General features: G+C 46.7%; 112 protein-coding genes (1 of these 112 running past the window's edge). 35 read left to right on the top strand and 77 right to left on the bottom strand.

Features of this window, described 5'->3' with window-relative positions; all coding sequences use genetic code 11:
* Window positions 1–483: the 5' end (the start) of a glutamate 5-kinase gene (gene proB / locus HCJ96_RS11760; RefSeq protein WP_343034709.1), read on the bottom strand. The gene continues 609 nt to the left of window position 1, outside the view; 483 of the gene's 1,092 nt are visible here — the first part of the coding sequence; it begins with the start codon at window positions 481–483; its stop codon lies beyond the left edge, outside the window.
* Window positions 484–763: 280 nt separating this feature from the next.
* On the opposite strand from proB, the gene HCJ96_RS11755 reads away from it, so the two are divergent.
* Window positions 764–3,169: a M1 family metallopeptidase gene (locus tag HCJ96_RS11755; RefSeq protein ID WP_246261383.1), complete on the top strand. Its 2,406-nt coding sequence runs from the start codon at window positions 764–766 to the stop codon at window positions 3,167–3,169.
* Window positions 3,147–3,680, top strand: coding sequence for a DUF6702 family protein (locus HCJ96_RS11750; RefSeq protein WP_211162807.1), 534 nt, complete (start codon window positions 3,147–3,149; stop codon window positions 3,678–3,680). Before HCJ96_RS11755 ends, HCJ96_RS11750 begins: the two co-directional genes overlap by 23 nt.
* A gap of 69 nt (window positions 3,681–3,749) precedes the next feature.
* Here the strand turns inward: HCJ96_RS11750 and HCJ96_RS11745 are convergent, their stop codons facing one another.
* Window positions 3,750–4,520, bottom strand: coding sequence for an AsmA family protein (locus HCJ96_RS11745; protein WP_169211263.1), 771 nt, complete (start codon window positions 4,518–4,520; stop codon window positions 3,750–3,752).
* Between the two features lie 258 nt (window positions 4,521–4,778).
* On the opposite strand from HCJ96_RS11745, the gene HCJ96_RS11740 reads away from it, so the two are divergent.
* The 6 genes from HCJ96_RS11740 to HCJ96_RS11715 all read left to right on the top strand — a co-directional run bounded on the left by HCJ96_RS11740 (window position 4,779) and on the right by HCJ96_RS11715 (window position 14,611).
* Window positions 4,779–7,700 carry a peroxidase family protein gene (locus HCJ96_RS11740; protein ID WP_169211262.1) on the top strand — a complete coding sequence of 974 codons (2,922 nt, stop codon included), beginning with the start codon at window positions 4,779–4,781 and terminating at the stop codon, window positions 7,698–7,700.
* A gap of 17 nt (window positions 7,701–7,717) precedes the next feature.
* The gene (locus HCJ96_RS11735) at window positions 7,718–8,728 is read left to right on the top strand and encodes a catalase family protein (protein WP_169211261.1); all 1,011 of its coding nucleotides are present in this window, start codon (window positions 7,718–7,720) and stop codon (window positions 8,726–8,728) included.
* Window positions 8,729–8,784: 56 nt separating this feature from the next.
* Complete coding sequence (locus tag HCJ96_RS11730; RefSeq protein WP_169211260.1) at window positions 8,785–9,243, top strand: hypothetical protein; 459 nt, start codon at window positions 8,785–8,787, stop codon at window positions 9,241–9,243.
* 3 nt (window positions 9,244–9,246) lie between these two features.
* Window positions 9,247–10,743, top strand: coding sequence for a c-type cytochrome (locus HCJ96_RS11725; protein WP_169211259.1), 1,497 nt, complete (start codon window positions 9,247–9,249; stop codon window positions 10,741–10,743).
* A gap of 22 nt (window positions 10,744–10,765) precedes the next feature.
* Window positions 10,766–12,247 carry a c-type cytochrome gene (locus tag HCJ96_RS11720; protein ID WP_169211258.1) on the top strand — a complete coding sequence of 494 codons (1,482 nt, stop codon included), beginning with the start codon at window positions 10,766–10,768 and terminating at the stop codon, window positions 12,245–12,247.
* Window positions 12,248–12,541: 294 nt separating this feature from the next.
* Window positions 12,542–14,611, top strand: coding sequence for a S8 family peptidase (locus HCJ96_RS11715; protein ID WP_169211257.1), 2,070 nt, complete (start codon window positions 12,542–12,544; stop codon window positions 14,609–14,611).
* Window positions 14,612–14,697: 86 nt separating this feature from the next.
* On the opposite strand, the gene HCJ96_RS11710 is transcribed toward HCJ96_RS11715, so the two are convergent.
* From HCJ96_RS11710 to HCJ96_RS11695, 4 genes are all read right to left on the bottom strand, one after another.
* Complete coding sequence (locus tag HCJ96_RS11710; protein WP_169211256.1) at window positions 14,698–15,381, bottom strand: alpha/beta hydrolase; 684 nt, start codon at window positions 15,379–15,381, stop codon at window positions 14,698–14,700.
* A gap of 25 nt (window positions 15,382–15,406) precedes the next feature.
* A complete protein-coding gene (locus HCJ96_RS11705; protein ID WP_169211255.1) occupies window positions 15,407–16,477 on the bottom strand; it encodes an acyltransferase family protein in 1,071 nt (356 codons plus the stop codon).
* A gap of 181 nt (window positions 16,478–16,658) precedes the next feature.
* Window positions 16,659–17,573 (bottom strand): alpha/beta hydrolase, encoded by a 915-nt coding sequence (locus HCJ96_RS11700; RefSeq protein WP_169211254.1) that lies wholly within the window; start codon window positions 17,571–17,573, stop codon window positions 16,659–16,661.
* Between the two features lie 120 nt (window positions 17,574–17,693).
* Entirely contained in the window at window positions 17,694–20,849 is a 3,156-nt protein-coding gene (locus HCJ96_RS11695) for a ligand-binding sensor domain-containing diguanylate cyclase (RefSeq protein WP_169211253.1), read from the bottom strand.
* Window positions 20,850–21,175: 326 nt separating this feature from the next.
* Here HCJ96_RS11695 and HCJ96_RS11690 point away from each other — a divergent pair, with 326 nt between their 5' ends.
* Entirely contained in the window at window positions 21,176–21,943 is a 768-nt protein-coding gene (locus HCJ96_RS11690; protein ID WP_169211252.1) for a TerC family protein, read from the top strand.
* A gap of 49 nt (window positions 21,944–21,992) precedes the next feature.
* Here the strand turns inward: HCJ96_RS11690 and HCJ96_RS11685 are convergent, their stop codons facing one another.
* A complete protein-coding gene (locus tag HCJ96_RS11685) occupies window positions 21,993–23,228 on the bottom strand; it encodes a sterol desaturase family protein (RefSeq protein WP_169211251.1) in 1,236 nt (411 codons plus the stop codon).
* Window positions 23,229–23,516: 288 nt separating this feature from the next.
* On the opposite strand from HCJ96_RS11685, the gene HCJ96_RS11680 reads away from it, so the two are divergent.
* The 6 genes from HCJ96_RS11680 to HCJ96_RS11655 all read left to right on the top strand — a co-directional run bounded on the left by HCJ96_RS11680 (window position 23,517) and on the right by HCJ96_RS11655 (window position 28,177).
* Window positions 23,517–24,374, top strand: coding sequence for a DUF3014 domain-containing protein (locus HCJ96_RS11680; protein WP_169211250.1), 858 nt, complete (start codon window positions 23,517–23,519; stop codon window positions 24,372–24,374).
* On the top strand, window positions 24,361–24,933 hold the full coding sequence (locus tag HCJ96_RS11675) for a DUF1285 domain-containing protein (protein WP_169211249.1): 573 nt from the start codon (window positions 24,361–24,363) through the stop codon (window positions 24,931–24,933). The genes HCJ96_RS11680 and HCJ96_RS11675 overlap by 14 nt, the downstream gene beginning before the upstream one ends.
* Before the next feature lie 198 nt (window positions 24,934–25,131).
* Complete coding sequence (locus HCJ96_RS11670) at window positions 25,132–26,421, top strand: metal-dependent hydrolase family protein (protein ID WP_169211248.1); 1,290 nt, start codon at window positions 25,132–25,134, stop codon at window positions 26,419–26,421.
* A gap of 8 nt (window positions 26,422–26,429) precedes the next feature.
* Window positions 26,430–27,014 carry a YqaA family protein gene (locus HCJ96_RS11665; RefSeq protein ID WP_169211247.1) on the top strand — a complete coding sequence of 195 codons (585 nt, stop codon included), beginning with the start codon at window positions 26,430–26,432 and terminating at the stop codon, window positions 27,012–27,014.
* A gap of 95 nt (window positions 27,015–27,109) precedes the next feature.
* On the top strand, window positions 27,110–27,295 hold the full coding sequence (locus HCJ96_RS11660; protein ID WP_169211246.1) for a hypothetical protein: 186 nt from the start codon (window positions 27,110–27,112) through the stop codon (window positions 27,293–27,295).
* Window positions 27,296–27,352: 57 nt separating this feature from the next.
* Complete coding sequence (locus tag HCJ96_RS11655; protein ID WP_211162806.1) at window positions 27,353–28,177, top strand: DUF1206 domain-containing protein; 825 nt, start codon at window positions 27,353–27,355, stop codon at window positions 28,175–28,177.
* 32 nt (window positions 28,178–28,209) lie between these two features.
* Here HCJ96_RS11655 and tusA read toward each other — a convergent pair whose 3' ends face one another.
* The 11 genes from tusA to HCJ96_RS11600 all read right to left on the bottom strand — a co-directional run bounded on the left by tusA (window position 28,210) and on the right by HCJ96_RS11600 (window position 37,017).
* On the bottom strand, window positions 28,210–28,458 hold the full coding sequence (gene tusA / locus HCJ96_RS11650; protein WP_169211245.1) for a sulfurtransferase TusA: 249 nt from the start codon (window positions 28,456–28,458) through the stop codon (window positions 28,210–28,212).
* Window positions 28,458–29,105, bottom strand: coding sequence for an orotate phosphoribosyltransferase (pyrE, locus tag HCJ96_RS11645; RefSeq protein WP_169211244.1), 648 nt, complete (start codon window positions 29,103–29,105; stop codon window positions 28,458–28,460). The genes tusA and pyrE overlap by 1 nt, the downstream gene beginning before the upstream one ends.
* Before the next feature lie 9 nt (window positions 29,106–29,114).
* A complete protein-coding gene (rph, locus tag HCJ96_RS11640; RefSeq protein ID WP_169211243.1) occupies window positions 29,115–29,828 on the bottom strand; it encodes a ribonuclease PH in 714 nt (237 codons plus the stop codon).
* 131 nt (window positions 29,829–29,959) lie between these two features.
* Window positions 29,960–30,772 carry a hypothetical protein gene (locus HCJ96_RS11635; RefSeq protein ID WP_169211242.1) on the bottom strand — a complete coding sequence of 271 codons (813 nt, stop codon included), beginning with the start codon at window positions 30,770–30,772 and terminating at the stop codon, window positions 29,960–29,962.
* 38 nt (window positions 30,773–30,810) lie between these two features.
* Window positions 30,811–31,542, bottom strand: a complete 732-nt coding sequence (gene fabG / locus HCJ96_RS11630) for a 3-oxoacyl-ACP reductase FabG (RefSeq protein WP_169211241.1) — start codon at window positions 31,540–31,542, stop codon at window positions 30,811–30,813.
* A complete protein-coding gene (locus tag HCJ96_RS11625; protein ID WP_169211240.1) occupies window positions 31,532–33,844 on the bottom strand; it encodes an MMPL family transporter in 2,313 nt (770 codons plus the stop codon). The genes fabG and HCJ96_RS11625 overlap by 11 nt, the downstream gene beginning before the upstream one ends.
* On the bottom strand, window positions 33,844–34,545 hold the full coding sequence (locus tag HCJ96_RS11620) for an outer membrane lipoprotein carrier protein LolA (RefSeq protein WP_169211239.1): 702 nt from the start codon (window positions 34,543–34,545) through the stop codon (window positions 33,844–33,846). Before HCJ96_RS11620 ends, HCJ96_RS11625 begins: the two co-directional genes overlap by 1 nt.
* A complete protein-coding gene (locus HCJ96_RS11615) occupies window positions 34,532–34,957 on the bottom strand; it encodes an acyl-CoA thioesterase (RefSeq protein WP_169211238.1) in 426 nt (141 codons plus the stop codon). Before HCJ96_RS11615 ends, HCJ96_RS11620 begins: the two co-directional genes overlap by 14 nt.
* A 6-nt stretch (window positions 34,958–34,963) precedes the next feature.
* A complete protein-coding gene (locus tag HCJ96_RS11610; protein WP_169211237.1) occupies window positions 34,964–35,224 on the bottom strand; it encodes an acyl carrier protein in 261 nt (86 codons plus the stop codon).
* A 37-nt stretch (window positions 35,225–35,261) separates the two neighbouring features.
* Complete coding sequence (locus HCJ96_RS11605) at window positions 35,262–36,047, bottom strand: 1-acyl-sn-glycerol-3-phosphate acyltransferase (RefSeq protein WP_169211236.1); 786 nt, start codon at window positions 36,045–36,047, stop codon at window positions 35,262–35,264.
* A 31-nt stretch (window positions 36,048–36,078) separates the two neighbouring features.
* A complete protein-coding gene (locus HCJ96_RS11600) occupies window positions 36,079–37,017 on the bottom strand; it encodes a chorismate transformation FkbO/Hyg5 family protein (protein ID WP_169211235.1) in 939 nt (312 codons plus the stop codon).
* Window positions 37,018–37,217: 200 nt separating this feature from the next.
* Here HCJ96_RS11600 and HCJ96_RS11595 point away from each other — a divergent pair, with 200 nt between their 5' ends.
* Complete coding sequence (locus HCJ96_RS11595) at window positions 37,218–38,588, top strand: AMP-binding protein (protein ID WP_169211234.1); 1,371 nt, start codon at window positions 37,218–37,220, stop codon at window positions 38,586–38,588.
* Between the two features lie 42 nt (window positions 38,589–38,630).
* Here the strand turns inward: HCJ96_RS11595 and HCJ96_RS11590 are convergent, their stop codons facing one another.
* The 10 genes from HCJ96_RS11590 to HCJ96_RS11545 form a co-directional block, all read right to left on the bottom strand.
* Window positions 38,631–39,866 carry a beta-ketoacyl-ACP synthase gene (locus tag HCJ96_RS11590; protein ID WP_169211233.1) on the bottom strand — a complete coding sequence of 412 codons (1,236 nt, stop codon included), beginning with the start codon at window positions 39,864–39,866 and terminating at the stop codon, window positions 38,631–38,633.
* 2 nt (window positions 39,867–39,868) lie between these two features.
* Window positions 39,869–40,339 (bottom strand): hotdog family protein, encoded by a 471-nt coding sequence (locus tag HCJ96_RS11585; protein ID WP_169211232.1) that lies wholly within the window; start codon window positions 40,337–40,339, stop codon window positions 39,869–39,871.
* Window positions 40,336–41,343: a lysophospholipid acyltransferase family protein gene (locus tag HCJ96_RS11580; protein WP_169211231.1), complete on the bottom strand. Its 1,008-nt coding sequence runs from the start codon at window positions 41,341–41,343 to the stop codon at window positions 40,336–40,338. The genes HCJ96_RS11585 and HCJ96_RS11580 overlap by 4 nt, the downstream gene beginning before the upstream one ends.
* 3 nt (window positions 41,344–41,346) lie before the next feature.
* Window positions 41,347–42,090, bottom strand: a complete 744-nt coding sequence (locus HCJ96_RS11575; RefSeq protein WP_169211230.1) for a glycosyltransferase family 2 protein — start codon at window positions 42,088–42,090, stop codon at window positions 41,347–41,349.
* Window positions 42,087–42,470 (bottom strand): ApeI family dehydratase, encoded by a 384-nt coding sequence (locus HCJ96_RS11570; protein ID WP_169211229.1) that lies wholly within the window; start codon window positions 42,468–42,470, stop codon window positions 42,087–42,089. The genes HCJ96_RS11575 and HCJ96_RS11570 overlap by 4 nt, the downstream gene beginning before the upstream one ends.
* Entirely contained in the window at window positions 42,463–43,053 is a 591-nt protein-coding gene (locus HCJ96_RS11565) for a COG4648 family protein (RefSeq protein WP_169211228.1), read from the bottom strand. Before HCJ96_RS11565 ends, HCJ96_RS11570 begins: the two co-directional genes overlap by 8 nt.
* Window positions 43,053–44,624 carry an NAD(P)/FAD-dependent oxidoreductase gene (locus HCJ96_RS11560; RefSeq protein WP_169211227.1) on the bottom strand — a complete coding sequence of 524 codons (1,572 nt, stop codon included), beginning with the start codon at window positions 44,622–44,624 and terminating at the stop codon, window positions 43,053–43,055. Before HCJ96_RS11560 ends, HCJ96_RS11565 begins: the two co-directional genes overlap by 1 nt.
* A gap of 7 nt (window positions 44,625–44,631) precedes the next feature.
* Entirely contained in the window at window positions 44,632–45,447 is an 816-nt protein-coding gene (locus HCJ96_RS11555; protein WP_169211226.1) for a beta-ketoacyl synthase chain length factor, read from the bottom strand.
* 1 nt (window position 45,448) lies between these two features.
* Complete coding sequence (locus HCJ96_RS11550; protein WP_169211225.1) at window positions 45,449–46,627, bottom strand: beta-ketoacyl-ACP synthase; 1,179 nt, start codon at window positions 46,625–46,627, stop codon at window positions 45,449–45,451.
* Between the two features lie 205 nt (window positions 46,628–46,832).
* A complete protein-coding gene (locus HCJ96_RS11545; protein ID WP_169211224.1) occupies window positions 46,833–47,096 on the bottom strand; it encodes a phosphopantetheine-binding protein in 264 nt (87 codons plus the stop codon).
* A 214-nt stretch (window positions 47,097–47,310) separates the two neighbouring features.
* Between HCJ96_RS11545 and HCJ96_RS11540 the strand changes: the two genes are divergently transcribed.
* Complete coding sequence (locus tag HCJ96_RS11540) at window positions 47,311–48,057, top strand: 4'-phosphopantetheinyl transferase family protein (RefSeq protein ID WP_169211223.1); 747 nt, start codon at window positions 47,311–47,313, stop codon at window positions 48,055–48,057.
* 47 nt (window positions 48,058–48,104) lie between these two features.
* Here the strand turns inward: HCJ96_RS11540 and HCJ96_RS11535 are convergent, their stop codons facing one another.
* Window positions 48,105–48,998, bottom strand: a complete 894-nt coding sequence (locus HCJ96_RS11535) for a MaoC/PaaZ C-terminal domain-containing protein (RefSeq protein ID WP_169211222.1) — start codon at window positions 48,996–48,998, stop codon at window positions 48,105–48,107.
* 232 nt (window positions 48,999–49,230) lie between these two features.
* On the opposite strand from HCJ96_RS11535, the gene HCJ96_RS11530 reads away from it, so the two are divergent.
* Entirely contained in the window at window positions 49,231–50,094 is an 864-nt protein-coding gene (locus HCJ96_RS11530; RefSeq protein WP_169211221.1) for a YicC/YloC family endoribonuclease, read from the top strand.
* Between the two features lie 254 nt (window positions 50,095–50,348).
* Here HCJ96_RS11530 and HCJ96_RS11525 read toward each other — a convergent pair whose 3' ends face one another.
* From HCJ96_RS11525 to HCJ96_RS11500, 6 genes are all read right to left on the bottom strand, one after another.
* Window positions 50,349–51,491 carry an HNH endonuclease gene (locus HCJ96_RS11525; RefSeq protein WP_169211220.1) on the bottom strand — a complete coding sequence of 381 codons (1,143 nt, stop codon included), beginning with the start codon at window positions 51,489–51,491 and terminating at the stop codon, window positions 50,349–50,351.
* Between the two features lie 169 nt (window positions 51,492–51,660).
* Window positions 51,661–52,263: a class I SAM-dependent methyltransferase gene (locus tag HCJ96_RS11520; RefSeq protein WP_169211219.1), complete on the bottom strand. Its 603-nt coding sequence runs from the start codon at window positions 52,261–52,263 to the stop codon at window positions 51,661–51,663.
* 284 nt (window positions 52,264–52,547) lie between these two features.
* Entirely contained in the window at window positions 52,548–53,264 is a 717-nt protein-coding gene (locus tag HCJ96_RS11515) for an NlpC/P60 family protein (protein WP_169211218.1), read from the bottom strand.
* Between the two features lie 252 nt (window positions 53,265–53,516).
* The gene (locus tag HCJ96_RS11510) at window positions 53,517–54,158 is read right to left on the bottom strand and encodes a YiaD family glycine zipper/OmpA-like lipoprotein (RefSeq protein ID WP_169211217.1); all 642 of its coding nucleotides are present in this window, start codon (window positions 54,156–54,158) and stop codon (window positions 53,517–53,519) included.
* A gap of 191 nt (window positions 54,159–54,349) precedes the next feature.
* Window positions 54,350–55,576 (bottom strand): cyclic di-GMP phosphodiesterase, encoded by a 1,227-nt coding sequence (locus HCJ96_RS11505; RefSeq protein ID WP_169211216.1) that lies wholly within the window; start codon window positions 55,574–55,576, stop codon window positions 54,350–54,352.
* 67 nt (window positions 55,577–55,643) lie between these two features.
* A complete protein-coding gene (locus HCJ96_RS11500; RefSeq protein ID WP_246261348.1) occupies window positions 55,644–56,033 on the bottom strand; it encodes an MGMT family protein in 390 nt (129 codons plus the stop codon).
* On the opposite strand from HCJ96_RS11500, the gene HCJ96_RS11495 reads away from it, so the two are divergent.
* Entirely contained in the window at window positions 55,953–56,594 is a 642-nt protein-coding gene (locus tag HCJ96_RS11495; RefSeq protein WP_343034708.1) for a tRNA-uridine aminocarboxypropyltransferase, read from the top strand. The two genes, HCJ96_RS11500 and HCJ96_RS11495, sit on opposite strands and share 81 nt — an antisense overlap.
* Window positions 56,595–56,600: 6 nt before the next feature.
* On the opposite strand, the gene HCJ96_RS11490 is transcribed toward HCJ96_RS11495, so the two are convergent.
* The 25 genes from HCJ96_RS11490 to rpmH all read right to left on the bottom strand — a co-directional run bounded on the left by HCJ96_RS11490 (window position 56,601) and on the right by rpmH (window position 76,680).
* The gene (locus HCJ96_RS11490; protein WP_169211214.1) at window positions 56,601–56,954 is read right to left on the bottom strand and encodes a VOC family protein; all 354 of its coding nucleotides are present in this window, start codon (window positions 56,952–56,954) and stop codon (window positions 56,601–56,603) included.
* A gap of 20 nt (window positions 56,955–56,974) precedes the next feature.
* The gene (locus HCJ96_RS11485) at window positions 56,975–57,394 is read right to left on the bottom strand and encodes a GFA family protein (protein WP_169211213.1); all 420 of its coding nucleotides are present in this window, start codon (window positions 57,392–57,394) and stop codon (window positions 56,975–56,977) included.
* Between the two features lie 153 nt (window positions 57,395–57,547).
* A complete protein-coding gene (locus HCJ96_RS11480) occupies window positions 57,548–57,964 on the bottom strand; it encodes a F0F1 ATP synthase subunit epsilon (RefSeq protein WP_169211212.1) in 417 nt (138 codons plus the stop codon).
* A gap of 59 nt (window positions 57,965–58,023) precedes the next feature.
* Window positions 58,024–59,412, bottom strand: coding sequence for a F0F1 ATP synthase subunit beta (gene atpD / locus HCJ96_RS11475; protein ID WP_169211211.1), 1,389 nt, complete (start codon window positions 59,410–59,412; stop codon window positions 58,024–58,026).
* Between the two features lie 33 nt (window positions 59,413–59,445).
* Window positions 59,446–60,306, bottom strand: a complete 861-nt coding sequence (gene atpG / locus HCJ96_RS11470; protein ID WP_169211210.1) for a F0F1 ATP synthase subunit gamma — start codon at window positions 60,304–60,306, stop codon at window positions 59,446–59,448.
* Window positions 60,307–60,361: 55 nt separating this feature from the next.
* Window positions 60,362–61,903 carry a F0F1 ATP synthase subunit alpha gene (gene atpA, locus HCJ96_RS11465; RefSeq protein WP_169211209.1) on the bottom strand — a complete coding sequence of 514 codons (1,542 nt, stop codon included), beginning with the start codon at window positions 61,901–61,903 and terminating at the stop codon, window positions 60,362–60,364.
* A 13-nt stretch (window positions 61,904–61,916) separates the two neighbouring features.
* Entirely contained in the window at window positions 61,917–62,450 is a 534-nt protein-coding gene (atpH, locus tag HCJ96_RS11460) for a F0F1 ATP synthase subunit delta (protein WP_169211208.1), read from the bottom strand.
* A 14-nt stretch (window positions 62,451–62,464) separates the two neighbouring features.
* On the bottom strand, window positions 62,465–62,935 hold the full coding sequence (gene atpF / locus HCJ96_RS11455) for a F0F1 ATP synthase subunit B (protein WP_169211207.1): 471 nt from the start codon (window positions 62,933–62,935) through the stop codon (window positions 62,465–62,467).
* A gap of 49 nt (window positions 62,936–62,984) precedes the next feature.
* A complete protein-coding gene (gene atpE / locus HCJ96_RS11450) occupies window positions 62,985–63,206 on the bottom strand; it encodes a F0F1 ATP synthase subunit C (protein WP_169211206.1) in 222 nt (73 codons plus the stop codon).
* A 98-nt stretch (window positions 63,207–63,304) separates the two neighbouring features.
* Window positions 63,305–64,141, bottom strand: a complete 837-nt coding sequence (atpB, locus tag HCJ96_RS11445; RefSeq protein ID WP_343034719.1) for a F0F1 ATP synthase subunit A — start codon at window positions 64,139–64,141, stop codon at window positions 63,305–63,307.
* 62 nt (window positions 64,142–64,203) lie between these two features.
* The gene (locus HCJ96_RS11440) at window positions 64,204–64,575 is read right to left on the bottom strand and encodes an ATP synthase subunit I (RefSeq protein ID WP_169211204.1); all 372 of its coding nucleotides are present in this window, start codon (window positions 64,573–64,575) and stop codon (window positions 64,204–64,206) included.
* Between the two features lie 197 nt (window positions 64,576–64,772).
* Window positions 64,773–65,645, bottom strand: a complete 873-nt coding sequence (locus HCJ96_RS11435; protein ID WP_169211203.1) for a ParB/RepB/Spo0J family partition protein — start codon at window positions 65,643–65,645, stop codon at window positions 64,773–64,775.
* Between the two features lie 42 nt (window positions 65,646–65,687).
* Window positions 65,688–66,482, bottom strand: a complete 795-nt coding sequence (locus tag HCJ96_RS11430; RefSeq protein WP_169211202.1) for an AAA family ATPase — start codon at window positions 66,480–66,482, stop codon at window positions 65,688–65,690.
* Window positions 66,483–66,500: 18 nt separating this feature from the next.
* Complete coding sequence (gene rsmG, locus HCJ96_RS11425) at window positions 66,501–67,145, bottom strand: 16S rRNA (guanine(527)-N(7))-methyltransferase RsmG (protein ID WP_169211201.1); 645 nt, start codon at window positions 67,143–67,145, stop codon at window positions 66,501–66,503.
* Window positions 67,142–69,043 (bottom strand): tRNA uridine-5-carboxymethylaminomethyl(34) synthesis enzyme MnmG, encoded by a 1,902-nt coding sequence (mnmG, locus tag HCJ96_RS11420; protein ID WP_169211200.1) that lies wholly within the window; start codon window positions 69,041–69,043, stop codon window positions 67,142–67,144. Before mnmG ends, rsmG begins: the two co-directional genes overlap by 4 nt.
* A gap of 494 nt (window positions 69,044–69,537) precedes the next feature.
* Window positions 69,538–70,320 (bottom strand): DUF4097 family beta strand repeat-containing protein, encoded by a 783-nt coding sequence (locus HCJ96_RS11415; protein ID WP_169211199.1) that lies wholly within the window; start codon window positions 70,318–70,320, stop codon window positions 69,538–69,540.
* Window positions 70,321–70,394: 74 nt separating this feature from the next.
* Complete coding sequence (locus HCJ96_RS11410; protein ID WP_169211198.1) at window positions 70,395–71,216, bottom strand: ATP-binding protein; 822 nt, start codon at window positions 71,214–71,216, stop codon at window positions 70,395–70,397.
* 20 nt (window positions 71,217–71,236) lie between these two features.
* Window positions 71,237–71,890: a DnaT-like ssDNA-binding domain-containing protein gene (locus tag HCJ96_RS11405; RefSeq protein ID WP_169211197.1), complete on the bottom strand. Its 654-nt coding sequence runs from the start codon at window positions 71,888–71,890 to the stop codon at window positions 71,237–71,239.
* A 4-nt stretch (window positions 71,891–71,894) separates the two neighbouring features.
* On the bottom strand, window positions 71,895–72,335 hold the full coding sequence (locus tag HCJ96_RS11400; RefSeq protein WP_169211196.1) for a flavodoxin domain-containing protein: 441 nt from the start codon (window positions 72,333–72,335) through the stop codon (window positions 71,895–71,897).
* Between the two features lies 1 nt (window position 72,336).
* Window positions 72,337–73,719: a tRNA uridine-5-carboxymethylaminomethyl(34) synthesis GTPase MnmE gene (mnmE, locus tag HCJ96_RS11395; protein WP_169211195.1), complete on the bottom strand. Its 1,383-nt coding sequence runs from the start codon at window positions 73,717–73,719 to the stop codon at window positions 72,337–72,339.
* A 5-nt stretch (window positions 73,720–73,724) separates the two neighbouring features.
* On the bottom strand, window positions 73,725–74,207 hold the full coding sequence (locus tag HCJ96_RS11390; RefSeq protein WP_169211194.1) for a YajQ family cyclic di-GMP-binding protein: 483 nt from the start codon (window positions 74,205–74,207) through the stop codon (window positions 73,725–73,727).
* A gap of 55 nt (window positions 74,208–74,262) precedes the next feature.
* The gene (gene yidC, locus HCJ96_RS11385; RefSeq protein ID WP_169211193.1) at window positions 74,263–75,927 is read right to left on the bottom strand and encodes a membrane protein insertase YidC; all 1,665 of its coding nucleotides are present in this window, start codon (window positions 75,925–75,927) and stop codon (window positions 74,263–74,265) included.
* Window positions 75,928–75,937: 10 nt separating this feature from the next.
* On the bottom strand, window positions 75,938–76,207 hold the full coding sequence (gene yidD / locus HCJ96_RS11380) for a membrane protein insertion efficiency factor YidD (RefSeq protein ID WP_169211192.1): 270 nt from the start codon (window positions 76,205–76,207) through the stop codon (window positions 75,938–75,940).
* A complete protein-coding gene (gene rnpA, locus HCJ96_RS11375; protein WP_169211191.1) occupies window positions 76,168–76,530 on the bottom strand; it encodes a ribonuclease P protein component in 363 nt (120 codons plus the stop codon). Before rnpA ends, yidD begins: the two co-directional genes overlap by 40 nt.
* Window positions 76,531–76,545: 15 nt before the next feature.
* Window positions 76,546–76,680, bottom strand: coding sequence for a 50S ribosomal protein L34 (rpmH, locus tag HCJ96_RS11370; protein ID WP_014290886.1), 135 nt, complete (start codon window positions 76,678–76,680; stop codon window positions 76,546–76,548).
* A 575-nt stretch (window positions 76,681–77,255) separates the two neighbouring features.
* Between rpmH and dnaA the strand changes: the two genes are divergently transcribed.
* The 4 genes from dnaA to gyrB are packed head-to-tail and all read left to right on the top strand — an operon-like array spanning window position 77,256 to window position 83,426.
* Window positions 77,256–78,692, top strand: coding sequence for a chromosomal replication initiator protein DnaA (gene dnaA, locus HCJ96_RS11365; protein ID WP_169211190.1), 1,437 nt, complete (start codon window positions 77,256–77,258; stop codon window positions 78,690–78,692).
* 46 nt (window positions 78,693–78,738) lie between these two features.
* Complete coding sequence (dnaN, locus tag HCJ96_RS11360) at window positions 78,739–79,842, top strand: DNA polymerase III subunit beta (protein ID WP_169211189.1); 1,104 nt, start codon at window positions 78,739–78,741, stop codon at window positions 79,840–79,842.
* 60 nt (window positions 79,843–79,902) lie between these two features.
* A complete protein-coding gene (recF, locus tag HCJ96_RS11355) occupies window positions 79,903–80,997 on the top strand; it encodes a DNA replication/repair protein RecF (protein ID WP_169211188.1) in 1,095 nt (364 codons plus the stop codon).
* 2 nt (window positions 80,998–80,999) lie between these two features.
* On the top strand, window positions 81,000–83,426 hold the full coding sequence (gene gyrB, locus HCJ96_RS11350) for a DNA topoisomerase (ATP-hydrolyzing) subunit B (protein ID WP_169211187.1): 2,427 nt from the start codon (window positions 81,000–81,002) through the stop codon (window positions 83,424–83,426).
* A 108-nt stretch (window positions 83,427–83,534) separates the two neighbouring features.
* Here gyrB and HCJ96_RS11345 read toward each other — a convergent pair whose 3' ends face one another.
* Window positions 83,535–84,710 carry an ATP-binding protein gene (locus HCJ96_RS11345; RefSeq protein WP_169211186.1) on the bottom strand — a complete coding sequence of 392 codons (1,176 nt, stop codon included), beginning with the start codon at window positions 84,708–84,710 and terminating at the stop codon, window positions 83,535–83,537.
* 431 nt (window positions 84,711–85,141) lie between these two features.
* Complete coding sequence (pulA, locus tag HCJ96_RS11340; protein WP_169211185.1) at window positions 85,142–89,509, bottom strand: pullulanase-type alpha-1,6-glucosidase; 4,368 nt, start codon at window positions 89,507–89,509, stop codon at window positions 85,142–85,144.
* A 182-nt stretch (window positions 89,510–89,691) separates the two neighbouring features.
* Between pulA and HCJ96_RS16360 the strand changes: the two genes are divergently transcribed.
* Entirely contained in the window at window positions 89,692–89,997 is a 306-nt protein-coding gene (locus tag HCJ96_RS16360; RefSeq protein WP_211162804.1) for a DUF2798 domain-containing protein, read from the top strand.
* 19 nt (window positions 89,998–90,016) lie between these two features.
* Here HCJ96_RS16360 and HCJ96_RS11330 read toward each other — a convergent pair whose 3' ends face one another.
* The 3 genes from HCJ96_RS11330 to glyQ are packed head-to-tail and all read right to left on the bottom strand — an operon-like array spanning window position 90,017 to window position 93,456.
* Window positions 90,017–90,460, bottom strand: coding sequence for a hypothetical protein (locus HCJ96_RS11330; RefSeq protein WP_169211184.1), 444 nt, complete (start codon window positions 90,458–90,460; stop codon window positions 90,017–90,019).
* Window positions 90,461–90,475: 15 nt separating this feature from the next.
* Window positions 90,476–92,548: a glycine--tRNA ligase subunit beta gene (gene glyS / locus HCJ96_RS11325; RefSeq protein WP_169211183.1), complete on the bottom strand. Its 2,073-nt coding sequence runs from the start codon at window positions 92,546–92,548 to the stop codon at window positions 90,476–90,478.
* Between the two features lie 2 nt (window positions 92,549–92,550).
* Complete coding sequence (gene glyQ / locus HCJ96_RS11320; protein WP_169211182.1) at window positions 92,551–93,456, bottom strand: glycine--tRNA ligase subunit alpha; 906 nt, start codon at window positions 93,454–93,456, stop codon at window positions 92,551–92,553.
* Window positions 93,457–93,578: 122 nt separating this feature from the next.
* Between glyQ and HCJ96_RS11315 the strand changes: the two genes are divergently transcribed.
* Window positions 93,579–94,166, top strand: coding sequence for a DNA-3-methyladenine glycosylase I (locus HCJ96_RS11315; RefSeq protein WP_169211181.1), 588 nt, complete (start codon window positions 93,579–93,581; stop codon window positions 94,164–94,166).
* Here HCJ96_RS11315 and HCJ96_RS11310 read toward each other — a convergent pair.
* The 4 genes from HCJ96_RS11310 to HCJ96_RS11295 all read right to left on the bottom strand — a co-directional run bounded on the left by HCJ96_RS11310 (window position 94,163) and on the right by HCJ96_RS11295 (window position 96,867).
* The gene (locus tag HCJ96_RS11310; RefSeq protein ID WP_169211513.1) at window positions 94,163–94,612 is read right to left on the bottom strand and encodes a DUF2489 domain-containing protein; all 450 of its coding nucleotides are present in this window, start codon (window positions 94,610–94,612) and stop codon (window positions 94,163–94,165) included. The genes HCJ96_RS11315 and HCJ96_RS11310 overlap by 4 nt on opposite strands.
* Before the next feature lie 9 nt (window positions 94,613–94,621).
* A complete protein-coding gene (gene yihI / locus HCJ96_RS11305; RefSeq protein ID WP_169211180.1) occupies window positions 94,622–95,113 on the bottom strand; it encodes a Der GTPase-activating protein YihI in 492 nt (163 codons plus the stop codon).
* Between the two features lie 130 nt (window positions 95,114–95,243).
* Complete coding sequence (locus HCJ96_RS11300) at window positions 95,244–95,885, bottom strand: class I SAM-dependent methyltransferase (RefSeq protein WP_169211179.1); 642 nt, start codon at window positions 95,883–95,885, stop codon at window positions 95,244–95,246.
* Window positions 95,886–96,243: 358 nt separating this feature from the next.
* Window positions 96,244–96,867 carry a c-type cytochrome gene (locus HCJ96_RS11295; protein ID WP_169211178.1) on the bottom strand — a complete coding sequence of 208 codons (624 nt, stop codon included), beginning with the start codon at window positions 96,865–96,867 and terminating at the stop codon, window positions 96,244–96,246.
* A 179-nt stretch (window positions 96,868–97,046) separates the two neighbouring features.
* Between HCJ96_RS11295 and yihA the strand changes: the two genes are divergently transcribed.
* A complete protein-coding gene (yihA, locus tag HCJ96_RS11290) occupies window positions 97,047–97,655 on the top strand; it encodes a ribosome biogenesis GTP-binding protein YihA/YsxC (RefSeq protein ID WP_169211177.1) in 609 nt (202 codons plus the stop codon).
* An 897-nt stretch (window positions 97,656–98,552) separates the two neighbouring features.
* On the opposite strand, the gene polA is transcribed toward yihA, so the two are convergent.
* On the bottom strand, window positions 98,553–101,306 hold the full coding sequence (polA, locus tag HCJ96_RS11285) for a DNA polymerase I (protein ID WP_169211176.1): 2,754 nt from the start codon (window positions 101,304–101,306) through the stop codon (window positions 98,553–98,555).
* Between the two features lie 410 nt (window positions 101,307–101,716).
* Here polA and elbB point away from each other — a divergent pair, with 410 nt between their 5' ends.
* Window positions 101,717–102,370, top strand: coding sequence for an isoprenoid biosynthesis glyoxalase ElbB (gene elbB, locus HCJ96_RS11280; RefSeq protein ID WP_169211175.1), 654 nt, complete (start codon window positions 101,717–101,719; stop codon window positions 102,368–102,370).
* Between the two features lie 135 nt (window positions 102,371–102,505).
* Window positions 102,506–103,957: a TrkH family potassium uptake protein gene (locus tag HCJ96_RS11275; protein WP_169211174.1), complete on the top strand. Its 1,452-nt coding sequence runs from the start codon at window positions 102,506–102,508 to the stop codon at window positions 103,955–103,957.
* 11 nt (window positions 103,958–103,968) lie between these two features.
* Here the strand turns inward: HCJ96_RS11275 and trkA are convergent, their stop codons facing one another.
* Genes trkA through def form a run of 4 tightly spaced genes read right to left on the bottom strand, consistent with a single transcriptional unit; the run spans window position 103,969 to window position 108,167 of the window.
* The gene (gene trkA / locus HCJ96_RS11270; protein ID WP_169211173.1) at window positions 103,969–105,348 is read right to left on the bottom strand and encodes a Trk system potassium transporter TrkA; all 1,380 of its coding nucleotides are present in this window, start codon (window positions 105,346–105,348) and stop codon (window positions 103,969–103,971) included.
* Between the two features lie 25 nt (window positions 105,349–105,373).
* Window positions 105,374–106,696 carry a 16S rRNA (cytosine(967)-C(5))-methyltransferase RsmB gene (rsmB, locus tag HCJ96_RS11265; protein WP_169211172.1) on the bottom strand — a complete coding sequence of 441 codons (1,323 nt, stop codon included), beginning with the start codon at window positions 106,694–106,696 and terminating at the stop codon, window positions 105,374–105,376.
* Window positions 106,696–107,649 carry a methionyl-tRNA formyltransferase gene (gene fmt / locus HCJ96_RS11260; RefSeq protein WP_169211171.1) on the bottom strand — a complete coding sequence of 318 codons (954 nt, stop codon included), beginning with the start codon at window positions 107,647–107,649 and terminating at the stop codon, window positions 106,696–106,698. The genes rsmB and fmt overlap by 1 nt, the downstream gene beginning before the upstream one ends.
* Window positions 107,650–107,657: 8 nt before the next feature.
* The gene (gene def, locus HCJ96_RS11255) at window positions 107,658–108,167 is read right to left on the bottom strand and encodes a peptide deformylase (RefSeq protein WP_169211170.1); all 510 of its coding nucleotides are present in this window, start codon (window positions 108,165–108,167) and stop codon (window positions 107,658–107,660) included.
* 229 nt (window positions 108,168–108,396) lie between these two features.
* Between def and HCJ96_RS11250 the strand changes: the two genes are divergently transcribed.
* Genes HCJ96_RS11250 through hemF form a run of 6 tightly spaced genes read left to right on the top strand, consistent with a single transcriptional unit; the run spans window position 108,397 to window position 113,256 of the window.
* Window positions 108,397–109,479, top strand: a complete 1,083-nt coding sequence (locus tag HCJ96_RS11250) for a LysM peptidoglycan-binding domain-containing protein (RefSeq protein ID WP_169211169.1) — start codon at window positions 108,397–108,399, stop codon at window positions 109,477–109,479.
* 47 nt (window positions 109,480–109,526) lie between these two features.
* Window positions 109,527–110,687 carry a DNA-processing protein DprA gene (dprA, locus tag HCJ96_RS11245; protein ID WP_169211168.1) on the top strand — a complete coding sequence of 387 codons (1,161 nt, stop codon included), beginning with the start codon at window positions 109,527–109,529 and terminating at the stop codon, window positions 110,685–110,687.
* Window positions 110,659–111,135: a DUF494 family protein gene (locus tag HCJ96_RS11240; protein ID WP_169211167.1), complete on the top strand. Its 477-nt coding sequence runs from the start codon at window positions 110,659–110,661 to the stop codon at window positions 111,133–111,135. The genes dprA and HCJ96_RS11240 overlap by 29 nt, the downstream gene beginning before the upstream one ends.
* A 26-nt stretch (window positions 111,136–111,161) precedes the next feature.
* Entirely contained in the window at window positions 111,162–111,710 is a 549-nt protein-coding gene (locus HCJ96_RS11235; RefSeq protein ID WP_169211166.1) for a DNA topoisomerase family protein, read from the top strand.
* 50 nt (window positions 111,711–111,760) lie between these two features.
* Window positions 111,761–112,318, top strand: a complete 558-nt coding sequence (tsaC, locus tag HCJ96_RS11230) for an L-threonylcarbamoyladenylate synthase type 1 TsaC (RefSeq protein ID WP_169211165.1) — start codon at window positions 111,761–111,763, stop codon at window positions 112,316–112,318.
* A complete protein-coding gene (gene hemF / locus HCJ96_RS11225; RefSeq protein WP_425483741.1) occupies window positions 112,318–113,256 on the top strand; it encodes an oxygen-dependent coproporphyrinogen oxidase in 939 nt (312 codons plus the stop codon). Before tsaC ends, hemF begins: the two co-directional genes overlap by 1 nt.
* Before the next feature lie 3 nt (window positions 113,257–113,259).
* On the opposite strand, the gene HCJ96_RS11220 is transcribed toward hemF, so the two are convergent.
* Window positions 113,260–113,670: a group II truncated hemoglobin gene (locus HCJ96_RS11220; RefSeq protein ID WP_169211164.1), complete on the bottom strand. Its 411-nt coding sequence runs from the start codon at window positions 113,668–113,670 to the stop codon at window positions 113,260–113,262.
* On the opposite strand from HCJ96_RS11220, the gene aroE reads away from it, so the two are divergent.
* Complete coding sequence (aroE, locus tag HCJ96_RS11215; protein WP_169211163.1) at window positions 113,669–114,478, top strand: shikimate dehydrogenase; 810 nt, start codon at window positions 113,669–113,671, stop codon at window positions 114,476–114,478. The genes HCJ96_RS11220 and aroE overlap by 2 nt on opposite strands.
* A 9-nt stretch (window positions 114,479–114,487) precedes the next feature.
* Here aroE and HCJ96_RS11210 read toward each other — a convergent pair whose 3' ends face one another.
* On the bottom strand, window positions 114,488–115,024 hold the full coding sequence (locus HCJ96_RS11210) for a gamma carbonic anhydrase family protein (RefSeq protein ID WP_169211162.1): 537 nt from the start codon (window positions 115,022–115,024) through the stop codon (window positions 114,488–114,490).
* Window positions 115,025–115,157: 133 nt separating this feature from the next.
* A partial coding sequence (locus HCJ96_RS16205; protein ID WP_211162803.1) for a hypothetical protein occupies window positions 115,158–115,343 on the bottom strand: 186 nt, incomplete at its 5' end.

The raw sequence follows: 115,343 nt of genomic DNA, 5'->3' as shown, positions 1-115,343 counted from the left end.
CAGGGTATCGGCCTGCGCCACGAGCGCTGTGTAAGCGGCCAAATTGTCATTGTCGCCCACCTTAAGCTCATCGGTTGCCACCGTGTCGTTTTCGTTGATAATGGGTAACGCCTGGTGGGCAAGCAGCTCACGGATGGTGCTGGCAATATTCACATATCGGGTGCGATCGCGCAGGTCATCGGCAGTTAACAGTACCTGGGCACAGGGAAAGTCAAAAAAGCGCTGCCAGTTAGCCATCATGCGGGTCTGGCCTATTGCTGCCATTGCCTGTTTTTCCGCAATGGAAGGCAGATGCTTAACCTTTACGCTGTTACGCCCGGCCGCCACACTGCCGGACGAAACCACTAACACTTCCTTACCAGCATCACGACTGGCAGTGATGAATTGTGCAATGGCCAACAAATAGGTGGCACTGCAGCTGATGCTGTCAGGCGCAATTAATGAACTGCCGACTTTGATTACTGCACGTTGCCATGTAAACACATTGCTAGCCCTTACTGGAGAATATCTCAAGCATACTTTAAGTCACTGAATTTACAAAGCGGCTCGCGTGCTTCATTTCGTCTTTATGTCGATGAATTAACCACCTTTAACGGTCAGCAACTGGCAACACACCCGAAATAATTGTTACCCTATCACAATTTTTCGAACAGGCTTGAGCCTGTCGTATCCAGAGCCGTTGGCTCGCATTAATAAAGGACGGGGAATGAGAATTAAAAATTTACGTTGGGCCTGGTTAATTCCACTAGTGGGAATAACCGTTATGCCCATCGCCAATGCAGCAATAAAACAGACTAAAGGTAATTTTGAGGACAAATTCCGCCAATTGGATGAAGTTCTGCCTACACCTAATGTGTATAGAAACGCTGCGGGGGAGCCGGGGCATCAGTACTGGCAACAAAAAGTCGATTATTCCATCGATGTGAAACTGGACGAGGACAAACGTCGCGTCGATGCCAGCGAGACCATCACTTATAAAAATAACTCACCCGATACGTTAAAGTATTTGTGGATTCAGTTAGACCAGAATAAATTCCGCGATGATTCGATGTCTGCGCTTACTACCACCTTTGGTGGCATTGGCAATCGCGGACCAGCTACCCAGTCAGCTTCGGGTGATGAGCCGGCTAAAATCAGCCTGGGCGCACTGCGTAGACAGCAATTTGTCGATGACAACGAACTGGGTTACCAAATTAAGAAAGTGGCCTCTAAACAAGGTCAGGATCTGCATCATGTGATTGTGGGTACCTTGATGCGCGTTGATTTGGCAGAGCCGTTAAAGCCAGGCCAAAGCACGCAATTCTCTATCGATTTTGGTTTTAATATCGTAGAAGAAGATGCGGTGTCGGCCCGCGCCGGTTATGAGCATTTCCCAGATGATGCGCGCGAGGGTGGCAACGACATCTTCTTGCTGGCTCAGTGGTTTCCACGTCTGGCGGCATATACTGATTACGAAGCCTGGACTAATAAAGAGTTTATCGGCCGCGGCGAATTTACCTTAGAATTTGGTAATTACGACGTCAAAATCACCGTACCCGCTGATCATATTGTGTCATCAACCGGTGAGCTGCAAAATGCCTCGGACGTGCTGACCAAAACCCAGCGACAGCGCCTTGAAGAAGCCAAAACTGCCGAACGAACCGTTTTTATCGTGACTGCAGAAGAAGCACTGGAAAACGAAAAAGCCGGTACCGATAAAACTAAAACCTGGCGCTTTAAAGCCAACAATGTGCGAGATTTTGCCTGGGCTTCTTCACGTAAATTTATGTGGGACGCACGCGGCTACCAGCAGGGTGGCGATGTTCAGCCTACGGTAATGGCGATGTCTTTTTATCCCAAAGAAGGCGGGGATTTGTGGAAGAAGTACTCCACCGAATCGGTCATTCATACCATGGAAGTCTACTCACGCTTCTCCTTTGATTATCCTTATCCGGTAGCGCAATCAGTCAACGGCCCGGTTGGCGGCATGGAATACCCCATGATCACCTTTAACGGCCCGCGTACAGAATTACAGGATGATGGTTCACGTACCTATTCACTGGCTGAAAAACGTTTTCTGATTGGAGTGGTTATTCACGAAATTGGTCACATATATTTTCCGATGATTGTGAATTCTGATGAGCGTCAGTGGACCTGGATGGATGAAGGGTTAAACAGCTTCCTGGATGGGGTTGCAGGACGTGAGTGGGATCCAGACATCCCATGGGGTGTCGAACCACGGGATATTGTTGGTTATATGAAGTCGCAAAATCAGGTGCCGATCATGACGCAGTCTGATTCGGTATGGAATTTGGGGCCCAATGCGTATACCAAGCCCGCTGTTGCCTTAAACATTTTACGCGAAACTATTTTAGGCCGTGAACTGTTTGATTTCGCTTTTAAAGAATATGCCCAGCGCTGGATGTATAAACGCCCGACGCCGTCTGATTTCTTCCGTACCATGGAAGAAGCTTCTGGTGTTGACCTGGATTGGTTCTGGCGTGGATGGTTCTATAGCACTGATCACGTGGATATTTCATTAGACAGCGTTAGCAAGTTACGTTTAGATACCAAAGATCCGGACATCGACTTCGCCCGTGAGCGCCAGCAGGAAAAAGAAAAGCCATTGTCGCTGACGGTTGAACGCAACCAACAGGAAGGCAAAACGCTGTGGGTTGATCGCTTCGAAGACATCAAAGACTTCTACGATGACAACGATCAGTACACGGTGACCAACAAAGAACGTAATCAGTACAAGAAGTTTTTGAAAGACCTGGAGCCCTGGGAATTAAAAGCCCTCGAGCGCGCGGTCAAAGAAGACAAAAATTATTATGTGCTCGATTTCAGCAACAAAGGCGGTTTGGTGATGCCCATCATTCTTGAGCTGACGTTTGCTGATGAAAGCACGCAAATGATGCGTATCCCTGCAGAAATCTGGCGTCGCACGCCTGATGCGGTCAGCAAGCTGATTATCACTGACAAAGACAAAGAACTGGTCAGTGTGACGGTTGACCCTCGCTGGGAAACGGCTGATGTAGACGTGCAAAATAACCATTATCCACGTCGCATCGTGCCTTCACGTATCGAAGCGTACAAGTCGAAGCGAAGCACCGACAAAGTACGTCGCGATATCATGCACGATATCACCACTGAACTTAAGCAGGACGATGAAAACGGTGATAAAGAGTAAGCATTTTTCACTGCGCCAGTGGGGCATTGTTGCCCTGCTGTTGATGACCACCGGCATTGCCAGTGCACATCAGATTAAAGCTGCGATTTCGACGGTGCTGTTTAATCCACGCACCGAAAACATCGAAATCATGCATCGTTTTAATCTGCATGACGCTGAGCATGCGGTTAAAACATTATTCGATAAGCAGTCTGATATTCTGAAAGACGCACAAACCCAGCAACGTTTTGCAGAATATGCCGCCCAGCGTTTTAGCCTGTTTGACAGCAAGGATCAGTCGCTGGCGTTAAAGTTGGTGGGTTTTGAAGTTGAAGGCAAACACTTTTGGGTGTATCAGGAAACTGAGCAACCGCCGTCACTTGAAGGATTACGGGTGCGCCATGATGCATTGAGAGACTTATGGCCAGCGCAAATCAATACCATCAATGTCGAAGGTAAAGGTGAATTGCAGACATTAGAGTTTCGCGATAATGTCGAGTTGCTTAAAGTCAGTTTTGAACAGGCGCATTAACTTGCAATAGAGACCGCAGCTCATACTGTGGTCTCTATTCGTTTTAGCGATATCAGACGCTGTTAACCGTTAGAAATCCTTATTCAGAATATCTTTTATTTTCTCGTCTGCCTTATCCAGCAACTTATCTTTCTCTTCGTTAAACTTCTCTTTGGCGGCCTCTTTAGCCACGTCGCGGGCTTTCTTTTTCGCCTCTGCAATCACGTTATCCAGCATGTTGTTGATAATCGCAGCACCGACCTGGTCAGCAGGCATGCCATCAGGTTGACCGATGGGCCCGGCATTGAATGTGGGCAAGGTCACCTCAAATGTTTTCTTATTCAGCTGCACCCCTTTGGTATCAAACTTTTCAAAATCGAGGGTCAGTTTCGTATTTGCCACTGTCACACTATCGACAATAACTAATGGGGCAGGCTCACCGCTGGATTGCGCTGGCTTGTTTTCAGGCAGATGCGCCTGCAGGTTATTTTTTAGCACCATTAAATTGCCGGTTCCATCTGCATTGAGCTCATACAGCATTTCAGGCGCATTCACGGTCAGTTCCTGCACATGGTAGGGCTCTTGAAGCGAATTGCCTAAATCAAACGCCAGCCCTTCTACGCTCAAGGCATCCTCGTTACTAAAGCCCTCCGGATTGTCAATTTCCAGCTCGCTTATTTCCAGTCGCCCTTCGCGGAAAATCAGATCCACACCTGAGACACTTACGGTAGTGCCCAAATATTGACTGCCCTTCTCCTCAATTTGCGATTTTAAAAACTCATTAGCGCCACTCATCACATACCAGACGATGCCACCAATGACGGCGATAACTACCAGTAACCCAAGAAAAATTTTTTTCATTATCTACTCCAGGTTGATTTGCTACTTGCTTATACCGTAAAAGCAGGAAGGTGGTTTTGTCGTGCAACAAGGATATTTTTATCTATGACGTGTTGAAAACTAAGTCAGCAAACGTTTCTGCAAAAAATATAGCTCACCACTACAAACTGTACAAAAAACAAACTATATTTACTGACGTCAGTAAAGGATTACTCGCTGTTCAAGTGCCTTACCTTAGCTGTCAAACCATAATACCAATCACACTGAGGGGTACCGGGGATGGCTGCAAAAATTCTTTTGGCAATCTTCATTGCCATGTCTTGTTGTGTTTCCAGCACAGTAGTGGCAGAGCAAAAATCTGACAATCGCGCCTGCATCGATATGGTAAAAGACGGGTTTCGGCCTATTGATGAAAATCGACAAACGCGCTTTCTTGGCAAGGTGGCCGAAGATACTGCGCGCTGCCGTGGTGGCGAAAAAGCGGCTCAATATCGGGCTACGCCCTGGGTCGACTGGTCAAATTACTGGGCAACGGGCGATGCGTCATCGCTGAAAGAAGGTAGCAAAGCGAAAACCATTTTTGGCGAACACCTTAAACCCAACGGCCGGGGCATTGATGGCTCGTTAATGGATTTAGAGTACCAACGTGTCGAGCTGATCAAATTCAACCTGTTTGATAATTACACCTACGAGGACTACGTCAAGGGCCGTGGCAATAAAGAAGGACCCGCCATAAAAGTATGGAATGAAATGCGTCTGGATAAAGACGATCCTTTCTATGAGGCGGTAGGTGGCGAGGGCGAGCAACGCTGCAGTGGCGAATTAATTCGCCATCGCACCCTCAGTGGAATCTGTAATGATTTGTACAATCCCAAAATGGGGGCGAACGGTACTTATTTCGCGCGCAATGTGGACTTCGCGTCTACCTATCCACGCCTAGGCAAAAATCAGTTAGCACGCAACCGGCATAGCGACAGCGAAAACGGAATGCGCTTGGGCTTGCTCACCCCTGATCCGCAATTGATTTCGCGCACATTGTTCAGTCGTCAACAACAGCAAAATAATAATTGCAATGATGGTCTGGGATCCGGCAACAATGCGATAAGCGATGAATGCGATTATATTAAAGCGCCATTTTTTAATGTGCTGGCTGCATTCTGGATCCAGTTTATGACTCATGACTGGTTTTCGCACCTGGAAGAAGGGCGCAATCAATCTAAACTGGTGCCGGTGGGGTGTAAAACCGATCACGCAGAAGCGCTTGGTTGTCGGCCCGGCGATCGCATGGAGCCGGCGCTGATTGCTCAGCACAGTGAGCCAGAAACGTTTAGGCATAACAATGAGCGGTACCTCAAACGCGCCTATATGACCACTGAAAACACTACCACAGCATGGTGGGATGCGTCGCAAATTTATGGTTACGATGCCATATCACATAAACGAGTGATTCGTGATCCACAGGATAACGCCAAACTGCATTTGCCCGATGGCTATTTACCCGTGTTACAACCCTGTGACACCAACAGCAGCGATGACTGTGCAGTGCAGCCTCAATGGCAGGGCCAGGAAGCTACCGCATTTCCTGACAACTGGAATATTGGCTTAAGCTTTTATCACAACCTGTTTGTGCGCGAGCATAACTATTTTGTCGAGCGCTTTCGCGCCATGCAGCAAGCCCATCCTAATCGTGATTCGGGTTTACGCCACCCTGATCGGCCGCAACAGGCTATTCTCTACAGTCAGGTCAGCGACGAAGAGTTATATAACGCGGCACGGCTGGTGGTGTCTGCGATGATCGCGAAAATTCACACCATCGAATGGACCACGCAACTGCTGTATAACGATCCCTTGTATCGCGGCATGAACTCAAACTGGTTTGGATTGTTTAACCTTGAAGAAAGCAGTCAGGTTTCTTCAATTATCAAAAAAATTACCCACAATGAAGAAAACTATTTCAGCCGCATGTCAAACTGGCTGGCGCGCGTGTTTCGAGACAAGGATGAGCCACAAAAAGCCAATTCCTGGTATTCGGTATTTGCCTCTGGCGCCGGGATTTTTGGCTTACAAAATGCGCGGCATGAAGGTGCATTGTGGTGGAAAAAAGACAATTGGGATATCAGTAACCCTGAACACGTTAACGGTGGGGTGAATCACTTTGGTTCACCCTTCAACTTTCCTGAGGAATTTACCTCCGTTTATCGCCTGCATCCATTGGTTCCCGATCTTATCGAAATGCGTAATTATCAGGATGCCAACCAAATCAACGCCAAAGTGCCAGTAATGCGCACAGTGCGTGGCGAAGCAACCGCACAAATGCGTCAATATGGTCTGGAGAACTGGGCATTGGCCATGGGCCGGCAACGTTTAGGTGCGCTGCACCTGCAAAACCACCCGCGCTTTTTACAAAACCTGCCCATGCCGCATCTTGATTCGCCCAGCAAAAAAATTGATGTCGTGGCGCTGGATATCATTCGCGATCGCGAGCGGGGTGTGCCCCGTTTCAACGAATTTCGTCGCCAGATCGGGTTAAAAACCCTGACCAGCTACGATGATTTTATCGATCAGCGACTGGATAAAAGCGATCCTAACCGTATCGCACAGGAAGACGTGGTTGCCAAAATCAGGCAAATTTTTGGCACCCACCAGTGTGATGCCAGCAAAGTAATTAGCGATGCGCAGCTAACCGACAACGGCGAGCCCATTAACGATTGTCACGGCGCGCCTGATGGCAGTGAAGTAGATAATATCGAAGATGTTGATCTGGCGGTGGGGTGGCTGGCCGAATACACCCGTCCGCACGGTTTCGCTATTTCAGAGACACAGTTTCATATTTTTATTATCAACGCGTCACGGCGCTTATTCAGCGACCGTTTCTTTACCTCCAGTTTCCGCCCTGAGTTTTACTCGACCTTAGGGTATGAATGGGTATTACACAATGGCCCACTGGATGAATGCCCGTTTGAGCTGGAAAAAAATAATGATGGTCTGGCGCAATGCAACGAGCCGGAAAAGTCTAACGGCCATACGGTTGCCGTGTCGCCGCTCAAACGGGTGCTGCTGCGCAATATTCCCGAACTTAACGAGCAGTTGATGCCGGTGGTCAACGTATTTGACCCCTGGGCTCGGGATCGCGGTGACTACTATTCGCTGGCATGGAAGCCGCGCCCTGGGGCAGAAAGCGACCCCGCTTTTCAAGATTAACCTGAAATTATGTGAGCATGAATGTGACTGCCCCCTTACTTGTCTTACTGTTAATTTCGTTTTTCAGTACCGCACAAAGTTTTCCTGGTGAAAGCTTTACCGGCAATGAGGACGATTTAGCGCTACAAATGGAAAAGGCGATAAAGCAGGTGGTACAGCAACGCTATGCCGATCAGTCAATGAAGCGGTTCAATCAGGCGAAATCGCTCGGCTGTTTTAATGCTACCTTTACGGTCAACGAAGCTATCTCACCTGAACTGAAACAGGGCCTGTTCGCCCGCCCGGTTAGTTATCCGGCATTGGTACGCTTTGCCAGTGCCAGTACCACGGATGATGCTAAAAAGGATTTACGTGGTTTGTCCATTCGGGTTAGCGACGTGGTGGGTAAACCGGTATGGGGCAAGTCAGGTTATCAGGATTTTTTACTGAATAGTCACCCGGTGCTGTTTGCTTCAACGCCGGAAGAATTTCTGGCGTTTATTGAAGCGCAACGGGATGATCGGGTGCTGTGGCATTTACTCACTCCCACTAACTGGGACAGTCTGTATACGTTGTTGGTTGCCCGCGAGCATCACACCAGCCCTTTTGATATTGTCTACTGGAGCACCACTCCGTATCAGTTAGGCAGCCAACAGGCGGTAAAGTATGCGGTTAAACCCTGTTCTAACTTCGAAAGCGAACTGCCCGACGAGCTTACCAATAATTACCTGCGCGCCGCTATGCGCCAGCACCTGGCGCTTACCGATGTCTGCTTCAACTTTATGGTGCAACGTCAGACCAACAACGACGACATGCCTATTGAAGATGCCGCCGCCAAATGGAGCGAACAGGCGTCGCCGTTGGTGTCGGTTGCGCAATTGCTGATCAAGCAGCAGCCTTTCATCTCGGCTGACGCTATCCGGCAGTGCGAAACGACTGAATTTAATCCCTGGCAAAGTCTGCCTGAACACAAGCCACTGGGAAGAATGAATTATGTTCGTAAGCACGTGTACTACGCACTTTCACGTTTCAGAAACAATCAGCAATAAACCTGCAAAAATACGCAAAAAACAATACCACCAGCTGGCCCAGGGAGCCGACCAACATGAACGAAACCATTGAGTACTGGCTGCAATTAAGTCGCGAAGAGTTGGACGAGATCTACACCAGTCATGCTGCTGGCGCATTACCGCGGGGTGATACCCGGGGCACCGCAATAGTCGCCGGTTCAACACGAGCGAAGATGTTGGCCCGCTTTGCCCGAACACTGGCCTGGCAAGGCAAAGTATTTGATATTTTCCCACCTGATTTTGAGCGCGGCATATTGGTGAATAAAGTGCTGCCGATTGGCTTAGGCATGATTGTCGCTAAAGTGTACCGTGATAAAAGCTGGATGGACGGCAAAGAAACGATTGTTATCGACTACAGTTCAACCTCAATTCTGGCGCAAAAAGTACGTGACGAAATCCGTGAAATCGAGGATGGCCTTTATCTGGGCAAAGTGTGGTGGGGTAAAAAACGTATCCTGGATTTCGCGTTAAACAGTCATGCTGGCAACGGGTAAGCCATGGGCAAGGTTAGCAAAGGCAAACTCATTCTTTTGTTGATGCTCTGTCTGCTCATCATTGCAGGCCTCTATCTGGCTCATCGTTTTTTAACGGATCGTGCGGTTAGTTACGATAATATCGAGATGCATTTTAAATACGGTTCGTTAGGTGGCGAACGTAATTTAGGTATTCCCTACTGGCTATGGCAGGCTGTACCTCATTTATGCCCGGAGCTACTGCCGGACAAGCGACCGGACGATAGCGGCCTGGAAGCTTTGGGAATGCTATATGAACCAGGCAAGAGTCTGCCCGTTGGGATTTCTACAAGACGTCATCTCGGTTTAGACCGTGTATTTATGAACTGCGCGGTGTGTCATACCAGCACAGTCCGTGCGTCAACCGATGCGGAGCCTAAACTGGTACTGGGCATGCCAGCCAATCGCTTTCGCCTGATGCAGTTTGAAAAAAACTTTTTTGGCTGTATGTCCAGTCAGAAATTCAACCGGGCCAACATTATCCCCTTGATAATATCGCTAGGGGCAGATCTGGATCTGCTTGACCGTTATCTGGTTTACCCTATCGCGATATGGCTGACACAGGAACGGTTGGCATTGCTGGAAGCCCGGCTAGGCTTTTATAAACAACAGCCTGAATGGGGCCCGGGTCGGGTTGATACCTTCAATGCTGCAAAAGCGGTATTTAATTGGGATTGGGATAGAGCCACCCGCGAAGAAATGATTGGCACGGCCGATTTCCCCTCCATCTGGAATCAGGGATTACGCAAGCAGCGCGATGACGGTAACGCCATGGAACTGCACTGGGATGGTAATAATGACACTGTAGAAGAGCGCAATTTATCGGCCGCCTTTGGGGCAGGTGCGATCCCCACCAATATTGACCATGCCGCGTTATCGCGCATTGAAGACTGGTTACTGACCCTGCCCGCCCCGGCGTATCCCTTCGCCATTGATAACGCCCTGGCCCGACAGGGAAAACCAATTTACCAGCAATACTGCGCGGACTGTCATGGCAAGTCTGGCCGCGATTTCAGCGGCACTTACGTGGGTCACGTGCAACCCATTGAGGATATTGCTACTGACAGATGGCGTTTAGATTCGTATACCCGCGAACTGGCGCAAAATCAAGCAACCTTATACAGCACCAGCGAACAACACCGGTTCAAGCGATTTCGAAAAACGAACGGCTATGCCAACATGCCGCTGGATGGGATCTGGCTGCGAGCACCCTATTTGCATAATGGCTCTATACCCAACATGCGCGATCTGCTCACGCCCGCCGCTCAGCGTCCGGTCCAATTTTATCGCGGTAATGATGTTTACGATCAGCGCAATCTCGGTTTTGTCAGTGATGAAACGCATGCCTACGCCAGACCCTTATTTTTATTTGATACGACAGTGGATGGCAACGGCAATCAGGGCCACGAGGGCGCAAAATACGGCACTTTGCTGTCAAGCCAACAAAAAGATGCCCTTATCGAATATTTAAAAACCTTTTAGCACATGATGCATGGGGGGAACTATGCTGCAGATAAATACTGGCCCTAACAAGGCGACCGGAAAAACCAGCGGTTGGCTGATACTGTTTGTTCTGTTAGTGCTCTCAGGACTCGTACTTGGCGGGGTCGCCTGGTACAAATTGTTTCGCGATGTACCGCAACCCGACTGGGTCAGCGCGACACCGGAAATGCGGTTTAAATACGGCTCAATTGGTTCTGAATATGACGCCGGGTTGCCTTACTGGATTTATATGGTATTACCGCAGATGTTTCCCGAATATTTGCCCGCTAATGGCGGTTACGCTTCGTTAGGCCTTCCCTGGGAAGAAGGACAAGCGTTACCGGTCGGATTTACTCTAAAAACCGTGGGCTTTCCCAGAGTAGGGAATAATTGTGCGATGTGCCACACCACGCAGTATCGCGAAAGTGACACAGCCAATCCTGTTTATGTTGTGGCTGGCGCAGGCCATACAGTAGATATTGAAGGTATTTTTACGTTTTTGATAAAGAGCGCAAAAGATCCTCGCTTTAACGCCGACAATATTCTTGAACAAATCGGCATGATCCACGACCTTTCATTCATCGATTCACTGCTGTACCGGTTTGCCATTATTCCCATTACCAAAAAAAGGCTAATCGAACGGGAAGCCCAGTTTGCCTGGATGTTCCGCGACGATTTCCCCGATTGGGGCAGGGGACGCGACGACCCCATGAACCTGACTAAATATTTCATGCTTAACCTTTCGATGGACGACTCGTACGGACCTGCAGACGTGCCCGCTATCTGGAATTTGAAAAAGTATGATCAGGATGCATTAAACCTGAATTGGGATGGCGCAACCCACGATGCTTACTCGGTAATTATTGATTCAGCGCTGGGTATTCTGGGCGCAGAGCCTCACAACACCGACGCTTTTCTGACAGAAGTAAAATGGCTGGAAGATTATTTACGCAATTTGCCCCCCCCAAAGTGGCCATTTAACCTTGACCGCGAACTGGCACAACAAGGCAAAGGCATTTTCAAACAGGAGTGCGCACAGTGTCATGCCAGCGAGCGTACCGGTAAAACCATTCCACTAGCAGAGGTTGGCACCAGCCCGGCACGCCTGAACACCTGGAGCAAGCAAAACGCCATCGAAGCCAATCAGGTGGTGGGCGAATTGGGCATAGAAAGAGCGGGGCTGGTAGAAGCGACGCTAAACGGCTATGTCGCCCAGTTTTTAGACGGCATTTGGCTGCGTGCACCCTATTTACACAATGGTTCGGTACCCACGTTACGTGAATTACTGGCACCGCCAGAAGAGCGTTCAGTCAGCTTTTACCGCGGTTACGATGTATATGATAAGCACAATGTGGGGTTTATTGCACAGGGTGACAAAGCGAAAAGAACCGGGTCACTGCTGAATACGCGAGAAAAAGGCAACAGTAATGCAGGGCATCTCTTTGGCACGCAATTAAGCGACAACGATAAAGAGGCGCTGATTGAGTATCTTAAAACGCTATAGCCGGGCAGGGCCAGATTATTTTTCACTATACAGGCAAAGGTTCTGCACTTTTCAGGATTACAAAATTTTAATCATTGGCTTAAGCGAGGGTAAATTTTGGTTTGCCTCAGACAACCACGATGCCGCCTCAGCGGCCGGGAATAAAGAAGCCTCGCGTCTCACGTAAACGAATGTCCATAGCCGTTTTCTCTCTTGCATCACAAATGCCACCTAGGGGTAACCCCCCATAGCGACTCTTGTTGCCGTTTGCGAATCTGAACGTGTACCCAACAGGGCTCACTTTCGGAGACGAATATGAAACTCAAATTAAACCTGATCATGGCTGGCCTTATTTGCGCTGGTCACGTCCAAGCTGACGCGATAATCGGCGACAGTTTATCTAAGCATATGCTTACTCCTAAACCAACTTATGATGTGATTGTCAGTTTCGACGAGCATGCTGATATCGATAGCGTGCTGCGTCCATTGGCAGTCCCCTATCTGGGATTGCAAACTTTGCCGATGGCAGGCGCCACACTTACTCGTGTACAAATTGAGCAGTTGAAAGAAAACCCTGCTGTGGTCAGCGTTTATGCAAATTCGCCGCTGGAATACTACAACTACGAGTCGGGTGAAATCACCGGCGGTCATTATGTTCAGGATCAATATGGTGTTACTGGGGAAGGCTCAGTGATTGCCGTACTGGACTCGGGTGTGGATGGTACCCACCCCGATCTGACATTTGGTGATACGGTGATTGAAAACGTCAAAATTGTCGGTGATCTCGATCTTACCGGTGGTAACACCACCTTTATTGAAGGCGTTCCTAACAGCGATACGTCGTCAGGGCACGGTACCCACGTTGCCGGCACTGTAGCGGGTTCGGGTGCGGCATCGGCGAATGACGAGCGCCGCGCGTTCTATCACGATGGTATCGCGCCAGGTGCCAAGCTGGTTGGCCTGGGTGCCGGGGAAGGCCTGAATATCCTGTTTGGTCTGCAAGGTTTCGATTACGCAATCACCAATCAGGAACGTCTGGAAATTGATATTATCACCAACAGCTGGGGTGGCGGTGATGGCATGGAGTTTGACCCTAATAACCCAATCAACCAGGCCTCATTTGAAGCTTATAAACGAGGCATGGTGGTGTCATTTGCCGCATCAAATTCGGGCCCTGAAGAAGATACCCTTAACCAGTATGCGATCGCGCCGTGGGTAATTAACGTTGCCGCGGGAACGAAAGACAAAGAACTGGCTGACTTTTCCAGCCGCGGTGTTGCAGACCACCCAGAAAAACTGCCTGACATTACCGCACCCGGTGCAGCTATCACGTCTACGCGAGCGGTCAATACAGCGATCGGCGCGATGGGGCCTGTAGTCGACCCGGCGCATCCTGACTATTATCTGTATTACCATACGATCAGTGGCACCTCTATGGCGACGCCTTTTGTAGCGGGTACCGCAGCCTTGATGCTTAGCGTAAACCCCGACTTATCGCCGGATCAAATCGAAAGTATCATCAAAGAAACCGCTGACCCTATGTCTTACTTACCCCACGAGGTAGGCGCAGGTTACATCAATGTGCTGGCAGCAATTGATAAAGCTAATGAAACGCAGGGTGAACGCGCGCAGTTTCTAGCCGGCGATACACAGTGGGCCAGTCAGGGTGAGTGGACCATGGTGGACGATAATGATCCACGTCTTACCTATGTGGGAGACTGGGAGCACGGTCGCTCAAGCCAGGCTTCTGGCGGAGAGTACCGCGAGGTTGATGATGATGAAGGCACTATTTTAGCCAGCGTGCGTGGTGATCGCATTCGTTTGCACTTCTTAGTCACCGATGATGATGACAGTGACGTGCGTGTCGTATCGAACGGAAAAACCATTGGAAGCGCCAGGGTACAAAGCGCTAACGCCAGTGAGGAAAATCCACAACAGGTTACGGTTGCATTCACAGGACTGGGTGATGAGCTCGTTAACCAGGTCGAAATCCATGCTGGTGATGAAGATATTCTGTTCGATGCTATGGAAATTGATGGCGATCTAATGGAAAGTGATGTGACCTATACCGAGGTCACCACCACCGAAGAGGGTACAATGGGACCTTCAGCTGAAAATTTGGAAGTGCAGGAGTTTGTGTTTGAGACCACCGAAGCCGACATTAATGTTGATGCTGAGTTGAGCTGGACCGGGGTTGCCGACCTCGATTTCTATCTGTTGAATGCGGCAGGAGAAACAGTGGCCTCCAGTGCCAGCCTGGGTAACCCGGAAAAGTTAAGCTACTGGCTTGAACAGCCAGGCACCTATACCTTGCAGGTCTCCGGCTACATCAGTGCTGTTACGCCGTTTACCGTAACCCGCACTATCACCACTGCCAGTAAATAGACCCACTGGTAGCGTACACAACGGCCTGCATTAGCAGGCCGTTTTTAGTTTCGTTAGCATAACTGGGTTACCCTAGCCGTATCACCCTACTTGTCGTCAATCTTAGTGCGCGCAGCTAGCCAGGATTCAACCGGTGCCAACCATGGGTTATCCGGTCGATAAAAGGCACCGTGCGACAGGCCAGTTGAAATGCTTATTTCTATAAACGAACTAACAAGTTGTGGGGCCCGAGCAACCACCTTATCGCAGGAGCCAACCGCGTCTGATGTTTCAAAAATTGACAGCACATGACCCGTCAGGCGTACATCGGTATTGCTTGACAGTGCTCTGGTGCAGGCAGCGAGAATAATATAATTAATGTCAGGATGCTTGATTAAGCTGGAGGCAATGGCAGTAATGAAACCGCCGCGAGAAAAACCCATTATGGTGATTTTATTGGGAAAAACACCTTGTTCAAGCAGGTACTCTACCTGGCGGGAAATTGCTTCAGCATGCATAAAAGGATCTGACTTCGCCGGGCGATGCGTGGAAATAATCACCGCATCCAGCTTTGACAATGCAGATAAGATTCCCGGGTAGTCGTACTGCCCCCATTCAGGATGAACGGGTCTCGGATCGTCGCCCTCTACAATGTAACCATGGGAATAAAAAATAAACCGATCATCCAGATTAACTGTTTTGGGCAGATCAAATTCACTTGAAGTGGCATTCGCTGCGATACTCCACACTATCACCACCACCCAGACCAGGCGGCTGAAAAATAATGTCATAGCGCTAACTGCTCCCTTTTTAGTACTAATTAGCCACGAGTTGTTTTGATTGTTCATTTTTACATACCTCAAGCGGGTCAGTGATATGCTTATGCTTGCCCAATTTTCTTATAAGGTTTGCCAGCGGCCGTTCGAAGAAACGATAGGAAGCATAAGCAACGACAATGCTGGTGCTAAGCGCAATAACTAACTTTAACTCTATATTCACATCCAGCTTTTCAACTTGAATAATGATTGGCATGTGCAGCAAATATAACGAATAGGATATTTTTCCGATAAAGTCCCCTATCTTGTTAGCTAGCAGCCGGTTGTTGTCAGGCACTAAAAACACCACGCAGAAAAACAGGGTTCCCATAACGAATAACACTTCATAGCTAAGCCACATTTTGTATTTGTCGTTATCATTAATTGGCGTGAACTGAGGATACAACAACGGGATCAGACAGAGAGACAGGATAAACCAGTGACTTTTTAAGTATTTGGGTACTTTAAATGACTGATAACACAAACCAAATACCACACCTAAGAAAAAATAAGGAAATGCTCTGAATATACTGAAGAAATTGTAAGGTATGTCCGCTATTTCACCATAAATTCTTGGGAAATCAGCCATGTACCAAACAATCAAAAGTATAACCATGAGCAGGTAAATATAGCCTTTACGATTGCCTGCAAACGCCCACAGTACAATGAAAAACAGGTAAAAGTGGATTTCAGGCGGGATTGACCAGAGCACACTTTCGCCGTGCAGGAAAAGCAAATGCCCAATCAACACATTGATGTCAGCAATTGTGTATAACAGGTCATTACCGTTTTGCGTAAGCCAATATGAGCCAATCACGACGGCAAGGTAGAGCGGCAAAACCCGTGCAGCTCGCGCTAAGAAATAGCGTATGATATTGGCAGTGTTAAAGGTTGTATTAAGGTAAAGATGTGACATTAAAAAGCCACTTAATAAAAAGAACAGCATCACACCGTATGCGCCGGAGCCTCCGCCCAACGCTCCACCGAACCAGTGGGTAATATCAGAAAAGTGAGTAAAAAAGACAATAAGTGCTGCCAAGGCTCTGAGGATGTTTAATTTTCTTATTTCCATTAAGCCAACATCATCCTGTATCTATGCGCTAAATTGAACAACCGATGAATTTACCCCGTATAAAGGATTCTGCAAACGCTTTTTTTCGCGAAAGGCTCCTATGTATGTAATCCAAATTTACAGATGTCTGATTTTCAGTCAATTTACTCTTAGATACAGGATGATGTGAACGATGACGCAGTCACTTAGCGACCAACTGGTCGTTAAAAAACGTCCAGTATTCAGGTGTTTCTTTCAGCGCCATGAACAGTGCCTGAGGATTGTGCTCTATCCCACTCAGTTTTAAAAAACGATGCTGAATACCCAGTGTTTTAAGCCGCTCTCTGAACAATTGGTTGGCGTTCAGTACAGGATCGTTTTCACCCACAATTATCCTTATCATGAAGTCCTGTGGGATTGTTTCGTGTACTTGTTCGGCAATGGATACCGGACTTAATTTTTCGAAGTAGTCGACATCATTACCGTATACCGAACGCAATACCTCAGTTGCATTCTCTCTACCTACGATCGGCGCGTGAGCCGGATCTAAGCGCCTCTGCATGGGCCCTGCACTGAGCATTGACACGGCCTGAAATAAATCTGCATACTTTAAGCCCAGTCGCGCTGCACCATACCCCCCCATGCTTCCTCCTTCGATCAGGCGAGCTTCGCGCTTGGCGATGGTTCTGTAGTTCGCGTCCACATAAGGTAGCAGTTCTTCAATTATCATGGTTTCCATCGGTGTAGTGCCGTCTTTCGAATTTACCCACATGCGCTGCTGCATGCCATCGGGGAACACCATAATTGCCTCTGGAATGTGCCCTGATTGCATCGGAATACTGAAAAAATTGCTCATCATTTTACTCACCTGCTGCGCACTGGCATTGGAGCCATGCAACCAGTAAATGACCGGGTAACGGCGCTGACGGTCCGTGTCATAGGAGGGTGGCAGTGCTAAATAAAAAGTTATTTTCTGATCAAATGATCGACTATTAAAGCCATCATTTACAGTCGAAAGCGGCATCGGTCGGGCAAATAGCGAATGGCAGGTTACAATACTGCTTAAAACAATAAAAAACCAAAGTTGTGGTGCATAGTCAGTGTGTTTCTGTTGCATTGCCTTGCTCCTTTCATCCAATGAAAACAAATAAATTGATTCCTTAGTTTAGCTGGCAAATAACCATTCGGACAAAATTTGAACAATATAACGCCGAACCGGTAAAAACTGCATCGCAATTCAGCTTTCTTCGTTAGCCATGGCAAAGCTTGAGTCACAATCCGCACGCTGCAGGCGTTTCTCAATTTTGCCATACTCAAACACGAAAGCAGGTTCCTGCTGGATCTTCTGCACTGCTTGCTTATTGGTTTTGTCGTTGGTCATAGTGAACCCAAGCCAGGTATCGCGATGATTGTTTTTCGCCGCATAAAGCGCCAGATCGGCGATACCGATGGTGGTTTCCCAACTTATGCTGGCAAAATAGGTGCTATCAAGTGGATAAGCCGCATAGCCAATTGAGCAGGTGACACTGATTGCCTCATTTTCTTTAATATCATATTGCTCAGTACGGATACAGTTGCGCACACGCTCGGCCAGCGCTGCGGCATCAGCACGTGGGGTATCGTGAACGACCACTAAAAACTCTTCACCACCCCAACGAATTAGATAATCAATTTCCCGAAATACCTGCGTCAGTCGCGCAGCGGTTTCGACAAGTACTTTATCGCCAATGGGGTGACCGTAATTATCATTGATAGATTTAAAGTGATCGATATCAATCAGGAAAAACAGCAAGTCGCTGGTATCATCGGGCGTTACCGCATTCCTGTGACAATCTGCATAGTATCGATCCAGTTTTGCCACGTCACGCTCAATGTTTTGGGTTAAAAAACGACGATTGTGCAGCCCTGTCAGGGCATCGGTTAAACTGGCATCGCGCAACGCCTGGGCCTGTTGTTGCAACACTTTATTAGCGTCGACTAATTCAGCCGTACGCGCTGCCACCCGTTGCTCAAGTATCAACTGGCGTGCATGCAGTTTGTTCACACGTAAGCGGTGTAACCCTAATAAGATTAACGCGACAAACAGAAACAACACCGTTTTGGTTACCCATGTCTGATACCAGGCAGCGGGCACAATAATCGTTCGCTCAATACCGTTTGGCTGCCAGTTCACACCATCATCAGAATAATGAACCTGCAACTGATAACGCCCTGGGTCGAGTTGCGTAAACGTAGCGACGCGATGTTCGCTGTCTACCACAGTCCAATCCTCGTCAAACCCGTTTAAGCGATATCGATAAACCAACTGCGCAGGGGTGAGATAATCCAATGCGGTAAATTCAAAGCTGATCCGCCTGGCTAATGCTGGAGCCTCCATTTGTGAGCTTAGTAAAGAGGGTGAGAGCGTTTTATTGTCTGCTGTTAAAATAGTGCCTTCGGTTAGCACTATCGACAATGGCGTCGCTGACCCGGTCAGTTTAGCGGGCTCAAGCAAGGTCAGCCCGTTAGCCCCACCAAATACCACTACGTCATTGTGCATGATGGTTGCCGCGCCGCGGCGAAAGGGTGCGTTAATCGCAGCGGGTCCAGTTACTACCGAAGACACCTCCAATGATTCGATATCAACTGCCACGATGTGCTTCGAGGTACTGGCATATATTTTACCATTCACTTCGCCGGCAATCGCCTCAATGGTGCCACCTGCCTGATTGGCATCGACATCAAGTTGTTGCCATCCATGCTGCTCGCGATACACAAACAGGCCTGCATTACTGGTTCCCGCCCACAGCTGATTGAGGCTGTCCTGATATAAGTCTGCGATAAATTGCTCTTTAAGCAACACAGGTGACTGCGGTGCTATTTCTACCTCGGCGATTTCAGCATTGGGGTAATTGAGTATCAGGAGCCCTTGCCAGGTACCTATCCAGAGCCGTTCTTTGGTGGCCAGTAAAGAGGCAATGCGTCGCTCAAGGTTGGTATTGAGTAGCCAATTTTCTGCTTTCTTCGAAGCTGGTTGATAAGCCCACAAGCCGTCTGTTCCCCCTACCCACAAGGTTTCGTCGGTTTGCGCAATGGCTGCGGTGTATTTTTTTACCGGCCGCCCCGGAATCATCAGGTCCTGGTGCGCAGTGCTCGACAAATCAATTAACGTAGATGCGAAGTTGCTTGAAGCAAATAAGCGACCGTCCTCAATCAGTGCTAATGTCTCGATTGGGTCTTTACTCTGCTCTAACAGTCTCATCGACTCACCGCTGACAGGGTCGAGCTTTTCTAAGCCACCACTGCCGGTAGCGGCAATCAGAAAAGCGTCAAATGCCTGTACTGCGTGAACCTGCCGCTGATGTAGCCCAACCTCACTAGTTGTGCCGCCTAAAATATGTTTCAGGCCAGGATTGGTGGCATCATATAATTGCAGGGTGGTATTTGCGCCCAGCCATACCAACCCCCTCGAGTCGGTTAACAGCGTCCAGATATTATCACTGGCCAACCCGGCTGGGTGCAGTGGATCAAAAGTTGAGTGTTTAACGGCGGCAGAGGAAAGGTCAAATAAAAACAACCCCTTACCAAACGTACCCAGTAACACTGTGGAAGGGTTAACTACCGTTAACGCGTATATCCAGGGTTCAGCTTGTTCGTTTAAACGGTGTTGTGCAAACTGCTGCGCCCCCGTTTGCACGAATAATCCCTGGCTGGCCGTGCCGACTAGTAGTTGTTGTGAAGCCGTTGAGGTGATTGCACTAATGCGAACAGCAGAAGGAAAGCCGGCTACCTCTTCAAGTATTGGGGTCGCTTGCGATACGTCGAGCACTAATAAACCGTTCCCGGTTCCTACGAAAAGCCGAGTGCCTTGCGTATGTAACGCATGAATTCGTGCCTCATAGGGCATCGTGACTGCCGCTAGCTTATCCGCCGCTGGACTATACCGATAAACGGCCCGGTCAGTGGCAAAGTAAATCGCCGTCGATGAGTCGTTGACAACAGCGATATCCTGAATAGAAAGAACCGCGACCGCAGAAGAAACCTCCCGTAGTATGCGTTTATCGCTATCCAGTCGATATAAGCCCCGATTAGTGCCCACCCATACTTGCCCATGTGAGTCGGTAGTTACTGTTTGTACAATTGGGCTAAATTTTTCTGAAGATGCGTCGGCAAATGTTGCACGCTCAGCAATATGAGAATCCCATCTCCACAATCCATTTGAGGAAACAAACCAGATAAAACCACGTTTGTCTTCGGTAATAGATACAATATCGCCGTCGATACCGGAAACGTTGGCAAGCGGTGAATGAAAAATGGGATGTTCAAATAAGGTGTCAGCCTGAACGCCTGATATCAGACAGATGCAGAAGACTAAACACCGCAGACAATGTGAAAACCGAATCTGGGTTGTCATGCGTTTCTCGCGAATTTTTTGTTATAAACGTATAAAACGCGGTTGGTAAGCTCAAACCGCTAGATTATCGGCTTGCTCAAATCGTTGCAATCGGAATCAGCGGAAGGAAGTGGAAAAAGAGCATTTTGCTGCAACTGCATTTTAATAATCAGTTTAAGACCCTGTGTTAAGTTCGCACAAATACAGCGCATGCAAATAGAATGCTTGCGTCTTTAACTTCGCACCGTTTATGCTAAGCCATTAAGATAGCAAGAAAACCAAGCCCATTTACTTTACACATCACAACGATGTTCAGAGGCTTTGGTGGATCAGGAGAGATTGAAAAAATGTTCGATTGGTTAGCGAGTCCAGAAGCATGGATAGCCTTAGCATCACTCATGGCGTTGGAAATTGTTCTTGGCATCGATAACATTATTTTTATTTCAATCCTGGTAGGCAGGCTCCCGGAAAGCCAACGAGACAAAGCACGTAAAATCGGTTTGTCGTTAGCGATGGGCGCACGTCTGGTATTATTGTTTAGCCTGGCGTGGGTAATGGGTCTGGTTGAACCCCTGTTCAGTATATTAGGTAATGAAATTTCTGGGCGCGACATCATTCTGGTGCTGGGGGGCCTATTTTTACTGGCCAAATCCACTCATGAAATTCACGGCAGCTTTGAAGTCATCGAGACCTCTAACGCGCAGGTAGCCGCTTCCAGCTTCTTTTCCATTTTGGTGCAAATAGCGATTCTCGACATTATCTTTTCGTTAGACTCAGTAATTACCGCCGTTGGCCTGGTCGATGACTTAAGTATCATGGTAATCGCAATTGTGGTCTCGGTGGGGGTCATGCTGATTGCAGCCAAGCCCATTGGCGAATTTGTTGAAGCAAACCCCACCATCAAAATGCTGGCCCTGTCTTTCCTGATACTCGTCGGTTTTACGCTTATCGCCGAAGGTTTTGATGTGCATATCCCGAAAGGCTACGTGTATTTCGCCATGGTATTTTCCTTTGTGGTGGAAATGCTCAACATCAAAGCCCGCTCTCGCAAAGCCAAATCAGTAGAAACCATCCACCTGGCGAAAAAGCTGAGTGAAGATAAAACCAGCTCGTAGAGCCAAATAGACCCGCAGGGGGTGTGTGCGGATTCAGAGCTGCAGCCGGCTAAGATGTCTCCATCTCATCCGGCTCCTCCAGCTGTGGCTCAACCCTGCGTATTGCCAGCAGTCCAATGACTAAGCTAATACAGTGCAGTGTTGCTAAGCTGACTTGCAACCACGTGGCCACATGAGTAACACCTAAAAGTACGGCGATTGCGATTAATCGAATGCCATCCAGCTTCAACGCTTTTGACATTCCCTGCAGAATAAACCCTGTCATTAGCGCGCTGCTGAGTATTGCCAGCACCAGTGTCAGTTGTGCAGTACTGTTTATAGTTTCCAGTGCCAGCAGCAGATAAAGCGTCATCATTAGCATGATGCCGTGCTGAAGCGCGCAATAAAGTTTAATCAGCGGTGACTGCTTAGGATCGAATTTGACAAAATGTTCCAGCGAGGTTTTCTGTAAAGGAAAGCGTGCTGCGACATCAGCTGGGCGCCAACCGGTGCGTCCAAACCAGACGCGCCATTTATCCTGCCAGCGTTTGGTGTGGTAGCTGTCTTTGAACAATTGTGCGTAAACCTGGCAGTTTGCCCATAGCGGGTTAAAGCTCTTAAGGGCACCACGAATACCATAAATAATGTCTACGTCTTTTTCTTCATGCCTGAACGTGTTGAATAAACGATCCCAGATAATCAACACCCCGCCATAATTTTTATCAATGTAGATTTTGTTTTGTGCATGGTGAACACGGTGGTTGGAGGGGGTCACAAAGATTTTTTCCATCCAGCCCAGCTCACCGACGTGACGGGTGTGTACCCAGAATTGATAGACCAGATTCAGCGCTGCAATTGTGATGAATATCTCAGGCGTTACGCCAGCAACAGCCATTGGTAAGTAGAATACCCAGCTAAACAGTGCACCGCTGGTTTGTCTTAGTGCCGTGGTCAGATTGTATTCTTCACTGGAGTGGTGCACCACGTGGGCAGCCCATAAAATACTCACCTCGTGGCCAAGCCGATGATTCCAGTAGTAGAAAAAATCGTAGGCAATGAAGGCGGCCATCCACACCCACATATTGTCAGGTAAGGTAAACTGGGCAAAATGGTCGTAAACTAAAAAGTAGATGGTAATCGGAATGAGTTGATGGGCAACGGCCATAACGCGGGAAAGCACGCCGGCGCTGAGGCTGGTGATGGCATCATTGAGTCGGTAATATCCCGTGCCCCGAACACGGTCAACCCACAGCTCAATTGCGATCAGCAAAAAGAAAAAAGGGATGGCGATTAAAATGACCGTCATTGATCTATCCCGCTTAAAAACTAAACACTTCTTCCATTCTGTCAGTATATAGCAAATTACCTCTGCAAAAAGTTGATTATTTAGTAAACGGGTGAAAATGCGCACCACGCATTTAACTTTTTATTTAATGCAGCGATCGTATTCTGCCTTAATAAAGTAGAAAATTTATATAAAATAGTAAGTTGTAAAGATTGCGAGTAGACTGCAATAACAAGATAAAACCTGACTATTTTATCTTTGTTACTATAATTGCACGAAGGGAATTAACTATATCTAAGGTGAAAAATTATGAGTGAACCTGGGGAAAAGCGTACGCTGGCGCCACATGTTGTCATTATTGCGATTATTGTCGTGGTTATTTTAGCCGTGTTGTTATGGCCAAGCAGCGATCCTGTTGAAGAAGAGGTAGCTGAAGAGCCAGTGGTGACTGAGCAGGAGACGCTGGATGCAGAAGAACCTGAAGCGTTCGAGCCCACACCAGAGCCTGAGCCTGTAGAGATTGACCCTGACGCTGAAGTCGAACCTATGCCGGAGACACCTGAGGTGGAACCTGAGCCTATTGATACCACCGATGATGGTATTCGCTCATCGTTAAAATCAATCAGCGAGGAATCAAAAGCCGAAGAGTTATTAGTTGAAGACGGACTAATGCAGCGTTTTGTGGTGTCAGTCACAAACCTTGCCAATGATGAAATGGCGCCGAGCCATCAGTTGTTCAAGGCACCTGAACAAGAGTTCCGCACCTACAATCAGGCAGGTAAAGAGTGGGTGGATGCAGCCAGTTACAAACGCTACACACCCTACGTGAACATGCTGGAATCTTTTGAAAATGAAGCATTGCTTAACTTGTATGATCAGTACAAAAAAGACATACAGGCGAAATATGCGGAAATTGGTGATCCAGACAAACCTTTCAACGAGGTCATGATTGAAGCGATAGATCAATTACTCGATACCCCAGAAGTTCCTGTTCCGGTTGAGGTTTACAGTGATTCGGTCACATATAAATACGCAGATGAGCGGCTGGAAGAATTAAATACGCCACAGAAGCAGTTGCTGCGCACAGGTCCGGATAATATGCGTCGTATCAAAGCTAAGCTGCGAGAAATTAAAGCGCTGCTAGAAGAACGAAATGGATCTGAATAAGTTACAAACGCAGATTGAAGGCCATCGTAATGATGGCCTGCCACCGGTTGAAGAATGGGACCCGCCGTTTTGTGGCGACCTCAATATGCAAATAAAACTGGATGGGCGCTGGTTTTATGAAAACTCACCGATTGGTCGGCTTGCGTTAGTTAAACTATTCTCGTCAGTACTCAAAAAAGAAGGGGAGCAGTATTTTCTGGTCACGCCCGTCGAAAAGGTCGGTCTTACGGTGGAAGATGTCCCCTTTCTGATTACCCAATGGCAACATGGAGAAGGGCGTTATACCTTTACCACCCAAACCGGAGATGAGGTGCTGCTTAGCAGCCAGCATCCCATCGAACTTCGCCATCCGCCCAGTGCGTTAGCCGATACCAATGCAACCCCCATCCCCTATATCAGAGTCAGACGAAATTTGTGGGCACGCTTTAACCAAAATGTCTACTACCAGTTAATTGAACAGGCAAATCACACCGAAGGCGATGATGGCGCTATCCGTTTAGAGTTAGTGAGCCAGGGTAAATCGCATTGTATAGGCGTATTGCCCAGCGACTCAGATTAAAGACGAACAGCGTTGATCTGGCTGCCACTCTTAACATAAAGTCTATAGTGCCAATTAATGGATAAGATTCACTGACACAAAAAACGCTCCCTCCATACCGGCAACATTTAAACCCAGCGGCTCTGAATCTGGGTCTGCGTTTCGCGAGAGGGTCAGCTGACTGAACGTAAAATTCACCACCAAAAAAGTAGAAAAATAATGAAGAAACGATATTTGATGACTGTACTTAGTGTGTTGGGCTCACTGTCTACTGCTAGCGCCGAAACGCTTATTTATGCCGGTCAGTTATTCACCGGCGAAGGCAACGAGCTACAAAAAAACATGACCATAGTGGTTAACGAAAATAAAATCACCGATGTGGTATCCGGTTTTAAACAGGCACAAGACGACGATGACATCATCGATCTAAAAACAGCCACTGTGCTACCCGGCTTAATGGATATGCATGTGCATTTATCGGGCGAGCATGGTGGCCCCATGACCTATCTCGAGCGGTTTCAATTGAATGAGGCTGATGTCGCCTTACGTGCCGCACATTTTGCTAAAAAAACACTGATGTCGGGGTTCACCAGTGTGCGCAATCTGGGTGATGGCTACAACGAAACGGTGGCGTTGCGAAAGGCCATTAATAAAAAGCAGCAGGTTGGGCCCAGAATTTTCACTGCAGCAAAGTCGATTGCCACTACGGGTGGACACGCCGATCCAAGCAATGGCATGGCCGCGCGAATTCGACCTGATGTGGGCCCTACAGAAGGGGTGGTAAATGGCGTGGCGCAGGCCCGAGAAGCAGTTCGTCAACGCTATAAAGATGGCGCCGATCTCATCAAAATTACCGCGACAGGCGGTGTACTGAGTGTGGCTAAAAGCGGCCAGAATCCTCAGTTTATGACCGATGAGCTTGAAGCTATTGTTGCAACCGCCAAGGATTATGATATGCACGTTGCCGTGCACGCACATGGCAAAGAGGGCATGAAGCGAGCCATTAAAGCAGGTGTCGATTCCATTGAACACGGTACTTATATGGACGACGAAATCATGCAATTGATGGTCGAACATCAAACCTGGTATGTGCCTACCATTTTGGCGGGTAATTTTGTGGCTGAAAAGGCCAAAATTGATGGCTTCTTTCCTGAGCTCGTCAGACCCAAAGCTGCTGCGATTGGCCCCCTTATTCAACAGACCTTTGCTAACGCCTATAAAGCGGGTGTAAAAATTGCCTTTGGTACCGATAGCGGCGTTTCAGCCCACGGTGACAATGCGCAGGAACTGTCGTTAATGGTAGAGGCCGGTATGCCCGCGGCTGAAGCCCTGAAAAGCGCGACGGTGAACGCGGCAACACTGCTTGGCGTTGAAGATGAGCTGGGTACTATCAGTGCGGGTAAACTTGCCGATATTATCGCAGTTAGCGGCAACCCTTTAGATGATATTCGCGTAATGGAAAAGGTCAGTTTTGTCATGAAAGACGGACGCGTATATAAACAAAACTAAGGACTTGTATGTCGATTAAAGGGGCAGTAAAGCAAAAAACGCATAATATGGTTCATTCGAACCACATGCTGACCAGCATTACCGTTGCCTCTTTTCTCGAATCGACCATTGTCCCCATCCCGCTGGAAGCGATTCTGGTGCCGTTGATGCAGGCCAGACGCGAACGATTGTGGACAATCGCGCTGATGGCTACGGTGGGCTGCATTATCGGCGCAGTTTTTGGTTATGCATTAGGTTTTTTTCTGTTCGACCTGATAGGCGAATGGGCGATACAGGCGTTTTCCAGCCCCGAGCAGTTTGATAGCATCAGACAGAAAATGCAACGCGAGGGCTTCTGGTTTGTGCTGACCTTGGGCATAGTGCCCATTCCCTTCCAGATTGCCATGCTTGCGGCCGGTGCCACCCACTATTCACTGTTAAGTTTTTTACTTGCGACTCTGATCGCAAGGTCTATCCGCTATTTCGGTTTAGCGCTGGCGGTCTATTATGGGGGTAATAAAGCCGAGAAACTGATCCGCCGTTACAAAACCAAAGCAGTAATAGCCATTACTTTAATTATCGCACTGCTATGGTGGCTCACCACACAAATATAGATAAATAATTATTTGATAATAATTCTCATTTTCACTAAATTAGTATGCAACTTCGTAAAAATTGAGCCTGAAATAAAAAGTGAAAGGGGAAGTTTATGCCGCACGGTACAATCCAGACTGACTGTTTTATCAATATCGATATTAAGGCCTCAGCGCTGATCAACATTCTTTCTGCGTACCATATCCATGTATGTGACTTGCATTGTGGCAAACCGGGCGATAAAAAAGTTCTGCATCAATTATTGCTGCAAGCGACCTTAAATAAAATTAAACAGTTATGATCAAATAAGGCAAATTCGCTTATATAAATAACCCCTCTTAAACATTTGAGACTTTACATGGCAGAACGCGAAACCTGGATTAAGATAATCGCTCGTACTGGCTATGCATCAAAAACCGTTATCTATATTTTACTGGGCATTATCGTGGTCAGCTCTGCATGGACGTCTTTTTCATCTGAGAGTCCAAGCCAACAAACCGTGTTTACCAAAATTCTGGAGCAACCGTTTGGCAGATACATGCTGATGGCCGTGATCGCGGGAATGGTATGTTATTCTGTCTGGCGATGGATTCAAACGTTTCTCAACACCGAAGGGTTGGATATGAGTGAAACCAAGGATGTGGTCATGCGGATTTTTCTGTTTGTTTCGGGCATTCTGTATATCATTGGTGCTTACGCTGCGGTAAAAATTCTGATGGGGCAAAGCAGCGATAGCGGACAAGGCGGCGATTCAAGTGAAAGTGTAGCCTCGACGTTAATGCAGCAAAGCTGGGGCGGGTATGTGGTCATCGCTCTTGGGGTGATTGTTGGGGTGTTCGCGTTTGTTCAATTCAAGCATGCTTATAAAGCAGACTATATGGACAAATTTGTTACCTCGTCAATGTCGTCAAAAGAGATCCATGCCAGCAAAAAAGCCGGGCAATTGGGTTATGCAGCACGCGGCATTGTGTATAGTCTGATTGGTGCCTTTTTCATCCAAGCAGGGTGGACTAATGATCCCGACGAAGCTGGAGGACTTAAAGAAGCGTTTCAATCAATTATGGAACAGCCGTTTGGCGATTGGGCACTTATGGCTATTGGTGTGGGTATTGCCATGTTTGGCGTGTTTTGTGGATTTGAAGCCCGCTATCGCCAAACTGAGAAACAATACAGTCACGCCTGAGGCGTTATCTGAACTAAACTGAAAAAGGGGCATTATGCCCCTTTTTTGATGACAAACTGATAAGGCAATGTCTCGGTTTGACTGTATACCAATGTATGCTGCATGAACTGACAGAAACTGGGAATGTCGCGCGCAGTGGAAGGATCATCCGCGGTCACCAGTAATGACTGTCCTGCCGCCATTTTGCGTAAGGTCAGTCGGGTCATCATTACCGGTTCGGGACAGCGCAAGCCCAACGTATCCAGCGTAGTGTCAGTGACCGGTACCGCAGATGTCGACATCAGCCACTAATACCATACTGGTTACGGTACGCTTCAATGGCATCCACATGTGCAGCCGACTGGCCCTGTTCTTTAAGATAAGTAATCACATCATCCAGCGCCACAATTGATACCACCCTGGTGCCATAATCACGTTCTACTTCCTGAATGGCAGACAAGTCACCGTTACCGCGTTCCTGACGATTCAGTGCAATCAACACACCAGCCAGTGATGCGTTGTGCGCATTGATTATGTCCATGGACTCACGAATGGCGGTACCTGCGGTGATCACATCATCCACCAGCATCACTTTGCCTTTGAGTTCACTGCCTACCAGCGTTCCACCTTCACCGTGCGCTTTAGCTTCTTTGCGGTTAAAGCAGTAAGGTAAATCGACGCCGTAGTGATCATACATAGCAACGGCGGTGGTGGTGGCGATTGGGATGCCCTTGTATGCAGGTCCGAACAATAAATCAAAGTCAATTTTGGCATGGGTCAGCGCAGCGGCGTAATAGCGCCCTAACCTGGCCAAATCACCGCCCTTGTTAAATAGCCCTGCATTAAAAAAATACGGGCTTTTACGACCAGACTTTAACGTAAACTCACCAAATTTCAGTACATTGCGTGCAATGGCAAATTCGATAAATTCTCGCTGAAAATCCTGCATGTGTGCCCCCTACGCCAGCGCTGATTTTTGGATATCAAACAGCTCGCGTAAGCCATGTCTGGCGATTTCCAGCATCTCATTCATTTCTTCGAACGAGAAAGGCTCTGCCTCTGCTGTACCTTGTACTTCAATGAGTTTACCGGTTTCGGTCATAACGATATTCATATCAGTGTCCGCAGCAGAGTCTTCGGTATATTCCAGGTCGGCCACCGGCATGCCTTTGTAAATTCCCACTGACAGTGCGGCTATCATATGTTTAAGTGGGTTAGTCTTGATGATGCCTTTACTACGCATATACGTTAATGCGTCAACCAGCGCAACGCAGGCACCCGTAATTGACGCCGTGCGCGTGCCGCCATCCGCCTGTATCACGTCGCAATCAAGCGTAATGGTATTTTCGCCTAGTAGTTTAAGATCGACCGCGGCACGCAGTGAACGGGCAATTAAGCGCTGTATTTCAAGCGTGCGACCACCTTGCTTTCCACGCGCTGCTTCGCGATCACTGCGGGTATGGGTTGCACGCGGTAACATGCTGTATTCCGCCGTCACCCAGCCTTTACCCATGCCCTTCATAAAACGCGGCACTCCTTCTACCACGGTAGCATTACACAGTACCTTGGTGTTGCCAAACTCAACCAATACAGAACCTTCTGCATGACAGGTATAATTTCTGGTTAAGGTGACAGGGCGAATCTGACTGGCGGTTCTGCCGCTTGGACGCATAGTGATCTCCGTTGGAATTAGCTTTAATGATATCGATAAACCACAAGTATAACGCAGTCGAGTACCAGCATGAAAACCAACTTTGTATTTTATCGCGCGACAGAGGGTAAAAAAGGGCGTTACGCCCTTTTTTAATAATCGTAGTCAGGTAATGGCAGGTCAAACATGCCGGCTTTGTATTGTTCACCGACCGGTTCGCCTAGCTTTTCCCGGTTTTTCTCCGCATACTTGCGCAGTTTTCGATTGTCGCTGATTTCTTCAACCTGCATCAATGCATGTACATAACGTGACGAGCCAGAGCTGCCTATCGCATTCGTCAGCCAGGCAAACGTATCTATTTGGTGCTTCTGTGCACTGGCGGCATGCAGCAGTAAAATTTCAGCTGTCATATCAAGAACCTGCTGGTCGACAATCTGCTTGCTCGCCACTTCGCGCGCGGCTTGCTTTAACGAACTCAGGTCGCCCGCCATCATTAGTTCTTTTATACGGGCGTTACGATCAGATTTATCCTCAGGTGAATACAGGTCAGAGGGCAATGCATACATCCCTGCTGCATACTGTTCACTGGCAGGCTCTGGAAGATCATCCAAGGCTTTTTCGGCATGTCTGCGCAGTTTTTTGTGTTCGGTGTTGTTAATGACCTCCGTCAGCACTCCGTGATAACGATCATTTTCAGATGCCCCAATGGCCCGCGCCAGCCACGCTAGTGAATCGATATCAGAAGTGTACGCCCGTGCGTATTTTTTCAGCAAAATCTCCGCGGCGATATCAATCAATGCAGGATTACTAATTTCCTGATCATAGATATGTTGCGCAGCCGTTTTAGCCTGGCCTAGTTCACCGGAAAGTAATTTGTCAGCCAGCTTTTGTTCATTTTCGTTCAGTGCGGCTGCACAATTAAGAGAAAGTAGCATCGCAAAGAGCGACAATAACGTTTGTTTCATGGTTAAGTTCCTTTTTACTTTTTACTTTTTACTTTTTATTAATACATGCCGCCATTAACGCTAATTACCTGACGGGTAATATATTTGGCACTGTCAGATACCAGAAAACCAATCGTATCAGCCACGTCATCCACATGACCAAACGAGCCTAACGGTATCATTTTTTTCGCTTCTTCCGAGAACACTCCCTCTGTCATGCCGGTATCAATAACGCCGGGGGCCACGCAGTTAACGGTAATTTTACGCTTGCCTAACTCCACCGCCAGCGCTTTTGTCGCGCCGATAATCCCCGCCTTAGAAGCGCTGTAATTGGTTTGGCCCCGATTCCCCATTAACCCAGAAACAGAAGAAAGGGTAACAATGCGGCCTCCCTGACGTAAACGGATCATGGGCATGACAGTGGGGTGGAGCACGTTGTAAAATCCATCCAGATTAGTATGCACAACACCATCCCATTCTTCGCTGGTCATGGCTGGGAAGGCGGTATCCTTCGTCACACCCGCATTGCAAATCACCGCATAGTACGCCCCATGGGTGTCAATATCCGCCTCGATGGCAGTGCGGGTACCATCGCGGTCGGCGATATCAAATTGCAGGGTATTGGCCGTTCCGCCATTTGCAGTAATCTGTTCAACTATTTCGTTCGCCGCGTCTTTCCCACTGCGGTAATGTACCGCCACGGCGTAGCCTTCACTGGCCAGTTTATAGGCGGTGGCTTTACCAATTCCACTACTGGCACCTGTCACTAAGACTCTTCTCTTATCCGACATCGGGTCTTTTCTCCTGAATTGTTTGCTGATCGTTAAACAGGCTGATGGCGGCAATAAAATTAATGGTATTGCCGATTAAGATGGTACTACCAAAGGCTTGCACTATTGGCATCGAACTGAATGCCAACAGCCCGAAAGAAAGTAAACTGGTTACCGCTGACAACAAAATCGCCTGCTGGGTGGTTTCGCGGCGGGCGGCCATTTCTTTAGCGAAAATAATATAGTCCATACCCAGGCCTAAAACTAAAAACAATGCCATGATATGAAAGACGGTAATCGCCTGTCCCATCAATGCCACCGCCGTAAGTGTTATAGCGCTGGCGGATAGCGGTATCAGCAACAGTAACACCGCAGAAATTTTTCGATAATACACCGCCAGCAGCAAGGCGATAATGGTATAAGCCAGTAACAGTAATTGCGCACCGGTTTCGCGCTGTGCTTTAAGCGCCCCGGATGCATTGGCCAGGGTGTTAACATATTCGATGCCAGTTATGGCGCTACTTGCGGCTTCGATTTTGGCCAAATCACTGTCTTTGCGAACGAGTGCAAAACTATATAAAGTACCTTGTGTTTCAATCCACAATGGCGGCAGCGAGGGCAGCTGCTGCATTAACTCGGTAAAGGTTAACACCTTGCCATTGGCGTCCAGATAGGCTGCCTTCACCGCTGCAAACTGTGCAGGGTCCAGACCCAGCCGTTGGCTAAACTGATCCAGCACGCCACCATCTGTATACAACCCCTTCTGGCGTTCATAATTTTGTGTCTGTGACGCCGGTGAGGGTAACCAGTCAAGCACACTTAACAGTGATTGGCTGTCCGTCCCCAGCGATGTGTAAAGTGTATCTAATTGCCTGAATATCGCTTCCGGGTTTGGTCCGCTGACCAGCAGATAACGTCCTGCCTCATAAACCTGAGTCAATTGCGACACTTCCTGCTCTTGTGCGAGTAAAGCTGGCGACACGTGAAAGAAAAGACGGGGATCGTCATTTGTTTTTATGTGTCCGGCAATAATAAATGCTGCCGCGACACAGCCTAGCACCACGCCGGTGAGTGCTAGCAAGCGGGGTCGACGACCGAAGAGTGCCTGACAGCGGTCGATGACACGGCGCAGCAGGGTTTGACGGGCATGTAGCGGCCGTTTGATAACCAATGGCCCCAATATCATCACACTTAACCACGCCATAACGAGACCAGAACAGGAAAACAACGCCACTTTTTGTAGAATAAGTAAATCTGAAAGCGCCAGCGCACCATAGCCAATCAATGAGGTGATCACGCTAAGCAGCATGGCACGAAACAGCGTATGTGGGGGCCCACTCGCTTCACGCGTAGCATGTTGATGTGACAAAAAATGGTAGAAATAGTGCAGTGAATAATCCACCACTATGCCTATCAGACTGGCACCAAACACGATGGTCAGGATATGAATAGAGCCGAACATCAGCGTACTGGACACCACCCCAAAACCCACGCCGATTGCGATAGACCCCAGTGACAGCAATAAAGGCAGCAATGAGCGGAAGACCACCAGCATCAACACCAGGATACCCACAATGGAGCCGACCGCAATCAGTTGTATATCCGCTTTGGCCGATTGTGCTGAGTCTACCGCAAAGAAAAACATGCCTGAATTCAACACAGTGACCTGAAACTGTTCACTTACTGAGGCTTTAAGTGCCTGGATGAGCTGATACAGATTTTCTTGTTCAGCCAGACTTGCCGGATACTCAGTAAACGAAACCACAAAGGAGGTAAAGGTATCGTCACTGCCACGCGAAATATTGCTGGTCACATTGAGCTGGTCAAATCGGGCCAGTACATAATCAGAGAACCAGCCAAGCGGATCCTGTTCGAAGGGAATGAGTCTGACGCCGTCACCGAGCTGATACAATTTGCGCTGTGCTTGCGTCGCAAGCTGTTCAGCCGTGTTTTCGCTAAGCGCCTGACGTTGGGCGTCGTTGAGAAAGTTAAAACGAAATGGGGTTACTGCCTGTAGATAATTCGACTGCACTTGCTCATCCACAATGACCGTCAGTGCAGGCAGCGTATCTAATTCACGCTTCAATGCAGCGCTGGCATTGGCCACCTGCTTCACGTCACGGCCTTTTACCACCATTACAAAACGATGACTAACATCCTGCGAAAGTAAGTCAAGCGCTGCTTTCAAGTCGGCATCGTTGATCTGTTGTGGGTTAAGATCGTTTAGATTGGTGTCAATGCGAATGTGTTGGGAATTGAACGCAAAAAAAGCGATCGTCAGTAGCACCACAGCGATAAAAACGATGCGCACAAATAGCGTCATTATTGTCGAACGCGCGAAGGTGAACGCAATACCTGACACCAATCAGTGTGTTGCGAGTATAACTTCTCACATTGCTCAAATGCGCGTCGCTTTCCTTCTATATCATAGTGCACAATTGTATCTATGCTGACGTGGGTTGCCTGGCCGGTGGCATCCATGACATCGACGAACAGTGTGATGCCCAGGTCTTCGCTTTCGCTTTTGTTAAAGCGGATATGCTGGATACCCTTTTTCATAAAGTCACTTTGTGGCGTCAGGGTAATCGACGCATCGTCATCCGCCTGTGAAATGGCAAATTCGTCGATAAAGTAGGCTGCATCACCTTTAAGTAACTTCACAAATACGTTGGACATAATATAGCGGGTAACGCCAGTCAGTGACGCAAGCGAACCATCCTCATTGACACGAAAATTATTGGTGCTGTTGACGTATAAAATGGCTTCGTTAAACGGCTCATGGGTACGCCAGATAAGCCCTAAATCACAGGAAAAGAAAAAATCACCATTGGATTTCAGCGGCACAGGCAGGCCGGCAACCGCTTTGGTTTGCGTAAACTGCCCGGAGAAGTGACACTTTGAAGGGAACAGATCGGTTAACAGGGCTTTCTCGTCTGCATTGCCCTCATCCGCAGATAGCCAGCTTGAAACGAGCAGAACCATGCCCCCCAAAAGCCATCGCCACACGCTGTCAGGCAGATTCATGCTGCTTCAACCACGCATCAACCGCGTTAACTAAAAACGGCGGAGAAACATAATGGGTCACATGATCCGACACGGAAACTGCGAACTGCTTGGTCTTAGCCTTGGTATAGACTTCACCTGTTGCCTGATCTTTAATCACGTATTTTATGATGAGGCGATTTTCCCATTCCGCCAGCCACGCCTCAATAACCACTTTTTGTTCAAATAACAGCGGTTTAATATACTTAACCTGAATGTCCACAATGGGAAAGAAGAAGCCATTTTCTTCCATCACACTGTAAGGACAACCAAGCTGGTTAAGCAACGCACAGCGTGCCATTTCGATATATTTGGGGTAATTGCCGTGCCAGACGATACGATAAGTGTCGACATCGAAAAACGGAATTTCGTAGTTAAGCGCAACTCGCTTCATAACAATTTAGGCTTTAGCGCGAGATGATAATTCGGCGAACACATCTACCACATCCTGAATGGTTCGAACCTGTTTAAACTGCGATGGCGTAATTTCGACGCTGATGGTTTTCTTGAGGTCAACCAGTAAATCAACCGCATCAATGCTGTCGATATCCAGATCTTCATATAACCTGGCTTCGGGTACGATTTCAGCTTCTTCCAATTCAAACAGGTCAACCAGAGTTGATCTGATTTGCGCTAATATGTTTTCTTTTTGCTCGTTCATATACTGTCCAATACATTAATTATTACAGACTTAATTATTATTGTTTGTGTGTTTCTACCGCTAACCAGTCCTGGTAATACCGGGTTAAAAAATCGGTCAGATGGCGATACTGTTTTGGTCTGGGCAGTGAGGTATCAATACACTCATGCAATTGGAGTAACTGGCCTGATTTTAACTCGAAAACGGGGCCGCCATCCGGGATATCATACCATTTATCGCCCTTTTTTAACGCCCCGGGATGGCATTTTATCAGTACCGGCATGATCGCCGCATTCACTGCCACCGCCATATTAGCAGCACCGCGTTTAAAGTGAATAGTATTATCATGCTTAGTACGCGTACCTTCCGGAAAAATCAAAATATTCTCACCAGCCTTAAGTTTGGCCGCCGCCATGGTTAGCAGCTGTTCAGAATGATTAGGAATAAAGCCGGCCTGTTTGGCTACCGCCCCGGTAAAAAAATTATCCCACACGGCGCCCTTAACAAAGCAGCACATCTGCCTGTTCACTGCTAACAGCAACACCACATCAATTAGCGTAGGGTGATTGGCAATAATAATGTGACCGGGTTGGGCGCAATGCATTGACTGCACATCAAAGCTGTATCGAATCAACCCAAACAGTCGCATAAGCCGAATGAAAGATAAGCAACCTTTGTGAATGCACCAGCGGATCCAGGTTTGTTTGGTGGCGGGCGAAATAAATGAAACCGGGTTTAGCAAACGGAAAAAAAGGCCCACTAGCAACGCCCCAAAAGCGAACACGCTATAGCACACAGCCGCACTAAGAAGCTGCCAGAGTTTAGATAAGCGAAAATACTTCACGAACAGGCTCTTTGACTTCACTTACTGATAACTACCGGCAGAAACACTCTATTTCTACCAGTAAGTCACTGCGACAGATATCCGCCAGGGTATACACCGCATCAACCCCGGGGTAACGCTGTTCAAGCCAGTCTTTAGTGCGCTGCACATGGTGAGGGTGGCGCACATACACTTTAAAGGTGGACAAGGTTCGGTTATCTGGATTGGCGTGTTCCAGTAAATGTTCGATGTTAGTCATGGTCACGTGTAATTGACGCTCAAGGTTTCCTGCTTCAACCGTTTTGTGACCAATGATGCTCGCCGTGCCCGATATAAATAAATACGGTGATTGTTGCAGTGTCAGCGCAGTGGCGCGGGCAAACGAGGGGCTGCTGATACCATATTGGCGAGGATACTCGTAGGCGTTCACCTGGTTTTGATTGTTAAAGTGAACAGGCTTGGTGGCACTGGCAAACACGTAAAACACGGCACCCTCTGTGTGGTGACCTAATGCAGAGGCGGACGGAAACGTATCTGGCGTATATCCTAAATGTTCAAAAGCCTGCAAGCGACCGGTACAGAACTTTTTATAAAGCTCTTCGTCACCCTGACCCGCATTGATTCCTGGCAAGTAGTTCCAGAAACGGAAAGGGTGTGGGTAGCCGGCTTCCATCAGCACAGACAACATCGCTGCGTAAGCGTTTTTTGTTGCTGCCTCAATAGTGGTGCAATCGTTCTTACTCAACCAGATAGCTAAACACATCAGTTCGGATGTTTTTGACCAGTTACATTCACCGGTTTTTCCTCTACTGACCTCTTCAGTTACCGTCCATACTTCGTTTATCTCTTGTGCATTGGCTTCTTCAATACCGGCGGGGATCAGTCCGGCTTCGAATGGCTCACAATTTTTAACCAGCGGGATCACTGCCAGGACATCTTTTCTGGATAACAACTCAATGGCAGGGGAGGGTGAAAAACTGTGGCTTAACATGCTTGATAACGCTTACTACAAAAGGTGAATAGAAACAGCGACTGACGTTGGCGACGACATCGCTTCATTACATTTGGATAAATTTCAGACAACCAGTTCGGTTCAATGCAATCAACCAGCGCAATGTTAGTGTTTAATTTGGCATTAGTTTAAACTAGCGGCAGTTAAAAATGAAGTGAATAGCAACAAGCAGCGCAGTAATGGCCGATACATTTCCTTTAGTGACCCGCGAACTTGACCATTCCATCGCATATCTTGCCAGACCGCTTAATCTTGTGGGGCTGAATGCTGGAATCATCGACACCCGCACTTTTTTGTCACACGTTTACGCGGTAGCAGAGCAAATTCCAAACGGTCAATTTGCGATTAACCTGTGTGAAAATCGCTACTTATTTATGGTGAGCTTTTGTGCGGTGATAGTGCGCGGTCATACCAATTTACTGCCCGCCAACAAGAATATCACGACCCAGCAGCAACTGCTCAACGACTATTACAATGGCTACATCATTCATGATGGTGGCGAGGTTTGCGAAAGTGCGGCAGCGCTTGATATCACTACTGTCAAACTTCAAGGCTGCCGCCCGGCCATCCATGTTCCAAAGATTGCGAATGACCAGCTGGCCTGTATCAGTTTTACCTCTGGCTCGACCGGCAGTTCCAAACCCAATTTAAAATACTGGCACACATTGCACCGAAGCAGCGCGATTAACTATACGTTTATGGTGAACCAGCCACATCAAACACTTTTCCAGTTGGCGACTGTGCCCGCGCAACATATGTGGGGGCTGGAAACATCGGTTTTACTGCCCATGTTCAGTGACGTATGCGCCTGCGACGCTAAACCACTGTTTGCGCAGGATATCACCGATACCCTGGCGAACTTACCCGAACCGAGAATGTTGGTGTCGACTCCGGTGCACCTGCGGGCGCTATCCGGTACGTCGGATGCGCCACCATTGCATCTGATCCTGTGCGCTACCTCTCCGCTGACCACTACCCTGGCAGCGCAAATGGAAGAGAAGTTTTCAGCAACATTAAAAGAAGTCTACGGCTGCAGCGAAGTTGGCTCAATGGCAGTTCGCCGCACCGCAAATGACCAGCATTGGCGACTATTTGATGGCATACGCTTTGATCAGCAGGATGAAAATACCCTTGCCAGTGCAGATCATTTGCCCACCCCCACCGTGTTGCAGGATTTTATTCACTTTACAGACCCGACGCATTTTACTCTGGCTGGCAGAGCCACCGATTTAATTAAAATTGCCGGCAAACGAGGCTCCCTGTTTGAAATCAACCAAAGGTTACTTAATTTTGCAGGCCTGGATGATGGAATAGTGTTGCTTCCTGAATCCGATAAAGCGGTACCGCGCCTGTGCGCGATTGTGGCGCTGAAAGCTGGCTTTGATAAGGCTGACCTGTTGCGCTATTTGAAGCAACATCTGGATAGTGCATTTGTGCCCAGACCTGTTTATGTGATTGAGGCGTTACCCAGAGAACCGAATGGTAAGCTGTTAAAAGTGAAACTAGACGCATTGCTTGCGGGGTTGCGCACGAAAAAGCGCGCAGAGTAGTTATGTGCCTGCCTCACATGTAAGGCAGGCGATAACGTCAGGTTAGACTCGCTTAATGATCAGCGAGGTATTAATGCCACCGAAGGCGAGGTTGTTGCTCATGAAATATTCCGTTTCAATCTCTCTGCATTCGTGCTGAATAAAATCGAGTTCACCGCATTCCGGATCCACATTATCTAAATTCAACGTGGGAGCAAACCAGTTCTCGTTCATCATCATAATGGTCGCCCACACTTCAAATGAACCGCACGCTCCCAGCGTATGTCCGGTATAACTTTTTAACGAGCTTACCGGCTTTTCGCCTACCACCTGGAAGGTTGCATTGCTTTCAGCAATGTCGCCATGGCTGGTGGCGGTACCGTGCGCTGAGACATACCCGATTTGTTCTGCATCCACATTGGCATCTTTTAACGCCTCTGACATCACGCGCTTGACCGTATCCATGTTAGGCTTAACCAAATGTGCGCCGTCGGTATTGGTGGCATAACCCACCACCTCCGCAAGAATGGTGGCCCCCCGCGCTTTGGCATGTTCGTAGGATTCGAGAATCAGCGTACAGGCGCCTTCCCCCAGAACCAGACCGTCGCGATCTTTATCAAACGGACGCGGCGTCGCTTCCGGTGTGGTATTTTTGGTGCTGGCGGCGAATAACGTGTCAAATACCGCAGCCTGCGACGGACACAGTTCTTCTGCCCCACCGGCAATCATCACATCCTGTTGGCCATAGCGTATCGCTTCATATGCGTATCCAATTGCCTGGCTACTGGCGGTACACGCACTTGAGGTGGTGTACATACGCCCCTGCGTACCAAAATACACACTGATATTCACCGCGGCAGTATGGCTCATCATGCGCAGATAAGTGCTGCTGTTGATGCGTGAGGTTGAAAGATTCTCCAGCATGGGCGCAAACTCCAGGGCCGCCTGACTGCTGCCCGTGGCTGAGCCATAAGCTACGCCGGTTGCGTGTGAATTTATCACTGGATCCTCAAGTAAGTTGGCACTGGCTAAGGCACGCTCAGTGGCCAGCACGCCCATTTGTGCAACGCGTCCCATACTGCGTTTTTTCTTTTTGGTATAACGCGGCGGTAATTCAAAATCATGGATCGGTGCGGCTAAATGAGTACCCAACCCCTCGTATTTCTGCCAGTCTTCCATGAAGCACACACCTGACTTCATTCCTCTCAAACGTGCTTTAACCTGCTGCCAGTCGTCACCTAACGAAGAGACAACCCCGGCCCCGGTAATCACCACGCGCTTATAATTATTATTGTTCACAATCAGACCTTCTCATGTAGTAGGCGGCGAAAAACAGATAATGTGGCCGTGGCCAGACATTCTGCTTGCTGCGCATCCTGGGGGTAAGTTTCAATCAGGCATTCGAACGTTGCAAGTCCATCGCCGACGATGGCTTTTTCACGGCAACTGACTTTGAGTTTGCCCGTTTCATAATAGTCACATTCTGCGGTAAAAGTACGGGTGCCCAGTAAGAACCCTAAATGGGGCGACACAACCCCCAGTTGCAATTGATGACCGGCGATGAGTGCGGCGGTTTGCCCCATGTATTCAAGGCCAACCCACGCAGGGACCCCTTTGTCTGCCTGAAAAAAGGACGCCTCGCTATCAATCACAACCAATGCCGACGATGACGATTCCGTTACCTTGAGCAGTTTATTGATGAGTAACATGGGCGGACGATGGGGGATAAGCTCCAATACGCGCTCATCAAAATGTGAATTGCTACCGCTCATAACCCTTCCTTGCTGTCGCTGATATGCGCCCGGCTGTCCTCATCAGGCTGCCAGAAATTGTAAAAATTGAACCACTGATACGGTGCCTGCAAGCAATGCTCCTCCAGTTTGTCGGCAAACTGCTGTGCATGCTGCTGAATATCGACAGCTCTGTTTTTGCGCGAAACCACCAGCTTATCGCACACGGGGGTGACATCAAATACCACTTTATTGCCTACGGGGCGATAACGGTACGCGAACATGTAGTTGACCGGACAGGCAAGGGCCTTTGCCAGCATATAGGGGCCAATGGGTAACGGCGCTGTTTTACCTAAAAACTTCACATCCACGGTACGTTCAACGCCGCTTAGCGGAATGCGATCACCAGCGATGAAGACCCATTCACCGGCATCGATTTTTTCTTTTAATTTCAAAATGGTGTTCATGTCGAATTCATCCACCTGAAATACATTCAAGCGCGACTCATCATTTTGTTTTTGCATCATTTTAACAAAGTTACCGGCATGCTTGTCATACAGTAAAATATTGATCACTTTGTTCTTATACCGATGCATAAAGCCGCGACAAAACTCTAAATTGCCGAAGTGAGAGCCGATAATCAGTTGACCGCGCGTGTCATCAAGCAGGGCCTCTACCGTTTGCGGTGAGGTAAGCACAAAATCACTTTTGTCTATTTTGATTAGCCATCCCAGCAGTTTGTCCAGGATCACTTCGGCGAAAGCTTTAAAATGCAATAACACGTGAAGATTATTCGGCGGTCGGCGCCACTTGTGTGGAGCCTGTTTATAGTGAGCCGTTAAGAACTGGCGCGAGGCACGGCGTTGTGTGGGTTTGGAGATGACGAAATAAAGTGCCACCGGATACATGAGCAGCGAAAAGAAACGGCGCCCAAAAAGTCGATACAGCAAATAAATCAGCCGCATGCCGGTCAGCGTACCGGCTTCTTTAATTTGCGACCAGTGTTGGGGGTTGGCGCTGGCCGGCTGAGAACCACTTGCATTCATGATTTAACTCCACATACCTGCAATGCGCGCATACAGAATACGTGGCAAACGAATAAGCATGCCGAACATCAAGCGTACATGCAGTTTGATCAGCATCAGGTTGTCCTGCAAATAATGAAAATGCGAGACGGTATTTGCGTGATAAATCACTTTAGTAGGAATAAAGTGTACATCGATGTTCGCCCATAAGGCCTTGACCAGAAGTTCAGGGTCAAAATCCATGCGCGGCCCCAGATAGTATTGGTCGAACAGATGCTCTACCTGTTTAATCGGGTATACACGAAACCCGCACAAACCGTCTTTGACTTTAAATGACAGGGTTTCCAGCACGACCCAGAAGCCATTGATTTTTCGTCCGTATTTACGGATAAGCGGCGCGGTTTCATCAAAGTAAGGTTGCCCCGAAATAATGCACTCAGGATGTCTTTCACTATAATCCAGTAACTTCACCGCATCGTCGATATTGTGCTGGCCATCTGCATCAAGCTGCATCACATGGGTAAATCCCATGGCGCTGGCGTGATAGCAGCCGGTAATCACTGACGCGCCTTTGCCGCGATTGGACTGGTGCTTAACCAGATGAAATTCGGGATAGGGGGCCAGTAATTCGGTCAGTTTGTCAGTGCTGGTCGTGCCGCTGCCATCGTCAACGATAATGCAAGGTAAGTTTAGTTTAACCAGACTGGGTAGAAACTGGGCAAAAAGTACTTCGTGCTTGTAATGGGGAATAATAATGCAGTATTTCATAATGGGATAAACTTAAAACTACCTTGGGAAAACGATGTGTTTTCATTGAAGAAGTGAAATTTAAGGCTACCTTTATCAGCTTGGTATGTTAGCTCCAGCTGCATGGCAGTGTTGGGCATCACCATGGTTTTAAATTTAATGTTGATCAGTTGCTTAAAGCTGTTGTCGCCTACCATGAGTGCCCTGGCCAACGTGCCCGCCCAGTCAATTTGCACAATTCCAGGCAGAACCGGTTGCTCAGGAAAATGCCCTTGGAACCACCGTAGATTATCATCTACATACAGGTTTATCACGACCGCATCATCGTGTCTGTTACAGGCAGTAACTGTAGGGCCCTCATATTTATTAAACAGGCCGTTAAGTGTTTCTTGATCAATCATCGATAATATTATGTCTCTTTTTGTAAAAGCCCCGATAACCCCATTCCAGTGCTGCAAAGCCTGCCAACACCAAATAAGAGATGAGCCCATTATACAGTGCCCACGTCGACAGGCTGGCAAACCAGGCAGTATAGGCTGCTATCAAACCGTTTATAAGCAGTAAGCCACCCCAGCATACGGTCAATACACGTAAATATCCATGCGCTTGGGGTGGCGGTGTTTGTCCACCCGCTTTGGCAAACTTTTCTATCAGGGTTTCAGCGTCAAACAGCGAGGCCATAAACAATACGCCCATACCCACGCTCATGAGTACCGGGTAAAACCTGACCAGCAGTTCACTGTCAAACACCATGATCAGAGCGCAATACACACTTATCAGTAAGAGCAACGACCATTCACTTACTTGTTTTAACTTACCCACCACCAGCGCACGTAAACCCACGACGATAAACAAGGCCACACCCACCCAGCGCGGGTTAATATCATCAATGTGCAGGTACACCAACAGCGGATAGGCAAGCATCAGCAGCGCCAGTAACAGTGTGAGCCACGCTGAGCGTTGAAACTGCGGATGGCGAGGCATCAGGCGAGCACGCTTGCGCGGTAATTACCTAACAACGCCCGCTCGCTTTCATCGATGTCCATTGTGGGTGTCTCGCTAAGCATATCTGCGAAACAGGGAACCATTTGCTGCATCATTTCAAGATTGGTCGCCAGCGCCTGTTCGACATTGACATTTTTTTGTTTCAGCACATCGTTAAGCTGATTTAAACAAGGCACTAAGAACTGATCCATGAAAATACTTTTGGCTGGCAACACAGCGCGTTTTTGTGCCCGCTGACTTAACAGCATCTGCATCTGTTTGTTGAGCTTTTGCGATTCCATCAGGTTTGGTGAGATTTTTCGCATCAGTTCAATATCACCGATGGCGTCAAAGAAGAATAGTAGTGAAAGCACTCCCCAGTAATAGGTGTAATCCCATACCAGTTTAATCGACATCATCCTGCGATCGCCAAAACCACCGTACTGGTCTTTGTAGAGTGACAGGGTGTTTTCAAAAAACGAATCGTAAAACTTATGGAACAAGGCACTTTCGAGGCGAATATCTTTGCCCTGCAAGTCACGCTCGATTAAATGCGTGATGAAAGTATTGTTCAATGCAATAAAGTCACTGCCCGGCGAGTAAAAGGGATCAGAGAAGGCACCCGCTTCGCCCGTCATGGCCCAACCTTGATCAGAAAACATTTGTTTGCAGCCGTAGGAATAATCGCGCATCACTTTGAAATCGAGCAACTCGGCGTCCACTAATGAACGCGCACAGTTCGGTTGCGCTTTAGTCAACCAGGCCAGGGTATCCTCAAAGGTCTCAATATTACTCTCAGCCAGTGCCTGATCATCCATCACGATGCCGAAACTGGTCGCGCCTGATGCCAGTGGGATCACCCAAACCCAGTAACCCGGCCCCATCAGATGGTTGGTGCTTAGCCAGCGTTTACCCGGCTCGCACACGCGTTGCTGCCAGACCTGATTTTCTGACCACTCATCAATGATCACGCGTTTGTTCACCCGAAAAAACACTGCGTTGCCTTTGTGGCCAGTGTCTTTGTTCAAATTCAGTTTATTGCGTAGCAACGCCTGACGTCCGGCAGCATCTACTATCCAACGAGCATTAATGGCGTGCTGTTCGCTGCCTTGCCGACAAATAATCCGATGTTGCTTATCACCCAGCTCAATCTCTTCGGGCACACTACCATCAAGGATCGTAATCCCTTTGTCAGTCAATAATCGGTAAAGGTAGTTTTCCAGGGTGCCCCGTTCTATCTGATAGGCAGGAATACCGAACAGCTCACTGACACCCAGTTCATCATGTTGGTCAAAACTTCCCTCTACATTGCCAAAAAAACAACGCAAGCCGTATTTACGCAGATGATTTTGCTGAAAATGATCTTTTAAGCCGAGCACTTCAGTGAAATAGTGTGCGCCAATTTCTACCGTTGATTCACCTACTTTTGCCGTAGTGTCAGGCACAGGAAAGGTGTTTTTTTCGATTATGGTAATGGCCAGCTGCGGGTTACGTTGGTGAAGTTGCAGCGCCAGACTCATTCCGGCCAGGCCACCACCGGCAATAATAATGTCCGCATTTGAAAGTTGCATATAAGCCCTATAAACGAGAAAACGTAATCGACGCGCCTTTACTCAACGGCATCGCCACCTTGTCACCCGAAACCGTATCGTCACTTAAAAGGGCCGCCAGGCTCAATATTTTGGCGCTGGGATTATCTTTATACAAAGCCGAAAGATAGCTGTTTTCGCTAGGCGAGGCTGGCCAGCTGACACTTTCGGAATTACTCACCGTTGCGCTCAAGGCAATCCCTTTAATATCGGCAGAACCGGGATAGATTACCAGCGAAAAGGCGAAAGGTTCCTGATTGGCCAATAACGGCGATAACACATCGGCCACAGGAGCATCATAGAAGGTGACTAGTAACGGCACACTTTCAGATTCACACTGAATCATTGCTTCCAATAAGGTAAGCGATACAGACTGTTCAAAACCGGCGACAGAATTAGCCGCGCGCATGGTTTTGGTACTGATGGTCCAGTAACCCGCTGGCGCATTATGCACTGAGTTGTGAAACTTAGTGGGCGATAATTCTTTGTGTTCGGAGGCCAGCACCTTACACATATAATCAGTTAAATCGGTATCCCCTAACCCTGAAACAAACACACAGGTTAGCGCATCAGGCGTAACCCCGGCTGACTGCGTGGCCTGCCATGAGCTTTCCACCGCCAGACGCACCGGCAAGGGTGCTCGACGTCGCTCGTTAGGTGGAATGACTTCGGGTTTGGGCCCTTTGTTTTTAGCGTCGGGTAACGCGCCGCCCTGCATTAACTGCTGAAGGGTTGCCCAACTATCAAAATAGCTGCCCCAGGCACCCAGACTGGCCACTTTACAGGTTAATTCTCTCGCTTGCATATTACTGCGCCTTACTAAACAAAAGGGTGCAATTATTGCCACCAAAACCAAACGAATTGGTCATAACATGCTGACAGGACTTTTGCAGATGCGCCGCCTGAATAGAAAAATCCAATGCTTCATCCAGCGTTTCCAGGTTTTTTGAACCAGGAATCTGCTGTGTGCGCAAGGTGTCCATGGTAATAATGGCTTCAGTGATGCCGGCAGCGCCCAGTGTGTGCCCCATCCACCCTTTGGTCGAAGAACATTGGGTCGTCTTAGGAAACAAATCAGAGATTAACCGTCCTTCGATAAGATCATTTGCGCGGCTTGACGTTCCGTGCAGATTGACGTAATCGATGGCATTCGCCTCAAGCCCAGCACGTTCCAGGGCCTGGGTCATTGACAAACGTGCGCCCAATCCCTCTGGGTGCGGGTGTGACATGTGGTAAGCATCCGAACTTTCGCCATACCCGGCGAGTTTAATTCCTACGCCGTTGGCGTTTTCGCCACCGCGCTGCAAAATTGCAAAGCCGGACGCTTCGCCCAAGTTGATGCCATCGCGGTGTTGATCAAAAGGTTTGCATGGGTTTGTGGAAAGTAACTGTAACGAGTTAAAACCATGTAAAACACTGAGACATAACGTATCCACACCGCCCACCAGCACCGCATCAACAATACCGAACTCCAGCCAGCGCGCACCGGTCGCAAAAACTTTGGCTGACGACGAACACGCCGTGTTGATGGTCAGCGATGGTCCTTCAATACCGGTGTAATGGGCGACAAACAAGCTGGGTGCGTGGGGGTTATGCACTAACCGTTGTTGAAAAGCAGGCTTAAGCGCTCCGTTCTCGTCTAAATCAGTATACGCCGTCTCAGTTCTGTCGATGCTTGAGGTGCTTGACCCCATTACAATACCGATACGCGCGGTACCGTATTGTTTGACTAAACCAGCCAGCGTCTGCTTCAGGGTGCCTTGTTCAAGACCCAGTGCAGCCAGCGCGTTATTGCGGCTTTGCCAGAGTTTAAGATCAGTCACCGCGTCAATTTGCGCTACCCTGCCAATCCAGGTATCCAGCGTTGATCCGGGCAAATCGTTTTTTCTCAGACCACTTCGATGATGTTGAAGCGACGCGCGTAGTTCAGTCAGGTTCACACCTGCGGCAGAGCATGAGTCGTAATCAATAATATCTATATTCATGTATTTAACTTTTTACAGCCGATCTAACGATAGTGAGCCACCACAATACGTATCTATGCAGTTCAGTCTTTCTCAAAACCGAGTTGAATTTCCTCGCACAATGACCTGGAAAACCTGGAAATCTTAGTGGCTCGCAAACGCTGATGTGTCTGACAATCAGGTCTGGGATAACTCATTTATGGAAGCAGAATTTAGCTGTGGAAAGCTACTTGTTGCTTTCCACATATGCGGTCAAACTTCTTAGTGTGGCGAACGCTTCACGAGTGGTCTCATCTTCAGCTTTCATTTGCACGCCATACTCTTGCGAAATTGCCAATGATATTTCCAGCGCATCAATGGAATCCAGCCCCAGACCATCACCGAATAATTGCTCTTCAGGATCGATCTCTTCCGCTTCCATATCTTCTAAATTTATTGCTTCTGCAATAAGTTGGGCCATTTTTAATTCGGATTCAGTTTGTGTCGACATTGGTATTGCAGTCCTAATCCATTTTTACTTCGAACTTATTGGTGGCTAGTTTAAACTAATGTTGGGCTAAAAACTATTTTCGTGTTTTTAAAAAGTTAAGATTTTGTTTACCTTTGTTTATTCAAATAATTTTGGCCATCGGCATATATAATCGCTGTCATGGGTCAGTATAAAAACTGTAATTGAGGCTTTTAGTGAGAGAATTTCGTTGAAAATGAGTGTATCGCAAAATAGCCCGAAACTAGCGCTTAGCAGCGATGAAATTCACCTGTGGCTGATTGATTTTGACGATGTCTCCCCCGCTGCCCTGACTACCTTTGCTGATTACTTATCAGAAGATGAAAAACAACGCATGGCTGGCTTTCGCTCAGTTAAACGCCAACAGCAGTTTTTTATCACCCGCGGCGCACTGCGCACCATTCTTAGTGACTATATACCCATTACGACGCCTAATTCGCTGCGTTTTAGCGTTGATTCCTGGGGCAAACCAACGCTTGAAAATAGGCACGGGTTACAGTTCAATCTGTCTCATTCGAAGAGTAAAGTCATTATAGGTGTTGCGCGGCAGCGCTTGTTAGGCGTAGACATCGAACATATGCGAGCTTCGCGCAACGTCGAGAACATTGCCAGAGATTATTTTCATCCGAGTGAATGGGATGGCGCAATAACTGATAAGCCATGGCCACACTCAGCTTCACACCATTTTTACAAACTATGGGCTTTAAAAGAGGCGCTCACCAAAGCTGAAGGTAAAGGGATGGCATTACCCTTTGATACCTTTTACTTCAGTGACGTGCACACTAATCAGCTGAAATTGAGGCCTACTGCTGGTTACCACCCAAGCAAAGACTGGCGTTTTTATCACCAGTATATAGCGGATGACTACAGTTTAGCGGTTGCCTATGAGCAGTTAAAGGTGCACGGTGAAACCAAAATCGTCTTTAAGCAATATCAGCGCTAAAACCAACTGACCTTACATTCGAAGTGGTTGGTTGCGGCTAAACTTTGCTATCCCTGTTTCCTGACTATTTTTCCCGCCAGTACCATTTGTTTTCTGCGCGCTGCTTTAGGATCATGTAACTCAAACGCCACTGATTTCTGAGAATCAGTGTCATCTTCTGCACGCAGCAGCGTAGCCAGACAGGGTAGCGCTACCGGGTGATTAAACTGATTGGTTATTGTGGCAGGCTGCGCAAACAGGCTGTCGTTGTTATGCAATCTTGAGAGGGCTAACGCCAGTACATGCATACCGTGGGCAATATGGGTTTTAAAGCCGAATAACTTAGCACTCAATTTAAACAGATGGATGGGGTTGAAGTCACCGCTGAGACGGGCGTATTTGCGACCAACGTCTTCGTCAAAGGGCAACAAATTACGTTCGCTTGTAACTTCATCCGCTGGGATAGAGAGCGATGGCAGCGTTGGCGAAACACGCTCTGTTGTATCATCAGAGGTTATTCGGTACAGATACTGACTGCTGGCTGTCATACAAAGAATATCACGCTGAAACACCTGCATCCGAATATCCACACTAACGCCTCTGGCATGGGGCCTTATTGCGCCGAGGTGACAATCGATACGCAGATCCTCATTGCGCACAAGCTCAATCACGTCGATTAGATTTCCTACGTGCACCAGCCCCATTAAGGGGAAGGGCGAATGGCGATGGGCAAGGGCATTAATAATTTGAGGAAGCCCTAAAAACTGCGCAAAACAAGGGTGTAAATACGTTTCACGCCAGTCGTGTAGACGATTAAATGTGGTCAGTCTGGCTTGAAACTCTGCAGCGGAAAACACCTGTGTCGATGCAATTTCAGGAAGCTTCAATGACGGGCTTTCACTCGCCCAGGCATGTAGTTGTTGTTGGTTCGCTTTCTTCAGTGCGGCGCGAATTAGTTGCATCAATTTCCCAGTCAGACGGCTCCGGTTGCCTATTGTTCGCCAGACGTTTGCGCACTGTCAATGCCTCCCCGGCTAATTACGCAAAATATAAATAGAGGGTAGTGACGTTATTTCACCTCGAAAATAGGCTAAGATGAGCATACAAAGTTTCTGTCATAGATATTTGGAAAGGCGCAAAGGGCCAATCAGTGCTGTTTGCTTATACAGAAACTAAACACGATACAGGTGACATGTGATTTACAGTATGACCGCATTCGCGCGCAGCGAAGTTAAACAAGACTGGGGAACAGCCGTATGGGAAATCCGCTCGGTTAACCAACGCTTTCTGGAAACGTATTTTCGACTACCCGAACAATTCAGAGCGCTAGAGCCCGTTCTGCGAGAGCGTCTACGCAAAAAGCTACAGCGCGGTAAAGTAGAATGTACCTTGCGCTTCACCGCCAACGAAGCCAACGTCAGCAAGTTGCACATGAACGAAGAGCTGGCAAAGCAAGTGCTGCACGCTGCAGACTGGGTGCAGTCGCACGGCCAGTCAACCGGCGTCAATCCGCTTGACGTATTACGCTGGCCAGGGGTGATTGCGGCAGAAGAAACCGATATGGACACCATCAACAGTGATGTGCTGAAAAACTTCGATGCCCTGATTGAAGAGTTCCTGCAAGCGCGTGCCAGCGAAGGCGAGGCGTTAAAAACCATGATCGAACAACGCCTGGATGGTATCGAAGCCGAAGCCGGCAAAGTTGAGAAGGAAATGCCAGATATTATGCAATGGCAACGTGATCGCATTACCTCCCGTTTCGAAGAAGCCAAGGTGGAACTGGAACCCGGCCGACTGGAGCAGGAAATGATCATGCTGGCACAAAAAGTCGACGTCGCCGAAGAACTCGATCGCCTCAAAGCCCACGTCACCGAAACCCGGAAAATTCTCAAAAAAGGAGGCGCCATCGGCCGTCGCCTGGACTTTATGATGCAGGAATTCAACCGCGAATCGAATACGCTGGGCTCAAAATCGATTAACACCTCGATCACCCAATCTGCGGTAGAGATGAAGGTATTGATTGAACAGATGCGTGAGCAGATCCAGAATATTGAGTAAGCCGACACCAACAGCGCAAAACACCTCTATTGCCTTTTAAATACAAGGAGTTGTTCATACCTTAACTGGCACGATCAGACTGTAAAAGTCACGCTGACCAACACTTTTTAAAGCTAAAGTGTTGGTTGATGTGGTGATCGGTTTTTAGTGAAGGTTAAAAGCTAAAAGGTTCTGCGGGTTGATTACGTACAAAGAATTAGAGACTTGTTCACTCCAGTTCCGATTCGGAACTGGAGTGAAGCACTATTCTTCAACTACTGCTTGAAATGCTCTTCGCGATGATAAGCTAAATAGTCCTGGTGTTGCTTGGCCAATGAAATATTCATGTCTGCATGAATGCCCAGGGTACGATGCTCTTCGAGGTGATCCGATATCATAATGCCTCCTTTATCATCAAAGCTGATAAAACCTAAATCAAACGCTTTATCGATATTGGCTAAAAGTAAGAGCCCATTAAACGGATCCAACCGTTCTTCGTTATCTGACTTTGACCAAGGTTTGATGTGTGAAGCGATAAGAAAGGAATAGTTCTGATATTTTGTAACTGCACAGCCTTTCCAGTGATTGATTAAGTCTTCCCTGAATCGTCCCTGTCCAACGCGAGTATTGACCATAACAGCTTTTTGCGTGTCTGGAATATCTTTGTTCAATATGATTTCATCAATATCCTGTTGGACATCAGCCTGTGTGAGATCTGATAAGAATGACCGATAACTCCTAATAGCAGCACTGTACATCCCATTGCCACGTTTATCTTTTTCTACGAACTCTCTGACTTCGTAAGTTTTGCTAACGATCTTTTCATACTCTATATAGGAGCCAATACTAAGAAGACTCTGATTCGCTAAACCAGCATCGTTTAGCCAATTTGGTATAGAATTTTTGAGTGCGCCTACGTAATTCTTAATGGTTTTGTCTGACTTACCAATTGACTTTGCCCATCTCCCGAATTGATCTTCGAGACTATCTAAATTTGCAGTAATAGCATTTCTAAGAATAGGGGCTGTGCTAGGATTTTTTAAATAATCATATAGTCCATCATCTAAATACGCATAATTGACCAGTTGACGCATATTGGTGTCAGTAGCAGATTTAATAGAGTCAAACGCTGCTCGGTATTCTGTAGACACATGTAGATGCCAGAAGCCTGAAGATTTAAGATGAAAGAAAGGCAAGAAAGGGCTTTCAACATCGTTTCCCTGTTTGAGGCGCATAAAATGCCAACTAAAGCGTTTTTTTAATGTGTCGTCATAATAAATGCGGTTATTGTAAACATGCCCCTGTTCGATAAGATCCATTACTGCGAACATCATACAGACCTTGTGCGGCTTAGCTCTTCCAGAAGATTTATCAGGCCTAAGGCTTTGTAATTTATCGTAATAAAAAGCAAGTGTCATTCAGTTAAACCTTGATTCCCTTCTACAAGGAATACCACCATACTCATACACATACACATACACATTTAAGATTTTTTGACGATGCGCAATGTTACATTGGAAGCTAAGATACATACTCATCCTTGAATAATTCTGATGCCAACATAGTAGCAGTAAACAATACTAAGATCTAAAGACTACGGGTTAAGACTACAGTTTCCCATGAAACATCTGAACGGTTAAGTCGATCCATTTCGCTGTTCTGATGAAGGACACTTAGTCCTAGGGAATTAGCCTCGTCAATCAATCGGTCCTTATCGACGTTGAATCCAATCCGATTATCGTCAAATGTTCCATACCGCAATGTAATAATTAAAACACCATTATCGCTAAGCAACGAATATAGCCTTTTCATACTTTGCAATTGCTGAGCAGTGTTCAAGTGCATCCAGAGCGCACTGACTAAAATTAAGTCGTATAATACTCCTGAAATTTTGTTTAAACTCGGCATTTCATCACGAATCCATTTAACATTGTTTCCGGTAATTGCTAATCCTTTTCTTCTAAGTTCGTTAGCAGGTTCGACAGCAGTAACCTGCAATCCCTTTTGATGCAACGCCAGCGCGTCACGACCGCTTCCAGCACCGACGTCTAAAGCAGTGTGCATTGAAGCAAAATCTACGACCTGCAACCATGAAGCATGCGCGCTATCAAAGTCGATAGACTGATATTGTTTGAATAGGGTCTCAGCATTGTCATTGTAAAACTGAATATTTCTATTTGGTTTGTCCATTCCAAGTATTTCCGTTTCACCTTGTACTTTTTAAAAGTGCACCAGCCTTGTCCAATTTTTAGAGTATAGTGGCGCGAGCTTCCTGATATAACACTCTCTTTTAATACCTTTTTTCTTTTGGATAGACTACCCCACAAAAATTGATTTTGTTTTAGTTTTTCGGGAACTCAAATGTATTAGAGAGTCTTACCTTATGTAGCGGAGCTAGAACATTTATGAATGCTGCTTCGTCTTTGCTAGAAAAAAGAATTGTTTATCAGCAGATATCAAAACAATATGTTTCCTCAAGCCTCATTTGTAGATAACAAATACCCTTTATTGGTAGCCATGCGGATGATTGGGTGTTCATCGAGTCCAGTGTGAGGCCATCTTGCTTCTAACAGTCTATCTTTTGCAATTCGCGTGATCGTAACAGCGTTTGACTGATTGCCGCCGATGACGTGGTAGGCGTCTTCATCCTCAGCCCAATATAGACCCACATGCCCTTTGTAGCTTTGTTTAGATTCTCGCCAGAACACCAACACCGCACCTAACCCTGGTGTGGTTTGCTTACCGAATTTCTGCCAGTTTCTGGCAAGCAGCGGGTTATTGGGGACTGCTTCGTTGCTTAGTTGACTGCTGATGCAGTGCGCTACAAACAGGCCACACCAGGGGATATCGTCATCGTGGTAATCGGCCAGCCCGAGTTTAGCCGCCCAATCTATTATTAACGGATTGGAGCCTTGTCCTGCCACCTCTTTTACATCTAACAGGTTCATTGCTATTTCAAGCCAGGGCAGGGCAAGCGGCAGACTGGTCTCATCCATTTCTGGGCTGGTGATGTTCGTGTCAGGAAATAATTTTGCTAGTGTCTTTGGGCCGACCAGTCCGTCGATGGTAAGTCCATTGGCCTGTTGAAATTGTTTTATTGCGTGGGTGGTTAATCTGCCGGGGTAGCCATCGATAGGCCCGGGGTAAAAGCCACGCCCAATGAGTGCTTGTTGGATGTCTTTGGTATTCATTAGCGGTACCTCTAAGGGTGAATGCCTTATGAACAAATATATGAGGTATAGCTTAATTTCACTATTGCTCAACCCTTTTTCGCTCGGCAGGATAATTTAGTGTGAGTTCGCTGGCGGTAAGAGTCGCTGTGGTGAAGGAAGTGCACCTGTTAAGGACATCGTTGCTGATGGCATTACCTCTTTGACCATGCGTTGGAATTGAGAAACGCAGCCATGGAGGTGGCTCCGGGAAGGCTCCCGGAGCACTAGGAATTAAACGCCTTCGCGAAGTGGGCGAATTTCCAGTTCTACGCGACGGTTCATTTGTCTGTTGGCGGCGCTGTCATTGGGTACTTTGGGTTTAAATTCACCCAGGCCCACAGTAGTAATGCGGGTAGGATTAACGTTGTACGAAGTCAGCTGCGATTTTACCGCTTCTGCGCGGCGCTCTGACAGCGTCTGGTTATGTTGATCGCTGCCAGTATCATCAGTGTGGCCTTTTATCATCAACACGGTCTTTTCGTAATTGTTGACCACAGTGGCCACGTCATTTAAAACAGGATTAAAGTTAGGGCTGATAGACGCACTGTTAGTGGCAAAGGTGATGTCGCCGGGCATCACTAAACGCAGGTTATCACCGTCACGGACTACGTCAACGCCCGTGTCAGCTAATTCTTCGCGGAGCTCTTCTTCTTGCTTATCCATGTATTTACCGATTGCGCCACCAGCAATTGCACCTACCGCAGCTCCCCAGGCGTAGCGACTTTTATCATGATCACCGGTCGCCTTACCCAGGATAGCGCCAACTACCGCGCCAATACCGGCACCTTTTTGCGTATTAGAAAGTTCTGTATTAGCACAACCAGCTACCACAACTGACATTGCCATTGCTGCTGCAATCACTGTTTTTTTCATATTAACTCATCCTTTATTAATCAAATTACTTGCTGTGACAGAGTTTTAGCAAGACCTGTTCCAGCTACATACGAATTAATTGCCAGTATGGGTTAACCAAGCTGAACGCAGCTTAAATGCAATCGCGGGGATTGATTGAAAGATAGTATGACCCGCAGCCAGCGCGAAGTGTTGGTAATTGGTCACATTATTTAGATAGCGATGGATTTGTCGAAAAACCCGTTAAAGTTAATATTGTATTCACTCGCTAACGCTGGCTTGTCAATTTTTACTGTGGTAGTGGAACTAAGATCGACGTCCTTGGGTTCGAGAAAGTGGTTTCCTCGTAACGAGTAAAAGACTTTTACTTTAGGTGCAACGGCAGAGGCGGTCTGCTCCACTACCATTGCCAGGCGTTCGTTGCTGAGCTTTACGAGACTGCCCACCGGGTAAATGCCCATGCATTTAATAAATAGCTGCACCAGTTCAGCATCCAATTTATCAGGCGTTTCAGCCAATAGGATTTGCAACGCTTTTTGACTGGGCATACCGTCTTTATAGCACCGATCAGCAGTCAGTGCATCGTACATATCAACCACGGCCAACATTCTGCCTGCTCGGCTAATTTCATCACCACGACTGCCTGCAGGATAACCATAGCCGTCCAATCGCTCGTGGTGCTCACTGACTGTGCGCACTAAATGCGGCGCAATTCCCATGTCTTCTAGTACCCGCACACCGTAATAAACATGATCTTTCATTACGTTCATTTCCATGTCGTCCAGGCGTCCGGGCTTATGAAGAATACTGTCGGGGATACGTATTTTGCCGATGTCATGCAAAAAGCCCGAGTAGGCCAGATCTTCCACTTCTGCATCACTCATTTCTAAAAAGCGACCAAAATGAGCCAGCAGTATGGCAACATTAAGCGAATGCTCTAACAGATAATCGTCTTTTTCACGTATTTTGGTGAGACATACCAGCGCATCGGGATTGCGATCGATAGACGCAACCAGGTTTTGGCTGAATTCACGCGGAATTTTATCTTCAAAAGGCAATCCCTTCTTAACCGCATTGAGAAGTTGTTTCTGAATACCCTTGCCGCGCTTATGAAGTCGCTCTGCGCGCAATAGTTCTTTGCTGAAGCTAATTTTTTCTTCTGCTGGTTTGTGGTCAACTTGTTGTTCCGTCGACGATGCCGAAGCAGAGGGTTCGTCGACAATGTCAGGCAAACTTTGGCCCTCAGGCTCAAATTGCTTGGATACGTCAACGGTAAGTATTTTAACGCCGCGTTTTCTTAAGCTATCAACAATAGCCTGACTGGTCACACGACCTTTGCTTTTAATTTGAACTTTACCTGACTGTTCTTCAATCTGGTGAACATACATTCCAGGCTTAAGTTCAGTAATTTTAATTGATTTGAGCGCGTTTTCAGACATATCCGTAAGTCAGCATAATTACTCAGGAATTTAAAAGTTACCTGACTTTTATGCTTGTCACAACATTTTAAAATTTCAGTTTATATAGTATATCGGTTATATCCGGCGTCCACTGATATTTTTTCATGTTAACCCGGCCATTTTTAACCACTACCCCTTCCATCGCCAGATTTTCACTCTGAACTTTCGCTCTCTCCGACCCCGGGGGAAAGGCAATTTGTCCGCTGGATTTAATCACCCGATGCCATTTCAGGTTTTCCGTCGCCTGGCAATGCTTTAAGTAGTAGCCAACCAAACGCGCTCTGCGCGGTAGACCCGCGAGATCGGCAATCTGTCCGTAACTTGCCACTTTGCCTTCGGGTATGAGGTTAATTGTATGGTAAATCTGGTATTGTTGCTTTTCAGCCATATTGTTAACAGTCACGCTGCCATTACTATGCGAACATATTGTACCCATTGCCATTTCCCACAGTCTACCTGCTTGTGCGATGACATCAGCATCATTGATTCGCCCCTATCAGTCATAGTTTTGCAACATAAAAAGGAATCGTCGCACGCGAAAAATACAGTCCGGCTGGTAAAACTGGCAATACCCACTACACAAGTCTATGTAGGCAAGGCGGCAGAGGATTTTGTTAGCGTTAAAGACAACGTGTTAGCCGGGCAGTGTGGGGTGGTGTACCCCTCAGCTCAAAGTACGCCGCTTGAGAATTTTAGTCAGGGTGGGGTAGGCAGGCCACTCTCCCAGTTGATATTTATCGACGGCAGTTGGCGTCAGGCTTATGCTATCTGGCAGGCCAATCGCTGGCTACACAGCCTGCCTCAGTTTCATTTAAATAACGCGCCAGAAAGTCATTACATCATCCGTCATGTCAATTTAGATCATAGCCTGTCGACTCTGGAAGCGGTCAGCCACGCTGTAGCCTGTGTTGCGGGCATTGATACATCTCCGCTACTACAGCTGCAATCAGCCTTTCAGGCAAGATGGCGCTCTCCCCAGCAACACCGACGAAAATAAATTCGGCTAGTTATCTGACCACACGGCAAATTCGCTGCCCCCAGGCTCGGTAAAATGAAAGCGACGGCCGCCAGGGAAGTCGAACACCGGCTCTGTGATTTTTCCGTTCGCTTGTTCGATCAGGATTTGGGTCTTTTCTAACTCGTCCGTGTAAAAAACGATCAACGCAGCACCATTGGCACGTAGTGAAAGCGTTTCGCTTAAGTAAAAGCCGCCTTCCATTTCCGCGGTGGAGAACGCCACATACTCCTCACCATAATCGGTAAATGACCAGTTGAACACGTTAGTGAAAAAGGCCTTCGTTGCTGCGATATTTGACGTGGGTACTTCCAGATAGTTGATCGTCATATTTTTGCTCATAGCCTGATTTTTACCTTATTTTATCCGTTCTCAAATTGCGCTATCACCTCAGCACCGGTCATGTTGGTAGTGTCGTTGGCGAAATCGTAGTAATGCGGTTTTTCATCGATAAAGATTTGCGACGTCATGCGCACGCTTTCATCCAGCGACAATAATCCCGCTGGGATAAAATAAGTATCTGACGCCACATACCGGTAAAATAGATGAGTACCGCAGTGCTTGCAAAAGCCACGCTCTGCCCAGTCTGAAGAAGCGTAACGCTGGATACTGTCCTCTCCGTCAAACGTTACGGAGGTGCCGCAGTTGGTCACCAGAAATGGGCCGCCGCCCCACTGTCGGCACATTGAACAATGACAAGCATGCAGTTCGTCTACTGCTGCCGTAGCATTGAGGGTTACCGCCTTGCATAGACAGTGGCCGGTTTGGGTAGGATTAGTCATGGGTCATCCTTGCGCGTTTATATTTAGTAAGTTTATACCAAAGCAGCAAGGATGATGAATTACTTAGACGCTTTTTAAACACAGGTAATTGTCATCATGCAGAAATAAAAAAACCCGGTAATTAACCGGGTTTTTAAAACTCTGAATCTAACCTTATTTACGCAATTTTTGAATCAAGCGTAACTGAGCGATGGCTTCAGCTAACTCTTGAGCCGCTTCTGCGTAATTGAAGTCAGCACCTGGATTACTGATGTGCTCTTCAGCACGGCGCTTAGCTTCTTCAGCGGACTGTTCATCCAAATCTTCTGCACGAACAGCGGTATCAGCAAGAACGGTTACGTTGCCAGGTTGAACTTCTAAAATTCCACCGGCCACGTAAATAACTTCTTCTTCACCATGCTGCTTAACCAAACGCACCATACCAGGCTTAATTGGAGTGATCAGAGGCGCGTGACCCGGGTAAATACCCAATTCACCTTCGCTTCCGGTCACCTGTATAGTTTCAACGCGTCCCGAAAAAATTGCTTCTTCTGCGCTTACTACATCCAGATGTACTGTCATAGCTGCCATTTAAACCTCCGAATAGGTGCCTTGCAGAAATAAGTTAAACCGGCCGTAGCCGGTCTACATTATTTTGCTTTTTTGGCTTTCTCTACTGCTTCTTCGATTGAACCAACCATGTAGAACGCTTGTTCTGGCAGGTCATCGTATTCGCCCGCTAAAATGCCTTTAAATCCACTGATGGTGTCTTTCAAAGAAACATATTTTCCAGGTGAACCAGTAAATACTTCAGCTACGAAGAATGGCTGTGACAAGAAACGCTGAATTTTACGCGCACGTGTAACAACAAGTTTATCTTCGTCAGACAGCTCGTCCATACCCAGGATGGCAATGATGTCTTTCAGCTCTTTATAACGCTGCAGTACGGTTTGTACGCCACGGGCTACATCGTAGTGGTCCTGACCGATTACTAACGGGTCAAGCTGACGAGAGGTAGAATCCAGTGGGTCAACCGCAGGGTAAATACCCAAAGAAGCGATATCACGTGAAAGTACAACTGTCGCATCCAAGTGAGCAAACGTGGTTGCTGGTGACGGGTCAGTCAAGTCATCGGCCGGTACGTATACCGCCTGAATTGAAGTGATTGAACCAGTCTTGGTTGATGCGATACGTTCCTGAAGTACACCCATCTCTTCTGCAAGTGTAGGCTGATAACCTACTGCAGATGGCATACGACCCAACAGTGCTGATACTTCGGTACCAGCCAGGGTGTAACGATAGATGTTATCAACGAAGAACAGTACATCACGGCCCTCATCACGGAATTTCTCGGCCATGGTTAAACCAGTCAGGGCCACACGTAGACGGTTACCTGGTGGTTCATTCATCTGACCATATACCAGTGATACTTTGTCCAGTACGTTTGAATCGTTCATTTCGTGGTAGAAGTCGTTACCCTCACGAGTACGCTCACCTACACCAGCGAATACTGAGAAACCACTGTGCTCAATTGCGATGTTACGGATAAGTTCCATCATGTTTACGGTTTTACCAACACCGGCACCACCGAACAGACCTACTTTACCACCCTTAGCAAACGGACATACAAGGTCGATTACCTTGATACCTGTTTCTAACAGCTCAACCGCACTTGATTGCTCTTCGTAGCTAGGCGCTGCACGGTGAATCGACATTCTTTCTTCTTCACCAATTGGGCCCGCTTCATCAATAGGGTTACCTAATACGTCCATGATACGGCCCAATGTGGCTGTACCTACTGGAACCATAATCGGCTCACCTGTATTTTCAACAGCAGTGCTACGACGTAAACCGTCAGTAGTACCCATAGCGATAGTACGAACTACACCACCACCAAGCTGCTGTTGCACCTCCAGGGTTAACCCGGCTAAGTCACCATTGGTAACTTTAAGTGCGTCATAAACTTTTGGCACCGCGTCTTGTGGAAATTCAATATCCACAACGGCACCAATGATTTGGACGACCTTACCTTGACTCATAATTTGTCCTCGTTATCTTTTTTAAACCTTTGCCTACACCGCTGCGGCGCCGCTGACAATCTCACTGATTTCTTGTGTGATTGCTGCCTGACGTGCCTTGTTGTATATCAATTGCAGGTCATCAATTAAGTTGCCGGCATTATCGGTAGCCGCTTTCATTGCTACCATTCGTGCCGCCTGCTCTGATGCAGCATTTTCTACTACACCCTGATACACCTGAGACTCGATATAACGAACCATTAATGATTCCAAAATTTCCTTTGGATCGGGCTCGTAAATGTAGTCCCAGCGATGCTTATATTCTTTGTCATCTGACTTAGGCAAAGGCAGTAATTGGTTCATCACTGGTTTTTGCGTCATGGTATTAACAAAGTCATTGTAAACCAGGAATACACGATCCAGTTTACCTTCGTCGTACGCATTTAACATTACGCGCACTACACCTACTATGTCGCTTACTTTAGGCTTATCACCTAACCCGGATTCAGCAGCTAATAATTTGCCACCAAAACGGTTGAAGAACGAGCAGGCCTTTGACCCTAACGCTGCAAAATCAACTTCTACGTCTTTTTCGCGCCAGTGTTTAATCTGTTGCGCGACCAGTTTGAATTCGTTGGTATTTAAACCACCACACAAACCACGATCAGTTGAAATCACAATAAATCCAACACGCTTCACCTCGCGCTCTTCCAGATAAGGATGGCGATATTCGAGGTTACCGTTGGCGATGTGACCAATCACTTTAAGCATGTTTTCCGCATATGGACGCCCTAGGGCCATACGTTCCTGCGCCTTTTTCATTTTTGACGCAGCAACCATTTCCATTGCGCTGGTAATTTTTTGAGTATTTTTGATACTCCCAATCTTACCTTTAATCTCTTTACCGCTTGCCATGACTATTTCTCCGATTACTCAACGATGAGCTGACCCTAAAGTCAGCTCCTGATGATTACCACGTTTGAGTGGCTTTAAACTTAGTTAAAGCATCATTCAATTGTGCGGCGATATCGTCGTTGTAGTTACCTGTTTCATTAATAGTCTTCAGCAATTCGGTGTGCTCACTGTTCATGTATGAATGCAGAGCCGCTTCGAAATCAAGAATTTTGTTTAATTCAACATCCTTCAGGAAGCCTTTCTCTACCGCAAACAATGAAACACCCATGTCACCGATAGACAGCGGAGTATACTGCTTCTGCTTCATCAGCTCAGTTACGCGCTCACCGTGCTCAAGTTGCTCACGGGTTGCATCGTCAAGGTCAGACGCAAACTGCGAGAACGCAGCAAGTTCACGATACTGGGCTAATGCCAAACGAATACCACCACCTAATTTCTTGATGATTTTCGTCTGCGCGGCACCACCAACACGAGATACTGAAACACCAGCGTTAACCGCAGGACGAATACCCGCGTTGAACAGGTCAGTTTCCAGGAAGATCTGACCATCGGTGATTGAGATCACGTTTGTAGGTACGAAGGCAGATACGTCACCAGCCTGGGTTTCAATGATTGGTAATGCGGTAAGTGAACCGGTTTTACCTTTCACTTCGCCGTTAGTAAATTTCTCAACATACTGATCGTTAACACGAGCAGCACGCTCAAGTAGACGCGAGTGAAGATAGAAAACGTCACCAGGGTAGGCTTCACGACCAGGAGGACGCTTCAACAGCAATGAAATTTGACGGTAAGCAACAGCTTGCTTAGACAAATCATCATATACAATTAGTGCATCTTCACCGCGGTCACGGAAGAATTCACCCATGGTACAACCAGAATAAGGTGCAAGGTATTGCAAGGCAGCAGATTCTGACGCTGACGCTGCTACCACGATGGTGTGAGCCATCGCACCGTGCTCTTCCAGTTTACGTACTACGTTAGCGATTGTTGATGCCTTCTGGCCAACTGCTACATAGATACATTTAATACCTGTGCCTTTTTGGTTGATGATGGCATCAACCGCCATTGCCGTTTTACCACACTGACGGTCACCGATGATCAACTCACGCTGACCACGACCGATTGGAATCATCGAGTCAACAGACTTATAACCAGTTTGTACTGGCTGATCTACCGATTGACGCTCGATTACACCCGGTGCGATTTTCTCAACTGGCTCAAAGCCTTCTGCGTCGATAGAACCTTTACCGTCAATTGGCTCACCTAGTGTGTTAACAACACGACCAAGCAATGCACGGCCTACTGGTACTTCAAGAATACGCCCAGTAGAGTTAACTTTTACGCCTTCTTTCAGGTCAGCGTATGGACCCATTACAACCGCACCTACAGAGTCTCGCTCAAGGTTAAGTGCGATCGCATAGCGACCACCAGGAAGCTCAATCATTTCACCTTGCATTACATCGGCCAGGCCGTGAATGCGGATAATACCATCGGTTACTGCGACGATGGTGCCTTCATTTCGAGCTTCACTGGTAACATTAAACTGTTCAATTCTTTTCTTGATCAGTTCTGCAATTTCAGTGGAATTAAGTTGCATGCTCTTATCCCCGTTATGCTTGCAACGCGTCTTCGAGACGGTTCAGTTTAGACTTCACGGAACCATCGATTACTGTATCACCGGCTTTGACGACAAAGCCCGCAATCAGCTGCGGATCCACGTTACAATTAAGCTTCACTTTACGTGCCAAACGTTTTTCTAAGGTTGCGCTAAGTTCAGTTTGTTGCGCCGCGCTAAGTTCAGTAGCAGAAGTGACATCCACTTCTACTTCTTTGTCATACTCAGCTTTAAAGGCGTCAAATAATTCTGAAATTTCAGGTAACGCAACTAAACGTTTATTCTCAGCCAGAACTTTTACAAAGTTCTGACCATGTTCGTCGAGCTGTTCGCCAGCCACACTGATAAAAATTTCAGCCAGTTTTTCAGCGGCGATAGCACCAGTTAGTAACTGATGCATATCTTCGTTCTGAGTCACTGCGCTGGAAAATGCCAGCATGTCCTGCCATTGGGCAATGGCGTTTTGCTCGACCGCAAAATCAAAAGCTGCTTTAGCATAGGGACGAGCGACAGTTGTCAATTCAGACATGGCTCATCTCCTCGTTAAAGTTCAGCGACAAGTTTTTCAACAATGTCGTTTTGTGCTTGAGCATCGATTTCACGCTGAAGAATCTGCTGTGCGCCGGCTACTGCTAGGGCAGCGACCTGCTTGCGTAATTCTTCTTTGGCACGATTGCGTTCAGCTTCAATTTCGGCATAACCCTGAGTGATAATTTTTTCACGCTCTGCGTGACCACGCTGGGTTTCTTCGTCAACAAGCTGGTTAGCTCGTTTCTTAGCCTGCTCGATAATTTCAGCTGCTTGCGCTTTCGCCTCTTTTAATTTCTCAGTAGCTTTCTGCTGAGCTAATTCAAGGTCTTTCTCGGCGCGATCAGAAGCTTCCAAGCCATCGGCTATTTTCTTCTGACGCTCTTCGATTGCTGCCAACAAAGGGGGCCATACATACTTCATGCAGAACCACACGAAGACAGCAAACGCGATTAATTGACCAATTAGAGTGGCGTTAATATTCACAACCGCTCCTCCTCATAAAAGTTCGCTAATAGACTTGAGTTAATAAAAATTAAGCACCAACAGCGAACAATAGGTATAACGCGATACCAACACCGATCATCGCGATCGCATCGATAAGACCCGCTACGATGAACATTTTTACTTGAAGTTGAGGGGCCAGTTCAGGTTGACGGGCAGCAGATTCAAGGAACTTACCACCTAACAGACCAAAACCAATAGCAGTACCCAGGGCACCCATACCGATCAAAATTGAAACAGCGATGTATAACATTTACGTCTCCAGTTTAAGTTTAAATTTAAAGTTAAAAAAATCGTTTGTTACTGTTACTTTTTTTCATCAGGCCACCGAAGTGGCCTTGTTAAAACTACTTAGTGGTCTTCGTGAGCGAGGCTTAAGTACACGATGGTCAACATCATGAAAATAAACGCTTGCAGAACGATTACCAGAATATGGAACACAGCCCATGGGAAGTGTAGCGGCAGCTGCCATAAACCCAGGGTCGCGATAAGAATAAAGATCAGCTCACCCGCATACAGGTTACCGAACAAACGCAGCGCCAGAGAGAAGGGGCGTGCCAGTAAGGTGACTGATTCAAGGATGAAGTTTACCGGGATAAACGCCCAGTGATTGAACGGCTGCATGGTCAGTTCTTTGGTAAAACCGCCAACACCCTTCACTTTGATTGAGTAGAACAGGATTAGGAAGAACACACCTAATGCCAGCGCCAATGTCAGGTTCAAGTCAGTGGTAGGAACCACCTTCATGTAAACGTCATGCGGGTCCATGCCGAAACCATAATGGCCAATCTGACCAGCCAACCACGGCAGTACGTCAACAGGTACTAAGTCCATCAGGTTCATTAAGAAAACCCAGACGAAAATAGTCAGTGCCAGCGGTGCAATCAGATTATTGCGACCATGGAAAGAGTCACGCACGTTGTCATTAACGAACTCAATCACAATTTCAACAAACGCTTGCCACTTACCCGGTACACCGGTGGTTGCTTTTTTAGCTGCACTACGGAATAACCATAGAAACAGAATGCCAAGGCCGATCGACCAGGCTAATGTATCTACATGCCATGCCCAAAAGCCAGCATCGGCACACGCTTTATTAAACGCGATGCCCTGGTCAGTTGAACACATAGTGGCATTGGTCAAGTGGTGCTTGATATATTCTGAGGTAGTAATTTCAGATGCCATTATTTAACCCAAGTTTAAAGTTTAGAAATCTTGTACATTTTTCGTGCGCGATTATTGATGTGGTTCTACCCTGCACGAAAAAATGCTAACCAATAGCTAGCGGCTGTAATGACGAACCCTGCAAACAATGCAATGGGTTCAACGTTAAATTGAACAAACGCCACTACAAATAAAAAAACCGTAATGAGCAGTTTTACTTTAGCGCCCTGGTTGAAGCTTTTTACAACCAGTCTGTTTTTTGTTGCCCCCGAATATCTGAATGCAAACAGCGCGAACACGCCGTTGGGGACAATACTGATTACTGCGCCAAGAGCAAATGACAATGCCCAAATTTTAAGTCCGACAAACGCGATAATTGCGCTTAAGACCGTCGCGATAATGCACTGATAAAGTGCCCCCATTCGCGCCAGCTTTTTGCCTTTTTCAGTTATTTCCATGTTAACCGGTGAAACCTGTAATTTTAGCGCCGACAAAAAGCGACAGAAGTATACTGTTTTGTCGATTTTTTTCAACCATCCAACGCGTATTGGAGGCGAAATAGAAACATTTCATGTTAACAACCGATTAACATGCGCCATCTAAGCAGAAAAAAAACATTTTTGCGAGTAAGATTGGCTAAAAAAGCGCATCGTAATTAATGAATTTTCGCCAATATTCCGTCCAGTTGTTCCAAATCGCTAAAGTTAATCACTAACTTACCTTTACCTTTGGCGTTATGGTCAATTGACACGTTAGCACCCAGATTTTCGGATAACCGGGTAACCAGCTGTTGTACATCTGGATCTATTGTTTTCTCTGGTTTGGGCTGCGCAGGCTCAAGATATTTACGTACCAGCTTTTCAGTGTCACGCACGGTTAAGCCTTTGCCTGACACGATTTGCGCGGCGGTAGACTGCTCGTCACCGTCTAGTGCCAGCAGCGCACGGGCGTGTCCCATCTCAATATCACCATGTTCAAGCAATAATTTAACATCTTCATTGAGATGATTCAGACGCAGCAAATTGGTTACGGTAGTGCGGGATTTACCCACCGCTTCAGCCACTTGAGCATGGGTTAATTCAAATTCCACCATCAAACGATCCAACGCTTGCGCCTCTTCCATTGCGTTTAAATCTTCACGTTGGATATTTTCTATTAGTGCAATGGCCACGGCGGCTTCATCGGGAACATTTTTGATGAGGCAGGGTACAACATCAAGTTGTGCCAGTTGTGAGGCACGCCAGCGCCGTTCACCAGCAATGATTTCATAGCGATTTTCAGCCGTTTTACGCACTACGATAGGTTGAATAACCCCTTGCGAACGGATGGATGAGGCTAATTCTTCCAACGCTTCTGGCGACATATCTTTACGCGGCTGATATTTACCCGGGCTAAGATATTCAATAGGTAATTTACTTAATTCACTTTGTTCGGCGACTGTACTGTCTTGTTCTTTGGCAGGGGATGCCTGGCTGGTCGCCAGCAAGGCGTCTAATCCACGCCCTAATCCTCTTTTTTTTGCAGACATAATTCCCTCAGTTTATTCGCTTGATGATTTAAGTAGTGCGTTTTAACTTGCTTGCGCGGCTGATTGTCGCGCTTTATCGCGACGACGCAAAATTTCTCCTGCCAATGCCAGATAGGCTTTAGCACCAGTAGATGATTTATCGTAATACATCGCCGGAGTACCAAAACTGGGTGCTTCTGCCAGACGAACATTACGGGGGATAACGGTACGATATACCTGCTCGCCAAAATGACGTTTCAACTGTTCGGATACATCATTTGCCAGGCGATTGCGTGGATCATACATGGTTCGTAGAACGCCTTCTATTTTTAATTGCGGATTTACCACCGAAGCCAGTTTTTGGATGGTGTCCATCAGCGCAGTTAACCCTTCTAACGCGTAATATTCACACTGCATGGGAACCAGTACAGAATCTGCTGCGGCGAGTGCGTTCACGGTTAACTGATTGAGTGAAGGAGGGCAGTCGATAAAAATAAAATCGTAATACTGCATCACCGGTTTAAGCGCATTGCGCAGTCGCACTTCGCGGGCAAACTGCTCCATCAACTTGATTTCCGCCGCAGTCACATCGCCATTGGCAGGGATAAGATCGTACTTTCCTGCGGTTGTTTGGACAATAACCTCATTGACCGGTTTATCTTCAACCAGCAGCTCATAACAGGTCGCCTCGACATCGTATTTATCAACCCCGCTCCCCATGGTTGCATTACCCTGAGGATCAAGATCGATTAGCAGCACCTTGCGTTTAGTCGCCGCCATTGACGCGGCTACGTTTACTGCAGTTGTGGTTTTACCCACACCACCTTTTTGATTCGCAATCGCGATAACTTTTGCCACTAAGCACCCTGATGATCGTTATTGTTTTTTAATGGTAACCAGATGACGTTCGCCTATTAAATCGGGGACAGCTAATTCGGTAACTGACTCTATATGATAGTAATTACTTACTTCGTCAATTTCCTGCTGAGGATATTGCCCTTTTAACGCCAAAAATCTCCCCTCAAAATCTACCAGATGTTGGCACCAGTGCAACATATCTTTTAACGAAGCAAACGCGCGACTGATGACAATATCGTAACAAGTGTCGGGCTGATGGGCTTCTACACGACTTTGGATGGGGTGAATATTTGCCAGTTTGCATTCATGTGCCACCTGTTTCATAAAGCGCACGCGTTTACCCAGGCTATCAAGTAAATCGAATTCGACGTGGGGCAACACGATGGCCAGGGGAATACCCGGCAATCCCGGCCCCGTACCCACATCAATAACACGCTTACCGCGCACAAATGGCATTACACTGAGCGAATCGAGAATATGTTTTTGCAACATCTGTTTAGGATCACGCACTGATGTGAGGTTATACGCGGCGTTCCATTTGAACAGCATCCCCAGATACGTCAAAAGACGTTGTTGTTGTTCTTCACTTATGGCGAAACCCAGTTTGTCTATACCCAATGCAAGTTCGCTGGCTAATTCTTCACGATTAAAATTTACCGTCACGCTGATTGACGCTCCTGTTTACGCATAAGCCCATGTTTTTTTAGATAAACCAGCAATAATGAGATTGCCGCAGGAGTAATTCCAGAAATTCGCGACGCTTTACCAATGGTTTCGGGCCGAGCATCGGTTAACTTGGCCATTACTTCATTGGATAAACCAGATATCTGACTGTAATCAAAATCCACTGGCAGCAAGGTGTTCTCATGACGTTGGGCTTTGGCGATTTCATCCATTTGACGGGCAATGTAACCCGCGTACTTGATCTGAATTTCGACTTGTTCAGCGGCTTTCGGATTTTCTACGCCTGGACCAATCCCCTCAATCGACATCAAATCGTTATACGTCATTTCCGGACGTCGAATCAATTCTTCTAACGAGTGTTCGCGACTCACTGGATTTTTAAGTTTTTCATTTAAACGTTCAACGGCGGCATGCGAAGGGTGCACCCATTGGCTGCGTAAGCGTTGAAGTTCCTGCTCTACCACTTCGATTTTTTCGTTAAATGCCTGCCAGCGAGCATCGTCCACCAGCCCTAATTCACGACCTTGAGTGGTCAAGCGGATATCCGCATTGTCTTCACGAAGAAGCAAACGGTATTCGGCACGGCTGGTAAACATGCGGTATGGCTCTTTTGTGCCCATGGTGGCCAAATCATCAATCAGCACGCCCATATACGCCTGGTCACGGCGTAAAATGAATGGATCTTTCTGCTGTACCTGCAATGCAGCGTTCACTCCTGCGACTAGTCCCTGCGCACCCGCTTCTTCGTATCCGGTAGTGCCGTTTATCTGGCCTGCGAAGAATAAGCCGTTAATAAATTTAGTTTCCAGCGTTTGTTTCAGATCCCGTGGATCAAAAAAGTCATACTCAATGGCATACCCAGGGCGCACGATATGCGCATTTTCAAAGCCCTTGATGGATCGCACCAGCGCCATCTGCACGTCAAACGGCAGGCTGGTCGATATGCCATTTGGGTACACTTCCATGCTGTTTAAGCCTTCGGGCTCAACAAAGATTTGATGCGAGCTCTTATCAGCAAAACGCATAATTTTATCTTCGATGCTCGGACAATAGCGCGGGCCTACACCTTCAATAACCCCGGTATACATTGGCGAACGGTCCAGTCCACTGCGAATGATTTCGTGAGTATTTTCATTGGTATGAGTGATGTAACAGGGAATTTGACGCGGATGCATCGCCTGTGATCCCATAAATGAAAATACCGGGGTAGGGGTATCGCCGGCCTGCTCCTGCATTACACTAAAATCAAGACTTCTGGCATCCAGTCGCGCTGGCGTACCCGTTTTTAAACGATCTACCCGGAAGGGTAATGCGCGCAGACGTTCGGCTAATGCGATTGAAGGTGGATCTCCAGCACGTCCGCCTCGGTAGTTTTCCAGACCTATATGGATGGTACCACCAAGAAACGTCCCCACCGTTAGCACGACGGCTTTGGCTTTGAATTTGAGCCCCATTTGGGTTACGACACCAGTTACCTGATCGTGTTCAATAATAAGGTCATCACAACTTTGTTGAAACAGGGTCAGATTTTCCTGTTGTTCAACCATGTTGCGCACCGCGTTGCGGTATAACGTGCGATCAGCTTGTGCCCGGGTGGCGCGTACGGCTGGCCCTTTACTGGAATTGAGCGTGCGAAACTGGATCCCGCCCTGATCGATGGCCAATGCCATTGTGCCACCTAGTGCGTCTATTTCTTTGACTAAATGTCCTTTGCCAATACCACCTATGGCGGGATTACAGGACATTTGTCCGATGGTTTCAATATTGTGGGTAAGCAATAAAGTCTGCATGCCCATACGCGCAGCAGCCATTGCAGCTTCAGTGCCTGCATGACCTCCGCCAATTACAATGACATCAAACTCTTGTTGGTAAAACATGATGAAACCTCGCTTACCGAAATACTAATAAAGATCCCTGAAAAAAGGGGCGCATATTTTAGCGAAGTTATTGCATAAAGAAAACGGTTAAATTTTCTTCAAATAATACTGAATTTGCGAAACAGATCGCGCTTAATTATATATAGGATCTATTTAGATCTTTTATATTTATTACTATTAAGCAGCGCGTTTTCTGTTGATAAGCGTGTATTTGCACGCAAGATCATTGAGTTACGCAATGAATAAGATCTGATCTAGCTTGGTTTAAGTGCCTCCTGATCCTGTTGATAACCCGCTACCTTATCCACAATAGGCGATAACGAAAAAGTTGTCCTTTTTTAGATCAAAGCTTGTACACAGCGTTACAGAGGATCTTATGCACACCCCTGATCTAGCTGTGATCCAATTGGGGATAACTTGTAGAAATGATCCGGTGATCGCAGCGTGCGACCCTATTCATTAAGGATCGCGCTGTGTATGGAAAGTTATTCAGATCAGCGCTTTTCGATCCTGATGCTACCGCCTGAAGTGTGCAACTTTAATTGAGGACCACCGCCATTTACTTCCCCATCAATAGAGCGTTTTTTGACTCGACCATCTACCTCGAAGTCGCTTCTGACTCTGCCACCACTGGTTGATGCATCCAGATCCATCTTTATATCTGCTGGTAACACAGCCAGAATTGAGCCTCCTGACGTGTTTAACGTTGCGTCCTCGGTAAATTGTTTAGCGAACGTAACATTAATGCTGCCACCGGATGTATGTGCGTCAATTTCACCATTAATATCTTTGGTTTTAATTGAGCCTCCCGATGTATGCAACTGCACGTCACCGTTAACGGAAGCTACGCTGATTGAACCCCCGGATGTCCTGGCATCAATGTCACCGGTGAGATCGTCTTCAATTTCTATTTTTCCACCTGCCGTATTCAAATCCAGATTATATTCTTGCGGAACGGTAATTAGGTAGGCAATACGGGTGCGACTCCAGCCATGGCGGTCTTCGCGCTCACCACGTATTTTTAAGCCGTCACTATGTTCATCAAAACTGACTTTGAATTCGTCTTCTTCTTCACCATCTATTTCAACATAAACGTCTATGGCGCGCTTATTGTGCGTTTTGATCTCTATGCTGCCCTGGTCAGTTTTCAGGTAAAGCGTATCGCCAGCTTGCGCTGAGAATGACTGTTCAATCACTTTTGCCTGCGCCATTGGGGCAAGTAAAAGCAATGGAATGCAAAGGGTTGAGACGGATTTGGGTAGGGGTAAATTCAGCATGCGTGTAATTCCTTTAGTTGATTGACTAAAGGTATGACGCAGCTAAATTAAAAAAAGTTTAAAGCAGGCTTAAACTACCTGAGCTGATTTGGCTGATAAGCAGGCGATTGTGCGGGTTGTTCAGCTTCATCTGCTACCAGCCCCTTACGTCTGCTTGGTCCGGCAAATCTAACCTTGTAAGTGTCATATTCTTTTATTGATTCAAAGCAATAGCGACCGAGTGCCATCTCAAGTTCGGCTAAATTATGGTTGGTGATCAGAATACAATTTTTCTTATTTACCAGACGTTGCCGCAATAAGTTACCCAACCAGCTTTGGGTATTTTTTTTCAGCATGGTTTCATTCACACAGACTTCATCAAGTATGAGTAAATCCACATCCAACAGTTCTTGATTTGCTTCGCGAAATTTCTGGCCCACTTTATCCTGAGCGCCAAAGTCGTAGGATGAATAACGCAACTCCAACAAGGTTGAAAGTTGACGATATAACACTGTGATCTCATATTGGTCGATTAATTGGTGTGCTATGGCACCGGCAATATGAGATTTACCACGGCCATAATCACCGTAGAAAATCATCATGTGTGAGCCTGCGTTTCGCCAATTCAGATCTTCATGAGCAGCAATAAACGAATGGGCAATGCTGACGGCTTCAATGACATCATCACTGTCTTCGATAAGGTTGCCGAAGGTCCATTTAGGATTTAAGTCAGAGCGTCCGTGTAAGGTCGATATTCGTTGAGATTTACTGACCTGTTGTGCCTGTTTAACTTCAGCATTGGCTTGCTCTTCGTATTGTTTACGCAAGGTTTTGTAATCAGTGTAATCTTGTTGGCCGTCCGCTTTCTTTCCCAGTGCTCTGGCCAATCCATCAATTTTGTCTTTCAGCGATTGCATAGTGTCTGTGTCTTCTTGGGTTACGGTTTACGGCGATATTTTTCGACCAGCTTACGAGTATTATCATCTGCTTCAACAGAAGGTGCAACTTCAACAAATTTGCTTGAATCGATGGGTGTTTTTGTTTCGGTTCGGCCGAAACGTTTATTGCGCATTGAATAAACAAATTTTTGCGTCCATTGAAAATGACTGAGCACCGTCGACGGGCGGCCTAACCAATAAGCGATAAATTCATTAATGTCGTCCTGATCATAGGATTTATCGACAACACCTAGCAAGGTGGCCATTTCAGTAAATAAGGCCTCATCAGGTTGCCATTTCATATTGATCGCCTGATGCTGTCGATGGAGGTGACTGAATGAGTCGTGCTTGGTTTGAATAAGCGGTAACAGAATGACCTTGCCATTTAGTGAAGAAGAAAACGACAGTGAGGCGGGCAGGGCGATTAAACCGGCCTGCTCAAGTGATTTAAGTAAATCGTTTAGTTGTCTGCCGCGAGTATAGGGAGGATCCGTGGCGTCTGCATTAACCAGCGCAAGCAGAAATTTGTAGTTCAGTGGTTCAGATGCAGCCGTGGTCGCATTGGCGGTAGGACGCAAGCCTAAACAGTAAAGCACCCGGGCGGCATTCGCTAACGGGCTGCATAGGGCGTGGTACTCGGCTTCGGTAAACATAACGTTAAGCTATCTGTTGACTCGTTTGCGATTTAAACCAGGCAACGGCTTCATCTTCTGGAATGGGGTAGGTGAGCACATCGATATGCAACGGCGTTGATAACAGTGTTGCACCGCCTTGCTTAAGCAACGTCTCAATTGCTTTGGCGCCGTGGCAAAAGGTGTCATAACTGCTATCGCCTAAACCAATAACGTAGGCCGATACAGCGGATAAATCGGCAAATTCAAGTTGTTGTGCGAAGTGCTGAATATTGTCGGGAAGCTCTCCAGCACCATGCGTTGAAGTGCATATGATCCAGATAGTCTCTGATGGAATTTCAGTGAAATCGGGTGACAGGAAAATTTCAGCGCTATCACCATTTTGCTGAATAGCCTCAGCCAATGCGTCTGCCACATACTCAGATGCACCTAGCACTGAGCCGACAATAATTGCGTATTTTGACATCTTATTTACCAATACAAAATGAAGAGAATATTCGACTTAATAAGTCGTCAGACGTAAATTCACCGGTAATTTCGGTGAGTTGTTGATGGGCTAGTCGTAATTCTTCGGCTAGCAACTCACCGGCAATGTGTTGTGATAATTGTAACTGACCTGTTTCAATATGGCTGAGCGCGTTTTGCAGAGCGTCCAGGTGACGTCTTCGGGCAATAAACTTACCTTCAGATGTAGTATCCAGCCCCATCGTTTTGGCTAGATGCTGGGTCAGGATGTCGATGCCGTTGCCGGTATTGGCAGATAATCTGATAATACTGGTGGCATTATGCGACGAGGTTAAGGTTTCTAAACCAATCGGTTCACCTGACAAATCAGCCTTATTCCTGATTACTGTTATTGGCATACTATCTGGCAATCGCTGCATGAACTCGGGCCAGATCTTATAAGGGTCAATTTCGTCAGATGCTGTGCTATCCACCACAAATAATACCCGGTCAGCATCTTTAATAGCCTGCCATGCCCGTTCTATACCAATCAGTTCAACTTTATCCGTACTGTCTCTTAATCCTGCGGTATCGATTATATGCACAGGCATACCGTCGATGTGAATATGCTCTTTAAGAATGTCCCGCGTGGTGCCCGCAATGTCGGTGACAATCGCACTTTCCCGGCCCGCCAGTGCGTTAAGCAAACTGGATTTACCTGCGTTGGGTCTGCCCGCGATTACCACGTGCATACCCTCGCGCAACAATGAACCCTGTTTAGCCTGATGTTGCACTTTGTTGAGTTGAGCAAGAATGGAAGCGAGATCAGTTGCCACTTTACCATCTGACAAGAAATCAATTTCTTCATCAGGAAAATCAATGGCGGCTTCTACATACATACGTAAATGAATGACCTGTTCAGCGAGTAGATTGATTTGCTGAGAAAATTCACCCTGGAGTGAACGCAGGGCACTACGAGCGGCCTGTTGTGAGCTGGCGTCAATCAAATCAGCAATGGCTTCTGCCTGCGCCAAATCCAGTTTGTCATTCAAGAATGCCTGTTCGCTGAATTCTCCGGGCTTCGCCAGGCGTATGCCCGGAACTTGCAGTACCGCATCAATCAGCATGTCCATGACGACTTGTCCGCCATGGCCGTGCAACTCAAGTACATCTTCGCCAGTAAATGAATTTGGACCAGCAAAATAGAGCGCAATGCCCTGATCGATGATATTTCCCTGAGAGTCGTAGAAAGAACTGTACGACGCCACTCTAGGTCTCAGCGTAGAGTGTAAAATAGCTTCGCAAACCACTTGGGCTTTTGGGCCAGAGACACGGACTATCCCTACACCTCCTCTACCGGGTGCCGTTGCTTGTGCAACAATGGTTTCGTGTGAAGGGAATTCCACGTCTACTAATCTCTGAAGTTATTGTACTGAAATGGTTGGCCCAAATCGGACTGCTTAATCAAAGCAATAACTTCCTGTAAGTCATCACGTTTCTTTCCGGTAACACGCAACTGGTCACCTTGAATCGATGTCTGCACTTTCAGCTTTGCTTCCTTGATAAGTTTAACGATTTTCTTGGCCACGTCTTGCTCGATTCCTTCTTTGAAAGCGATGGTCTGGTAATAGTTCTTACCACGATGGTCAAAGTCTTTCACATCCATGGCTGAGGTATCCAGATTTCGTTTTGCGCATGCGTTTCGAAAAATTGATTCCATTTGCTGCAACTGAAATTCTGCTTCCGCTTGCATCTTTACTGTTTTGTCTTTGTATTCGAAGCTGGCATCAACGCCACGAAAATCAAACCGTGTTGACAACTCTCTGCTGGCGTTTTCTGTAGCGTTGCGCACTTCTTCCATGTTGATTTCTGACACAATATCAAAAGATGGCATTCGTTTTCCCCTTACGTTATCAAAACAGCCCTTAAAGGGCTGTTTTTACGTTAAATTATTTAGTTTGTAATCCGCGCTTTTCCATCGAGGCGTAAATTATCTTTGCCTGAATCAGGGTAATCACGTTACTGATTAACCAGTAAAGTACTAACCCAGCCGGGAACCAAAGGAAAAAGACACTCATCATCACCGGCATCCATTGCATAATTTTTTGCTGCATGGGGTCGCTAATAGTATTGGGTTGTAGCTTTTGTAACAGATACATACTGGCACCCGTCAAGATGGGTAACACGTAGAACGGATCTTTAACGGACAAGTCGGTAATCCATAAATAGAAATCCGCATGACGTAATTCCACACTTTCCATCAGTACCCAATATAGGGCCAGAAATATCGGCATTTGCAGCAATAAGGGGAAACAACCTCCCATGGGGTTGACCTTCTCCTTACGGTATAAATCCATCATGCCTTGCGACATTTTTTGACGGTCATCACCATAGCGTTCTTTTAACTGCTGCATCTTTGGTGCTAAATTACGCAGCTTAGCCATTGATTCATATTGCTTTTTCGTCAGGGGATACATAATTCCCTTGACGATGATGGTGATCAGAATAATTGCCAGGCCCCAGTTACCTACTAAACCATGCAAAAACTGGAGTAATTTGAATAAGGGCTGAGAAATCCACCACAACACGCCGTAATCAACGGTTAAGTCTAACCCGCGCGCAATAGTTGCGAGTTCATCCTGATCTTTTGGACCCAAATAAAGTTGTGTAGCCAACGTGGCAGACTCACCAGTGGCAATATTAATAGGTTCACCGGTAAAACCAATAATGGCATATTGGTTGCGAATCAGGCGGCTGTAGATTTTATTTACTTCATCCTGGGGTGGTACCCACGCAGAAACGAAATAATGTTCCAGCATACCAACCCAACCGCCGGGTGTGGTTTCACGCAAATTCTTATCTTCGATATCATCAAAGGTGTATTTGTCGTAACGTTCATCTTCAGTAGAGTAAGCGGCACCACGGTATGTCGGCATAAACACATTGCCATCAGAATCAGCCATAACCTGCTTCAACTGAGCATATTGTTGAAAATTTGCGGTTTGAGGACTGTTATTTTTAATCGTGTAGGTGACATCGATATCATGTTTGCCGCGGGTAAAAGTCAGTGTTTTTGTTACAACAATGCCTGTCTCATTCCTCCACGTCAGCGGAATTGCCAGTGTTTCACCTTCGAGTTTAAAGCTTTCCTGGTCAACACTGTATCGAGGTCGACCTTGTGAACTGCCGTCAGGACCATTTCCGCCAACCAAACCACTTTGTGCTATATAGAGCTGGTCATTATTGCGCAATAAGCTGTAAGGCTGCGACGAATCCTGCTTTACTGGAAACTGGAGCAAATCTGCATAGACAACATCACCACCCACTAAATCTATTTTCACATCCAGAGTATCGGTTGTTACGGAGATTAAACGCGATGAAGAAGTTTCAACAGCAGGTAACTGTTCGGCTGACTGAGAGGCTGATGCGGGTACGTCTTCGTTTACTTGTGACGTTTGGCCAGCTGAAGCAACACCCTCATTTTGTGATGGGATTGATTGTTCCGTGCCGACTTGCTCGACGGGCTTTGGACCATAATCCACGTGCCATTGCTGCCATAGCAGAAAACTGACAAGTGCCAGGCCTATCACCAGAAAACTACGTTGCGATTCCATAGAGGTCTCTTTACTTTATAGGTTTATTGTTTTGTTTGTTTGGGACCGGATCATATCCACCCTCGTGCAATGGGTGGCATTTTAATATGCGTTTAACCGATAACCAACCGCCATTTACTAATCCATGTGTTTTTAATGCATCAATGGCGTATTGCGAGCAGGTTGGGTGGAACCTGCAGCGTTGACCAAGCATCGGTGAAATCAACAATTTGTAACCCCAAATCAGAATAAGAGGTATAGCTATCGTGATTCTGCGCAACGTTTGGCTAACTTTTGCCATTGCTTTTCCAAAGTTTTAAATATCTCGTCATTGCTTAATTTGTCGGCGCCTGACTTTCCTACCACAATAATATCTATCGACGGCAGTTGATGAGTTTTGTGACGAAAACTTTCACGAATTAACCTTTTAATGCGGTTACGGTCGTGTGCTTTTCTGATGCGCTTTTTAGACAATGTGATGCCAAGCCTGGGTTTTTCAAGCTGATTATGTCTGGCAAGTAAGGTAAAAGCAGGAGAGACGGCTGGAATAGCCTGATTAAAAACGCGGGTAAAGTGGGAGGGAGTTAGTAATCGTAACTCCCTAGAAAATTGATTTTCGCCCACTTTGGCAACTTACCATTAAGCTGAAAGGCGAGCACGGCCCTTAGCACGGCGAGCTGCAAGTACTTTACGACCGTTTTTGGTCGCCATACGAGCACGGAAACCGTGTGAACGCTTACGCTTTAGGTTGCTCGGTTGAAATGTTCTTTTCATGACCAAAGTCTCACAAACAAAATTAAATTTAGGCAGTTATTCAATAACTCACGGAATTAAAAGTGCGTTATCTTCTTGCTACCCTTCCAAAAGGACGCTGAATTCTAGAGATCTAAAGCCTTGCTGTCAATCTTAACAACGAGAAAAAGCGAAAATAATGTTGGATATTTGTGCAGAAGCATATTAGGTAAAAAAATCAAAGATAACGGTGTGCATAAGTTTAAATCACCTTTTTAGTTATCCACAATAAGTGCCATTTTTCACATTTCTGACCAGTTTTTCTAAGCGTTGATCGTATGTACAGTAGATCTGCGGTTACAAGGTTTGTCAAGCAAGTTAATAAATATTAATAAGTAAAAACAGGTATATAACAAAACGATCTTAATGATCTTACGCGATCCTGATTTACATTTCTGACTAAAACAAGGATAATCCACAGCATAAAACTAAACCTTTAAAAAATTGCGCTACGTTAGATATTTCTTATTGTGAAATATCCATTCTCATATAATTCTTTTTCGTTAACATTGTTTTGTCGATTCGTAGTTCGTCGCGCATTGGAGCATTTTTTTACCATGTCATTATGGAACCTCTGTCTTGATAGGTTACGGCAGGAATTGCCTAACCAGCAGTTCAGCATGTGGATAAGACCGTTGACATCAGATGAGCAGGCTGACGTTATTACGTTATTTGCGCCTAATCGTTTTATTCTCGACTGGGTACGGGATAAGTACCGTGACAAAGTCACCGCCTTGTTTGCTGAGTTTGCAGGCAACGACGCACCTCAGTTGCGACTGGAAGTGGCAAGTCGACGCACCAGCGTAAATCGGGCCACGGTTACCAGCTCGTTAAGTCATACAGCGAACGAGTCGGTACCAACCCCTGCAAATTCTCCAACCATAGCTATTAGTGAGAATCTACATAAGCAGGCTGAAGCCAATAGATTGCATAGTTCACCCAACGTGGTCCCGATTCCTGAAGCGGCAAAGCACAAAAGCAATATTAATCCCAATTACCAGTTTGAAAACTTTGTAGAAGGTAAATCAAACCAATTAGCCAGGGCTGCCGCTACCCAGGTCGCTAATAACCCCGGCGGCTCCTATAACCCGTTATTTATATATGGCGGTACGGGTCTGGGTAAGACACACTTACTGCATGCAGTGGGTAATGGCATTATTGCTAATCGCCAAAATGCTAAAATTGTCTACATGCACTCCGAACGCTTTGTTCAGGATATGGTCAAGGCATTACAAAATAATGCTATCGAAGATTTTAAGCGTTTTTATCGTTCGGTTGATGCGTTGTTAATTGACGATATACAATTTTTCGCCAACAAAGAGCGCTCTCAGGAAGAATTTTTCCATACCTTTAACGCGTTGCTCGAAGGTAATCAGCAAATTATTTTGACGTCGGATCGCTATCCAAAAGAAATTGATGGGGTAGAGGATCGCTTAAAATCTCGCTTCGGCTGGGGCTTAACCATTGCGATAGAGCCACCTGAGTTAGAGACCCGGGTGGCGATTTTAATGCGCAAAGCCACTGAAAATAGAATCACTCTTCCGAATGAAGTGGCTTTCTTTATCGCCAAGCGATTGCGTTCTAATGTGCGTGAGCTTGAGGGTGCCTTGAATCGCGTCATCGCCAATGCCAACTTTACCGGCAGACCAATTACTATTGATTTTGTTCGCGAAGCGCTGCGAGATTTACTTGCGTTGCAGGAAAAGTTAGTTACGGTTGATAATATTCAAAAAACCGTAGCTGATTACTATAAAATTAAAGTTGCGGATATTCTTTCCAAGCGTCGCAGCCGCAGTGTAGCAAGGCCACGACAAGTTGCCATGGCGTTAGCGAAGGAGCTAACCAATCACAGTTTACCTGAATTGGGCAACGCGTTTGGCGGACGTGATCACACTACTGTTCTGCACGCATGTCGAAAAATAGAGCAGCTAAGAGAAGAAAGTCATGATATAAAGGAAGACTATAAAAACCTAATCAGGACGTTATCTTCTTAACTTTTAAATCCGTTAAGATGCATTAAAAGAGGCGCAACAAGAACCGATGAAATTTGCAATCAGCCGAGAAAAATTTTTGCAACCCCTTCAATTAGTGTCAGGCGCAGTTGAACGACGTCACACCTTACCAATCCTATCTAATGTGCTGATTAAGGTTAGTGAAGGTTCACTTTGGTTAACTGGTACAGATCTGGAGGTTGAATTGATCGCCAGCACGCCTCTTGAGGGTGATTTTCAAGAGGGTGAAATTACTGTTCCGGCAAAAAAGTTGTTTGATATTATTCGGGGTCTTTCCGATGGCTCGGATATTCAGTTTTCACTGGATGGCAACAAAGCATTAATCAAAGCCGGTCGGGGTAAATATACTTTATCAACGCTCTCAGCGAACGATTATCCAAACCTTGAAGATTGGGAAGGGGAAGTTGAGTTTGAAGTGACTTCCAGTGATCTCAAGCACCTTATCGACAGCACGCATTTTTCCATGGCGCAACAAGATGTTCGTTACTATTTAAACGGCATGTCACTAGAAACGGAAGACAATCTTGTGCGTACAGTTGCAACCGATGGTCACCGTTTGGCCCTGTGTCGCTTTGGTTTTGAAGGGGCTAACCTGCCGGTACGTCAGGTTATCATTCCGCGCAAGGGCGTGTTAGAAATCTCTCGTTTGATTGGTGAAGAAGACAAGTCGTTGAAAATTCAGATTGGCGCGAATCACCTTCGTTTATTTTCGAGCGAATTCATTTTCACCAGTAAGCTGGTTGACGGCCGTTTTCCGGATTACCGTCGCGTGTTGCCTAAAGATGGCGATAAAGTGATTACTGCCAGTAAAGCGGTGTTGAAAGAAGCATTTTCTCGCGCGGCAATCTTATCAAATGAAAAGTTTCGTGGAGTACGCTTAAATCTATCATCGGGTGAGCTTAAGATAACGGCAAATAACCCAGAGCAGGAAGAAGCAGAAGAAATCGTTGATGTAGATTATCAAGGGGATGATTTAGAAATTGGTTTCAATGTCGCGTACCTTATTGATGTTCTCAATTCACTTTCATCTGAATCAGTTAAAATTTCTTTGTCAGACGCTAACGCAAGTGCACTGATCGAAGCTGCTAATGATGATTCGGCGCTTTACGTCATCATGCCAATGCGTCTGTAGCAGCGTTCATATACGCCCTTAAACGATTGAGGGCGTGTTACTACCTTCTTTGAGATTTTTATGAAACTGGCGCAAGTCCAGATAACTAACTTCAGAAACATTTCCACGGCCTGTTTAGATTTGTCACCTTCACTCTCAGTTATTAGGGGGCATAATGGCAGTGGAAAATCGTCGTTGTTAGAAGCAATCTATTATTTGGGCTTTGGTCGTTCTTTCAGAACCAGTAAACATGAGTCGGTCATTAAAGATGACCAATCTTCTTTCAGCGTATTCGCACGCTGTAATACTGAAACGGATCAACACATAAAAGTAGGTTTGAGCCGCTCACGAATTAACGAGGTAACCTGCAACATAAATGGTGAGCATTCTAACAGATTGGCAGATTTAGTAAGTTTGGTGCCGGTGCAGTTGTTCACACCCCAAAGTACTGATTTATTGGTAGGAACACCTTCAGAACGACGCCGATTTATTGATTGGGGCTTGTTCCACGTGGAACATTCATTTCGTCTTCACGCCAGATCGTATTTATCACTGTTAAAACAACGCAATGCGCTGTTAAAGCAGGGACAGGATATAACCAAGCCTGAACACACTTTTTGGTCAGAGCAGTTAATTAGTGCTGCAGAGGTAATTGATGCCTGTCGTCGGCAGTACATTGAAAATATCTTGCCTTACTTTAAATCAATAATGGCGCAATTTTTACCTGAGTTTTCTGTCGAAATTGCTTATCATAGGGGCTGGGAAAAGCAGCTTACTTTTATGGAAGCGTTAGCCAAAAAGCGCGATTACGATTATAAGGTGGGTTACACTTCTGTTGGCCCGCACAAGGCAGATCTGAGACTCAAGGTTAATAATGTGTCAGCGCAGGAAATGTTATCAAGAGGGCAGCTACGTATGACGGTAGCGGCTTTACAACTTGCTCAAACACAGTTATTTGCTGACCAGACACAACGTCAAAGTATTTTTCTACTTGATGATATTGGCGCAGAGCTAGACAGTATTCGGCGCGAAAAGTTTTTAACACGTTTGCTGGAAACCAATACACAAGTAGTAGTAACTGCAATAGTTGATGAGCAAATCGACTTCGTAGAGAATTATAACGATAAAAAGATGTTTCACGTGGAACATGGCATCGTGAAAGAGGAGAGCAATTAAGTATGTCAGAACAGCAAAATTATGATTCTTCCAGTATTAAAGTACTGAAAGGATTAGACGCAGTACGTAAGCGCCCAGGAATGTACATTGGTGATACTGACGATGGTACTGGTTTGCACCACATGGTTTTCGAGGTGGTGGACAACTCAATTGACGAAGCCTTAGCCGGGCACTGTACCGAGATAGTTGTGCAAATTCATTCCGATGGGTCAGTTTCTGTATCTGACGATGGAAGAGGAATTCCAACTTCAATTCACGAGGAAGAAGGCGTTTCCGCTGCTGAAGTAATTATGACTGTCTTGCACGCGGGCGGCAAATTTGATGACAATTCTTACAAAGTATCTGGTGGTCTTCATGGTGTCGGTGTTTCAGTTGTAAACGCGTTATCGAAGAAGCTAAAGCTGCGTATTCGTCGTCAAGGTAAAACCCATGAGCAAGAATATCAGCATGGTGTACCGCAAGCACCTTTAGCCGTCATTGGTGAGACAGACAAATCGGGTACTTCATTGCGCTTTTGGCCGAGTGAATTAACTTTTACCAATACAGAATTTCATTACGATATCTTGGCAAAACGTTTGCGAGAGCTTTCTTTCCTAAATTCTGGCGTATCAATCAAACTGTTAGATGAAAGAGACGGTAAAGAAGACCACTTTAAATATGAAGGTGGTATTCAGGCATTTGTTGAATACCTGAATCAAAACAAAACTCCTGTACATCAGAAAGTATTTCATTTTGCTCACGAGCGACCGGAAGATGGCATTTCTGTCGAAGTCGCAATGCAGTGGAACGATAGCTTCCAGGAAAACATTTTTTGCTTTACCAACAATATTCCACAGCGCGATGGTGGAACTCACTTAGCCGGTTTCCGTGGTGCATTAACACGCACATTGAACAACTACATGGAACAGGAAGGGCTAAATAAAAAAGCGAAAACAAATGCCAGTGGGGATGATGCCCGCGAGGGACTAACCGCTGTCATTTCGGTAAAAGTTCCAGATCCTAAATTTTCTTCACAAACCAAAGATAAACTGGTTTCATCTGAAGTGCGACCCGCCGTAGAGTCGACGATGAACGAGAAACTGACTGAATTTTTATTGGAAAACCCTACGGAAAGTAAAATTATTGCTACCAAAATTATTGATGCGGCACGAGCACGTGAAGCGGCACGTAAGGCACGCGAAATGACGCGTAGGAAGGGCGCTCTGGACTTAGCGGGATTACCAGGCAAATTAGCTGACTGTCAGGAAAAGGATCCTGCATTAAGCGAACTCTATATAGTGGAGGGTGACTCTGCAGGTGGTTCGGCTAAACAAGGGCGTAGCCGTAAATATCAGGCAATTCTTCCATTGAAAGGGAAGATTCTCAATGTTGAAAAAGCGCGCTTTGACAAAATGCTTTCGTCGCAGGAAGTGGCTACGCTAATTACTGCGCTTGGCTGCGGTATCGGCAGAGACGAGTATAATCCAGACAAATTACGTTACCATCGCATCATTATTATGACCGATGCGGACGTAGACGGTTCACACATTCGAACACTGCTGTTGACGTTTTTCTATCGTCAAATGCCTGAAATTATTGAACGCGGTTATGTTTATATTGCACAGCCGCCACTGTACAAAGTCAAAAAAGGCAAGCAAGAGCAGTATTTGAAAGACGATGATTCATTGGTTCAATACCTCACTTCTATTGCACTTGATGGTGCTGCTCTGTACGCCAGTGAAGATTCAGCTCCAATTAGTGGGGTTGGCTTAGAAGAGTTGGTTAAACAATACCAAAGCGTTGAAAAGATGATTACGCGCATGCGCAGAGTGATGCCGGAAACAATTCTTTATCGCTTACTGTATTCCAAGCCGATTCAGTTAGAAGATTTGAAAGACGAAGCCAAGCTTCAGCAAACGGCGGAATTGTTAGTTGCCAGTCTTAATGACAAGCAATCTTCAGACGGGGCTGATTTCCGTTTTGAAATAAGACGTGATGAGGAGATGAGTGAATTCATTATCGCTATTATCATGCGTATGCATGGTATCGATTACGAATACAAATTGAACCATGACTTTATCGACTCTACTGAGTACGAAAAAATCCGCGATTTGAATAACGCTATCAATAACATGATGGACGAAGGGGCATTCATTCAACGTGGAGAGCGGAAGCAACCCATTCGTTCTTTCAAGGAAGCACTTGATTGGTTAATGGGAGAGGCCAAGCGTGGACAGTATATTCAGCGCTACAAGGGGCTAGGGGAAATGAACCCGGAACAGTTGTGGGAAACCACGATGGACCCTGCGAGCCGCCGTATGCTTCAAGTAACGATTGAAGATGCGATTGCGTGCGATCAATTGTTCACCACATTGATGGGCGATCAGGTTGAACCACGCCGAGCCTTTATTGAAGCGAATGCACTTAAAGTGGAAAACTTAGACGTTTAGTCGAGAGTTGAAAAGAAAAACGGCCTTAATGGCCGTTTTTTTGTGTGTGTAATTCTTTTTGAGTTGTCAGCTTTGCTGATACTTCATAGATGAGTGACACACCGCTAGTCAGGCTAACTGCATTGAGAACGAAAAGGTCGTTACATCATTTTCTGATTTCACCAGCAACTCGCCATGGTGAGCTTTAGCGATTTCAGAGGCGATAAACAGCCCCAAGCCAAGTCCTTTGCTCTCTTTATTGTGCTGACTGCGCCAAAACGGTTGAAACAGTTGCTGGCGGACAGAATCGGGAATTTCCAAACCATGATTTTTCACTTCAACAATAAATCTCTCCTCTTCTATATATGCTGAAACGAAAATAGGTTGCGCACTATCGCCATGGGTGATGGCATTGATCAGTAAGTTGGAGAGTAACTGGCAAATGCGATCAGAATCACAGTTAACTGCGACGCTTAGATTGATGTTGCTGCTTATTCTGCATGAAGGATGTAATCCGGATAGCTCAGATACTGTATGTTCAAGTCGCGAAGCCAGATTTTTATTTGTTCTAAGATGTAATTTTATGCCATCACCAACCCGACCATGGGTGAAATCCATGACATCGCTGATTAATCCGTTCATTCTTTTAACGCTGTTCGACATTTTAGTAAGAATTTTTAGCGAAAATTCATCGGATAGCTGGTCGGCGAGCAAATCAACGCAAAGCGAAAGTGAAGAAAGTGGGGTACGAATATCATGCCCTAAGACTGCAATATATTGTTCACGTAAACGTGCCGCATCTTTTGCGTCAATTAGGGCCGTTTCCATCTTTTCATAGCTCTCCTGCGCCATAAGTTGGCGAGAAAGCAAATCAGAAAAGGCTGCAATTTGGCTTTCAACCGCGGGATTTTTCAATTTTGCGGGACTTGGATCTAACCCGCACAACGTTCCGAAAAAGTTCCCCTTATTGTCATAAATGGGATAGGAAAAGTAACTTTCAAATTGATACATTTTCGGGATGGGATTATCACAATAAATTTCATCTTCCTGAACATTGTCAATGACAATTGGTTTGGAAGAGCGGCGAACTTGTTGACAGAAAGTTGTGTGGATTTCGAGTTCATCACCTGGGGATAGATTAAAGTTGACCAAATCTAATACGGCGCACATCGTCCAATTACTTTCAGTCACACGCGCAATACATATAAATCGAAGGCCGGTAATATCTGATAAGACTTTCATGATATGGGGGACTGCTTCAATCGCCTGGATACGTTTAATATCCGCCAATACAGAATTGTTCACTTAGTTCTCTTCGTTCTCTATCTACTGTGACACTAATCACTGGCTGTCCGCGTTAGGAAAGCTCTTTGTGATTCGTGTAATGCTGGAAGTGCATGCTGATAGCCGCACTGACCGTCGCTGTATCTCGTATAACACCAGCATATAGGGTTGAAAGTGAAATAACAATTGGAAGTTTTTTGCGCAGACTGGACCCTGTCAAAGGGAAGAGAAAATAACTGTGCTGGAGGGTAATATCAACTCAGTACCGAACAGCAATAAAAGTATAAGAATGATCGTGCAGATAAAAGATTGAACCCATTAATCGGTAAATCTATTGATTACCTTCCTATACGCTGCAGCGCATCTTGGAAAGGAAGCTGGGAAAAAAGTTCATCGTACAAGTAGAACAGGTAGAGTTGCACACCCGGGGAGGAATGTGCAACCCGCTTAAATTACTCGATGTTTAGGGTAAAAGGCGTTGTGAACACGTTCATGCTGAAGCGTCGTATGCCGTCTTCGTTTACCTCCAAATTAATATTATTTCCCCCTTCGAGCTTAATTGTTTTACCTACCGTCGCCTGCTCAAACGATCCTAAGTCAATAGCAGACCAATCGCTGCTGGCCACCTTGAATTGATATTGGCCAGTCAGCACATCGATATTCACTTGATAGCTGCCATTGCCCACATACATCATTGGATCCGTCGTTCCCCAATTATTGAGTGAACCACGGATATGCGGAATTGCGGCCAATGGCGCGATATCCTCGCTAACAGTGACGACAGGATTAGTTGCATCGCTGGCATCAATATCAAACAGATATTGACCGTCGGCGACGATATTTAGCGTTACATCCTGGCTTCCGCCGTTAACCATATTCCAAGGCGTATTTAACAGAATTTCCTGTCCAGAGGTACTGGCACCAATATTTACCGTTGACCAGTCCTGGCTGGCTAGTTTGAAATTATAAGTTCCAGCAGTGAGTGCACGGGCCAGGGTATAGCGATTGTTGCCCTGATAAACGAAAGGATTATCTGTGCCCCAACCGTTCATACTACCGCGTAGATACACAGTGGTATCACCATATGGAGCAGTTGGTGCATCATCAACATCGGCTGACAACAATAAGGTCGGTGATTGCATCGCAGCCAGGTTAAACGTAAAGGTGACGGTTGTATCTTCAGCTAAAGTAACACTGATATTGTCGCCATATTCATAGACATTGTAAGTTTCATTAAGCGGAATAGAAAACCCACCGCCGTATTGCAAATCCCAACCTTCGCTGGCCAGTTTGAACTGATAGGCACCGGCACCCAAATCCAGCGTTACGCTATAGCGGCCATTGCCCTGATAAGAGAGCGGGTCGTCAGTACCCCAGCTATTCATATCGCCGCGGAGATAGATTACCTGCTCTCCAAGTGGAGGACGTGCCGATACCCCTTCACCTTGAGCGCCAAATTGAGGTTTAACCAGAACGGCGGTGGTTTGTGGCGGAACCGCAATTGAGCCGGAACTAATAATCACATTGCTTAACGCGACATCGCTGGAACCAAGCTGAACCGGGTGTAGTTCGAATTGTTCTGCCTGTGACATTGGCACATCAACTGACCCGTTTGAACCATTTACAACCACCAGAATGGCATCGTGCTGAGGGTCAATATCGTCCACGCCAATGCCGTCATCCAAACTCATGACAATCAGGCCTGCTTGCTGATCAACACCGGTATTATGGAAAGCTAAACGATCAATCACGTCTTGCTGTGTTGGCAAACGAAATAACACGGAAGACTGACGAATAGACAACCATTCTTTAAACCGCTCAAACGTTGCATTCATTACATAACTGTCTGGTGCAGTCGCTGGATTAGCAATGATTCCTCGCATTGTGTCCCATTTACCCGCATTGTCCTGCGCCAGGGGCAGCCCGATGTTCCAGTTGCTTGAGTCCATGGAGAAATCCACTTTATTAAACCAGTCACCGGCATCATAAGAGTTGCGGTCTAATGATTTTGAACGCAACAGCTCAGAGCCCATGTGCAGGAACGGTATACCCTGACTGAGCATAGGGATGGACAGCGCTACTGCTTGAATACGGGCACGTTGAGCCAGCGAAAGCGAAGCCGGCAGGGTTAACTGCAACTGATCCCACAACGTTTCGTTATCATGTTTAGAAATGTAATTTACGGTGTCAGCGGGGTCACTACTGTAGCCAGCTGGCTGTCCATTCCACTGGTAGTCGTACATTTTGACATAGTTACCGTTAGCGGCCACAAATTGCACATTAGCCATATTTCCAGCCATACCGATACGGATAACATCCTGCTCGTTAACATTCCCATCACTGGCAAACAACGTAGCACCGCGTACCGCTTCACGCTGACGGTCTGAGAAGGTACCAATTTCGGTGCCTGCCATGTTTAGTTGCGAAGCCTGCTCAAACCGGCGATCGTTAACTACTTCGCCAAAATTCCAGCCTTCACCATAAAAATAGGTGTCCGGGTCGACGGCTTGCACAGCCTCGCGTGCACGTTCTACCGACGACTTGGGGATGTGCCCCATTAAATCAAAACGAAAACCGTCAAAGCCGTAATCACGGGCGAAAATAACTAATGAGTCAATCATCAGTTTTTCCATCATTCTGTGCTCGGTAGCCGTATTTTCGCAACATGTTGAGCGCTCGATTGCGCCGGTAAATTCGTTTAGACGATGGTAATAACCGGGAACCGCCTTATCTAACACCGACTTGTCGTACAATCCGGATGAAGCGGTGTGGTTATAGACAACATCTAATATGGTGCGTAAACCCATGTTATGTAATGCCAGGTTCATTGCGCGCATTTCACGAACGCGACTTTCGCCTGACGCTTCGGTGGCATAACTGCCCTCTGGTGCGGCAAAGTGATGGGGATCGTAGCCCCAGTTAAATCCATCCATGCCACGGAATTCATCCACTAATGCCTGCGCGTCGGTGGAGTCAGGATCATAGCTTTCCAATACGTCAATCAACCGTGATGATGCCGATTCAACACCGCACACGCTGGCAGATGGGTTACGTTGACACAACTTGGCCACCGTATCGGTAATTTCAACGCGTTCGGCCGGGTTTTCTTCAATGGAGGCGATATCGTTTGCCGGTAGGAAATGAATGTGTGTTAGGCCGGCATCAGCCAGTTGCTGTAAGTGCTGAACAGGCTGTGAATCGGTTTGTGTGAAAGCCAGATATTTACCCTGATACGCTGTTGGAACAGTAGGATCCAGGTTGCTGAAGTCGCGAATGTGGGTTTCATAGATCACCGCGTCTTCCGGATTGTGTACGGTAGGCACAGTGTGATTGCGCCATCCGGCAGGTTGCAAGTCAGCATCGTTCAAATTGATGAACTGGCTATGCACGCCGTTTTCCGATAATGCCAGCGAATAAGGGTCTGACGTCATCATCGTTTCAATGTTATCGGTCAGAGGATGATAAGCAGTCACTTCAAATCGATAGTATTTGCGATTGAGTAGATTTTTATTGGCTTCAAACCGCCATATCCCAGTGTCAGGGTCATACTGCATGGCTTTTTTGCCAAACCACCAGCCGAGCCATTTCTGATTTCGGTTATACAGATAAAGTGATACTTTCTTCGCAGTGGGCGCCCACAGCGAAACGGATACTTTGTTACCTTCATACTGCACACCCAGCTGCGCTTCATCTGCATCGTTTGGCGCAGACGTGTACAGCGAATCCAGCAGGGCGGCACGCTGAACATGCGTAGCGGCTAACACGTTTTCATTGTTATCCAGTGCCACCGCAATCAATTGCCCTTTTGCCATGGCTTTTGCCTGTTCCGGCGAGACTGACACACTGAAACCAGAGAAATCACTGAGATGGGGAAATTGCTGTTTCAGCGAGGTATCCCACTCGGAGCTGACTAAATTGACCGATTCGCCCTTATTAGCCAGTAGCCCAAATACTACTGCCATGTCCGCGTCTTCTGCATGGTATAAACGGTATTCGGCAGCATCTACAACATTCCCCCAGACCAACGTATCTGGTGTTAACCAATGGGCGCTGGCACCGCTTGCGAAAACCGGTGGCGTGGCCACGGGGAAATACCAGATGTTACCATTGCCGTGAAAGGTAAATGCTTCCTGGCCTTGGGTCGGGTCAAACTGTTGATCACCACTGCCCACACCACGTTCATCGCCTTTATGGACAATAAAGTTGTAGCATTGGGCACCGGGCTCCACCGTTAAGATAAAAAAAGCGCCGTATTCAGGATCAACGCCGTCAGCGGGGTAGGGTGAACCCCAATTGTTAAAGTGCGGACTGGATGTGGTGGGCTCGGCATAGTTACCGCAAGCCTGACCGCTCCACAAATGAAGCCCCCAGCCCGAATAATTGCCATCCTCGCGTTTGTAGAAAAGCGCAATCTGATTATCATCGAGATTTAACACGCTGCCAGACGTATCGGTGCCACGACTCTGGACACTAAAGTCGAAGTTAAACCGCTTACGGGCATGTTCCAGTTTTAACACCACCTGGCGGGTCGAATTAGCCGCCAGCGCGGTAAAAGGTAAAATTTTAAACGCTTTACCGTTTTCTTCACCGTCCAGGCCCATAATTGTGTGTGAACTAGCGTTCACTACCAACCTGAATGGACCAATGAGCTGCGCATCACTGTCGTTCGTGATATCAACCGTCACCTCCATTGCTTTCCGAGTGAAGTTACTCAGCTTTTTAGGGCTGGAGACAGTTATTTGTGACGGGGTGTGCCACTCTTGAGCATAGGAAGTGAACGTAAACAGAGTGAGTAGTAGACTGACAAGCAACGCGCGCATGACGGATCCTTTGTACTAGTATTGCTGACATTAGCTGTAGCAAAAATGTTAATGGTTAACAATTAATCAACAAAGAGTAAGTGAGTTGACTAAAGCTGCCAAGCACCAGCGTTGGTGAATACGTATGCAAACAGCAAATTACCGAATAACAGAGCAGCTCAGGTAGGTGTAACGGTATTCAGGTGGCAGTTTCGCTGCGGTTGCTTTACTCTTTGGACGGTATTTTTGTCGAGCTACACGTGAGGTTGTGCTTGCTCAATTTAGATAAGTTTTGTTATGCCTATTGCATGTCACTGCTCCTGTCTACCTTGATGTCAGGGTGGGTGACGTTCATTAATATTGGCTGGGTAGACGGTTTAGGTGTCGCGTGGCTGAAAGCGTTTTTGTTAGCTTGGCCTGCCGCATTTGTGATTTCACTGTTTATGGGGAAACCGGTCGGTAAGATCTCAGTAAAACTCAGTCAGCTGATAAGACGCTGCAAGTCGTGAATGACAGCGCAAAGCCCTGTCACTTTACCTGCACCACACTTAAGGTCAGCTCATCGCTATCAGTCTCGTTGATGATAAAGCGGTACGTGCCATCATCAGACGGCGTAAATTGTAAAGTCTGTGCATTTGCGCCGCAGGTCAGATAAAGGGTACTGCGTGTAGAAACAATCTGACCAGCATAGCTGCCACCACACGTTTGTGAGGGACTCCAATACTGGTTAGAAAACTTGAAATCATTGGGTTGGCCATCTGCAATGAGCTCAACATCAACCACGCCTTGTTGACCTTTGATCTGAACGCGATGATTTTGCTTGGCTTCCCACCAATTAAATACACCGCGGACGTATAGCTCATCCAGCGCGATACGTTCATCACTGCCTTGAGAAGGAAGTTGATTACCCGACTGTGTAGCACAGCCGGATAACGTTAACAGTGCAATGATCCCAAGTGTTCGTAGCGTCACAATTACCCTTAAATATCAGTTTTTGGCTAACAACGAAATATCCGCCGTTACCATGAAGAGTTCACGTAGCATAAACAACAATGCCAGACGGTTATCTCTTACGGCAATGTCGTCAGTCATGACCATTACATTATCAAAAAAATCATCAATACTTGCACGTAACTGAGCTAAACGGGTCAGCACAGTAGTGTAATCGTGTTGATCAATTGCTGCCGCGAGTTCAGATTTGGCCGAGGTTAATTCCCGATAAAGGGTCTGTTCTGACGATTCTGCCAGTAGATCAGGGTCTATCTTGCCGGCCGACTCAACATGCTGTTTCGCTAGAATATTTGCTACGCGTTTGTTCGCTGCTGCCAGCGCTTCGGCTGCTTCCAGCGCTTTGAACGTGCTGACCGCATGTATTCGCGCGACAAAGTCAGTGGGTTGAGTGGGGCGACGAGCGCTGACTGCCTGAATGACATCAATGCTTACCCCCTGATCCTGCAACAGGGCATTGAAGCGACCCAGCACAAAGTCGACAACCTGCTGATGACAGTCGTGATTGGTTAGCTTATCAGCATAGATAGCCACCGCTTTGTTGACCAAATCGTCAAGATCCAAAGGCAATTTCAGCTCACTGATGATACGCAGCAAACCGATGGCTGCCCGGCGTAAGGCAAACGGATCTTTATCACCCTTTGGCAGTTGACCGATGCCGAAGATACCCACCAGAGTATCCATCTTGTCGGCCAGCGCGACTGCGGCACTTACCGGATGTGCTGGTAATTCATCACCAGCAAAGCGTGGCAGGTATTGTTCATACAGCGCATTGGCGACTTCTTTAGGTTCATTGTCATACAGGGCGTAGTACTTACCCATGACGCCCTGAACATCAGGAAATTCCATTACCATGTTGGTCATCAGGTCGGCTTTGGCCAATTCACCCGCACGATAGGCAAGTTTTTCATCCGCCTTGATGTGGCTGGCAATATAGGCTGACAACTCGGCAATGCGCAACGATTTGTCTTTTAACGTACCCAGTTGCTTCTGAAACAATACCGAACTTAAGCTTTCCAGACGACTTTCCAGCGTCTGCTTTTTATCTGCGTTAAAGAAAAACTCGGCATCAGCTAAACGTGGACGTATGACCTTTTCATTGCCACTGATGACCTGAGCGGGATCACGACTTTCAATATTACTGACAAATAAGAACTGGTTGCTTAACTGACCGTCCTGTTTTAGCAACGGTACGTACTTCTGATCGTCTTTCATTGTATAAATCAGCGCTTCTTTGGGCACCTGCAGGAATGAGGTGTCGAAAGAGGCGGTAAGTACTACCGGCCATTCTACTAGTGACGCGATTTCTTCCAGCAGCGACTCATCATAGTCTGCCTTCAGATTCAATTGCTCTGCGGCTTTCTCCAGCTCTTGCTGAACCAATTGAGTACGCTCAGCAAAATCGGCTATAACATATTGCTTTTTCATGACCGCCAGGTAGTCATCTGCATGGGCAACCGTGACTCCCGCCTCACCTTGAAAACGATGGCCATTAATTTGATTGTTGCTGTTTAAACCCAACGCATTTACTTTGATAATGTCACTGCCAAACAGCACACACAGGGTATGTACCGGGCGAATAAACTGGGTAGAGTAGCTTCCCCAACGCATGGGTTTCGGGATCGGCAATTTAGACAATGCCTGAGTCAAAATTCCTTCAAGCAGTTGCTCAATGGATTGTCCGGGCTGATGAGCTTTGTGCAGTAACCATTCGCCCTTATCGGTAACCAGACGTTCGGCTTCACTGATTTCAATACCATTACCGCGTGCCCAACCTAATGCGGCTTTCGTCGGCTCACCGTTTTGGTCAAATGCTGCACTTACTGCAGGGCCGCGTTTTTCAACCGTCTTATCCTGCTGGGTTGCGTCCAGCTGTTTTACTGCCACGGCTAATCGACGCGGTGCTGCAAACCATTCAATCGCTGCAAAGGCCAGCTCAGCGTTGTTCAGACCGGCTTGAATATTGTCTGCAAAACTTGTTGCCAGAGTTTTGAGCGCTTTAGGTGGCAGTTCTTCGGTGCCTAATTCAATAAGAAGATTATCTTTGCGCACGATTACAACTCCTTCTTACACAACGGAAAGCCCAACTCTTCACGGGCCTGGTAATAACTTTCTGCACACGCTTTGGCGAGTGTGCGCACGCGCAGAATGTAGCGCTGGCGTTCAGTCACTGAAATGGCGTGGCGGGCATCTAACAAATTAAATGCGTGAGAGGCTTTCATCACCTGCTCGTAAGCGGGAAGAGGCAAGTTCTTTTCAATTGATAACTGACTGGCGGCTTCACACTCATCAAAAGTTCTGAACAATACGTCTACATTGGCATGCTCGAAATTGTAAGTCGATTGCTCGACTTCATTCTGGTGAAATACATCACCATAAGTCACTTTGCCTAACGGGCCATCAGTCCACACCAGGTCATAGATGCTGTCAACGCCCTGCACATACATGGCAAGACGTTCAAGACCATAGGTGATTTCTCCGGTTACCGGCTTACATTCAAGTCCGCCGACCTGTTGAAAATAGGTAAATTGAGTCACTTCCATGCCATTTAGCCAGACTTCCCAGCCTAAACCCCAGGCGCCCAGGGTAGGAGACTCCCAGTTATCTTCGACAAAGCGAATATCATGCACGAGCGGGTCAAACCCCAGTTCTCTGAGTGAGCCCAAATACAGCTCCTGAATATTATCGGGAGAGGGCTTCAGCATGACCTGAAATTGGTAGTAATGCTGTAAGCGATTTGGGTTTTCGCCATAACGGCCATCGGTAGGACGGCGGCAAGGTTGCACGTAGGCACTGCTAATGGGCTCGGGTCCAAGAGAGCGCAAAAATGTCATGGGGTGAAACGTACCCGCGCCCACTTCCATATCCAACGGCTGAATGATGACACAGCCTTGTCGGGCCCAGTAATCCTGCAACGCCAGAATTAACCCCTGAAAGGTTTTTATATCGAAATTGTGCATTCTCTTTATAACCACGTGCTTCAGTGACAAATTAAAGGTCGCCTAGTATACAGATTGTAAGTCTATGAATGTAGGCTTTAGCGGGTTAAAGTCGGCTTAAACATAAAATAAAGGCAAAAACTATGACTGGTTTTAAACCAAATCGATGTGCCTGGGTGACAGATGACCCACTTTATCAACAGTATCATGACGAAGTATGGGGCAGACCGGAACGGAATGAAGACGCATTGTTTGCTAAACTTTGCCTGGACGGTCAGCAAGCAGGGTTATCGTGGATAACTATTTTACGTAAACAAAAGAATTATGAAGAGGCTTTTTGCCAATTTGACGCAGAAAAAATTGTGCGTATGCCTCAGGCTGAGCGCGCAAAGCTAATTAAAAATCCAGGAATCATTCGAAACCGACTTAAAATCGACTCAATTTTTAAAAATGCGCACGCTTATTTAGCCATTAAGGAGCAGCAGTCGTTTACTGATTTTATCTGGCAATTTACGGATGGCAGAACGGAGATTAACCAATGGAGCAAAATAAGTGAGGTGCCGGTAAGCACCGAAGCCTCCAAACAAATGGCCAAGGCATTGAAAAAAGCAGGTTTTACTTTCGTCGGTGAAACGATTTGTTATGCATTTATGCAGGCAGTGGGTATGGTGAATGACCATACTACCGACTGCCATTGCTATACAGCGGTGTGCAAAGAGGCAATCCGTTAGAGCGTGTTGCAGTATGCCTGAAGTGCCGGTAGTTCCTTCAATACGGCTGTCTCATAGTCTGCTTCGATTTGCTCGCGGGCCACATCCTGGCGCATTCGCTCTGACTTAGGCAGTTTCGCTCTGGCATCTAAAATCGCAAATCCGCTGACTTTATGAAAAAATTCATATAGCTTCGGGTATTGTTCACTGTAGTCGGGTGGGGACGCAGAAGGCAATGCTTCCAACAGGTTACACAATCTGATTGCCCCTTCAGACAATTCGCACTGTTGCTGCAGCATGGCCTTCACTATCACCTGAATACTTTCAACAATTTTTGCTGTGCGCTTGTCTCTGGCCAATTGGTGGCGCTGATTTTGTTGCTTCAGCTGATACAATAGACGACCTGCATAGAAACCTAATGCTAAAATTATTATTACGCCAGCAATGGCCAATCCTATCCACATCATCAATTACCGTTAATCCTTAAAATCATCAATATTGAGGCGTTCAATGTTATCCAACGGTGAGGTCTCGTCCTCATCAGCTGATTCTTCGTCGCTGATACCCAGCAGATCACACAGAACTCGATGTCGGGCCATTTTTTCATTCACGTACTGTTGTTCGCTGGCTGTTAATTTGTCGCCGTTCTCAGCCTTATCCAGCAGCATCGCCAGACGATCATCAGCCTCTATTTCAGCCAGTTCCTGCGTCGGCGTTGCATAACGACGCTTCTCAGCTTGCGTAGGCTTAGCAATTAACGGGATGGGTTTTTTGCTACCAATTCTGGGATCATTCGCTGTTTTTTTCTGATTCGGGTTATTGCCTGTTGATTCAACATTATGTCTACTTCCGGCCGGCTTACCGGTAGATTTCTTTACCCGCTTAGGCCCTTTAGGCGGACGTGGTGCATTGGGGTCTTTACGTACACCAATCAAACCTACTTTTCTTGACTTCTTCTTACGCGGCATCGTTATTACTGTTCCACTTAATTTTTTGCACATTAAATATGAACGCTATTATAGCGGTGTTTTAGCATTAACGTGCGGTTGTTTTCAATTTTTAAAGCAAACCACACACGGTATGCATGATCAGCTTTACTCAATTTTTTTGCATGAAGACAATGTCGTTACTGACCAATCTCAGTGAGTACCCCCAGGACTGCGCAATAAAGGCAAACGTTTTATCGCTGAAAAAACTGACATGGGTGGGATCGTTTTTATAATGCCAGTTGGCAAAACGCGTTTTATCGATCACTCGCTTAGTCATAATTGCAAGGTATCCCTTGCGTTTTAGCAATCGATTCAACAAATCAAGTTCGTTTCGCGGTTGGTGAAAATGCTCGATAGCTTCAGTACAGGTTATAAAATCGTAATTACCTTCCAGCGCGCTTTCGTCGGGCTCAAAGAACGGATCATACACGGTCATTTGATGCCCGGCTTCGTCGAGAAGTTGAGCGAGCACAGGGGAGGGGCCGCAACCAAAATCCAGACCGCGCTGCTGGGGCGCAAGTATAGAAAGTAGTGGAATGGCCAGCCGGGATAAAAAGTTTTTGTAACCGTCATCGTCTGCATTGTTTTCGTGCAGCTGATATTCGCTGAGTTCGGCGGATGTTGAGGGTAACGCAGTTTTTTCCACAAACACCAGATCACAATGTTGGCATTTCCAGTAAGCGCGTTTCTTGTCTTTGTAATAAAAATCAGTATTGTCGGTTTCGCAAAGGGGGCAGGTATGAGTCGACATTAAAATTAGTAAAGTCCCAAAAGAAAAAAAGGCGATAGCCTGAACTATCACCTTGTTTGTATGAGTGCCTGATGACACCTCTCCCGTTATCGCACCTCTGTGTGCTAGTTAGCTTCCTGCTAAGCTCTACTTTTTATTGTTATTTACAGAGCGTTTTTTCTTGTTGTTATGGGTCTTCCTGACGCTTTATCGCGTCGTCCTTGCATTTATATTATTATTGTTATGTATTCCCCTGAGGCCACTTTATAGTTTTATTTTGCGTGGTCATCAAAAGTTAGGCTGTAGAATACAGGACCAATTTTAAATTTCAACTACTTTTATTACAATTATTTAACAAATCAATGAATTTAGTAGAAATTTAGTGTAATCCAGCAATGTAATTGGCCAGAATAGTCATGTCTTCATCGGTTAATTTTTGAGCAATGTCGCGCATCATGCCATTCATGTCATTATTTCGCGCGCCTTTACGAAACGCCTTAAGTTGGTCAATTGTATAGGCAGCATGTTGCCCACTGATATCTGGGAAGCCGGCCAATTGCATGCCATTTCCGCTCGGCCCATGACAGGCAATACATGCAGTAATGCCGCGCTCTTCATCGCCACCACGGTAAAGTGCCGCGCCTGGTTCGATATACTCTTCTGGGGTTGCTCCCGGGGTAGCCTCCTGGCTAGCAAAATACGCTGCCAGATCTTCCAGATCCTGTTCAGACAAATTGGCAACCTGAGCGGTCATGATTGCACTATTACGGCCCTCTTCTCCGCCAGTCTTCGCTGCTAATTTAAACTCTTTTAACTGTTTTAAAAGATAATTTTCATGCTGGCCTGCAATCTTAGGATTCGCCTCAATCATACTGTTACCATCCGGGCCATGGCACGCGGCGCATGTAGTAGATTTTTCTTTTCCTGCTGTTGCATCACCTTCGGCGACGGCTGCGCCACTTAGCATGAATGTCATTCCAATCAGCAAACACAGTTTTTTCATAATTTATCTCTGTAATTGTTCCAACGACTCGCGTGGTATACGTGATATCATGGCTATTTTACACATTTAATGCGTTAGAAAAACCTATTCCATGATAAAACTATGGTTTTTCGCCATTTTTATCGCAATATCCTGTCATCCAGGAAATTATTGCGCAACTAAAATTTGAGCTAAGATACATGACGTACTATACAAAAGCGAAATTTTTAACCAGTGCACCAGACATTAAACACCTTAATGATGAGGGTGGTCTCGAGGTTGCCTTTGCAGGTCGTTCTAATGCGGGTAAATCCAGTGCGCTGAACACCCTGACTCGACAGAGAAACCTTGCCCGTACCAGTAAAACGCCTGGCAGGACGCAGTTGATTAATGTGTTCGAATTGGACGAGCAACGTCGATTGGTAGACTTACCAGGCTATGGCTATGCGCAGGTTCCCATTGCAATGAAAAAGAAATGGCAGGCATCGCTGGGGGAATATCTGCAGAAACGCACGTGTCTGAAAGGGCTGGTGGTACTGATGGATATTCGCCACCCATTTAAAGACCTCGACCAGGATTTGATTCACTGGGCAGTGAGCGCAAATTTACCGGTGTTGGCGCTATTAACCAAATCGGACAAGCTTAAATCGGGTAAACGCAAAGCACAGCTGTTGATGGCAAGAGAAGCGGCATTAGCGTTTTGTGGTGACGTTACGGTCAATACATTTTCTGCATTAAATAAACAGGGCCTGCCAGAGTTGGAACAAATTCTGGATAAATGGTTGGCGTTAGATACTGCAGAAAAATAATTATCAATCTTTTTCGTTATTTACCCGCTGACCCTGCCCGGTGGCGGGGTGCTACACTGAGAAAACACGCAATTTAAAAGTTGAGTCTTTGCCACGATGCTGCTGTAAAATGCTAAAAAGAAAGCTTTTGTCTTGTTGAAAAGCGATGAGCGATAAATAGAAAGTAAGGCGGCTATTGTCGGGCCAACCGGGCGGTACTGAGACCACAAGTTCATCGGCTGAACACAATCTCGTCGCCTCATTCCACTCAAATCGGGCTGTATTTTAATGAACGTCTAAGTGAGGGAGACTGGAAGAATCAAACGTGCTTCCTTCTGTAACCACTTTACCGAATGCCGGCCCCTCATCGTGCCTGTCAGCGAGTGACTGAGCACTGCAAATCCAAATTCCCGTTATTGCCAGTGACCAGACAAACAAAACACAGAGGCTTGGAGGTAATCGAAAACTATTCATTTAATTCAGATGGGAGCACAACTTTTTTATCCAGGCACGTACATCCACTTTGTATAAAAATGGAAAGATCAGAAATAACCTCTGGACAAAAAAAAGCCCCGTCAAAGCGGGGCGTAACACAAAGAGAACACACATTTAAACCGTTAATTCAGAGCATGCGATTACGCATTAGTTCAAATTTTTTTGCTTTTTAAATAAATGTTTTCAGCATTAGGAGGAGCATAGACAGCAAGCGATGCGAGTAAATTACTTCACGCATAAAAAAACCCCGGTCAAACGACCGGGGCCAAATCAAAGGAATGAAAACAGTGTTTTCACCTCTGTACCCTACGCAAATGAGAGTACTTAAAAGGCGATGGATTAGCAAGTATTTTTTGTAATTAAATTACTAAAAATTGGCTATTGCGAATATAAATACCGTAAATGTTGTAACCTAATTACGTTTTAGTGAGCTTCATCCCAGTTATTGCCGACCCCTGCTTCCACTTCAAGCGGTACAGACAGCGTAGCGGCTTGTTCCATTAATTGTTGAATTCGTTGACTGTGCTTTTCTACACTTTGTTCTTTTATTTCAAAAACCAGTTCATCATGTACCTGCATCATCATAAACACTTCATCCCTGGCGTCCTTTGCGATCCATTCATCCACGGCAATCATGGCCAGTTTGATAATATCTGCAGCCGTGCCTTGCATGGGGGCATTAATTGCGGCGCGTTCAGCGCCTTTGCGTCGCGCACCATTGCTGGCTTTAATATCGGGTAAGTATAAGCGACGACCGAACACCGTTTCCACATAGCCCTTTTGTTTAGCGCTTTCCCGCGCTTCCTCCATGTAGGTACGTACCCCTGGATAGCGAGCAAAGTATAGATCCATGTATTCCTGCGCTTCGCCACGAGGAATGTTGAGTTGTCTGGCTAAACCAAATGCAGACATACCGTAAATTAAACCAAAGTTGATGGCTTTGGCGTTACGGCGTTGATTAGTGGTGACGTCTGCTAATTTCACATTAAACACTTCTGCTGCAGTGGCGCTGTGAATATCTATGCCTTCTGAAAACGCAGTCAATAAGCCTTTATCTTTTGACAGGTGTGCCATAATACGCAACTCAATTTGCGAGTAATCGGCGGCAACAATTTTATAGCCTTCACGCGGCACAAATGCCTGACGTACCCGACGACCTTCTTCGGTACGAATAGGGATGTTCTGCAAATTGGGGTCGGTGGATGATAGTCGCCCGGTCGCGGCTACGGCCTGATGGTAAGAAGTATGCACGCGCCCGGAGCGATGATCGATCATCTTAGGCAACTTATCGGTATAGGTATTTTTAAGCTTGGTTAAACCACGGTACTCCATGATCAGTTTAGGTATCGTATAGTCCAGGGCCAGTTCCTGTAGCACTTCTTCAGAGGTGGAAGGTGCTCCCTTGGGGGTTTTTTTTATAATTGGCAGTTCCTTCTTTTCAAACAGAATCTGCTGCAATTGTTTGGTGGAGCCTAAATTAAATTCTTCGCCCGCCTCTTCATGTACCTGTTTCTCAAGCTCCATTATGCGCTTGGCCAAATCCTGACTTTGCTGATTAAGTTGCTGACTATCGATGCGCACCCCAAGCTGCTCCATGCGCGCCAACACATTGGCAACCGGCATTTCGATGTCCAGTAACAGTGTTTTAAGCGGTTCGATTTGCTCGAGTTTGGCCCATAAAACTTGATGTAATAGAAAGGTCACTTCGGCGTCTTCAGCGGCATATGGGGCTGCCTTTTCAATCTCGATCTGATTGAACGTAAGTTGTTTGGCACCTTTGCCGGCGATATCTTCAAACTTTACTGTTTGGTGACTTAAGTAAGCCAGTGACAGCGAATCCATGTCGTGGCGTGTTGCTGTGCTATTCAGCACATACGATTCCAACATGGTATCAAAGGCAATGCCGTTAAGTTCGATGTCGTAATTAGCCAGCACATGCTTATCGTATTTGAGGTGCTGACCTATCTTTTTGGACGTGTCGCTTTCCAGCAGCGGTTTGAATTTCTTCAATACCAACTCTCGGGACAGCTGCTCGGGTGCATCCATATAGTCATGTGCAAGCGGTAAATAAGCCGCTTCCCCCGGACCTGTGCAAAAAGACATGCCAACTAATTCCGCTTCTTTGTAATTAAGACTGGTGGTTTCAGTATCAAACGCCCACAGCGGCGCTTGTTTGAGTTTATCCAGCCATTTGTCCAGCTCGGCTTCGGTGAAAATAGTTTCGTACTGGCTATGATCAATACTGATGGTTGATGTTGACTCCGGTGCAGCTTGTTCAATTTCTTCTGCGGTCGCTTCAGATGACACTTCTTGTAACCAGCGCTTAAACTCGTACTCTGTATATAATGTAGTGAGCTTGGCATTATCGGCTTCGGTGGGCGTGAGCTCCTCCGGTGCGACGTCAAGTTCCACGTCGGTTTTAATCGTCGCCAGTTGGTAAGAAATCCGCGCTTGCTCTTCATGCTCCTGCATTTTAGCCGCCATGGTTTTGCTACCACGGAAACTCAATTCGGCCAGCTTATCCAGATTTTCATAAATAGTACTGATGCCGCCAATACCATTGAGCATGGCTTGTGCACTTTTATCGCCAACGCCGGGTACGCCCGGAATGTTGTCGACCTTGTCGCCTTTAAGGGCAAGAAAATCAATGATGAGTTCTGGCGGAACGCCAAATTTTTCATTTACACCGGAAATATCCATGACTTGATTGGTCATGGTATTGATCAGAGTGACATGCTCGTTGACCAACTGCGCCATGTCTTTATCACCGGTGCTGATAAGGGTATTGATACCTGCCTCGGACGCTTGTCTGGCAAGCGTACCAATGACATCATCTGCTTCAACTCCTTCTTCAATGATAATAGGCAATCCCATTGCACGAATAATTTCGTGTAACGGCGCTATCTGACTGCCTAGCTCCTGTGGCATGGGCGGACGGTTGGCCTTGTAATCAGCATACATCTCATCACGAAAGGTTTTACCTTTCGCGTCGAATACCACTGCAATGTGGGTGGGGTGATATTGTTTCAACAAACTTTTGAGCATGTTGATCACGCCGTAAATTGCACCCGTATCCTGTCCTTTAGAGTTTGTTAGGGGCGGCAAGCCATGAAACGCTCTAAATAGATAAGACGAACCATCAACGAGAATGAAGGGTGGGGTAGTTTGTTTTGGCATGCTGAATACGCTTTTAGCTTAAATCGGTGAATTGTGGAAGAGGATGCCACATGCATCTGCACTTCGCCAGATGAGGATAAAAAGATTATTAACAAAGTTGTGGATAACTCTGTGTTAAAAACTTATGAAGAAAGTTTTACATGCGCATAAGCCTCAGGAGTGAAAACCCTGAAGTCAGCGTGAGATAAGGCATAAACGGCTAAAAACAAGAACCTTATTTTTATTATTTTAATTTGTTTGGTTGTGGATAACTTGGCGAGCTTTATTTTTATCATTACCAAGTTAGCGAAGTAATGTAGCATAACCAAATCAAAATCCTAACAGGTATTTTGATATTTTTTTTGTTCAGACAAGGTTGAAAATTGAACAAAATTGCATAAGTCTGAAAATCCGAGGCCTTGGAGGGTGATATGAAAAAAGTGGCGGTAATTTTAAGCGGGTGCGGTGTGTTTGATGGGGCAGAAGTCCATGAAGCCGTACTGTCGTTGTTGGCCATCAGGCAGCATGGCGCAGCATACCAGTGTTTTGCGCCAGATAAAGTGCAGTTACATGTAATTGATCATCTGACGGGTAATGAAGACAACAGCCAGTCGCGTAATGTGCTGGTGGAATCTGCCCGAATTGCTCGCGGAGAAATTAAACCGGTGAGCGAATTAAATGTGGAAGAGTTTGATGCGCTGATTGTACCTGGCGGTTTCGGTGCGGCGAAAAATCTATGTACATTTGCTAATGATGGCGCAGACAGTAAAGTAGATGAAGATGTTGCTGTAGCCTGTAAAAAGTTTGCCGACAGTAAAAAACCTGCAGGCTATGCGTGTATCGCACCGGCCCTGGCGGCGTCGATATATGGTAATCAAGTTAAACTAACCATTGGTACAGATGAAGCTACGGCAGAGGGGATTAATGCATTGGGTGCCAAGCATGTTAACTGTCCGGTTGAAGAAATAATTATCGACAGTGACGCTAAACTGGTGACGACGCCGGCATATATGCTGGCTCAAGATATTTTAGAAGCACACAAAGGCATTAATAAAATGGTGCAGACAGTGCTAGGTATGGCCTGAGCATAATTGGCAAAGAAAAGATGCTTTTTCTTTGCCTCCATAAAGGTAACCAAGCATAATGTAAAATCAGGTGGTAAAATTACTAACCAACACAATCTAACTGCCCGATAAATCAAAGAAAAATAAGGCAAAAACATGCACTATCGTGCGATAGTACGAATTCTAGGACTGCTGGTCGCGCTATTTAGCGTCACAATGATTCCGCCTGCGGTGGTATCAGTCATCTATCAAGATGGCAGTGGTCTGCCTTTTATTCTTACTTTTATCATGTGTGTAGTGACCGGTTTAGGGTTCTGGTATCCGCAGCGGGCTCATCGACGTGACCTGCGTGCGAAGGAAGGCTTCCTGATTGTGGTGCTGTTCTGGACCGTTCTGGCCAGTTTTGGAGCAATTCCCTTTATCCTGTTAAACCAACCGTCGATGACGGTGACCGACGCGTTTTTTGAGTCGTTTTCGGGTTTAACAACCACCGGGGCCACAGTGATTGAAGGGATTGAGTTCCTACCTCATTCGGTGCAGTTCTACCGTCAGCAGTTACAATGGCTCGGTGGCATGGGGATCATTGTATTAGCAGTCGCCATCCTGCCTATTTTAGGGGTAGGGGGCATGCAGCTGTATCGCGCCGAAACCCCTGGCCCAGTCAAAGACTCAAAGATGACGCCGCGCATCGCGGACACAGCTAAACACCTCTGGTACATATACCTGTCGCTGACCATTGCCTGTACATTAGCCTATTGGTTTGCTGGCATGGGCTGGTTTGACGCGATTTGCCATGCGTTTTCGACCATAGCCATAGGTGGCTTTTCAACCCATGATGCCAGCCTTGGCTACTTTGACAGCCCAATGGTCAATGTGGTTTGTTCGGTGTTTTTATTAATAGCAGCGCTAAATTTCTCATTGCACTATGCCGCCGCCGCCACCCGCTCAACCAAAGGTTATTTTAAAGACCCGGAATTCAAAGCCTTCTTCGTCATTCAGGCCTCAATTATATTGATATGTTTTCTGGTACTGGTTCTCACTGGCTTCTATACCAATGCGGAAGAGGCGCTGGATCAGGCGATGATTCAGGCTATCTCTATCAGCACAACAGCGGGTTTCGCCACAACCGACTTTTCTGCCTGGCCAGCGTTTCTGCCCATTCTACTGATCTTTGCCTCGTTCATCGGCGGTTGTGCTGGTTCGACCGGTGGTGGTCTAAAAGTAATTCGGGTATTTTTGCTATTTCTGCAGGGAAAACGTGAAATCGACCGTCTGATCCACCCTAAGGCGGTATATTCAGTAAAATTGGGCGAACGAGCGATGCCAGATAAGGTGGTGGAAGCCGTGTGGGGGTTCTTCTCAGCCTACGCCATTGTGTTTGTTGTGATCATGATCGGTATGATAGCTACCGGTTTGGACAATCTCTCCGCGTTTACTGCCACGGCCGCCACGTTGAATAATCTTGGCCCAGGTCTGGGCAGTGTATCGGTCACCTACGCGGATGTAAGTGATGGGGGTAAGTGGCTACTGGTGATGGCGATGCTATTTGGGCGGTTAGAAATCTTCTCGCTACTGGTGCTTTTCTCGCCCACATTCTGGCGTAGTTAACAGCGGTACGTTTAGCCAAAAAAGAACGCGCTGGGCTGGAACAGTTTCTCCACATCACCAATATATTTTTTATCCACCAGAAAAAGGATAACGTGGTCGTTAGCCTGAATCACAGTGTCACTATGTGCAATGATCACCTGTTCATCGCGAACGATAGCACCAATTGTGGTGCCTGGCGGTAGACGCACATCGCCTATCTGTTTACCTACTACCTTTGACGTGTTTTCATCACCATGGGCAATCGCTTCAATGGCTTCAGCCGCACCACGCCGCAATGAATATACGTTGACGATATCACCGCGACGGATGTGGGTAAGCAGTGCCGAAATGGTAGCCTGCTGTGGTGAGAATGCAATGTCAATTTCGCCGCCCTGGACCAGATCCACATAAGCGCCACGCTGGATAAGCACCATGGCCTTCTGTGCTCCCATCCGTTTTGCCAGCATGGCGGACATGATATTGGCTTCATCGTCATTGGTCACCGCGATGAAAGCATCGACACGATCGATACCTTCTTCGGTGAGCAGTTCAGGATCGGACGCATCACCACAAAAAACGATGGTTTTATCTAAATGGGCGGAAAGATACTGCGCGCGTTCGGCGCTGTATTCGATAAGCTTAACATTGTGTTTATGCTCAAGACGTTTGGCTAAACCCGCACCAATTAAGCCGCCGCCCGCAATCATTATGCGTTTATAGCTGGATTCGAGCTTTTGCAGTTCGCTCATTACCGCACGAATGTGTTTTGTTGCGGCAATAAAGAAAACTTCATCATCAGCCTCGATAACCGTGGTGCCTAGAGGTCTGATAGGTTTACCGCGACGATAAATGGCCGCCACACGGGTTTCCACATTCGGCATATGCTCTTTTAATGCCGACAGAGCATGACCTACCAGCAAGCCACCGTAATAGGCTTTTACGGCCACCAGACTGGCTTTGCCTTCAGCAAATTCAACCACCTGCAACGCGCCAGGGTAATCAATCAGACGTTTGATAGAGGTGGTTACCAGTTGCTCCGGAGCGATAATGTGATCGACCGGAATGTTCTGCTGCTTGTAAAGCTGCTCCTGATAGATAATGTATTGTTCGCTGCGCACACGCGCAATTTTAGTCGGCGTTTTAAATAAACTATATGCCACCTGACAAGCCAGCATGTTGCTCTCGTCGCTGTTAGTAACGGCGATCAGCATATCGGCATCTTCTGCGCCAGCTTTGCGCAGCACATCGGGGTGCGAACCCACTCCGTTGACAACCTGCAAGTCTAATCGATCCTGTAGTGTGCGTAATTTGCCGGGGTCAGAATCAATCACCGTGATTTCATTTTTTTCACCTACCAGATTTTCAGCAAGTGTCCCACCGACCTGTCCCGCACCAAGAATGATTATTTTCATTTTATTTAGTCAACACCCAGTTCATTCACGACGCCGACTTTACTAGCCGCGCATAGTAGAAACCATCCATTTGTTGTTCGCCAGGCAGGATTTGTCTGCCTGGTAACGTGATGGTTTCGTTATCATTTATTGGCTCTAACTTAGCATCATTGTGGCTCGCCAGAAAACGTGAAATTTGCTCGCGGTTCTCCTGCGGTAGAATTGAGCAGGTTGCATACAGCAAGGTTCCGCCAGTTTTTAGCAGTGGCCATAACTTTTCTAACATTGTTTGCTGGAGGATACACAAAGCCTCAATATCTCTGGCTTTGCGTAGCCAGCGAATATCCGGATGCCGACGAATGACCCCAGTGGCTGAGCAAGGTGCATCGAGCAAAATACGATCAAATTCGATGCCATCCCACCACGTGTGTATGTCCAGTGCATCAGCCTCCAGCACGGTAACCTCATGCTGCAAGCGTTGCATATTTTCCGTTAACCGTGCCAAGCGGGAAGGCTCGTTATCAAGCGCAATACATTCTGATAACGCAGGCTGCAACTCCACGATATGGCTTGTCTTGCCGCCAGGCGCAGCACAACAATCTAAGATACGCTCGCCCGCCTGCGGATTCAGTAATCGCGCAGCATATTGGGCGGCCCCATCCTGAACTGAAAACCAGCCTTCACCATAGCCGGGCAGAGAGGGGATATCAGTACGAGACTGTAGTATCACCGCATCGGCGTGTTGCTCTGACAACTGGTATTTAACCTGTTGTTCATCAAGACGCTGGATGAAGGCGGTGCGCGTAATTTGTTGCTGATTGACACGAAGCCAGATAGGCGCAACGGTATTCGTTTGCGCAACAATTTCAGCCACCTCTGTCTCTGTGTAGTGTGATTGCAGGACATTAACGATCCATTTAGGTAGTCCGCTGGCAATTACCGGATCGTCAGATAACTGCTGTGCCATATTTTCACGTTGAAAGCGCCTCAGAATAGCATTGACCAATCCTTTCAAACCGTGGCAGCCTAATGTGGAACAGGCATTCACGGTTTCCGATACCGCCGCATGCGCCGATACCCGGCTAAATGCAATCTGATACAGTCCCAGCAGCAGAAGATGCTCAACAATTTTGCTTTTGCCCTTAAGCGGTTTTTCCAACAATTCACGCAGCCACAACTGCAATTGGGGTAACTGTCGCATAACGCCCATGGTCATTTCCTGCAACCAGGCACTATCCTTGGCTGAATGACGACGTTGCGCAGCGTTAAGACATTCACGGGAAGATTTACCGGCTTCCAGAATCTGATAGATAACCCAGGCTGCGTCTGCCCGGAGGTCTTTTTGTCTCGGCAGGGGGTGCTTACTCATTATTCATTGTCACTGCTAAGAACGCTTCCCTTATGAAACCAGTCGCCGCGTGCATTAAGTACATCGGCAGCCGGTAGCGGTCGCTTGCCAGGTAACTGTAGCTGGGTAATGACCAGTAGATCAGTGCCAGTCTGCACTGCGATGCCATTTTTATCAGCGCGCACAATAGTGCCTGGTGTAACGTTAGCACTTGAGGCTTCCACAGTTGCCTGCCATACCTTCAGATTGTTATTTTGAAGCTGCATCCACGCCACAGGCCATGGATTGAACGCACGAATGTTGCGTGCTATCTGCTCGGCCGAGTCGTGCCAGTTAATGCGAGCTTCTTCTTTTGATAGTTTTTTGGCATACGTGGCGTGTGCACTGTTTTGCGGTTCAGGGGTCAGGCGTTCAAGCTGGGCCAGCACATTTAACAGTGCTTTGGGACCCAACTCAGCCAACTTGCTGTATAAACTGGCGCTGGTCTCATCTGCGGCAATAGACACAGTGGCGACATCAAGAATATCGCCAGTATCCAACCCTTCATCCATTTGCATTATAGTAACGCCCGTTTCGGCGTCACCGGCCCAGATTGCTCGCTGAATTGGCGCCGCGCCGCGCCAATTCGGGAGGATAGAGCCGTGTACATTCAGGCAGCCCAGTCGCGGCATATCCAGTACTGACTTGGGTAAAATCAATCCATAGGCAACCACTACCATGATGTCAGCTTCAATCCCAGCTAGCGTGTCTTGCACCTTTTGATCGCGCAGACTTTCGGGTTGGTAGACCGGAATGTCATGCGCTAACGCGAGCTTCTTAACTTCGCTGGGGCTGAGCTTTTTGCCGCGGCCGGCAGGACGGTCTGGCTGGGTGTACACTGCAACGACCTGGTGGTCAGATTTAATTAAGGCATCTAAATGCCTGGCGGCGAAATCAGGAGTTCCCGCGAAAATAATTTTTTTTGCTATGGTCACGTCGACTCTTATGCTCGTGCTGCTAAACGGGCTTCTTTCTCAAGCTTTTTACGAATGCGTTGACGTTTTAACGGCGATAAATAATCGACAAATAATACGCCTTTTAAATGGTCAAGCTCATGTTGTATACAAATTGCAAACAAGCCCGAGGCTTCAAGCTCAAACGCTTCGCCTTTCTCATTCATCGCCTTAACCCTTACCGATTCGGCGCGGTCTACTTTGGCGTAATTACCGGGCACAGATAAACAGCCTTCTTCGCTGGTTACTTTGCCTTGTTTGTCGATAATTTCAGGATTGATGAAGACATGCGGTGAATCCTGATCTTCAGATACATCCATTACTACGACCTGAACATGACGATCAACCTGCGTTGCTGCCAAGCCAATGCCATTTTCTTCTTTCATGGTTTCAAACATGTCTGCAACAAACTGTTGCAGTTCGTCATCAAATTTTTCTACCGGTTTTGCGACAGTGCGCAAGCGTTCATCCGGAAAGCTTAATACTTCTAGAGTGGCCATAATCTCACTTGTAGTCTATCCAGTGCAGACAGCCTCACGAGATACTGTATAAATTCATATACGATCTCATTGCCAGCACTATTTACACCTATTAATAGCGTACTATTCTAACGTATATCCATACCTACGTGCATTTTTTTGTTTTGGCTTTATGGGTATAGTATCGATAACCTATACACTGATGTGATGCGGCAACAGCGCAGATAAAAAGGAAAGGGGCAACAGACACATGATTTTTGTTAGAAAACTATTAAGTAAAGGTATTTACCTGCTTACTGTGTTAACAATTGTTGCCACAGGTTTTTCGGTAGCGCAAGAAGTCGATTTAAAGCCGACAGCCCCGAAAACCTACACTGTAAAGAAAAATGACACCCTGTGGGATATTGCCAGTATCTTTTTGGAAAAACCCTGGTTATGGCCCGAACTTTGGCGCAAGAATACGCAAATTACCAACCCCCATCTAATTTACCCTGGTGACGTGCTGACAATTCGCTATGTTGACGGACAGCCGGTGTTAGAGGTCGCCCGCAATAAAAAGCAGCTCACATTAACGCCCACTACGGTCACAGAAACCAAGCCACTTCCAATCAGTGTGTTGCCTTGGTCTGCCATCGCGACCTACGTGAATCAAAACGAATTACTGCCTGAAGAAAGCTACTCCCGCTTGCCTTACCTATTGGGCAACCAGGAAGGGGAAATGCGTTTTGTAGAGGGCGATTTGGTGCTTAGTCGTAAAATGGGCCGTCCTGAAGATCAGTATCGCGTGATTAGAAAGCAAAGTACCATTAAAGACTTCGAAGGCAACGTACTTGGCATTCAGGTTCACCATGTGGCTGACGCTACCATGGTGGAAGACAAAGCCGCTGAACAGTGGCTGGTGAAAGTAGATGGCTCAAATTTTGAGGCACAACGAGGAGATAAGCTTTACGCGGGGGAATTTACCAATGCGAAAGATCTGGCGTTGACAGCAGCAACCAGCCAACGAGGCAACATTGTAGGTAATCTGCACGAGCACTCACTCACCGGTAAACATGATGTAGTCATTGTTGATATTGGCAGTGAGCAAATTGCGTCCGGTACCGTAATGGGCATTTACATGCAGGGCCCTGATATTATCGATAGTGAGTCGCCACGTTATAGCAGCGAAAGCAATGTTGTCAAAAGTGTGTTTGAAGATGGCTCAACCGTTAAGCAGCCTGCGTTGAAAGTAGGTGAGTTGATCATTTTTAAAACGTTTGAAAAAGCCAGTTATGGCATCATCACTCGGGCACGTGATCGTGTGCAGCAAGGCGCAATCGTCGCTAATCCTTAGTTGCGTATGTGTTATGCCCTGACTGATTAATCTCATAGGGGCTGCAGATGAAACAGAGTATCAAGGACCAGCAAGCGGTAGTTAAGTGGTTGGCCTTATCCACTATAAAAGGCGTGACTCCGCGCGAATGGTTGCAACTGATCACGCAAAATGCATTGACACTCGAGCAGTTATTTAGTGGCGAATGGTGTGCTGCTGCGACGACATCAAAAACGCTTCCTCACCAGCTGGCCACGCTTATCGCGTCTGCTGATAAGGGTTGTATAGAGCACAGCCTTAACTGGCAATCCGCTGCAGAGTCCCACCGTTTGATCAGCATCGAATGCGCGTCTTACCCAGCGATGCTAAAGCAATTAAGTTCACCGCCATTAGTGTTATTTGTGCAAGGTGATCACCACACGTTGGCGAACCCCTCTATCGCTATTGTAGGAAGCCGGCGGTGCACCCATGGGGGAAAACAAATCGCCCACGACTTTGCCTGGCAGCTAGCAGACCGAGGGTGGTCGGTAGTGAGCGGACTTGCTACTGGCATCGACGCCGCAGCGCATAACGGGGCCATGCTCGGGCACGCCAACACCATAGCAGTTACCGGTACCGGCCCTGATAAAGTCTACCCAGCCCGTCATCGGGAGTTACACGAAAATATTCTGGCATCCGGTGGTGCGGTCGTATCTGAGTTCTGGCCGGGTACGCCACCCAGGGCTGCGCACTTCCCCAGACGAAATCGAATCATTGCTGCAATGTCAGCAGGAACCCTGGTAATTGAAGCAGCAATTAAGAGTGGGACCTTGATAACTGCAAATTTAGCCATAGATCTGGGGCGAGAGGTATTTGCTGTACCCGGTAACATCAATAATTTTACTTCAGAAGGTTGTCATTATTTAATCCAACAAGGTGCAAAACTTGTATTTAAGGTTGAAGACATTATCGAAGAGTTTTCTTCATTGCCTGTACAATTCACCTTGAAGTGTGTCGATGAGCAACAAAAAAGTCGACCTGAAAACTTGGCAACCGATGAATTATTAGATAGTGTGGACTTTGATGTTACAGCTGTAGACGTTATTGCCGAACGCAACAAGTTGTCAGTTTCAGAGGTATTGGCAACCCTTATAGAATATGAATTGCGGGGTTGTGTAGCAGCCGTACCCGGCGGCTACATCAAATTGAGGGGTAAAAAAAATGTTCGACATCCTCATGTATCTATTTGAAAACTTTATTCACAGCGAAACGGAAATTCGCGTTGATCAGGATGAATTAACGGAAGAACTAGTCCGTGCTGGCTTTCATCACGACGAAATTTATAAGGCATTGGCATGGCTTGAAAAACTGGCTGCCTTGCAAGAAACGGATATAAAACCGTATTTTTGTAAAAATATTAACTCCAGTCTGAGTCGAATTTATACCCATGAAGAACAGATGCGACTGGATATTGAATGTCGAGGTTTCTTGCTGTTTCTAGAGCAGGTAGGAGTATTGGACGCTTCTACACGGGAGATGGTTATTGACCGGGTGATGGAAATTGATTCGAACGAATTCTGCCTGGAAGATATGAAGTGGGTTGTGTTGATGGTCCTCTTTAACGTCCCAGGTAAAGAAAACGCGTACGCGCAGATGGAAGATTTGTTGTTTGATGAATCAGACGGCACGCTACATTAATTTCTACCATTAACTGGTTATGGTAAATGTCAAAAATTGACCTCTCGTTGTTTAGCGCTGAGGAACATGCGCTGGACGACTCACTTGGTCCTTGCCCTGAATGTGGCAAGGCGCTGCATATCAAAAATAGTAAGTCTGGTCCGTTTGTCGGATGCTCTGGATTCCCTGATTGTCATTTCAGCAAGCCTTTGCATGACAATCAAACGACAACCTTAACTGCAATTGATGGCTCTGTATGCCCCTCGTGCGGTGAAGGATTAGCGGTGAAGAAAGGCCGTTACGGCATGTTCGTTGGCTGTTCAGGATTTCCTGACTGTCAACATATCGCCCCGCTAAAACAAAAAACCGACACCACGGTATCTTGTCCACAATGTCATAATGGTAAAATGTCCGAGCGAACCAACAAGTATGGTAAACGCTTCTATTCTTGCGATCGGTACCCCAAATGTCGGTATGTGGTAAACTGGCCGCCGGTGGCGGGGACGTGTCCAAACTGCGGTTGGTCCATGTTAATCGATAAAAAAGGTGTAGTTTGCTGTCCTCAACCCAAGTGTGACTTTAAACAGCCAAACTAAATTCGGCTTACACCATTAATTTCAATGTATTCTTTTCCAGGTAGTTCAACATGAATGAAACACAGCGTGCTGAATTCAAGCAGGCATTTGATGACGGTAAGCTGGTGGTTTACCCCACTGAAGCGGTAATGGGTATTGGTTGTGATCCTGACAATTATGATGCAGTGAATGCATTATTGGCGTTGAAGGCAAGACCGATAGAAAAGGGAATGATCTTAATTGCAGATACCTATTCTCGCCTATTGCCCTACGTAAACGACAGCCTCGTCCCTCTTGATATGCGTCCGAGTATTTTTTCGTCTTGGCCTGGCCCGATCACATGGCTGCTACCCAAGTCGGCGAATGCACCTGACTGGATAACCGGTGGTCAGGAAAAAATTGCAGTAAGAGTGTCTAACCACCCCGTTGTTATTGAGTTGTGTCGACTGGTTGAGAAGCCTCTCGTTTCAACCAGTGCTAATCCTTCAGGTGAAGCGCCGGCGAGAACCCTGGATGAAGCGCACCAGTATTTCGGTAGCCAGTTGCATTACGTGGCGGGCGCAACTGGAGGGTACAGTTCCCCATCGACTATTCGTGATTGTACAACGGGAAATATAATAAGAGCGTAATGATGACCCCATTAAATGATATTGAAGAACTTGCTCATCCGGAAAAAGCTATCCAGCGTGTTCAATCCTATTTGCAGTCATTACAAAATAACATATGTTCTGCTTTAGAAGACGAAGATGGCAAAGCGAGGTTTGTCGAAGACAACTGGCAGCGCGAACAGGGCGGTGGCGGGATCACCCGTGTGATGAAGGATGGCAACATCATTGAACAGGGTGGCGTTAACTATTCATACGTGTTTGGCGATGCCATGCCAGCATCGGCTACGGCATCGCGACCCGAACTGGCGGGCAGAAGCTTCAAAGCCATGGGGGTATCGTTAGTCATTCATCCACATAACCCTTACATACCTACCTCCCACGCCAATGTGCGTTTTTTCATAGCTGAAAAACCGGGCGAAAAGCCAATCTGGTGGTTTGGTGGCGGGTTTGATTTGACTCCGTTTTATCCTTTTGAAGAAGATGTCAGGCATTGGCATCAGGTAGCTAAGAATGCCTGCGCACCATTTGGTGAATCCACCTATCACGATTACAAAAAATGGTGTGATGAATATTTTTACCTCAAACATCGTGATGAAACGCGTGGAGTAGGTGGGCTGTTTTTTGACGACCTTAATCAAATGGGGTTTGAACAGTCGTTTGCTTTTACGCAAGCTGTGGGCGACGGCTTCACTGAGGCCTATCTGCCGATTGTAAAACGACGCAAAGCGATGTCTTACGGTGATAAACAGCGTCAGTTTCAACTTTATCGTCGCGGTCGTTACGTAGAATTTAATCTAGTGTATGACCGGGGCACGCTGTTTGGTTTGCAAACCGGTGGTCGCACAGAATCAATATTAATGTCGATGCCACCGCTGGCACGATGGGAATACTGTCATTCTGCTGAAAAGGGCAGTGATGAAGCGGCATTGGAAGAATGGTTAAAGCCTAAAGAGTGGTAATTATCAGGCTTCGCTATTTACCATGTGCTCAGCCAGTTGGTTAAGTGACGTCAGGAGCTGGTTGGCAAGCACTTTGTCAGCTACATGCTCGAACATCGCCTTTCGCATACAATACATCCACTGTTCTTTAAGCGCAGGTGTAACTGTAAACGGCAGATGGCGAGCGCGTAATCGGGGGTGACCAAATTGTTTGGCGTAGGTGTCTGGACCGCCCAGCCACATGGTGAGATACAGAGCAAATACTTCACGAATTCGCGCTAATGGCTTAGGATGTATTGCCATCAGGTCAGCGGCTAACGGATCTGACTCCATGATGTCATAAAACGTCGATGCAATGGCGTTTGTCGTGACTTGCCCCCCTATCGCGTCATACGGCGTAGCGGGTTTCTTTTTGAGAGAGCGAAAAAAATTCATGAAAAAACTAGCAGTATTTGGAAATCCGGTTGCACATAGTTTATCACCAACTATACACCAGATGTTTGCCAAATCTTGCGGCGAAATCATTTCGTATACAAAGATTGAATGTGCTCCTGCAAGCTTCGCGCAATCGATAAGCGATTTTTTCTTAGATCCGCAGGCAGTGGGTTGTAATATCACTATGCCGTTCAAACAAGAAGCCTACAGGTTAACGCAGGCTCACTGTGATCCCTATGCTGAATACGCCGAAGCCGTTAACACGCTTTTTTACAATGAAAAGTTGTGTGGATACAATACTGACGGGATAGGATTAGTAAGTGATTTGATTGCACAGGTAAGCTCGCTTCAAGGCTCGTCAGTTCTGTTAATCGGCGCCGGTGGAGCTGCCAGAGGAGTTGTGGTACCGCTGCTGGATGCGGGGGTGAAAGAACTCTATATCAGTAACCGCACTGGTGAAAAAGCACAACGATTGGTTGAACAATTCTCCCGAAATGAAGTGCAAGCAATCTTAACGGATGAGCTGACTAGCAAAAAATTCGATGTGGTTGTGAATTGCACCTCGGCGAGCCTGCACAATCAGTTACCGGATTTGGGCAGGTTAAATTTAGGAAATTGTGAACTTGTCTACGACATGGTTTACGGTAGTCAACCTACCGTATTTATGGATTATGCATCCACAAACGGTGCACCTAGGGTATCCGATGGTTTAGGAATGTTAGTCGGACAAGCTGCAGAAGCCTTTTATGTCTGGACCGGAAAACGACCCGACACCGCAGAGGTACAGGTCGCTCTAAGAACTGGCTAGCTTTTATTTCTATGAGTCGCTTTTCAAATAATCGTTCTTCAGTTCAACATAGTTGATAGCCGACTGTTTTAAAAAATTGATTTCGGCTTCCTTCAAGGGCCGTTTCTTTTGCATAGGATTACCTACATACAAATAACCGCTTTGTAATCTTTTGTTGGGTGGTACAAGTGTCCCAGCGCCTATAAACACATCATCTTCTACAACCACATTGTCCATAATAATGGCACCCATGCCGACCAGGATGCGATTACCCAGTTTACAACCATGCAGCATGCATTTATGACCGATGGTAACATCTTCACCAATCTCTAACGGATAACCCTCAGGGTTTGCAGGGGTTTTGCGGGTAACATGCAACACCGTACCATCCTGAACATTCGATCGTGCACCTATTGTAATTTTGTTAACGTCGCCACGTGCAGCCACAAACGGCCATATACTGACATCATCGGCCAGAATGACATCGCCAGCGATAAGTGCCAGCTCATCGATATATACGTTATCACCCAAATGAGGGGTAATAGATTGATACTGTCTAATAGTCATATAAAAACACACTCTTAAAGAATTAGTTAAACTATACCTGCAGAAAACGTGCAGAAATAGAGCTGATAGTCTATAAAGTAATCGGTTAAACGTATTTTGACAGTTTTTTTGAAATAACTGTTGACGCAGAGATTTAAATCCCTACAATGCGCATCCGCTTCGACAGGAAAGTCAAAAAGACGACCTGGTACGAAAAGGCGAAAGCCTTATCAGAAGCGGTTTTCAGCGAGACCTTTGAGAAAATAATTTCAAAAACATGTTGACACTGAAAACCAAACGCGTAGAATGCGCGTCCCGCTTCGGGGAGAACCTGAAGCAA

This window comes from Alteromonas ponticola (genome assembly GCF_012911815.1).
GTDB lineage: Bacteria > Pseudomonadota > Gammaproteobacteria > Enterobacterales > Alteromonadaceae > Alteromonas > Alteromonas ponticola.
This window is presented reverse-complemented; position numbering and strand designations above follow the sequence as displayed.

What these genes read in the sequence shown, in the direction of transcription:
- HCJ96_RS11755 (WP_246261383.1), top strand. Translation starts at nt 764, where the DNA reads ATGCCCATCGCCAATGCAGCAATAAAACAGACTAAAGGTAATTTTGAG.
- HCJ96_RS11750 (WP_211162807.1), top strand. Translation starts at nt 3,147, where the DNA reads ATGAAAACGGTGATAAAGAGTAAGCATTTTTCACTGCGCCAGTGGGGC.
- HCJ96_RS11745 (WP_169211263.1), bottom strand. Translation starts at nt 4,520, where the DNA reads ATGAAAAAAATTTTTCTTGGGTTACTGGTAGTTATCGCCGTCATTGGT.
- HCJ96_RS11740 (WP_169211262.1), top strand. Translation starts at nt 4,779, where the DNA reads ATGGCTGCAAAAATTCTTTTGGCAATCTTCATTGCCATGTCTTGTTGT.
- HCJ96_RS11735 (WP_169211261.1), top strand. Translation starts at nt 7,718, where the DNA reads ATGAATGTGACTGCCCCCTTACTTGTCTTACTGTTAATTTCGTTTTTC.
- HCJ96_RS11730 (WP_169211260.1), top strand. Translation starts at nt 8,785, where the DNA reads ATGAACGAAACCATTGAGTACTGGCTGCAATTAAGTCGCGAAGAGTTG.
- HCJ96_RS11725 (WP_169211259.1), top strand. Translation starts at nt 9,247, where the DNA reads ATGGGCAAGGTTAGCAAAGGCAAACTCATTCTTTTGTTGATGCTCTGT.
- HCJ96_RS11720 (WP_169211258.1), top strand. Translation starts at nt 10,766, where the DNA reads ATGCTGCAGATAAATACTGGCCCTAACAAGGCGACCGGAAAAACCAGC.
- HCJ96_RS11715 (WP_169211257.1), top strand. Translation starts at nt 12,542, where the DNA reads ATGAAACTCAAATTAAACCTGATCATGGCTGGCCTTATTTGCGCTGGT.
- HCJ96_RS11710 (WP_169211256.1), bottom strand. Translation starts at nt 15,381, where the DNA reads ATGACATTATTTTTCAGCCGCCTGGTCTGGGTGGTGGTGATAGTGTGG.
- HCJ96_RS11705 (WP_169211255.1), bottom strand. Translation starts at nt 16,477, where the DNA reads ATGGAAATAAGAAAATTAAACATCCTCAGAGCCTTGGCAGCACTTATT.
- HCJ96_RS11700 (WP_169211254.1), bottom strand. Translation starts at nt 17,573, where the DNA reads ATGCAACAGAAACACACTGACTATGCACCACAACTTTGGTTTTTTATT.
- HCJ96_RS11695 (WP_169211253.1), bottom strand. Translation starts at nt 20,849, where the DNA reads ATGACAACCCAGATTCGGTTTTCACATTGTCTGCGGTGTTTAGTCTTC.
- HCJ96_RS11690 (WP_169211252.1), top strand. Translation starts at nt 21,176, where the DNA reads ATGTTCGATTGGTTAGCGAGTCCAGAAGCATGGATAGCCTTAGCATCA.
- HCJ96_RS11685 (WP_169211251.1), bottom strand. Translation starts at nt 23,228, where the DNA reads ATGACGGTCATTTTAATCGCCATCCCTTTTTTCTTTTTGCTGATCGCA.
- HCJ96_RS11680 (WP_169211250.1), top strand. Translation starts at nt 23,517, where the DNA reads ATGAGTGAACCTGGGGAAAAGCGTACGCTGGCGCCACATGTTGTCATT.
- HCJ96_RS11675 (WP_169211249.1), top strand. Translation starts at nt 24,361, where the DNA reads ATGGATCTGAATAAGTTACAAACGCAGATTGAAGGCCATCGTAATGAT.
- HCJ96_RS11670 (WP_169211248.1), top strand. Translation starts at nt 25,132, where the DNA reads ATGAAGAAACGATATTTGATGACTGTACTTAGTGTGTTGGGCTCACTG.
- HCJ96_RS11665 (WP_169211247.1), top strand. Translation starts at nt 26,430, where the DNA reads ATGTCGATTAAAGGGGCAGTAAAGCAAAAAACGCATAATATGGTTCAT.
- HCJ96_RS11660 (WP_169211246.1), top strand. Translation starts at nt 27,110, where the DNA reads ATGCCGCACGGTACAATCCAGACTGACTGTTTTATCAATATCGATATT.
- HCJ96_RS11655 (WP_211162806.1), top strand. Translation starts at nt 27,353, where the DNA reads ATGGCAGAACGCGAAACCTGGATTAAGATAATCGCTCGTACTGGCTAT.
- tusA (WP_169211245.1), bottom strand. Translation starts at nt 28,458, where the DNA reads ATGTCGACATCTGCGGTACCGGTCACTGACACTACGCTGGATACGTTG.
- pyrE (WP_169211244.1), bottom strand. Translation starts at nt 29,105, where the DNA reads ATGCAGGATTTTCAGCGAGAATTTATCGAATTTGCCATTGCACGCAAT.
- rph (WP_169211243.1), bottom strand. Translation starts at nt 29,828, where the DNA reads ATGCGTCCAAGCGGCAGAACCGCCAGTCAGATTCGCCCTGTCACCTTA.
- HCJ96_RS11635 (WP_169211242.1), bottom strand. Translation starts at nt 30,772, where the DNA reads ATGAAACAAACGTTATTGTCGCTCTTTGCGATGCTACTTTCTCTTAAT.
- fabG (WP_169211241.1), bottom strand. Translation starts at nt 31,542, where the DNA reads ATGTCGGATAAGAGAAGAGTCTTAGTGACAGGTGCCAGTAGTGGAATT.
- HCJ96_RS11625 (WP_169211240.1), bottom strand. Translation starts at nt 33,844, where the DNA reads ATGACGCTATTTGTGCGCATCGTTTTTATCGCTGTGGTGCTACTGACG.
- HCJ96_RS11620 (WP_169211239.1), bottom strand. Translation starts at nt 34,545, where the DNA reads ATGAATCTGCCTGACAGCGTGTGGCGATGGCTTTTGGGGGGCATGGTT.
- HCJ96_RS11615 (WP_169211238.1), bottom strand. Translation starts at nt 34,957, where the DNA reads ATGAAGCGAGTTGCGCTTAACTACGAAATTCCGTTTTTCGATGTCGAC.
- HCJ96_RS11610 (WP_169211237.1), bottom strand. Translation starts at nt 35,224, where the DNA reads ATGAACGAGCAAAAAGAAAACATATTAGCGCAAATCAGATCAACTCTG.
- HCJ96_RS11600 (WP_169211235.1), bottom strand. Translation starts at nt 37,017, where the DNA reads ATGTTAAGCCACAGTTTTTCACCCTCCCCTGCCATTGAGTTGTTATCC.
- HCJ96_RS11595 (WP_169211234.1), top strand. Translation starts at nt 37,218, where the DNA reads ATGGCCGATACATTTCCTTTAGTGACCCGCGAACTTGACCATTCCATC.
- HCJ96_RS11585 (WP_169211232.1), bottom strand. Translation starts at nt 40,339, where the DNA reads ATGAGCGGTAGCAATTCACATTTTGATGAGCGCGTATTGGAGCTTATC.
- HCJ96_RS11580 (WP_169211231.1), bottom strand. Translation starts at nt 41,343, where the DNA reads ATGAATGCAAGTGGTTCTCAGCCGGCCAGCGCCAACCCCCAACACTGG.
- HCJ96_RS11575 (WP_169211230.1), bottom strand. Translation starts at nt 42,090, where the DNA reads ATGAAATACTGCATTATTATTCCCCATTACAAGCACGAAGTACTTTTT.
- HCJ96_RS11570 (WP_169211229.1), bottom strand. Translation starts at nt 42,470, where the DNA reads ATGATTGATCAAGAAACACTTAACGGCCTGTTTAATAAATATGAGGGC.
- HCJ96_RS11565 (WP_169211228.1), bottom strand. Translation starts at nt 43,053, where the DNA reads ATGCCTCGCCATCCGCAGTTTCAACGCTCAGCGTGGCTCACACTGTTA.
- HCJ96_RS11560 (WP_169211227.1), bottom strand. Translation starts at nt 44,624, where the DNA reads ATGCAACTTTCAAATGCGGACATTATTATTGCCGGTGGTGGCCTGGCC.
- HCJ96_RS11555 (WP_169211226.1), bottom strand. Translation starts at nt 45,447, where the DNA reads ATGCAAGCGAGAGAATTAACCTGTAAAGTGGCCAGTCTGGGTGCCTGG.
- HCJ96_RS11550 (WP_169211225.1), bottom strand. Translation starts at nt 46,627, where the DNA reads ATGAATATAGATATTATTGATTACGACTCATGCTCTGCCGCAGGTGTG.
- HCJ96_RS11545 (WP_169211224.1), bottom strand. Translation starts at nt 47,096, where the DNA reads ATGTCGACACAAACTGAATCCGAATTAAAAATGGCCCAACTTATTGCA.
- HCJ96_RS11540 (WP_169211223.1), top strand. Translation starts at nt 47,311, where the DNA reads ATGAGTGTATCGCAAAATAGCCCGAAACTAGCGCTTAGCAGCGATGAA.
- HCJ96_RS11535 (WP_169211222.1), bottom strand. Translation starts at nt 48,998, where the DNA reads ATGCAACTAATTCGCGCCGCACTGAAGAAAGCGAACCAACAACAACTA.
- HCJ96_RS11525 (WP_169211220.1), bottom strand. Translation starts at nt 51,491, where the DNA reads ATGACACTTGCTTTTTATTACGATAAATTACAAAGCCTTAGGCCTGAT.
- HCJ96_RS11520 (WP_169211219.1), bottom strand. Translation starts at nt 52,263, where the DNA reads ATGGACAAACCAAATAGAAATATTCAGTTTTACAATGACAATGCTGAG.
- HCJ96_RS11515 (WP_169211218.1), bottom strand. Translation starts at nt 53,264, where the DNA reads ATGAATACCAAAGACATCCAACAAGCACTCATTGGGCGTGGCTTTTAC.
- HCJ96_RS11510 (WP_169211217.1), bottom strand. Translation starts at nt 54,158, where the DNA reads ATGAAAAAAACAGTGATTGCAGCAGCAATGGCAATGTCAGTTGTGGTA.
- HCJ96_RS11505 (WP_169211216.1), bottom strand. Translation starts at nt 55,576, where the DNA reads ATGTCTGAAAACGCGCTCAAATCAATTAAAATTACTGAACTTAAGCCT.
- HCJ96_RS11495 (WP_343034708.1), top strand. Translation starts at nt 55,953, where the DNA reads ATGGTAAATCTGGTATTGTTGCTTTTCAGCCATATTGTTAACAGTCAC.
- HCJ96_RS11500 (WP_246261348.1), bottom strand. Translation starts at nt 56,033, where the DNA reads ATGGGTACAATATGTTCGCATAGTAATGGCAGCGTGACTGTTAACAAT.
- HCJ96_RS11490 (WP_169211214.1), bottom strand. Translation starts at nt 56,954, where the DNA reads ATGAGCAAAAATATGACGATCAACTATCTGGAAGTACCCACGTCAAAT.
- HCJ96_RS11485 (WP_169211213.1), bottom strand. Translation starts at nt 57,394, where the DNA reads ATGACTAATCCTACCCAAACCGGCCACTGTCTATGCAAGGCGGTAACC.
- HCJ96_RS11480 (WP_169211212.1), bottom strand. Translation starts at nt 57,964, where the DNA reads ATGGCAGCTATGACAGTACATCTGGATGTAGTAAGCGCAGAAGAAGCA.
- atpD (WP_169211211.1), bottom strand. Translation starts at nt 59,412, where the DNA reads ATGAGTCAAGGTAAGGTCGTCCAAATCATTGGTGCCGTTGTGGATATT.
- atpG (WP_169211210.1), bottom strand. Translation starts at nt 60,306, where the DNA reads ATGGCAAGCGGTAAAGAGATTAAAGGTAAGATTGGGAGTATCAAAAAT.
- atpA (WP_169211209.1), bottom strand. Translation starts at nt 61,903, where the DNA reads ATGCAACTTAATTCCACTGAAATTGCAGAACTGATCAAGAAAAGAATT.
- atpH (WP_169211208.1), bottom strand. Translation starts at nt 62,450, where the DNA reads ATGTCTGAATTGACAACTGTCGCTCGTCCCTATGCTAAAGCAGCTTTT.
- atpE (WP_169211206.1), bottom strand. Translation starts at nt 63,206, where the DNA reads ATGTTATACATCGCTGTTTCAATTTTGATCGGTATGGGTGCCCTGGGT.
- HCJ96_RS11440 (WP_169211204.1), bottom strand. Translation starts at nt 64,575, where the DNA reads ATGGAAATAACTGAAAAAGGCAAAAAGCTGGCGCGAATGGGGGCACTT.
- HCJ96_RS11435 (WP_169211203.1), bottom strand. Translation starts at nt 65,645, where the DNA reads ATGTCTGCAAAAAAAAGAGGATTAGGGCGTGGATTAGACGCCTTGCTG.
- mnmG (WP_169211200.1), bottom strand. Translation starts at nt 69,043, where the DNA reads ATGTTTTACCAACAAGAGTTTGATGTCATTGTAATTGGCGGAGGTCAT.
- HCJ96_RS11415 (WP_169211199.1), bottom strand. Translation starts at nt 70,320, where the DNA reads ATGCTGAATTTACCCCTACCCAAATCCGTCTCAACCCTTTGCATTCCA.
- HCJ96_RS11410 (WP_169211198.1), bottom strand. Translation starts at nt 71,216, where the DNA reads ATGCAATCGCTGAAAGACAAAATTGATGGATTGGCCAGAGCACTGGGA.
- HCJ96_RS11405 (WP_169211197.1), bottom strand. Translation starts at nt 71,890, where the DNA reads ATGTTTACCGAAGCCGAGTACCACGCCCTATGCAGCCCGTTAGCGAAT.
- HCJ96_RS11400 (WP_169211196.1), bottom strand. Translation starts at nt 72,335, where the DNA reads ATGTCAAAATACGCAATTATTGTCGGCTCAGTGCTAGGTGCATCTGAG.
- HCJ96_RS11390 (WP_169211194.1), bottom strand. Translation starts at nt 74,207, where the DNA reads ATGCCATCTTTTGATATTGTGTCAGAAATCAACATGGAAGAAGTGCGC.
- yidC (WP_169211193.1), bottom strand. Translation starts at nt 75,927, where the DNA reads ATGGAATCGCAACGTAGTTTTCTGGTGATAGGCCTGGCACTTGTCAGT.
- yidD (WP_169211192.1), bottom strand. Translation starts at nt 76,207, where the DNA reads ATGGCAAAAGTTAGCCAAACGTTGCGCAGAATCACGATAGCTATACCT.
- rpmH (WP_014290886.1), bottom strand. Translation starts at nt 76,680, where the DNA reads ATGAAAAGAACATTTCAACCGAGCAACCTAAAGCGTAAGCGTTCACAC.
- dnaA (WP_169211190.1), top strand. Translation starts at nt 77,256, where the DNA reads ATGTCATTATGGAACCTCTGTCTTGATAGGTTACGGCAGGAATTGCCT.
- dnaN (WP_169211189.1), top strand. Translation starts at nt 78,739, where the DNA reads ATGAAATTTGCAATCAGCCGAGAAAAATTTTTGCAACCCCTTCAATTA.
- recF (WP_169211188.1), top strand. Translation starts at nt 79,903, where the DNA reads ATGAAACTGGCGCAAGTCCAGATAACTAACTTCAGAAACATTTCCACG.
- gyrB (WP_169211187.1), top strand. Translation starts at nt 81,000, where the DNA reads ATGTCAGAACAGCAAAATTATGATTCTTCCAGTATTAAAGTACTGAAA.
- pulA (WP_169211185.1), bottom strand. Translation starts at nt 89,509, where the DNA reads ATGCGCGCGTTGCTTGTCAGTCTACTACTCACTCTGTTTACGTTCACT.
- glyQ (WP_169211182.1), bottom strand. Translation starts at nt 93,456, where the DNA reads ATGCACAATTTCGATATAAAAACCTTTCAGGGGTTAATTCTGGCGTTG.
- HCJ96_RS11315 (WP_169211181.1), top strand. Translation starts at nt 93,579, where the DNA reads ATGACTGGTTTTAAACCAAATCGATGTGCCTGGGTGACAGATGACCCA.
- HCJ96_RS11310 (WP_169211513.1), bottom strand. Translation starts at nt 94,612, where the DNA reads ATGATGTGGATAGGATTGGCCATTGCTGGCGTAATAATAATTTTAGCA.
- yihI (WP_169211180.1), bottom strand. Translation starts at nt 95,113, where the DNA reads ATGCCGCGTAAGAAGAAGTCAAGAAAAGTAGGTTTGATTGGTGTACGT.
- HCJ96_RS11300 (WP_169211179.1), bottom strand. Translation starts at nt 95,885, where the DNA reads ATGTCGACTCATACCTGCCCCCTTTGCGAAACCGACAATACTGATTTT.
- HCJ96_RS11295 (WP_169211178.1), bottom strand. Translation starts at nt 96,867, where the DNA reads ATGAAAAAACTGTGTTTGCTGATTGGAATGACATTCATGCTAAGTGGC.
- yihA (WP_169211177.1), top strand. Translation starts at nt 97,047, where the DNA reads ATGACGTACTATACAAAAGCGAAATTTTTAACCAGTGCACCAGACATT.
- polA (WP_169211176.1), bottom strand. Translation starts at nt 101,306, where the DNA reads ATGCCAAAACAAACTACCCCACCCTTCATTCTCGTTGATGGTTCGTCT.
- elbB (WP_169211175.1), top strand. Translation starts at nt 101,717, where the DNA reads ATGAAAAAAGTGGCGGTAATTTTAAGCGGGTGCGGTGTGTTTGATGGG.
- HCJ96_RS11275 (WP_169211174.1), top strand. Translation starts at nt 102,506, where the DNA reads ATGCACTATCGTGCGATAGTACGAATTCTAGGACTGCTGGTCGCGCTA.
- trkA (WP_169211173.1), bottom strand. Translation starts at nt 105,348, where the DNA reads ATGAAAATAATCATTCTTGGTGCGGGACAGGTCGGTGGGACACTTGCT.
- rsmB (WP_169211172.1), bottom strand. Translation starts at nt 106,696, where the DNA reads ATGAGTAAGCACCCCCTGCCGAGACAAAAAGACCTCCGGGCAGACGCA.
- def (WP_169211170.1), bottom strand. Translation starts at nt 108,167, where the DNA reads ATGGCCACTCTAGAAGTATTAAGCTTTCCGGATGAACGCTTGCGCACT.
- HCJ96_RS11250 (WP_169211169.1), top strand. Translation starts at nt 108,397, where the DNA reads ATGATTTTTGTTAGAAAACTATTAAGTAAAGGTATTTACCTGCTTACT.
- dprA (WP_169211168.1), top strand. Translation starts at nt 109,527, where the DNA reads ATGAAACAGAGTATCAAGGACCAGCAAGCGGTAGTTAAGTGGTTGGCC.
- HCJ96_RS11240 (WP_169211167.1), top strand. Translation starts at nt 110,659, where the DNA reads ATGTTCGACATCCTCATGTATCTATTTGAAAACTTTATTCACAGCGAA.
- HCJ96_RS11235 (WP_169211166.1), top strand. Translation starts at nt 111,162, where the DNA reads ATGTCAAAAATTGACCTCTCGTTGTTTAGCGCTGAGGAACATGCGCTG.
- tsaC (WP_169211165.1), top strand. Translation starts at nt 111,761, where the DNA reads ATGAATGAAACACAGCGTGCTGAATTCAAGCAGGCATTTGATGACGGT.
- hemF (WP_425483741.1), top strand. Translation starts at nt 112,318, where the DNA reads ATGATGACCCCATTAAATGATATTGAAGAACTTGCTCATCCGGAAAAA.
- aroE (WP_169211163.1), top strand. Translation starts at nt 113,669, where the DNA reads ATGAAAAAACTAGCAGTATTTGGAAATCCGGTTGCACATAGTTTATCA.
- HCJ96_RS11220 (WP_169211164.1), bottom strand. Translation starts at nt 113,670, where the DNA reads ATGAATTTTTTTCGCTCTCTCAAAAAGAAACCCGCTACGCCGTATGAC.
- HCJ96_RS11210 (WP_169211162.1), bottom strand. Translation starts at nt 115,024, where the DNA reads ATGACTATTAGACAGTATCAATCTATTACCCCTCATTTGGGTGATAAC.